109 protein-coding genes and 1 pseudogene (2 of these 110 only partly in view) are annotated in these 115,343 nt (G+C 38.4%); 32 read left to right on the forward strand and 78 right to left on the reverse strand.

Features of this window, described 5'->3' with window-relative positions:
- Window positions 1–207, reverse strand: partial view of a glucose-1-phosphate adenylyltransferase gene (locus QNH17_RS18155; protein ID WP_283874098.1) — the 5' portion only. Its footprint begins 963 nt before the window's first position; only the first 207 of its 1,170 coding nucleotides appear in the window; it begins with the start codon at window positions 205–207; the stop codon falls past the left edge of the window.
- 71 nt (window positions 208–278) lie between these two features.
- Complete coding sequence (locus QNH17_RS18160) at window positions 279–1,196, reverse strand: diacylglycerol/lipid kinase family protein (protein WP_283874100.1); 918 nt, start codon at window positions 1,194–1,196, stop codon at window positions 279–281.
- Window positions 1,197–2,778: 1,582 nt separating this feature from the next.
- Here QNH17_RS18160 and QNH17_RS18165 point away from each other — a divergent pair.
- Window positions 2,779–3,549: a cysteine hydrolase family protein gene (locus QNH17_RS18165; RefSeq protein WP_283874102.1), complete on the forward strand. Its 771-nt coding sequence runs from the start codon at window positions 2,779–2,781 to the stop codon at window positions 3,547–3,549.
- Window positions 3,550–4,418: 869 nt separating this feature from the next.
- Here the strand turns inward: QNH17_RS18165 and QNH17_RS18170 are convergent.
- Window positions 4,419–5,018 carry a hypothetical protein gene (locus QNH17_RS18170; RefSeq protein WP_283874103.1) on the reverse strand — a complete coding sequence of 200 codons (600 nt, stop codon included), beginning with the start codon at window positions 5,016–5,018 and terminating at the stop codon, window positions 4,419–4,421.
- Between the two features lie 420 nt (window positions 5,019–5,438).
- Here QNH17_RS18170 and QNH17_RS18175 point away from each other — a divergent pair, with 420 nt between their 5' ends.
- The 4 genes from QNH17_RS18175 (at window position 5,439) to guaC (ending at window position 8,946) form a co-directional block, all read left to right on the forward strand.
- Window positions 5,439–5,678, forward strand: a complete 240-nt coding sequence (locus QNH17_RS18175) for a spore germination protein (RefSeq protein WP_283874104.1) — start codon at window positions 5,439–5,441, stop codon at window positions 5,676–5,678.
- A 595-nt stretch (window positions 5,679–6,273) separates the two neighbouring features.
- Window positions 6,274–6,666, forward strand: a complete 393-nt coding sequence (locus QNH17_RS18180) for a GntR family transcriptional regulator (RefSeq protein WP_283874105.1) — start codon at window positions 6,274–6,276, stop codon at window positions 6,664–6,666.
- Window positions 6,667–6,683: 17 nt separating this feature from the next.
- Window positions 6,684–7,775, forward strand: a complete 1,092-nt coding sequence (locus tag QNH17_RS18185; protein ID WP_283874107.1) for a DUF1648 domain-containing protein — start codon at window positions 6,684–6,686, stop codon at window positions 7,773–7,775.
- Window positions 7,776–7,962: 187 nt separating this feature from the next.
- Window positions 7,963–8,946, forward strand: a complete 984-nt coding sequence (gene guaC, locus QNH17_RS18190) for a GMP reductase (protein ID WP_283874108.1) — start codon at window positions 7,963–7,965, stop codon at window positions 8,944–8,946.
- 57 nt (window positions 8,947–9,003) lie between these two features.
- On the opposite strand, the gene menC is transcribed toward guaC, so the two are convergent.
- From menC to QNH17_RS18240, 10 genes are all read right to left on the reverse strand, one after another.
- The gene (gene menC, locus QNH17_RS18195; RefSeq protein WP_283874110.1) at window positions 9,004–10,125 is read right to left on the reverse strand and encodes an o-succinylbenzoate synthase; all 1,122 of its coding nucleotides are present in this window, start codon (window positions 10,123–10,125) and stop codon (window positions 9,004–9,006) included.
- A gap of 22 nt (window positions 10,126–10,147) precedes the next feature.
- Window positions 10,148–10,969: a GNAT family N-acetyltransferase gene (locus tag QNH17_RS18200; protein WP_283874112.1), complete on the reverse strand. Its 822-nt coding sequence runs from the start codon at window positions 10,967–10,969 to the stop codon at window positions 10,148–10,150.
- A 27-nt stretch (window positions 10,970–10,996) separates the two neighbouring features.
- Window positions 10,997–11,719, reverse strand: a complete 723-nt coding sequence (locus QNH17_RS18205; protein ID WP_283879535.1) for an amino acid ABC transporter ATP-binding protein — start codon at window positions 11,717–11,719, stop codon at window positions 10,997–10,999.
- Between the two features lie 50 nt (window positions 11,720–11,769).
- Window positions 11,770–12,426 carry an amino acid ABC transporter permease gene (locus QNH17_RS18210; protein WP_283874114.1) on the reverse strand — a complete coding sequence of 219 codons (657 nt, stop codon included), beginning with the start codon at window positions 12,424–12,426 and terminating at the stop codon, window positions 11,770–11,772.
- A gap of 12 nt (window positions 12,427–12,438) precedes the next feature.
- Entirely contained in the window at window positions 12,439–13,227 is a 789-nt protein-coding gene (locus QNH17_RS18215; protein ID WP_283874116.1) for a transporter substrate-binding domain-containing protein, read from the reverse strand.
- Window positions 13,228–13,239: 12 nt separating this feature from the next.
- Entirely contained in the window at window positions 13,240–14,391 is a 1,152-nt protein-coding gene (locus QNH17_RS18220) for an amidohydrolase (RefSeq protein WP_283874117.1), read from the reverse strand.
- Window positions 14,392–14,417: 26 nt separating this feature from the next.
- Window positions 14,418–15,269 (reverse strand): MurR/RpiR family transcriptional regulator, encoded by an 852-nt coding sequence (locus QNH17_RS18225; RefSeq protein WP_283874119.1) that lies wholly within the window; start codon window positions 15,267–15,269, stop codon window positions 14,418–14,420.
- Between the two features lie 429 nt (window positions 15,270–15,698).
- The gene (locus tag QNH17_RS18230; RefSeq protein WP_283874120.1) at window positions 15,699–16,229 is read right to left on the reverse strand and encodes a coiled-coil domain-containing protein; all 531 of its coding nucleotides are present in this window, start codon (window positions 16,227–16,229) and stop codon (window positions 15,699–15,701) included.
- A 178-nt stretch (window positions 16,230–16,407) separates the two neighbouring features.
- Window positions 16,408–17,397, reverse strand: a complete 990-nt coding sequence (locus tag QNH17_RS18235; protein ID WP_283874122.1) for an ABC transporter substrate-binding protein — start codon at window positions 17,395–17,397, stop codon at window positions 16,408–16,410.
- Window positions 17,398–17,524: 127 nt separating this feature from the next.
- The gene (locus QNH17_RS18240) at window positions 17,525–18,418 is read right to left on the reverse strand and encodes a TauD/TfdA dioxygenase family protein (RefSeq protein ID WP_283874124.1); all 894 of its coding nucleotides are present in this window, start codon (window positions 18,416–18,418) and stop codon (window positions 17,525–17,527) included.
- 462 nt (window positions 18,419–18,880) lie between these two features.
- Between QNH17_RS18240 and QNH17_RS18245 the strand changes: the two genes are divergently transcribed.
- Window positions 18,881–19,648 carry an ABC transporter ATP-binding protein gene (locus QNH17_RS18245; protein ID WP_283874125.1) on the forward strand — a complete coding sequence of 256 codons (768 nt, stop codon included), beginning with the start codon at window positions 18,881–18,883 and terminating at the stop codon, window positions 19,646–19,648.
- 24 nt (window positions 19,649–19,672) lie between these two features.
- Window positions 19,673–20,497 carry an ABC transporter permease gene (locus QNH17_RS18250; protein WP_481858531.1) on the forward strand — a complete coding sequence of 275 codons (825 nt, stop codon included), beginning with the start codon at window positions 19,673–19,675 and terminating at the stop codon, window positions 20,495–20,497.
- Between the two features lie 145 nt (window positions 20,498–20,642).
- Here the strand turns inward: QNH17_RS18250 and QNH17_RS18255 are convergent, their stop codons facing one another.
- From QNH17_RS18255 to QNH17_RS18295, 9 genes are all read right to left on the reverse strand, one after another.
- Window positions 20,643–21,362: a hypothetical protein gene (locus QNH17_RS18255; protein ID WP_283874129.1), complete on the reverse strand. Its 720-nt coding sequence runs from the start codon at window positions 21,360–21,362 to the stop codon at window positions 20,643–20,645.
- 17 nt (window positions 21,363–21,379) lie between these two features.
- On the reverse strand, window positions 21,380–22,534 hold the full coding sequence (locus QNH17_RS18260) for a ParM/StbA family protein (RefSeq protein ID WP_283874131.1): 1,155 nt from the start codon (window positions 22,532–22,534) through the stop codon (window positions 21,380–21,382).
- Between the two features lie 474 nt (window positions 22,535–23,008).
- Window positions 23,009–24,325: an MATE family efflux transporter gene (locus tag QNH17_RS18265; protein WP_283874134.1), complete on the reverse strand. Its 1,317-nt coding sequence runs from the start codon at window positions 24,323–24,325 to the stop codon at window positions 23,009–23,011.
- 95 nt (window positions 24,326–24,420) lie between these two features.
- A complete protein-coding gene (gene nikE / locus QNH17_RS18270; protein WP_283874135.1) occupies window positions 24,421–25,230 on the reverse strand; it encodes a nickel import ATP-binding protein NikE in 810 nt (269 codons plus the stop codon).
- Between the two features lie 12 nt (window positions 25,231–25,242).
- On the reverse strand, window positions 25,243–26,070 hold the full coding sequence (nikD, locus tag QNH17_RS18275; RefSeq protein ID WP_283874136.1) for a nickel import ATP-binding protein NikD: 828 nt from the start codon (window positions 26,068–26,070) through the stop codon (window positions 25,243–25,245).
- A 15-nt stretch (window positions 26,071–26,085) separates the two neighbouring features.
- Window positions 26,086–26,919 (reverse strand): nickel ABC transporter permease subunit NikC, encoded by an 834-nt coding sequence (gene nikC, locus QNH17_RS18280; protein WP_283874137.1) that lies wholly within the window; start codon window positions 26,917–26,919, stop codon window positions 26,086–26,088.
- Window positions 26,916–27,860, reverse strand: a complete 945-nt coding sequence (gene nikB, locus QNH17_RS18285; RefSeq protein ID WP_283874139.1) for a nickel ABC transporter permease subunit NikB — start codon at window positions 27,858–27,860, stop codon at window positions 26,916–26,918. The genes nikC and nikB overlap by 4 nt, the downstream gene beginning before the upstream one ends.
- Before the next feature lie 17 nt (window positions 27,861–27,877).
- The gene (gene nikA / locus QNH17_RS18290) at window positions 27,878–29,461 is read right to left on the reverse strand and encodes a nickel ABC transporter substrate-binding protein (RefSeq protein ID WP_283879536.1); all 1,584 of its coding nucleotides are present in this window, start codon (window positions 29,459–29,461) and stop codon (window positions 27,878–27,880) included.
- Window positions 29,462–29,752: 291 nt separating this feature from the next.
- Complete coding sequence (locus tag QNH17_RS18295) at window positions 29,753–31,057, reverse strand: MFS transporter (protein WP_283874142.1); 1,305 nt, start codon at window positions 31,055–31,057, stop codon at window positions 29,753–29,755.
- Window positions 31,058–31,407: 350 nt separating this feature from the next.
- Here QNH17_RS18295 and QNH17_RS18300 point away from each other — a divergent pair, with 350 nt between their 5' ends.
- A complete protein-coding gene (locus QNH17_RS18300) occupies window positions 31,408–32,013 on the forward strand; it encodes a TetR/AcrR family transcriptional regulator (protein WP_283874144.1) in 606 nt (201 codons plus the stop codon).
- 127 nt (window positions 32,014–32,140) lie between these two features.
- Here the strand turns inward: QNH17_RS18300 and QNH17_RS18305 are convergent, their stop codons facing one another.
- From QNH17_RS18305 to QNH17_RS18335, 7 genes are all read right to left on the reverse strand, one after another.
- Entirely contained in the window at window positions 32,141–32,449 is a 309-nt protein-coding gene (locus QNH17_RS18305; protein ID WP_349632547.1) for a YerC/YecD family TrpR-related protein, read from the reverse strand.
- Window positions 32,450–32,702: 253 nt separating this feature from the next.
- Entirely contained in the window at window positions 32,703–34,034 is a 1,332-nt protein-coding gene (locus QNH17_RS18310) for a CitMHS family transporter (RefSeq protein ID WP_283874146.1), read from the reverse strand.
- Window positions 34,035–34,178: 144 nt separating this feature from the next.
- On the reverse strand, window positions 34,179–35,339 hold the full coding sequence (locus tag QNH17_RS18315) for a CaiB/BaiF CoA transferase family protein (RefSeq protein ID WP_283874149.1): 1,161 nt from the start codon (window positions 35,337–35,339) through the stop codon (window positions 34,179–34,181).
- A gap of 101 nt (window positions 35,340–35,440) precedes the next feature.
- Entirely contained in the window at window positions 35,441–36,331 is an 891-nt protein-coding gene (locus QNH17_RS18320) for a hydroxymethylglutaryl-CoA lyase (protein WP_283874152.1), read from the reverse strand.
- A gap of 35 nt (window positions 36,332–36,366) precedes the next feature.
- Complete coding sequence (locus QNH17_RS18325) at window positions 36,367–37,050, reverse strand: GntR family transcriptional regulator (RefSeq protein WP_283874154.1); 684 nt, start codon at window positions 37,048–37,050, stop codon at window positions 36,367–36,369.
- A gap of 262 nt (window positions 37,051–37,312) precedes the next feature.
- On the reverse strand, window positions 37,313–37,963 hold the full coding sequence (locus QNH17_RS18330) for an Ntn hydrolase family protein (protein ID WP_283874156.1): 651 nt from the start codon (window positions 37,961–37,963) through the stop codon (window positions 37,313–37,315).
- Window positions 37,964–38,071: 108 nt separating this feature from the next.
- Window positions 38,072–38,323, reverse strand: coding sequence for a DUF1450 domain-containing protein (locus QNH17_RS18335; protein WP_283874159.1), 252 nt, complete (start codon window positions 38,321–38,323; stop codon window positions 38,072–38,074).
- A 238-nt stretch (window positions 38,324–38,561) separates the two neighbouring features.
- Here QNH17_RS18335 and hppD point away from each other — a divergent pair, with 238 nt between their 5' ends.
- The 7 genes from hppD (at window position 38,562) to lspA (ending at window position 45,311) form a co-directional block, all read left to right on the forward strand.
- Entirely contained in the window at window positions 38,562–39,683 is a 1,122-nt protein-coding gene (hppD, locus tag QNH17_RS18340; protein ID WP_283874161.1) for a 4-hydroxyphenylpyruvate dioxygenase, read from the forward strand.
- Between the two features lie 66 nt (window positions 39,684–39,749).
- Entirely contained in the window at window positions 39,750–40,691 is a 942-nt protein-coding gene (locus QNH17_RS18345; RefSeq protein WP_283874163.1) for a hypothetical protein, read from the forward strand.
- Window positions 40,688–41,986: a fumarylacetoacetase gene (gene fahA / locus QNH17_RS18350; RefSeq protein ID WP_283874165.1), complete on the forward strand. Its 1,299-nt coding sequence runs from the start codon at window positions 40,688–40,690 to the stop codon at window positions 41,984–41,986. Before QNH17_RS18345 ends, fahA begins: the two co-directional genes overlap by 4 nt.
- 31 nt (window positions 41,987–42,017) lie before the next feature.
- On the forward strand, window positions 42,018–43,175 hold the full coding sequence (locus tag QNH17_RS18355) for a homogentisate 1,2-dioxygenase (RefSeq protein WP_283874167.1): 1,158 nt from the start codon (window positions 42,018–42,020) through the stop codon (window positions 43,173–43,175).
- A gap of 244 nt (window positions 43,176–43,419) precedes the next feature.
- Window positions 43,420–44,388, forward strand: coding sequence for a cupin domain-containing protein (locus QNH17_RS18360; protein ID WP_283874168.1), 969 nt, complete (start codon window positions 43,420–43,422; stop codon window positions 44,386–44,388).
- A 28-nt stretch (window positions 44,389–44,416) separates the two neighbouring features.
- Window positions 44,417–44,650 (forward strand): DUF1450 domain-containing protein, encoded by a 234-nt coding sequence (locus QNH17_RS18365; protein WP_283874169.1) that lies wholly within the window; start codon window positions 44,417–44,419, stop codon window positions 44,648–44,650.
- A 223-nt stretch (window positions 44,651–44,873) separates the two neighbouring features.
- The gene (gene lspA, locus QNH17_RS18370; protein ID WP_283874171.1) at window positions 44,874–45,311 is read left to right on the forward strand and encodes a signal peptidase II; all 438 of its coding nucleotides are present in this window, start codon (window positions 44,874–44,876) and stop codon (window positions 45,309–45,311) included.
- A 94-nt stretch (window positions 45,312–45,405) separates the two neighbouring features.
- On the opposite strand, the gene fdhD is transcribed toward lspA, so the two are convergent.
- The 3 genes from fdhD to QNH17_RS18385 all read right to left on the reverse strand — a co-directional run bounded on the left by fdhD (window position 45,406) and on the right by QNH17_RS18385 (window position 49,148).
- Window positions 45,406–46,227, reverse strand: coding sequence for a formate dehydrogenase accessory sulfurtransferase FdhD (gene fdhD, locus QNH17_RS18375; RefSeq protein WP_283874173.1), 822 nt, complete (start codon window positions 46,225–46,227; stop codon window positions 45,406–45,408).
- Window positions 46,228–46,260: 33 nt separating this feature from the next.
- Entirely contained in the window at window positions 46,261–48,618 is a 2,358-nt protein-coding gene (locus tag QNH17_RS18380; protein WP_283874174.1) for an FdhF/YdeP family oxidoreductase, read from the reverse strand.
- Window positions 48,619–48,782: 164 nt separating this feature from the next.
- The gene (locus tag QNH17_RS18385; RefSeq protein ID WP_283874175.1) at window positions 48,783–49,148 is read right to left on the reverse strand and encodes a Na-translocating system protein MpsC family protein; all 366 of its coding nucleotides are present in this window, start codon (window positions 49,146–49,148) and stop codon (window positions 48,783–48,785) included.
- A 936-nt stretch (window positions 49,149–50,084) separates the two neighbouring features.
- Between QNH17_RS18385 and QNH17_RS18390 the strand changes: the two genes are divergently transcribed.
- A complete protein-coding gene (locus QNH17_RS18390; protein WP_283874176.1) occupies window positions 50,085–51,320 on the forward strand; it encodes a benzoate/H(+) symporter BenE family transporter in 1,236 nt (411 codons plus the stop codon).
- Between the two features lie 76 nt (window positions 51,321–51,396).
- On the opposite strand, the pseudogene QNH17_RS30050 reads toward QNH17_RS18390, so the two are convergent.
- From QNH17_RS30050 to QNH17_RS18430, 8 genes and pseudogenes are all read right to left on the reverse strand, one after another.
- A pseudogene (locus tag QNH17_RS30050) lies at window positions 51,397–51,468 on the reverse strand (hypothetical protein); the annotation flags it as partial.
- A 143-nt stretch (window positions 51,469–51,611) separates the two neighbouring features.
- Window positions 51,612–52,040, reverse strand: coding sequence for an organic hydroperoxide resistance protein (locus tag QNH17_RS18400; RefSeq protein WP_283874178.1), 429 nt, complete (start codon window positions 52,038–52,040; stop codon window positions 51,612–51,614).
- A 382-nt stretch (window positions 52,041–52,422) separates the two neighbouring features.
- Window positions 52,423–52,650 carry a hypothetical protein gene (locus QNH17_RS18405; protein WP_283874180.1) on the reverse strand — a complete coding sequence of 76 codons (228 nt, stop codon included), beginning with the start codon at window positions 52,648–52,650 and terminating at the stop codon, window positions 52,423–52,425.
- Window positions 52,651–52,745: 95 nt separating this feature from the next.
- Window positions 52,746–54,029, reverse strand: coding sequence for a metal-dependent hydrolase family protein (locus QNH17_RS18410; RefSeq protein WP_283874182.1), 1,284 nt, complete (start codon window positions 54,027–54,029; stop codon window positions 52,746–52,748).
- 96 nt (window positions 54,030–54,125) lie between these two features.
- Window positions 54,126–54,380 (reverse strand): hypothetical protein, encoded by a 255-nt coding sequence (locus QNH17_RS18415; protein WP_283874184.1) that lies wholly within the window; start codon window positions 54,378–54,380, stop codon window positions 54,126–54,128.
- Window positions 54,381–54,464: 84 nt separating this feature from the next.
- Window positions 54,465–55,373 (reverse strand): fumarylacetoacetate hydrolase family protein, encoded by a 909-nt coding sequence (locus tag QNH17_RS18420; RefSeq protein ID WP_283874185.1) that lies wholly within the window; start codon window positions 55,371–55,373, stop codon window positions 54,465–54,467.
- 79 nt (window positions 55,374–55,452) lie between these two features.
- Window positions 55,453–56,229, reverse strand: coding sequence for an alpha/beta fold hydrolase (locus QNH17_RS18425; protein ID WP_283874186.1), 777 nt, complete (start codon window positions 56,227–56,229; stop codon window positions 55,453–55,455).
- A 256-nt stretch (window positions 56,230–56,485) separates the two neighbouring features.
- Complete coding sequence (locus QNH17_RS18430; protein WP_283874187.1) at window positions 56,486–57,190, reverse strand: FadR/GntR family transcriptional regulator; 705 nt, start codon at window positions 57,188–57,190, stop codon at window positions 56,486–56,488.
- A gap of 190 nt (window positions 57,191–57,380) precedes the next feature.
- Here QNH17_RS18430 and QNH17_RS18435 point away from each other — a divergent pair, with 190 nt between their 5' ends.
- Window positions 57,381–57,623: a glutaredoxin family protein gene (locus QNH17_RS18435; RefSeq protein ID WP_283874189.1), complete on the forward strand. Its 243-nt coding sequence runs from the start codon at window positions 57,381–57,383 to the stop codon at window positions 57,621–57,623.
- An 86-nt stretch (window positions 57,624–57,709) separates the two neighbouring features.
- Here the strand turns inward: QNH17_RS18435 and QNH17_RS18440 are convergent, their stop codons facing one another.
- The 3 genes from QNH17_RS18440 to QNH17_RS18450 form a co-directional block, all read right to left on the reverse strand.
- Entirely contained in the window at window positions 57,710–58,483 is a 774-nt protein-coding gene (locus QNH17_RS18440) for an arylamine N-acetyltransferase family protein (RefSeq protein WP_283874191.1), read from the reverse strand.
- Between the two features lie 51 nt (window positions 58,484–58,534).
- Window positions 58,535–60,835, reverse strand: coding sequence for an RNA polymerase recycling motor HelD (gene helD / locus QNH17_RS18445; protein ID WP_283874193.1), 2,301 nt, complete (start codon window positions 60,833–60,835; stop codon window positions 58,535–58,537).
- Window positions 60,836–60,978: 143 nt separating this feature from the next.
- Complete coding sequence (locus tag QNH17_RS18450; protein ID WP_283874194.1) at window positions 60,979–61,164, reverse strand: hypothetical protein; 186 nt, start codon at window positions 61,162–61,164, stop codon at window positions 60,979–60,981.
- A gap of 198 nt (window positions 61,165–61,362) precedes the next feature.
- Here QNH17_RS18450 and QNH17_RS18455 point away from each other — a divergent pair, with 198 nt between their 5' ends.
- Window positions 61,363–62,220 (forward strand): SPFH domain-containing protein, encoded by an 858-nt coding sequence (locus tag QNH17_RS18455; protein WP_283874196.1) that lies wholly within the window; start codon window positions 61,363–61,365, stop codon window positions 62,218–62,220.
- 13 nt (window positions 62,221–62,233) lie between these two features.
- A complete protein-coding gene (locus QNH17_RS18460; RefSeq protein WP_098573206.1) occupies window positions 62,234–62,389 on the forward strand; it encodes a type II toxin-antitoxin system antitoxin in 156 nt (51 codons plus the stop codon).
- Window positions 62,390–62,867: 478 nt separating this feature from the next.
- Here the strand turns inward: QNH17_RS18460 and QNH17_RS30055 are convergent, their stop codons facing one another.
- The 3 genes from QNH17_RS30055 to QNH17_RS18470 form a co-directional block, all read right to left on the reverse strand.
- Complete coding sequence (locus QNH17_RS30055; protein ID WP_481858629.1) at window positions 62,868–62,951, reverse strand: putative holin-like toxin; 84 nt, start codon at window positions 62,949–62,951, stop codon at window positions 62,868–62,870.
- Between the two features lie 261 nt (window positions 62,952–63,212).
- Window positions 63,213–63,731: a spermidine/spermine N(1)-acetyltransferase gene (gene paiA / locus QNH17_RS18465; protein WP_283874202.1), complete on the reverse strand. Its 519-nt coding sequence runs from the start codon at window positions 63,729–63,731 to the stop codon at window positions 63,213–63,215.
- A gap of 25 nt (window positions 63,732–63,756) precedes the next feature.
- Entirely contained in the window at window positions 63,757–64,209 is a 453-nt protein-coding gene (locus tag QNH17_RS18470; RefSeq protein WP_283874205.1) for a MarR family winged helix-turn-helix transcriptional regulator, read from the reverse strand.
- 128 nt (window positions 64,210–64,337) lie between these two features.
- Between QNH17_RS18470 and QNH17_RS18475 the strand changes: the two genes are divergently transcribed.
- Both QNH17_RS18475 and QNH17_RS18480 read left to right on the forward strand, forming a co-directional pair.
- A complete protein-coding gene (locus tag QNH17_RS18475) occupies window positions 64,338–64,778 on the forward strand; it encodes a GNAT family N-acetyltransferase (RefSeq protein ID WP_283874207.1) in 441 nt (146 codons plus the stop codon).
- Entirely contained in the window at window positions 64,778–65,437 is a 660-nt protein-coding gene (locus QNH17_RS18480; RefSeq protein WP_283874208.1) for a YczE/YyaS/YitT family protein, read from the forward strand. The genes QNH17_RS18475 and QNH17_RS18480 overlap by 1 nt, the downstream gene beginning before the upstream one ends.
- Window positions 65,438–65,505: 68 nt before the next feature.
- Here QNH17_RS18480 and QNH17_RS18485 read toward each other — a convergent pair whose 3' ends face one another.
- The 5 genes from QNH17_RS18485 to QNH17_RS18505 form a co-directional block, all read right to left on the reverse strand.
- The gene (locus tag QNH17_RS18485; RefSeq protein WP_283874209.1) at window positions 65,506–66,453 is read right to left on the reverse strand and encodes a sugar ABC transporter substrate-binding protein; all 948 of its coding nucleotides are present in this window, start codon (window positions 66,451–66,453) and stop codon (window positions 65,506–65,508) included.
- Between the two features lie 39 nt (window positions 66,454–66,492).
- Window positions 66,493–68,469 (reverse strand): PAS domain S-box protein, encoded by a 1,977-nt coding sequence (locus QNH17_RS18490; RefSeq protein ID WP_481858630.1) that lies wholly within the window; start codon window positions 68,467–68,469, stop codon window positions 66,493–66,495.
- A gap of 28 nt (window positions 68,470–68,497) precedes the next feature.
- Window positions 68,498–69,343, reverse strand: a complete 846-nt coding sequence (locus tag QNH17_RS18495; RefSeq protein ID WP_283874211.1) for a CheR family methyltransferase — start codon at window positions 69,341–69,343, stop codon at window positions 68,498–68,500.
- Between the two features lie 5 nt (window positions 69,344–69,348).
- Entirely contained in the window at window positions 69,349–72,084 is a 2,736-nt protein-coding gene (locus tag QNH17_RS18500; protein ID WP_283874213.1) for a response regulator, read from the reverse strand.
- 232 nt (window positions 72,085–72,316) lie between these two features.
- Entirely contained in the window at window positions 72,317–72,757 is a 441-nt protein-coding gene (locus QNH17_RS18505) for an Rrf2 family transcriptional regulator (protein ID WP_283874215.1), read from the reverse strand.
- A 218-nt stretch (window positions 72,758–72,975) separates the two neighbouring features.
- Between QNH17_RS18505 and QNH17_RS18510 the strand changes: the two genes are divergently transcribed.
- Window positions 72,976–73,839, forward strand: a complete 864-nt coding sequence (locus QNH17_RS18510) for an SDR family oxidoreductase (RefSeq protein ID WP_283874218.1) — start codon at window positions 72,976–72,978, stop codon at window positions 73,837–73,839.
- Between the two features lie 171 nt (window positions 73,840–74,010).
- On the opposite strand, the gene QNH17_RS18515 is transcribed toward QNH17_RS18510, so the two are convergent.
- Both QNH17_RS18515 and QNH17_RS18520 read right to left on the reverse strand, forming a co-directional pair.
- Window positions 74,011–74,559 carry an NADPH-dependent FMN reductase gene (locus QNH17_RS18515; protein ID WP_283874220.1) on the reverse strand — a complete coding sequence of 183 codons (549 nt, stop codon included), beginning with the start codon at window positions 74,557–74,559 and terminating at the stop codon, window positions 74,011–74,013.
- Between the two features lie 106 nt (window positions 74,560–74,665).
- Window positions 74,666–74,854, reverse strand: a complete 189-nt coding sequence (locus QNH17_RS18520; RefSeq protein WP_144548515.1) for a Fur-regulated basic protein FbpA — start codon at window positions 74,852–74,854, stop codon at window positions 74,666–74,668.
- A 429-nt stretch (window positions 74,855–75,283) separates the two neighbouring features.
- Between QNH17_RS18520 and QNH17_RS18525 the strand changes: the two genes are divergently transcribed.
- Window positions 75,284–75,469 (forward strand): hypothetical protein, encoded by a 186-nt coding sequence (locus tag QNH17_RS18525; RefSeq protein WP_144548516.1) that lies wholly within the window; start codon window positions 75,284–75,286, stop codon window positions 75,467–75,469.
- A 114-nt stretch (window positions 75,470–75,583) separates the two neighbouring features.
- Here QNH17_RS18525 and QNH17_RS18530 read toward each other — a convergent pair whose 3' ends face one another.
- The 6 genes from QNH17_RS18530 to QNH17_RS18555 form a co-directional block, all read right to left on the reverse strand.
- Entirely contained in the window at window positions 75,584–79,537 is a 3,954-nt protein-coding gene (locus QNH17_RS18530; protein ID WP_283874222.1) for a S8 family serine peptidase, read from the reverse strand.
- Between the two features lie 185 nt (window positions 79,538–79,722).
- Window positions 79,723–80,385: an amino acid ABC transporter permease gene (locus QNH17_RS18535; RefSeq protein ID WP_283874223.1), complete on the reverse strand. Its 663-nt coding sequence runs from the start codon at window positions 80,383–80,385 to the stop codon at window positions 79,723–79,725.
- A gap of 12 nt (window positions 80,386–80,397) precedes the next feature.
- The gene (locus QNH17_RS18540) at window positions 80,398–81,036 is read right to left on the reverse strand and encodes an amino acid ABC transporter permease (protein ID WP_283879538.1); all 639 of its coding nucleotides are present in this window, start codon (window positions 81,034–81,036) and stop codon (window positions 80,398–80,400) included.
- A gap of 88 nt (window positions 81,037–81,124) precedes the next feature.
- Window positions 81,125–81,931 carry a transporter substrate-binding domain-containing protein gene (locus QNH17_RS18545; protein WP_283874224.1) on the reverse strand — a complete coding sequence of 269 codons (807 nt, stop codon included), beginning with the start codon at window positions 81,929–81,931 and terminating at the stop codon, window positions 81,125–81,127.
- Between the two features lie 14 nt (window positions 81,932–81,945).
- Window positions 81,946–82,674, reverse strand: a complete 729-nt coding sequence (locus QNH17_RS18550; protein WP_283874226.1) for an amino acid ABC transporter ATP-binding protein — start codon at window positions 82,672–82,674, stop codon at window positions 81,946–81,948.
- Window positions 82,675–82,855: 181 nt separating this feature from the next.
- Window positions 82,856–84,208, reverse strand: coding sequence for an amino acid permease (locus tag QNH17_RS18555; RefSeq protein ID WP_283874228.1), 1,353 nt, complete (start codon window positions 84,206–84,208; stop codon window positions 82,856–82,858).
- A 312-nt stretch (window positions 84,209–84,520) separates the two neighbouring features.
- On the opposite strand from QNH17_RS18555, the gene QNH17_RS18560 reads away from it, so the two are divergent.
- Complete coding sequence (locus QNH17_RS18560; protein WP_283874230.1) at window positions 84,521–85,198, forward strand: cell wall hydrolase; 678 nt, start codon at window positions 84,521–84,523, stop codon at window positions 85,196–85,198.
- 66 nt (window positions 85,199–85,264) lie between these two features.
- Here the strand turns inward: QNH17_RS18560 and ypfJ are convergent, their stop codons facing one another.
- Together ypfJ and QNH17_RS18570 are read right to left on the reverse strand one after the other, a co-directional pair.
- Window positions 85,265–86,104 carry a KPN_02809 family neutral zinc metallopeptidase gene (gene ypfJ, locus QNH17_RS18565; protein ID WP_283874231.1) on the reverse strand — a complete coding sequence of 280 codons (840 nt, stop codon included), beginning with the start codon at window positions 86,102–86,104 and terminating at the stop codon, window positions 85,265–85,267.
- Window positions 86,105–86,333: 229 nt separating this feature from the next.
- Entirely contained in the window at window positions 86,334–88,127 is a 1,794-nt protein-coding gene (locus QNH17_RS18570; RefSeq protein ID WP_283874233.1) for a S9 family peptidase, read from the reverse strand.
- 285 nt (window positions 88,128–88,412) lie between these two features.
- Between QNH17_RS18570 and QNH17_RS18575 the strand changes: the two genes are divergently transcribed.
- Complete coding sequence (locus QNH17_RS18575; RefSeq protein WP_481858532.1) at window positions 88,413–90,050, forward strand: bifunctional metallophosphatase/5'-nucleotidase; 1,638 nt, start codon at window positions 88,413–88,415, stop codon at window positions 90,048–90,050.
- Between the two features lie 217 nt (window positions 90,051–90,267).
- On the opposite strand, the gene QNH17_RS18580 is transcribed toward QNH17_RS18575, so the two are convergent.
- The 4 genes from QNH17_RS18580 to QNH17_RS30060 form a co-directional block, all read right to left on the reverse strand.
- Entirely contained in the window at window positions 90,268–91,839 is a 1,572-nt protein-coding gene (locus QNH17_RS18580; RefSeq protein ID WP_283874235.1) for a SagB family peptide dehydrogenase, read from the reverse strand.
- 23 nt (window positions 91,840–91,862) lie between these two features.
- Window positions 91,863–93,812: a TOMM precursor leader peptide-binding protein gene (locus QNH17_RS18585; protein WP_283874238.1), complete on the reverse strand. Its 1,950-nt coding sequence runs from the start codon at window positions 93,810–93,812 to the stop codon at window positions 91,863–91,865.
- Complete coding sequence (locus QNH17_RS18590; protein ID WP_283874241.1) at window positions 93,809–95,773, reverse strand: putative thiazole-containing bacteriocin maturation protein; 1,965 nt, start codon at window positions 95,771–95,773, stop codon at window positions 93,809–93,811. The genes QNH17_RS18585 and QNH17_RS18590 overlap by 4 nt, the downstream gene beginning before the upstream one ends.
- 132 nt (window positions 95,774–95,905) lie before the next feature.
- Window positions 95,906–96,112, reverse strand: a complete 207-nt coding sequence (locus QNH17_RS30060; RefSeq protein WP_481858533.1) for a hypothetical protein — start codon at window positions 96,110–96,112, stop codon at window positions 95,906–95,908.
- Window positions 96,113–96,597: 485 nt separating this feature from the next.
- On the opposite strand from QNH17_RS30060, the gene QNH17_RS18600 reads away from it, so the two are divergent.
- Complete coding sequence (locus QNH17_RS18600; protein WP_283874244.1) at window positions 96,598–96,855, forward strand: HPr family phosphocarrier protein; 258 nt, start codon at window positions 96,598–96,600, stop codon at window positions 96,853–96,855.
- Between the two features lie 58 nt (window positions 96,856–96,913).
- Here QNH17_RS18600 and QNH17_RS18605 read toward each other — a convergent pair whose 3' ends face one another.
- From QNH17_RS18605 to pdxR, 10 genes are all read right to left on the reverse strand, one after another.
- Window positions 96,914–97,609: a YoaK family protein gene (locus QNH17_RS18605; protein WP_283874245.1), complete on the reverse strand. Its 696-nt coding sequence runs from the start codon at window positions 97,607–97,609 to the stop codon at window positions 96,914–96,916.
- 360 nt (window positions 97,610–97,969) lie between these two features.
- Complete coding sequence (locus tag QNH17_RS18610; RefSeq protein ID WP_283874246.1) at window positions 97,970–98,179, reverse strand: hypothetical protein; 210 nt, start codon at window positions 98,177–98,179, stop codon at window positions 97,970–97,972.
- Window positions 98,180–98,225: 46 nt separating this feature from the next.
- Window positions 98,226–98,531 (reverse strand): hypothetical protein, encoded by a 306-nt coding sequence (locus QNH17_RS18615; RefSeq protein WP_283874248.1) that lies wholly within the window; start codon window positions 98,529–98,531, stop codon window positions 98,226–98,228.
- 429 nt (window positions 98,532–98,960) lie between these two features.
- Window positions 98,961–99,947, reverse strand: coding sequence for a Gfo/Idh/MocA family protein (locus QNH17_RS18620; RefSeq protein ID WP_283874250.1), 987 nt, complete (start codon window positions 99,945–99,947; stop codon window positions 98,961–98,963).
- Between the two features lie 13 nt (window positions 99,948–99,960).
- The gene (locus tag QNH17_RS18625) at window positions 99,961–101,124 is read right to left on the reverse strand and encodes a YecA/YgfB family protein (protein ID WP_283874252.1); all 1,164 of its coding nucleotides are present in this window, start codon (window positions 101,122–101,124) and stop codon (window positions 99,961–99,963) included.
- A gap of 169 nt (window positions 101,125–101,293) precedes the next feature.
- On the reverse strand, window positions 101,294–103,417 hold the full coding sequence (locus QNH17_RS18630; RefSeq protein ID WP_283874255.1) for a glycoside hydrolase family 3 protein: 2,124 nt from the start codon (window positions 103,415–103,417) through the stop codon (window positions 101,294–101,296).
- 182 nt (window positions 103,418–103,599) lie between these two features.
- Window positions 103,600–104,799, reverse strand: coding sequence for a helix-turn-helix transcriptional regulator (locus tag QNH17_RS18635; RefSeq protein WP_283874257.1), 1,200 nt, complete (start codon window positions 104,797–104,799; stop codon window positions 103,600–103,602).
- Between the two features lie 33 nt (window positions 104,800–104,832).
- Entirely contained in the window at window positions 104,833–105,885 is a 1,053-nt protein-coding gene (locus QNH17_RS18640; protein WP_283874258.1) for an LLM class flavin-dependent oxidoreductase, read from the reverse strand.
- A 183-nt stretch (window positions 105,886–106,068) separates the two neighbouring features.
- Window positions 106,069–107,604 (reverse strand): NCS1 family nucleobase:cation symporter-1, encoded by a 1,536-nt coding sequence (locus tag QNH17_RS18645; protein WP_283874259.1) that lies wholly within the window; start codon window positions 107,602–107,604, stop codon window positions 106,069–106,071.
- Window positions 107,605–108,047: 443 nt separating this feature from the next.
- Window positions 108,048–109,490 carry a MocR-like pyridoxine biosynthesis transcription factor PdxR gene (gene pdxR / locus QNH17_RS18650; RefSeq protein ID WP_283874262.1) on the reverse strand — a complete coding sequence of 481 codons (1,443 nt, stop codon included), beginning with the start codon at window positions 109,488–109,490 and terminating at the stop codon, window positions 108,048–108,050.
- Window positions 109,491–109,649: 159 nt separating this feature from the next.
- Here pdxR and QNH17_RS18655 point away from each other — a divergent pair, with 159 nt between their 5' ends.
- The 4 genes from QNH17_RS18655 (at window position 109,650) to QNH17_RS18670 (ending at window position 112,029) form a co-directional block, all read left to right on the forward strand.
- Window positions 109,650–109,841: a hypothetical protein gene (locus tag QNH17_RS18655; RefSeq protein ID WP_283874264.1), complete on the forward strand. Its 192-nt coding sequence runs from the start codon at window positions 109,650–109,652 to the stop codon at window positions 109,839–109,841.
- A gap of 50 nt (window positions 109,842–109,891) precedes the next feature.
- Window positions 109,892–110,173: a hypothetical protein gene (locus QNH17_RS18660; protein ID WP_283879540.1), complete on the forward strand. Its 282-nt coding sequence runs from the start codon at window positions 109,892–109,894 to the stop codon at window positions 110,171–110,173.
- A 117-nt stretch (window positions 110,174–110,290) separates the two neighbouring features.
- Window positions 110,291–111,217, forward strand: coding sequence for a DMT family transporter (locus QNH17_RS18665; protein WP_283874266.1), 927 nt, complete (start codon window positions 110,291–110,293; stop codon window positions 111,215–111,217).
- A gap of 131 nt (window positions 111,218–111,348) precedes the next feature.
- On the forward strand, window positions 111,349–112,029 hold the full coding sequence (locus tag QNH17_RS18670; protein WP_283874268.1) for a zinc metallopeptidase: 681 nt from the start codon (window positions 111,349–111,351) through the stop codon (window positions 112,027–112,029).
- 50 nt (window positions 112,030–112,079) lie between these two features.
- Here the strand turns inward: QNH17_RS18670 and QNH17_RS18675 are convergent, their stop codons facing one another.
- Window positions 112,080–112,235, reverse strand: a complete 156-nt coding sequence (locus QNH17_RS18675; RefSeq protein WP_283874271.1) for a hypothetical protein — start codon at window positions 112,233–112,235, stop codon at window positions 112,080–112,082.
- Between the two features lie 330 nt (window positions 112,236–112,565).
- On the opposite strand from QNH17_RS18675, the gene QNH17_RS18680 reads away from it, so the two are divergent.
- Together QNH17_RS18680 and QNH17_RS18685 are read left to right on the forward strand one after the other, a co-directional pair.
- Window positions 112,566–113,345, forward strand: a complete 780-nt coding sequence (locus tag QNH17_RS18680; protein ID WP_283874272.1) for a Cof-type HAD-IIB family hydrolase — start codon at window positions 112,566–112,568, stop codon at window positions 113,343–113,345.
- 48 nt (window positions 113,346–113,393) lie between these two features.
- On the forward strand, window positions 113,394–113,921 hold the full coding sequence (locus QNH17_RS18685; protein WP_283874273.1) for a GNAT family N-acetyltransferase: 528 nt from the start codon (window positions 113,394–113,396) through the stop codon (window positions 113,919–113,921).
- 66 nt (window positions 113,922–113,987) lie between these two features.
- Here the strand turns inward: QNH17_RS18685 and QNH17_RS18690 are convergent, their stop codons facing one another.
- Together QNH17_RS18690 and QNH17_RS18695 are read right to left on the reverse strand one after the other, a co-directional pair.
- Window positions 113,988–114,293, reverse strand: a complete 306-nt coding sequence (locus QNH17_RS18690; protein WP_283874274.1) for a BC1872 family protein — start codon at window positions 114,291–114,293, stop codon at window positions 113,988–113,990.
- 191 nt (window positions 114,294–114,484) lie between these two features.
- Window positions 114,485–115,343: the 3' portion of an aldo/keto reductase gene (locus QNH17_RS18695; protein WP_283874275.1), read on the reverse strand. The gene runs 128 nt beyond the window's last position; 859 of the gene's 987 nt are visible here — the last part of the coding sequence; the start codon falls outside the window, past its right edge; it ends in the stop codon at window positions 114,485–114,487.

Here is a 115,343-nt window from a genome sequence, read left to right on the forward strand (position 1 = left end):
ATAATTTTGAAGAGTGTGAGGTTGATACTGTGTCAAAACACCAACTGTATCAATCCCCGAATTGCGGCAATTGCTTAATGGAAAATCAATAATTCGATATTTTCCACCGAACGGTACGGCTGGTTTTGCTGTTTTTGTGGTCAAATCTTTTAATCTAGTTCCTCTGCCGCCTGCCAAAAGCATGGCAATACATTGTCTTGTTGTCATAGTCTCCCTCCTATTAAAAAATTTTTCTATATTATATACGTTCCCCTTTAAAGGTTTTTTAAACTAACAACTCAATAAAACTCACGTTTTTCATTTGGTTTTATCATGTAAAGATGATGTTTAAGAACAGTAATATGACTTGGCGTCTTGGTATACACTTCTCCATCCATATCTGCATCCATTTCCGCTTCTGTATAAATGGAGATTGATTTTCCAGAGTAATGGTTCATTTCCTGGCTTAACTCATTATTTTGAATAGTAATATCAGTCGTGAAAAGTTCTTTCAACAGCGTCAAGTTTGTATGTTTGATGATAAATACATCTGCAACCCCATCATTATAACTGATTGCTTTAAAAGGCATCATATTTGTTCCTAAGTAATTCCCGTTGGCGATAAAAATCAATAGCGCCTCTCCTTGCATTCTTTCCCCATCGATATCTAATGTATATTTAAATGGATCCATATTTTTCATGGTCCTGATTGCACTGAGCAAATAACTAATCTTACCAAAATGTTCCTTTTGTGTTTGTTTAATATTATTGGAGGTTTCTGCGATTAGACCGGTGCCCCAAAAGTTTAAACAGAATTGTTCATCCACTTTGAGAACATCCACAGGTATACTTTCACCATTGATGATTTGCTCCGCTGCTATAGCGATATCCTGGTCAACATTTAAGGTCCTTGAAAAATCATTACAGGTACCAGCAGGCAGTATACCTATCATCGGACGATGATCCAGTTTTGACAATCCATTGACACATTCATGGATCGTACCATCTCCACCAAGGATAATCACCAGATCAACATCCGGTCCATATAGCTGACAAAGCTCCTTTGCATGGTTGATTCTTTGTGTTTGTATAATCATTAAATTTGAAATACCGGAAGACAGAATCGGGACAGAAACCCCGAGAGCCTGTTTAATATCCTTTTGTCCGGCATTTCCGTTATAAATTAATAGTGCTCGTTCGTATCGGATATAAATCACTTCCTAATTAGCTATTTATTGTTATGTACCCAATTATCGTGGATTCTTTACCTTGAGATTCTACTAATTTAGAATTCTAAGCAAAACATTATGGTGTAACATGCCTTTTTGAAATAGTTTTTGTCAGTCAGCGATTCTAAATAATAATCATTTTTCCAATTGACCATTTTTTTCGAGGAATATAAAAACCCCAAAAAAATAGTACGCATTTTAAGTTGGAACATATTGTTCATTAAAGTTTTGAGAATTATATATTAATATAGTATTTATAACCGAATTAGGGATTTAGATAGGCAATAACCAAATTAGGGTATTGTACCAGTTTATTTAAGTGTTTCCTTTCCTAGTTTCTCAAGTTCATACTCCTAGATGCTAGAACCCGGATCCCGGCTGCCCTTACGGTGCTTTTGACCGTTTCTTCCCGTAAGACATCGGTCTTCCCCCGTTAGATAAAGGTCGACGCTAAGCATATATCCCTCGAAACAGCTTCACAGAGGGGCGTAGATTTCGGGACTGCAGTATTCGTTAAATCCTTCTGGCCTCTAGGTTTGCTCGCCACACAGACTGTTCCGACCTTATTCTCTCAGTGTAGAATAGACCGCCGCGACTTTTACTTCCAAGCAGAACGTGGCTTGTTACCTCCCCACGCATTGGATATACTAGTCATCCGAATTCGGCCAATTGATGACAGGAGACTTTCACTCCTTAAGATTCTCAGCCTTGACGGCTGCTCCACCTAACTGTCTACGCTTAAAGACTATAGTTATCTATAGTCCTCCAAGACTCGCTACGAGCGAATGGCTAGTTCTTACTCGACGGGAATCCCACCCGCTATATGACACGACCTATGCTCGGCCGCACACCTGCCCCTTTAATTGAAAAATATCTCTCTTAATTTTAAAAAATATTCACCAAACCATTTTTATGAATATTAAAATCAGTAAAGCGTTTGTCTACCTTTTTAACATTCAAAGTAGCAGAGTGACACAAACTTCTGTCAACCTTTTAAAAGCAGTGCGAATTACCTTGAAACTTTAACCCCAATTTCCTAAATAATCCCTTCAAATCAACAAAAAGAAGCAGTCTAATTCCTATGCAATTTAGACTGCTAATTAGTTTTTTTTATGTTTTGTACTCGATAACAGAACCCGTTACCTTTTTAGGAGCTTGGCTTTAATAATCAGCACTTGTCCCATTCAACTTTATTCTGAGTGCATATGTAATTATTAAGCCCACCAGACATACATAATTACCTCAGAAATGGCGTTTCATTTATTACGGATTTATGCCCAATTAAGCGGAAGCATCAGACAGGAATTTTTAGGAAGTATTTTTAGCATTAAAATAGCAATGCAGGCGAAAATGTGTTGCTGTTTTCACTCTTGTTATCAGTTAGTTTAAGTGTATTTCTTCACAATCTTTAGCAAAGCCATCATTTACTAAATATTTTTTTAAATTATTTAGGCTTTTATTTATCGAACCAAGACTTTAATCAATAAGAAGAACTTCATCACCTAACATGAATTTTACCAGTTTAAAAATCACATAATATGCGTATAAAAATTTATTTAAGGAGATCTCAATGAGAAAAATTCTACAGTGTTTCTTTCTATTTTCTTTTGTTGTCAATCTTGATCTTTATTGTTTTCATCAAAATGTAGTTGCAGCACAAACCAAACCCCTTCCAACACCTGGAATGAAGGTTGATCCAAAGAATACTGCTTTGGTGATCACAGATCCGCAAAATGACTTTTTAAGCCCAAAAGGTGTGGCATGGAATTTAGTCAAAGACAGTGTTGCTGAAAATCATACGATTGAGAACATTGAATTATTATTAAAAACAGCAAAGGGAAATAATTTCAAAGTGTTTGTGTCCCCGCATTACTATTATCCCTATGACCAAAAATGGATGTTTGGGGGAGCAATGGAACATTCTATGCACGCCCTTAAAATGTATCAACGAAAAAGTCCATTATCGCTTGAAGGCTTTAAAGGTTCTGGTGCGGACTTTCTTGATAGATATAAGCCATATATTGAAGATGGGCAAACCGTAATCACAAGTCCGCATAAAATTTACGGACCCGAAGCCAATGACTTGGTTTTGCAACTGCGAAAACAAGGAATTACCCGCGTCATTCTTGCAGGTATGTCTGGGAACCTATGCGTTGAATCCCATATGCGTGAACTAATTGAACAAGGATTTGAAGTGTCTGTGGTTCACGACGCAACAGCTGCTGCAAAAATAAATGATTTAGATGGGGACAAGGCTGCAAAAATAAACTTTCGTATGATTGCTAGTGCCTCATGGTCTACAAATGAGACTATAGATAAAATGAAATCAAGTCATAGATAATAGCCGGACAAATATAAAATTATCCTAGTCCACTCCACGGAAGTTTCTTTTAATGCAGACTAATTTACCAACAGAAGTCCCCCCATGGATGACTAGATCACTTAATTCATCCATGGGGGGGGTTCAATTATGAAATATTGCCTTTATTCTATAAAACTAATTCACAATTATTAAAGTAGGAGAAAATATAAAAATAGATAAATTTTAGTAAATCTATATTTTTAATAAAAAAACCTTTGTTAATATCTTTCGAAAGCCCAAAAAGGTTTTACTGCCTAGCTTTGCCAATTTATTTTTCAGAAACATTGGGTGGTATCCCGGTACTTCTTCTTGTTCGATATGACTTTATCAAATGTTGAGTTAATATTTCATGTAAACAGGAAAAAAACCTACACCTTTAAGATGTTGGCTTTTAATGATTTCCACCGGGTTCGAGCTAGAGTCTTGCCCTGTCAAGGTAAATGTCCTCTGGTGTCATTTCCTCCGAAACCATTGGATCCATCCAAAAATCAATACGCACTTTTCTAAACTTTGCCATCCTCAACCACTGCCTTTCTTCTAATAAAGTTCATTCATATTTCATATAGAAAGAAATAAAGAAAAAGGTCATTCGTTTTTCACTAGAATGGAAATTTTTAATGACACCTTTTCATCACCATGTCCTTGGCGAGGGTTTTAGCTGTAAGCCCTTACTTCGATACTTCTACACTATCGAGATCGGCAAGGTAAAGCGAACTGCCAAATTTGATTTTTGGAGGCATTTTTTGATGTTTTGGTGATTTTTTAGTGTTTTTTTTTGAGGGCATTAATCTTTCTGAGGTCAATAAAAGACAATTAGATGCTTTTTACATAGACATAATTGGGTGTTTCTACAATGGAACATTTTTCCCCATCTCTGATTCGGGAAGTCTGTTTAATTGATTAAACTTTAATCCGGATAGTATAAATCCCGCTCCTGTGACAAGAGCGCCTATGAGTTCAATCATCTTCTGGGCGTCTCCGGAGACACTTGCCGCAGCAAATACGATAGTGCCGATTAATAAAAGATAGCCTGAAATTCGATGAAATACCTTCCCCCTAATCATCGAGATTCCCAAAAATATCATCCCTAAGACAAACAGGAGAGGTCCAAACGTATAAATGGGCTCAGTAAAAGTAGAAGTAAAAACTTGATCGACTGTTTCCCCTGAAGCTTGTGCCATTTCTACAAAAACAATCGCTGTGACAATGATGTTTCCCACATTCCCTATAATCATAGCAAAAAGACCCAACCATCCGTTCCTTTCCCCTTGAATCGAATACAATCCAAAAAAAGCAAAGACAAGCAGGAAATGAGCCATAAAAACAAGAAACGTACCAGAAATGCTATCATGTTTACCTGCGGCAAGGTTTAAAGAATGCGCCAACACTAGGAGGATTCCAGAGAGAATGGAAGTAATACGCCCCATCCGAGCAATCGATTGATTCATAATCTTTTACACTCCTTAATAATTTTTTTAGCTAGGTTGCTTTAGGATTGGAAAAAGGGAAAATGAAAGTGCAGACAGTGTGTAATATCGTGAGGGATTAGTGAAGACTTTACCTTGTGTTAAAATTGTTTTCCTATTTAAAATTTAGAACGATAGTTTGAAAATGTAAAGGATATCTTTTCCAAAATTTATGACTCGTTATGAACCTCTGCGTAATTATCGTAATTTTATATAAAATTTTCATTCGTTTATCCTTACATAATAAATTTAGTTAGCTCCTGTATGAACGTCCCACAGTATTGATTTGAAGAGATAGGATAAACACTAAATATATTTTATTCCATGTTTGTCCATTTCTTATAATGCTTGTTTAACATATTTTAAATTATATTCAAAACCTACGTTTAATTGGAGGCTCTTATGTCTAATCAAATTAATATTTTCAACCTGCACGTAAACGGGATGGCACAAAATGCAAGTATTAATATAGGAAGAACCTTACACAATAGCCATACTGCAAACTTAAAATTATTTGGTGCTAATTTTTCAATGGGAGATTTTTCACCTGCTAAATCCATAATTATTACCGTGATTCAAAATTCCGATATAAGTGATCAAGGACAAAATGAAAACCCATCTTCATCAGACAAAAGTCAATGATGGTTCTAGACCCAGACTTTGTAATAACTCCTTTGCAAATTCCTTATCCTTTGGCGAACAGTGACTGTCATTGTTTGCCTGGTGGACTTTCTACAATATTAACAGGGAACAATGTTAAAGAAGCACAGAGCATAATTGAGCCCTGTGCATTTTTCATTTCTTTTCGCCATTATTCTATTAAAAAGGACTAGCTGATTCCAGGAAATCTCATTTTTAAGCGTTTGTTGATCGGCACACCGAGCTCCTTTTCCAGACGACGTTTCATCATATTGGCAATATGCTTGGCATTTTTAAGGAAATCGTGCTCCACGAAGTTTGAATGTACTCCCAGTAGGTGCCTTTCAGGCATCTCTATGGAAAAAACGAGTGGCAGAAATCCTGCCCAACCCGACATTTTTGCAAAATGAAGCATTACGTCGGTTTTACCCATCGATGATCTGGCGACGAGAATCCTCACTTCCCACTTAATAAAAAGGACCACTGGCCTAGTAACACTAAGTCCATGCATTTGCGTGTTCCTTTCAAATTACATTGTTATAGATATGATAGAACAGATGTGTTATAATATATATAGAACAGATTGGAGGGAAGTAACATGATTATTCAAATTGAACCTGATTCCGATATTCCCATTTACCAACAAATCACCAATCAAATCATCGAAGGAATCGCTAGAGGAATGATTCAGCCAGGTGACTCCCTGCCGTCTGTAAGGGCTTTTGCATCAGACCTTGGCGTAAACATGCATACAGTTAATAAAAGCTATCACCAATTAGAGAAAAAGGGAATCATCCGCATAGCCCCTAAATCAGGAGCAGTGATCTCTTCCCCACAAGATTTCAATGAATCTTCAAGCGATAGATTAAAGGATGAATATAAAACACTTATCGCAGAATCTCTTGTAGTAGGAATGTCCAATGAGCAAATTCATCAACTTGTCACTTCTATTATTGAAGATTTAAGGAAAAGCAATAAAAATCTCATGTAACAAGGAGGCGTATAACTATGACTTTGGCCATTTTTCTTATCATTGCAATTATTCTGGTTGGAATTCAAACCGCTGTTCCTTTTTTAGTCAAACGGACCGTTATATTTGGGGTCACCGTCCCAGAGAAATACCTAATGAACGAAAAGCTTACATCTTACAAAAAGGGATATGCACTACTAGTTTCCCTTCTTTCATTTGTGGTTTTAGCCGGCTATCTTCTTTGGGCACTATTAAATAACCCTTCTGAAGAACAAACTGTGCTGGTAGGGACGATCATTCAATTTGGCATCATTCTTTACAGTCTTTCCCTATATTTTTTCTATCACGGAAAAACGCTTCAATTAAAAACAAAAAATAACTGGGGAGAGGGCCTAAAACAAGTAAAAGTCACCGATTTATCCGTCCGGGCCCTGGATGAAATGCTTCCTTGGTATGTATATTTACTGCCAATCGTAATAACTGTTGGAGTCCTTGGATACACCATTCTCCAATACGACCTGTTGCCGGATCAGATTCCAACTCACTGGGGAATTAACGGTGAAGCTGATGACTTTACAGAAAAAACGCCCATGTCTGCAATCTTAATGCCGCTAACATTTTTAATTATGCAGTTCATGTTTTTAGCCATTCATAGTGGGACCAAGAAATCCGGCATTAAATTAAGTGCTACTAATACCAGTGCTTCGCGCATGCGCCAACTCTCTTTAAGGAAAAATTCAAGCTGGTTTATGTTTATCATTAGTTTCTTGTTGACGGTTATGTTTAGTTTCTTTCAATTAAAAACGATTCATCCTGATTTATTTGCTGGAATTACTATGGCTGCAACACCAATCATTTTCCTTGTCATTACATTAGCAGGAACTATTGCATTTGCTGTAAAAGTAGGACGATCAGATAAACTCGGCATGGATGAAACTGAAGAGGGAATAACCGATTATGATGAAGATGCCCATTGGAAAGGCGGCCTCTTTTATTTCAATCGAAAGGATCCATCGATCTTTGTTGAAAAACGATTTGGTGTTGGCTGGACGCTCAATTTTGGCAACCCGATCGGTTATCTAATTGTCTTCGTACCGTTGGTGATCATCTTAGTGATATCTTTTATTTAGATACGGTCCATTCAGTGCCTGTCCCCCACTACTCAAGAGCTATAAAGTAGTGGGGGCAGGCATTTTTTCATTTCGCCACATAATTTTTTATTTGTTTTGACAAAATAACAAATATACTGTAAATTAACATATGTACGAACAATAGGATTTAATTTTACTAGAATATTCGTGTTTGGGAGTGTAATTAATGGATAATGTATTTGATTATGAAGATATTCAACTGATTCCTGCTAAATCTATCGTTAACAGTCGTTCTGAGTGTGATACGAGTGTCACATTTGGTGGATATACATTTAAATTGCCAGTTGTACCTGCAAATATGCAGACGATTATAGATGAAAAGCTTGCGATTTTCTTCGCGGAAAACGGTTACTTCTATATTATGCACCGTTTCCAGCCTGAAAAGCGGATTTCCTTTATAAAGGATATGCAAGGACGTGGACTTATCGCATCTATTAGTGTCGGTGTAAAAGAGGGAGAATACGATTTCATCAACCAGCTGGCAGATGAAAAGCTAACACCTGAATTTATTACCATTGATATCGCTCATGGCCACTCAAATGCTGTAATTAATATGATTAAGCATATTAAGAAACACTTACCTAATAGCTTTGTCATTGCCGGAAATGTCGGAACTCCAGAAGCAGTAAGAGAATTAGAGCATGCCGGTGCAGATGCAACGAAAGTAGGAATTGGACCTGGGAAAGTATGTATTACGAAAATAAAGACAGGTTTTGGAACAGGCGGTTGGCAGTTAGCTGCTCTAAGATGGTGTGCCAAAGCGGCAAGCAAACCAATTATAGCTGACGGCGGCATTCGTACACATGGTGATATCGCGAAATCCGTACGATTTGGAGCATCCATGGTCATGATTGGTTCTTTATTTGCGGGTCATGAAGAATCTCCTGGGGAAACAATTGAAAAGGACGGAAAGTGTGTGAAGGAATACTTCGGTTCCGCTTCGGAATTCCAAAAAGGCGAACGAAAAAATGTTGAAGGTAAAAAAATGTACGTAGAACACAAGGGCCGTTTAATCGATACATTGATCGAAATGGAACAGGATCTTCAGTCCTCTATTTCCTATGCCGGAGGCAACAAGTTAAAAGACATCCGTACGGTTGACTATGTCATCGTAAAGAATTCCATCTTTAATGGTGATAAAGTTTATTAAAAAGTAAATGCCAGTCCCCCTCACTTGGTTACCAAATGATGGGGACTGGCATTTTTGTTATTTTATATTCTTTGAATGAAAAGTACGGCTATACAGGGTATACTTTTCAATCCTGTCGCGATTTGGTTCATACCCGATACCCGGAAGTTTGGGAATGGTAATCATCCCATCTTCAACGATTACCTCGGGGTCGATAATATCTTCCTTCCAGTAATGGGCTGAGGCCGCTGTATCACCTGGAAGTGTAAAATTAGACAAGCTTGTGATCGCAATATTATGTGCCCTGCCAACTCCAGACTCTAGCATTCCTCCACACCAGACGGGAATTCCATTTGCCTCGCATAGATCATGGATCCGTTTGGACTCGGTTAGTCCTCCGACACGGCCGATTTTTATGTTTATTATTTTACAACTTCCCAGTTGAATCGCCTTTCTTACATCTTCGACACTATGGATACTTTCATCCAGACAAATCGGAGTCTCTATTTGCGCTTGGAGCTGCGCGTGGTCGATGATATCATCAAAGCCTAATGGCTGTTCAATCATGGTTAAGTTGAATTGGTCCATTGCCTTAAGAGTATCGAGATCATCTAGTGTATAAGCGGTATTTGCGTCAGCCATCAATGGAATATCCGGGTACCGTTTACGTATCTCTGCTAAAATATTTAAATCCCATCCTGGTTGAATTTTCACTTTGATGCGCTTATATCCCTCTTGCAGACTACCTTCTATCAAATTCAATAGTTCTTCGACCGTATCCTGAATGCCAATACTGACACCAACTTCGATCTTTTCTAACTTTCCTCCGAGAGCGGCAGAAAGACTTATTCCCTGCTGTTTAGCATATGCATCCCAGATTGCCCCTTCCAGAGCAGCCTTCGCCATGTAATTTCCTCGAATATGATGGAACCGTTCGGAAACCTCATCCGGATGAGAAATCGGCTCTTTCAGAAGAAGGGGAATTAAAAAATCCTCCATCATATGCCAATTGGTTTTGACTGTTTCTTCCTTATAGGTGGCATCGATCGCAGCAACAGATTCGGCCCATCCCGAAATGCCATCCTTCGTTAGGACTTCCACTAAAATAAAATCTTTATCATATTCCGTTCCAACCGCTGTTGTAAAAGGGTGTAAAAGATCCATTTTCATATGTCGTAATACGATTCGTTGTATTTCCATTCTATCTATCCCTCACTTCGTTTTAAGTATGTTTCTTAGTTAATACATAGTGATGGAGGTAAGGAAGATTACTCTTTCGTAATGCCGTAACCGTCCATCCTTTGCTTAAATAATAGGTAAAAACTTCGCGCGTTTTCAGACGCCAATCCAATGCAGTTTCTAAATCATTCGCTTTTATGGTTTGGAATTGATTCGGAACAGGTACATACAGGACATTTACATTCCATTCGTGATCAAGTAACACAGCTTTCGGAACCGGGAAGCCCTGAGCATCTACTTCCACTTGAATCAATAGGGGCACTTCTTCGACTTTAGCAGAATCTTCCGATAGCTTCGGCGTTTCCCCAGCAATGTCCCATTCCACTAAAAAACGATCAGATGGTAAGCCTGCATTCAGAATATCAGGCATTTCACCGTAACAATTTTCAATATACTGCGTACAAACTCCACCTAATTTGCTTAAATTAAGATATCCATTAACCGTTTCTAGTGGATCATATGTCCACACGATTAATCGGTAGCCCTTACTAAGAGCTTCTTCTCGCTGCCTTAATTTTAATTTTTCACCGATGCCCATTTTTTGAAAATCTGGGTGAATGCCCATACTGTGTGAGCAAAGATATATGGTTGTCCCATTAAATCCAGGAAAGCTATATTGAAATCCAATTAATCGTGGGCCAGAAAAAGCGCCAATCACCAGCCCGCCATTTTTTACAACGGCAATGCTATGATTCACTGGGACCGGATCTTCATCCGCCCAAATAAGACTTTCTAAATCTCTCACGGCAGTCAATTCCTCTGCCGAATGTAACATACGAATCGTAATCGGTTCTAATAAATCCATCTTGAGTAACGCACCTCCTGCACTTGATTAGATGACACTTTTAAGAAAACTTTTTAAACGATCACTATTTGGATTGCTGAATAGTTGAAGTGGCGGTCCTTGTTCCTCAATGACACCGTCACACATATAAATAACTCGATCAGCTACTTCTCTAGCAAACTTCATCTCGTGTGTTACGATCAGCATCGTCATTCCTTCTTCGGCTAACCCCTTCATAACATTGAGAACCTCACTAACTAGTTCTGGGTCTAACGCAGAAGTCGGTTCATCAAAGAGCATAATTTTCGGATTCATGGCCATCGCCCGTGCAATCGCGACCCGCTGCTGCTGACCACCGGAAAGCTTCCTTGGGTATACATCCTTTTTATCTTTAAGACCGACTCTTTCGAGGAGGACTAAAGCCTGTTCGACAGCTTCTGCTTTAGACTTCTTTAACGCCTGAATAGGCGCCTCTATAATATTTTGTAAGACGGTAAGGTGCGGGAATAGGTTAAATTGTTGAAATACCATGCCCACTTCCCGTCTAATTTGTTGAATACTACGCGAAGAATAGTTTAATTCCATTCCATCAATCGTAATTCGACCAGAAGACAGGGTCTCAAGCCCGTTCAGACAGCGGAGGAGCGTACTTTTACCCGAGCCGCTTGACCCAATCAGAGCAACAACCTCGCCAGGATACACCTGTAAATTAATCCCTTTTAAAACTTCTAGCTGATGGAAACTTTTATGGACTTTTTCAATTTCAATAATAGGATGAAGATGATCTTTCACATGATTTGACACATTAGGTCCTCCCTTGACTAACGTTCGCTGATCGACAACTTAAATTCTACTTTTCTTAAGAAAAACGAGAAGATCGTGGTCATCACTAAGTAAAGAATGGCAGCTGTAATATAGAATTCAATAAATGCATAATTCGTTGACGCAAATCTTTGTGAAGTCATCATCAATTCTGAAACGGTAACAAGCGACGCAAGCGATGAATCTTTTAATAGTGTGATAGATTCATTTCCAATCGCAGGGATACTTACTCTTAGCGCCTGCGGGAGAATAATTCTTCTCATAATTGTGGGATAACCCAGTCCAAGTGACTGAGCTGCTTCCATCTGCCCTTTTGGGATGGACAAGATCCCTCCTCTTAAAATTTCAGCAATATAGGCTCCGGCGTTTATTCCTAACGCCAGCACTGACGCGGTAAAGGGATCTAGTTCAATCCCGAGTTGCGGAAGGCCGAAGTAAACAAGAAATAGTTGCACCAACAGCGGGGTCCCCCTAAGGACCCAAATATAAAAGTCGGCGAACAATGACAAAATCTTAAACTTTGAAATCTTCAAGATTACAATGATAATTCCCATCACTAACCCAAGGATTAAGGAAAGAATCGAGATTTCAAGGGTCATGATCGATGCCTTGAGTAAAAATGGAATGTATTCAGTTACAAGAGAAAAATCTAACATATCTTTCGCTCCTTATCGGATGTCTTTTCCAAACCATTTTTTACTAATTTCTTCGTATTTACCGTCTTTTTGCATTTCGGCGATCACCTTATTGATTTCTTTACGGAAATCATTATCTTCTTTGCGAATCGTCATGCCCGCTAATTCAGTATTTAATAGTCCGGCAATTGCTACTAAACTATAATTCTGATCGAGGATAATTTTGGCACCGACGCCTTGGTCTGTTGAAACACCATCAAGACGTCCATTTACTAAGTCTTCAAAAGCAAGAAAATCATTCTTATACAGTTTCACGTCGGCCCCAAGCTTGGTTACCTCTTCTGCTGCAGTAGTTGAGATCGTTACTCCAATCTTTTTCCCTTTCATGCCTTTTGGGTCTTTTATCGAAGAATCTTTTGGAACAAACAACTGATTACCAGTGGTAAAATAAGGGTCGCTAAACGATACTTTCTTCTTTCTTTCCTCGGTAATCGCCATATCTGAAATGATAATATCAAACTTTTTCCCCGTTAATGCAGGGATCATACTATCCCAGGGGTTTGAGACTAAAACCGCTTTCACACCAAGTCTTTTTGCCACTTCTTGAGCAATATCCACGTCAAATCCTTCTAACTCATTGCTTTTATTAATGTAGTTATATGGAGGGTACGCTCCCTCAAGGGCAATCTTCATTTCTCCCTTATCCTTAATCGACTTAAGTGTATCTCCTTTTGCTGAACCGCTGGCATCCTTGCTACCACCGCACGCAGCCATGATCAGGACTAGACACGCTATACACAAACCAGCCATAAACTTTTTCATCTTAATCCCCCATTACCGTTTATTTTTATGATTATTTGAAGCAGCCTTATAAACTAGACATGATAATATTTTCGTTCCATAGAGGAGCGCTTCTTGATTAAATTCCATCTCCGGGTGATGAAGACCAGGACGCAAGTCACAGCCAAGTCCAATCATGGTCGCCTTTATTCCCGGATTTTGAAGGGTATAGAAATGAAAATCTTCACCCCCTTGTGAAATACAGTTGTCCACCACATTTTCTTCTCCCATGACAGTGGCCGCAGCCTCCTTTGCCATCTTAATCGCTTCATTATTTAATCTTGCGGCTGGAACAAATTCTTCCACAGAGGCGCTTATTCTTGTCCCAGTAAGAGCACCTACTTTCTCAAGCAAATCTAATGCTCTGGACTGCAGCTCTTCCATGTCTTCATTTGTTGCTGCCCGTAAATCTAATATAAAATTTGCCGTTTCAGGAATGACATTGGAGGAATTTCCCCCAGCATGTAAACCCGTCATTTTTATCGAAAAAGAATCAGGGTTTTTTAAACGAATGTTTTGCAAGGCTTGGATTACGTAAGATGCCGCTTCGATCGAATTGTTACCATCCTGGGGCCGCGATGCATGGGCTTGTTTCCCCTTAATGACTCCGTAAATGGTGGTACAGGAACTATGCACGATGGCAGGAGCGGCTTTCCCCATCGGAACTTCCATCCAGGGTCGTAGATGTACACCAAATAAGTAGTGGACACCTTCCAATGCTCCATCTTGCATCATTTGTAGTGCACCTTCGCCTTTCTCCTCTGCTGGTTGGAAAATGAAACGAACCGGCTTTGATCGTTCTGGTTTACAAGCCGCAAAAGCCAAGGCAGTATGTAGTACCATCGTGCTGTGGGCATCATGGCCACAGGAATGATTGGGTTGGACCTTCCCTTTCACTTCTTGTAATAGGGCATCCAGATCCGCGCGTAAAGCAACGATTTCGTCGCCTTCACCTGGTATATCAGCAATAATTCCATAGTGACCAGCGAAGGTCTTAAATGATATCCCCGCTCTTGTTAACACTTCCTGAATATATTGGGAAGTCTTTTGTTCTTGCCAGCTAGGTTCAGCCAATTGGTGCAGGTCAGCATAAGTCTTTAAAATGGCTGTCTCCTGCTCATTTATAAAATGAATAAGCTGGTTCATTGAATTTCTCCTCTCCTAACAAGTGTTCATTCAATAAAAACATGGTAATTCGTGTAAAGCTCTTCTAATTTCTGCTGCCGAGCTTGAATCCGCTGAGAATCTTTCACCTTCATCCCGGCAATGATAAAATCCAACAATATAATGGCTGGTGTAATGGAATGGGCGGCCGATTCTGAATCTTCCTCCGTGGTTAATGTAAGGTCAGCGATTCGACCAATGGGAGACAATAAACGATCGGTCACGCAAATTAAAGGAATCCCCTGTTTTTTGGCACACTCTGCAATATGCAAGGTTTCCTTCGAATAGCGCGGAAACGAGATAATAAATAAAACAGAACGCTCACTTAAATCCCCCAACCGCTCGTAGATTTCTCCAGTTGATGGGCAGAGTGTGACTTGATCCCGAAGAGAATGGAGCTGGAAAGAAAACCAGTGTGCCGGTGCATAGGATGCACCCATTCCCAAAATGAAGATTCGATCGGCATTGATTAATTCATTAACAACCTTCCATAGTTCTGTTTCATTCAGTTGATGATTGGTTTGCCGCTGGGAAAGAATTTCTTTTTCCAGGATCTCTGTAAAGAGAGACGTGTGCTCTTCCTCTTTCCTTTCTACTTGCGGATCTGAACTAAATGGATGCAAACTTTTGTTTACGATTTGCTGTTGAATGTAATTCTGCATTTCACTGAAACCATTAAATCCTAATGCGTAGGAAAGACGGATGACGGTGGTTTCACTAACTTCTACCTTCCGTCCAATCATCATCGCTGTGCTAAAAGCAGATTCATCCAGTTTTTCTATCAAATGTTTGGCAACTTTTTTTTGCCCAGGTGACAAGGTATCATATTTTTCTTTAATAATCCTTTCAAAACTTTTCATACGGCCCTCCAAAATGTGCAGTTAATACTTCATTTTTTATAAATGTTGCAGTAACTTCTTTATTGTTTTTTATTATACATCATTTCTTGAATATTTAGAAATATTTTTTATTAAAAACTACTTTTTTATAGCATGTTCGGAAAAATGAATTTGTATCGAATGTGTGTGAACAACTGAAAACCATGTTTAGTAGAAATACAGTTTAATTCGCTCCATAGCAATCAAGTTAGCTGTATATCAAAGTAGTCTGCAATGTAATAAAAAAACACCCACAAACGTTGATTAAACGCATTTTGTGAGTGTTTTATATTTTATGGAAAATCCGAGTCAGTCCCCCGGCACGTTAAAGCATTAACATACTGGGGGACTGACCCTAAAGGTTTTAATATATTGAAATAGGTTATTATGAAGGATTCTTAATGGAGAGTTTTAGCTATTTTTCAACTTATGAATTTCCCTGGAGTGTTCGGAAATCATCCGGTCATAATATTCAAGGTCATATTTTGTAGCCATAGAATTTTTGATATCTTTCACATCATCTATAACAATGTCTACTTTCGTTGCCATTGCATCCATTCTTTCGTTTGTTTCGGAAAGCTTTACATTCGTGGCTGCTACTGTATTAATTAATTGTTGTAATAAATCCCCTTGTCTTTTTTGTTCAGTATTTAATCTTAGATCCATGTCAGTTATCTTTTGATCCGTTCCAGTGATTCTTTGGTCCATGTCAGTTATCTTCTGATCCATGACATTGATTCTTTGGTCCATGTCAGTTATCTTTTGATCCATGACAGTGATTCTTTGGTCCATGCCAGTTATCTTTTGACCCATGCTAGTGATTCTTTGATCCATGTCAGTTATCTTTTGATCCATGCCAGTGATTCTTTGGTCAATCGTGTTTACTTTTTGGTCCAAGGAATCAAGTTTGTCCAATATCAATTTGAGTGTTTTTTCCATCATTCTCACACCCTTCTTTTATTGGTTATATTATAGCAGGTTTATGTAGATATTTGTCGAGGGTTTCAAATTACTGTTCAACCTGGAAGGTAAACTGATAACGTCTCAATCAAAAAGGTGCCTGACACCATCCAAGAAAATGGATGGTGTCAGGCACCTTTTTTTATTTTACTTTATGATGCTATTTTTTAAATGCAGCATCAAGGTACTCTTTATGAATCTGTTTTTCATAATTAAATGCTTTCTGGATGTACCCTACATCGGCTAATGTGTCAATGGAATCTTGTTGTGCGTTAATTGACTCTTCTGTAAAAAGAATATTAGGTTTTTCCGCTGTGATGATTTTCTTTATGAGATCAGCTGGAAGTTTGGTTGCGCGTGAATATATTTCAGATGCTTTATCTGGATTTTCAATTTGCCAATCGGCTGCTTTTTTGTACACTCTTAAATAGGCCTGAACAATTTCAGGATGTTCTTTTGCAAAGCCTGACCTGGCAATAATAGCGCCAGGGGCAAATATTTTTTTGTTTACATTTAGAGTTACTGCAATCCCTTTTTCAACATTATTTAGATAATAAGGATTCCACGCGGACCATGCGTCTAATTTTTTGGATTCAAAGGCCGCTTGTGCATCATCGGGTTGAAGATTGATGAGTTTCACATCATCTGTCGTTAAACCATTTGCTTTCAAAGCTTTAATTAGATACACATGTGCCGTTGTCCCAAGAGGAACACCCACTGTCTTGCCTTTTAATTCTTTAATCGTCTTTATATCCCCATTTTTTTGTACTAAAATCCGAACATTCGATTCACCTGTACCGGTTTGGGCAATCACTTCAAAGGGAAGCTTTTTATCTATACCTGCGATTAACGCACCATCTCCTAAAAACGATAAATCAACACGATTGGAAGCAAGTGATTCTAAAAGCGGGGGGCCGCTTGTGAATTCACTCCATTTTACATCGGCATTCAGTGCCTTAAACTCTTCTTCGAACCAGCCCTTTTCTCGAGCAATGACTAGAGGACCCATTTTTCCATTTAATGCAATATTCACTTTAACTGGAGCCCCTTTGGCATCCGTTTTTTCTGTGGATGAATTGCATCCTGCTAATAAAAAGATCATGGAAATGACCAATAATAATCCTAATAAGTGCTTACGATATTTCTCCATATTTAAACCTCCTCGTATCACATGGCTTCACCCGCTGCATGTGTGCTTCCTGGCTATGATAAAAAAAGAGGTTCGCAATGAGCGTGATCTCCTTATCGGAACCTCTTTTTATTGAATGGGTTAGATTTTATTTCTTACCTATTAATCGGCTTACCTCATTTTCTTGATTAACGGGTACGTCTTTTCCGACGGTTACGCGTCGTACCACACGATGACGATCCCCGTAGTCTGCTACCGCATAATGCTGCGTGGCCAAGTTATCCCAAATAGCCACATCCCCTTCCGTCCATTTCCAGCGTACGGTATTTTCTAGACGAGTGACGTAAGAATCAAAGATACTCAACAATCGTTCAGATTCACTTGTTGTATAACCATCTATCCTTCCTGCAAATCCTCCCAATAACAAATGCTTTTTACCGGTTTCGGCGTGAACATGTACAACTGGATGTCTCGTTTTAAAAACCGTTGATTCAAAAACATCACGATATTTTTTGGTAACTTCATTAACATCAATATCACTTCGTTTATACTGCGCATAATCAAATTCATTGGAATGAATTCCCCATAACTTATCAGCTAATTTTTTTAAGCCATCCGGAAGGTCTTCATACGCTGTATTCGTATTTGCCCAAACCGTATCCCCGCCAACCTCTGGAATTGTTACACCTCTTAAAATAGAGTATTTAGGAACCTCAGGAACAAACGTAACATCCGTATGCCAATGATTCGCTTTTGCACCTACCTCCGAGTCCAGCTCAAAAATATAGTTCGTATTATCTTTTACTGGTACGGTCGGATGAGCATATGGTTCGCCTAATAATGTTGCAAAGGCTTCTTGGCTTGCATCCGTTAAATGATTTTGGCCCTTAAAAAACACTACCTTGTACTCGTTTAGTGCTTGTTTAATTTCATGTAAAATACTTGGTTCTAAATCACCGCCTAATTGAACACCTTGAATTTCTGCACCAATTCTTCCTGCTTGCGGCACCACTTTTAATTGTTTTGTTTGAGAAGCTGTCATTTCCAATTCCTCCAATTTATTTGTTTTATTTTTTTCAAATCCAACGCAAATCTCTTTTGATCCGCCTCCTGACTTTTTATTTCCCACTTAACCCAGTGATATAGTCGGTTTAAAATCAAAAAACAAAAAGAGATTCAACAAAGCGAGCCTGGAAGCGTCTCTTTGTTAAATCTCTAGTCGTCTAGTGGATTCTATCACTTTAATTTAATTGGACTAAATTGGAAAAGTGGTTTGCTTATGAATGCATCTTAACAGGGTTCTAAATAGTCTGTCAATTATTTTTTTGATTATTCCTATAAATTTAGTTGGTTTTAATATCTTGATTATTACTATTATCCATGTTAAATTGTTATAAATTAATTCATTCGAATGAATCGACTAGTCTACTGGAGATTCGGTGAAAAGACACATTTGTCTTTTCGCCGAATCTCTTTTTTTATTTAAGAAAGGATGATGAACATTATGGTATCAACAGTGACAATTAATCATGTAAGAAAAACGTTTAACAGTGACAATGAAAGTATTAAAGTTTTAGAGGATTTTAATCTTTCCGTAAACTATGGTGAGTTTCTGACGATTATTGGTCCCAGCGGTTGCGGAAAAAGTACATTATTAAAATTAATTGCCGGACTTGATTTAGATTTTGAAGGCGAAATTATGATAGCTGATAAGGCAGTGAATGGTCCCTCTAAGGATCGCGGCTTTATTTTTCAAGAGCATCGTTTGTTTCCCTGGTTAAACGTAGAAAAAAATATTTCAGGTAACTTGTCATTAAAAGATCCAGAAATACGTGCAAAAGTGGACCAATTAATTTCACTTGTAAAACTGAAAGGATTTGAAAAAGCATATCCGCGCCAATTATCAGGGGGAATGTCACAACGTGTAGCAATTGCTAGGGCCTTGCTGCGGAATCCTGAAGTGTTATTGTTAGATGAACCGTTTGGTGCTTTAGATGCATTCACTCGCAACCATCTACAAGAAGCATTACTTGAAATATGGGAGGAAAATCAGACGACAATGATGCTTGTCACCCACGATATTGATGAGGCGATCTTTTTGTCATCTAAAGTCGTCGTCATGGATGCAAAGCCAGGGCGAATTAAGGGGATTGTCCCTATTGATTTACCTTATCCTAGAACAAGGATCAGTAAAGCATTCCAAGAATACCGAACCGTTATCTTGAAACTCCTTGATCACCAAGTTAACGAAATAGAAGATTGGAGCATTTAACTTAAAAAAGAAAGGATGATAAAAATGTCTACACAAACAATTGCACAGAACAAAGCCATTTCCATTAAGAAAAAAAAATCACCATTAACTAAAAGCTACTCTATGTGGCGCGGATTATCCCTACCTGTTTTCGTATTGATTTTATGGCAATTGTTAAGTTCACTCAGTATCTTGCCAGTTCAATTATTTTCTTCACCATTGTTAATTGTCACTCGCTTCGTTGAGCTAGTCCAGTCAGGGGAGATGGCTAAACATTTGCAAATTAGTTTAATCCGAGCAATACTCGGCTTTGGTATCGGCGGATTTTTGGGATTATTAATCGGTGTCATTGTTGGTATGAACAAAAGGGCCGAGGAATATTTAAACCCAAGTATCCAAATGCTCCGGACTGTCCCACTGCTTGTGATTACACCGCTATTTATCATGTGGTTAGGGTTTGGTGAATTATCTAAAATATTACTCATTGCTTTAGGTGCCTTTTTCCCTTTATATTTACAAACCTTTTTAGGCATTCGTAATGTAGATAAAAAACTATACGATGTTGCTCAAATCTTAGAGTACAGCCGAATAGAGCAAATAACTAAGTTGATGATTCCAGCTTCTTTACCGAATATTTTACTTGGTATACGCTTAGCTCTAAGCGCTGCCTGGATGTGCTTAGTTGTCGCAGAGTTATTGGGCGCAGATAGGGGTGTGGGCTTCATGATCCAAGATGCCCGTTCATTTATGCAGACAGACACTGTCTTTGTTGGCATTATCATCTTTGCCCTTGCTGGTAAAATATCCGACTCGATTGTCCGCTTTTTAGAACATCGTTTACTAAAATGGCAGGATAGCTTTAAAGCTTAACCAAATACCAAACAATCCACTCTATTCCTTTAACTAAGATAAGTCGGCTAGACCTACTACAACATAAAAAGACTACTTCCTGTTCATATGGACGTAGTCTTTTATGTAGGTTTTGCAGCCATAGTAGAACATTAATCCACTATATTTAAAAATCCATATCTATAACTTCATTAATAGTTCCTTTAACTTGATCACTTTCGAGCAATTGTCCTTCTTTAAAATCATTCACTTCTTCCGCAGGTTCCAAAGCAGGATTAAACTTGTTTGGATTGGGAGAAACCTCTGGACGGAAAACACGGTCATTTTTAAGCAAGCTAATCTCATCTAATAAATCACTTCGAAGGGAGTTTAACAAAGTTTGGAATTCTTGCTTGTCTAATTTTTGCTCACCAAGTTTCGTGACAAAATCACGCAACTCGTTTGCTTGGCCAGCCCCCCTCTGATTAGCATCAACAACAAGACGGGAGGCGAATTCTTGCTTAAGTAGGTTGATTTTACCTAAAAACTCTTTACGTAGTGTATCAACTAAGGCTATGTTCTCTTCTTCCTTGTCCAATTTATCTACATCTTGCTCAACTAGCTTCGCAATATAATCCTCCAGCTGATTTGCTTTTGCCTTTTGCTCGAGAATTGAATACACCTTTGGAGAAATTTTCGAAGTTTCTAAAGTTAACATTACAGGTTCTTCATTTCTTCCTGATTCCTTTTTCATTAATCCAACCACATCCGTTTGGAGATTAACAGCGGATATAAAAAAGTTCGAAAGTGCGTAAAAAGGTGCAATCATCTGTGCACCTAGATTTGAATACATATTGTTTAAATTGCCAACCAACTTTTCACCATGAAGATAATCTTTGTTGCTCATATGTTCTCCTCCTCTACTTAGGCGAAAACTACGTTTGTTTCATGCCTGCTTATAATTTCTAGACCATATAAATTTAACTTTCTTGTATCTGGAAGGAATATATGATTTTGCTCTCTAATTTCGGCTCCATACCTTATATCGATCGATTCTTGGATGAATCGTTTAAGGATGCTCGCTATTCCACCAATATAAACATATTTATAGACTTTATCTTTAGGAGAAGGAAATGTGTTTTCAATTTTCGTTATTAAAATTTGAGTGTATTCCCTTAATGACTCATGGATTTGCTCTGTGAGATCAACCTTTTTACCGCTATTTCCATCCATTTGTTCCATTTTTGTTTTATCAATGTTATTGATAATGAATTCTTCTAGTGAACGAACATCATCAAAGTACTCGAGTAACTTTTCACTTCTTAGTTTATCAATGTGTTTTAGGTACGAAATGTCAGCGAAGCAGTTCAATGATTCCCTGCTCTTAGGAGCCTGAAGTCCTGATTGAAGCAATGCAAGATCAACGGTCCCTCCTCCTAAATCCACAATTAGAGTTTCATAGTTTTGAAATGAATTTGCTTCCTCACGATCTTGTAAATCAAAATCTTTTTTAATTGCCCAGCGAGCAACTTCACTTTCAATCCGACATTTGCTTGTTTCGACGTGAATGGATACATCTCTCTCAAATCCTGGAGTTAAAATCGTTACACGATGCTCCCCTTCAAATCGGTTTGCCATTTTATTTTGCATATCACTGAACTTGTTCGTTTTCTTAAGCAGCCAAATTGGAAGCATAGTTGAAAAATAATTAATGTTCACTCGATTATCTTCTTTGCCGTTTCCTTTTATTACATTGTAATAAGCAACTGACGCAAGGAACATTACATAGGGAATCTCAGATTCCGTTTTATCATGAAGTTTGTTGATATGAATGTTTCCTAACACTTGTTTTTCCGCTGAATCGCCCACTAGATAATATTTCTCTACACCGTCTATCGTTGTTGAAATTAGTAAACTTTGTAAAAGGGATTGGGGATCATGGAAAGTAGACGGAAAGTGGCCGTCTGCCTTTTCCTTCGTTATTTCTACTACATTTGTAGGAATCTCAAAATAATAACCGTCCACAAGGGTTTGAAAGACTGAATTACCAAAATCGACATTTTGACGTTTTATATCCATTATTTCTCCTCTTTTCCTGCTATTTCCTCATAATAATTATATATTTTTCTGTTTTATTTGTCTAAAGTTGTTTATAAATTTAGATTAGTGAAAAAATGCTTTACTATTGTCCTAATTCATCCAGAGACACCGCCACTGGGTGGGAAATGAGTTTCCATTCGACTTCCTTTAACAGTGTTACCACAGAAATAGTAATTTAGGTTATATAAATGAGGAATCTAAAGCATAAACGACAAGAAGCCTTAAATTTAAACAAAATATGAGGAAGAACTTAATAGAGGACAACTAATGATAAACCGCACAATGAAAAATCACCGTGCGGTTATTATTTTAATATGTAGATTGGCGGGACTGCCTGGGAATCGAACCCAACAGACCTGGCACGCTATTCTCAAACTGTTTTGAAGACTGTTTTATGTCGAACATTATGTAATGACAATCATACAAAAATCAATTCAGAAGTAGCTGTAATTTTTAGATTCCATTCTTCATAGATAATAATCTTTTATTTAATCTAGGCGTATACATGACCAAGAATCCAGAACGCCCAAACGAGTATAAAATGAAAGCCAGCCAGAGGCCATGATTATGCCAGATAGGCGTTGCCGTAAATTGTATAAGGATATAGAGGATCATTGCGTAAATCATAGAGTTTCGAACCGGAGCAATATCAGTTGCACCTGTGAAGACACCATAAATGACAAGGCCAAAACACGCAGCAAACGGGTAAAGGATCAGCCATTTTCCATAGGTAGTTGAAAGTTCGATTACCCTTGGCAGATTGGTAAATAGAGCAATAATTTGTTCTTGAAATAATCCATAAATACAAGCGATAACAATTGCCGTAATCACCGACCATTGCTTTGATAATGTAAGTGTTTTTTTATATAATTCCCTGTCCTTTGATCCTACTGATTTGCCGACCAGAATACTCGTGGCATTGGCAAACCCATCGAAGAAATAAGCCATGATGTAATGAATTTGGAATAGTACAGCATTAGCAGCTAATAGGTCTGTTCCAAACGAAGCACCTTTTGCTGTAAACATATTAAAAACGACTAATAAACAAATCGTCCGAATAAACAAATCCTTGTTCACGTTAAACATCTTTTTCAAAGACTGTGTATCGATAAGTTCTTGAAAAGATGGTAACCTCCATTCAAACATTGATGCCTTCCTCACAATGACCATCCCTACTATAAAGGCTGTTACTTCAGCAATCAAAGCGGCAGCAGCGACCCCTTTTACAGCAAAAGAAAAGACATGGACAAATAGAATGGCCAAGATCATATTCAATACATTCATTAACACCTGTAGAAATAAAGATTCTTTTATCTTTGCCATCCCCATTAGCCAGCCAAGAATCACATAGTTCATCAAGGTAAAGGGTGCTCCCCAAATTCGAATGCGAAAATATTCAGCAGCAAACTGACTGACATCAGCATCCTTTGAAAACAATATCATAGCTATATATTCAATCGGCCATTGTAAGAGAATAAAACACATCCCAACCACAACAGCTAATAAAAATGGACGCGATAAAGCAAGTATTCCTTGCGCTTGATTGCTTGCCCCATTTGCTTGTGCGGCAAAAGCAGATGTACTAACCCGTAAAAAACCGAATACCCAATACAACGTATTAAAAATAAGAGTCCCGACGGCAACTCCTCCAATATAGGCCGAATCGGGAAGTTGCCCGACTACGGCTGTGTCTACAGCACCTAACAAGGGTGTTGTCATCGTCGAGATCGTTAGGGGAATCGCCAATGTGAGATACGCACGATGATTCATTAGGAATTTCCTCCTTCTATCTATTTAAATATGAACAATAGCCCCGATTTTGTAAATGAAATCGAGGCATTCGAAAAGTGAATATAATGTTTAAATTAAGCACGTCTAACCGTTCGAAAACGTGGGTGCTCGGCCAGCATGGAATCCCTCATCTGATTTACTACAGGATGTTCTGAAGTAAAAAACTGTTTTTTATCATCGTGAAGCTCGACCAATTCTCCTTTTTCTAGTACACCTAATCGTTCACTAATCGTATAGGCAGCTTTAATGTCATGTGTAATAAAGAGATAGGATAACCCGAAGTCTGCTTTTAGTTCCTTTAGTAATTCTAAAATAAGGGTTTGATTCACCATATCTAGACTACTGACAGATTCGTCCAAGACGATCAGCTTTGGCTTGAGAGAGATGGCTCTTGCAATATTAATCCTTTGCAATTGGCCGCCGCTAAATTGATTCGGATATTTTTTTAAGTCCCCTTCACTTAGCCCTACCCTTTCTAATAATTCAATAACGGTTCTTTTTTGCTCAGCCACTGTTAGCTTTTCATAGTTTTCCAGCGGCTCTGCAATAATTCGTTCCGCCGTCATTCGAGGGTTGACGGATGAGTAGGAGTCCTGAAATACTACTTGAAGATCACGACGAATCTTTTGACGACTATGCTTATCTGCGGTATAAATATCTTGCCCTTGAAACAGAACCTGTCCAGATTGCGGCCGTTCCAGACCAAGAATCACTCTTCCTAAGGTACTTTTTCCAGCTCCGCTCGTACCAAGCAAACCTAAACATGTTCCTTCCTCAATAGATAGAGATATGTCGGAAAGTATTTTTTTCGAACGATCTTTCCAGTTGAAATACGTTTGAGATCCATAGCTATGGGTTACTTTATTTACTTGTAATAAACTCATTCTTTCACCCCTCTAAGCCATATGGAAGGCAGATTCACCTGAATGTAATATGGAACGTGCACTTAATAGTTTTTTTGTATACGCATGCTGTGGCTCATCAAATAGTTTGAATACACCAGCTTTTTCTACGATTCGACCATTCTGCATCACTGCCACCTCATCAGCCATTTCAGCAATAACACCGAGATCATGGGATATTAAAAGAATAGATGAACCATATTCTGAGCGAATTTTATCTAAGTGGTACAGCACTTTTTTTTGATTATTTACATCTAGTGCGGTAGTCGGTTCATCAGCAATAATTACCGCAGGATGTAAGCATGCTGCAATGGCAATCATCACCCGTTGAAGCATACCGCCACTCAATTGAAACGGATAGGATTTTAATAGTTTCACAGGATCTGGTAAGTTTACATGATTCATCGCCTCAAGTGCCAGCTCTGTTGCTTGTTTTTTATTCCATTGTGTATGCGAACGAATGGTTTCAATAAATTGGTGGCCAATTGTAAAAACAGGTGTAAAAGCGTTCATCGGATTTTGCATAATAAAAGCGATATCCTTGCCACGGATCTCACGCATTTCTTTCTCACCTAAACCATTTAATTCGCGTCCTTGTAATTCGATATTGCCTTCAATCGCTGTCGTTTTCCGATTGAAAAGCTGAAGAATGGACATACTCGTAACGGTTTTACCACATCCACTTTCCCCTACAAGACCCAGTACCTCCCCACGCTTCAGTTCAAAATTGATATCCTCAACAAGCGTGACAGCACCAGTTTTTGTTTTTACCTGTACATGTAAATCTCTCACTTGTAACACATTCGATTGTTCTATACCCAATATTCTCATTCCTTTTTAAGATCGACGTTTGACACCGTAACGTTCGGATAACGCTTCGCCCAATAAATTGAAGGTCACAATCACGAGCATAATCATCAAACCTGGTAAAATCATTAATTCAGGATTTGTCCGAATATATGACTTTCCTTCGTGAATCATCGCTCCCCATTCCGGTGTAGGCGGTTGTACTCCTAAACCAAGAAACGACATGGCGGATATATCCATGATGGCCCACCCCATTTCTAATGTACCCATGACCACTAGTGGAGGAAGCACATTTGGAACAATATGATTTTTAATGATCTTCCATTGCGATGAGCCGCTTATTTTCGCCGCTGCAATAAAGTTTTGTTCTTTCAGACTAAGAACCATTCCTCGGAACATTCTCGCGTAATATACCCACTGCACAAGCATCAGCGCTAAAATGACCTGCGAAAGTCCAGGACCGAAAATACCAACCAATCCAAGGATCAGGATAAGACTTGGAAAAGCCATCACACCATCACAAAATCTCATCAAGACCTGATCCACCCAGCCGCCTTTATATCCAGAAAAGGTGCCAATCAGTAAACCAATCGTTACAGAAGAAATGAAAATGAGCATGGCAAAGCCTAAAGATATTCGGCCCCCATATAAAAGGCGTGATAAGTTACATCTACCTAAATGATCCGTTCCTAATGGGAACTCCCAGGATGGAGGCTGTAGTTTATAAGTTAAATTGACCGCAATTGGATCATTGGGTGCAATCCAGGGAGCCAATAACGTGATGGTAAAAAGAATCCCTAATACAATGAAACATATCGGAATCACTTTTTGACTTATAAATATCCTGCGTATACTGGTTATCATCGTTGTTGTCCTTCTTTCCTGGATATGCGCGGGTCAATAAACATTTGAATCAGATCCACCATTAGGTTGCTGAATATAAATAAACTAGCGGCTATGAGTACATAGCATTGAATGATAGGTATGTCACGGTTAAAAATCGCTTCAATAAAATAACGGCCAAACCCTGGCCAAGAAAAAACGGTCTCCACGATAATCGTTCCAGTCAGTAGTTTGCCAAGATTCATCCCCAAACCAGTAATCATCGGGGAAATGGCAATTCTTAAGACATGCTTAGCCATAATCGTTTTTTCTTTGATCCCCCTTGTCCTTGCAAATAGCACATAGGGTTCTTGTAGATTTTCAAGAATGCTAGCACGCAACAGTCTTGTGTACATTGCAATTAAGGGAAGTGCCAGTGTGATGGAAGGCAGAACAAGATGCTTCCATGTACCAAACCCCTCGACTGGGAAAAGGTCCAGTTTTACAGCAAAGAAAAAAATCAATAAATAACCTAGCCAAAAAGAAGGAATCGATGCCCCGAAAAAGGAAAGTAAGCGACTAAAATGATCAATCGCGCTGTTTTTCTTTACACCTGCCAAAAAGCCAAGAGGGACACTGACAAGCACCGCGATGAATAAACTCCCTAGCGCTAGCTGGAGGGTTGCAGGAATTCGGTAGATTACCTCGTCCCAAACGGGCTTATTCGAAACATAAGATATGCCAAAATCAAGTTGGCATATCTTCAAAATAGAGTTTACATATTGAATGAAGAATGGTTGATCTAAACCAAATTCATGTCTTTTCTGAGCTAAGATTTCATCGGTCGGTTCGATATGGGCTGCTGTTAAATAAGCCTCGGCCGGATCCACTGGTGAAAAGTGAATCATCCCAGTTGTTAGTAGTGCGGCCAAAAGAAAAACTGGGATTATGGACATAACTCGTTTTATTATAAAAGTGCCCATGAAAAACCTCCTACTGCTTACTTCTTGATGCTTATTCCTGTAAATGGATTTTCGTCACGATTCGCAGAGAAATTGAAGTTCGTGACATCTTTTTGATAAATTGCTATTTTCTTAATGTAAGAAATAGGAACAATCGCACCTTGATCTTGCAGTGATGTTAAAATAGCTTTATAAAGCTGCTGACGTTCTGTTTCGTCTGTTGTTTGAGGAACTCGCTTTATTTGTTGGATTATCTCAGCTTTATTTGGATAAGCTGAAATGGCTTCATTAAATCCAAATCCTTCTTTTCCCACAATGTTTATAAATGTATGCGGATCATACGGAGCACCGTAGTTACTAAAGAAATTAATATCAAACTTATTATCTTTAAATCTTTGAACTTGAACAGCAAGCTCTACCCCAACAATATTTAATTTTACACCAATGGCAGCCCATTCTGATTGCAGCGTTTCTGCCATTACTTTTTGAATGGATTCTGCTGAATCGTACATCATCTCAATTTCAAGCGGTTTTCCACCTTTTTCACGAACTGTTTTCCCCTTAGGGAGTTTCCAGCCTGCTTCGTCTAATAACGCTTCTGCTTTTTTAACATCATATCCAATCTTCGTCACATCAATTTCGGAAGTGTAAGGCAAGTTTGTAGGTAAAATAAAATCTGCTGCTTCTTCAAGTCCAGAAGTGATTCCTTTCACCATTGCCTCTTTATTAAATCCATATTGTAACGCTAGGCGAACACGTTCATCTGAAAGTTGTTCTCTGTTTGTATTCATAACAAGCTGTCTTGTCGCGACTGGCTCAGAAATGCTAGTTTCATATTTATTAGTTGATTCTAATTGTTTGAAAGCGTCTAAACTGATTACACCTTCTCCATAAATTAAGTCTAGCTCACCTTTTTCAAACGCTAGTACTCTCGTTTCTGCATCAGGAATAACTTTCACTTGGATTTTTTCTACCTTTGGAAGCTCGCCCCAATAGTTCTCGTTTCGTTTGAAAATCGCATATTCATCCGCTTTATGCTCTTCCAAAATCCATGGACCTGTACCAACTGGTTTCACAATTCCTTTTGAAGTATCACCATTTTCGGGGAATCCAGCTTCACCTAAGAAACGAACTGGTCGGACAACAGCTAGCTCCTGAATGGTTGGATAATAGGCCTCCGTTAATGTCATTTTAAATGTATTTTGGTCGATTGCCTCTGTACTAGCTATTTTCGAAAGGAATCCCAACCAACTATGTAATTCCATATGGTTCAAAATGGTATCAAAATTCTTTTTTACAATTTCTGCATTAAAGCTTGTTCCATCAGAAAATTTCACCCCTTGACGCAGATGAAATGTATATACCTTTCCGTCTTTAGAAATTTCCCATGACTCAGCAAGACTCGGCTTTAGCTCTCCCCCATCGCCGTAGCTTACTAACGGTTCATATACCATTGATTGTGCAAATAATTGTGAAGGATTATACACATGGGGATTCATTTCTCCCACATCCCTTGGCCAAGCGATCGTAAGCATATTGTCATTTACGTTCTCTGCCGTTGAATCCTTATCACTAGCATTTGTACAACCTAGTAAAAACGTTGATAAAAGTAAAAAAAACATAGATGTTATTAAAATATTGCGACTAATTACTTTACTAAACAACCTTGTTTCCCCCTAAATAATATTGATAATCATTTTCATTTATTGTACGAAGGATACATGCGCTTGTCAATACTATGATATTTGAATAATTTATGACATTTTTACATACACCACATTGGGATTTTTCTCACTAAGTCCCTATCTATTTTTTATCTTGCTTTGGCCAAATTTTTCACATCTGCCGAAGGCTTGGCCAATAAACGGTGAAAAAGGCAGTGGATAAAATCCACTGCCTGATAGTGATTAATATTAGATTGATATCTTCTTATTTTCCATTGGGATTACAGAGTCATCATACTTTGACATCTTCCTAGTATCTGGGACAAAGAATGATAGGATAAGCGATAAAGCACAACCTGCCATCATCAACCCACCAAAGGCCATGGGAGAAGGTCCAAACTTTTCTAACATTGGTGTCCAAATCATTGGACCGAAACCAGCAAGCGCGGCAGAAACCTGGTAACCGAATGATAAACCTGTATAACGGACTTTCGCCGGGAACAGTTCTGAAAAGATGGTTCCCTGCGTCGAGAAGATCGCTCCCCAAGCAATCCCTAGCACAATGACCTGCATAAAATAGAAAGGCACCGTCCCCTTAGGGATGATAGTAAAGTAAGGAATCGCTAGTATGAGAAAGGCTACTAAAGAACTGATATAGATAATTTTCCTCCCGATAAAATCGGAAAGATAGCCAACTACCGGAATGGTAATAATCATCGTCGCACAGCCGATTGTGACAGCGGTTAACGCAGTTTCTCTAGAATAGCCTAAATGGGTAGTGGCGTAAACAAGGATAAAAGACATGGAAAAGACATTGAACATCCCATCACCAAGTTTCATCCCAATTAAGTGAAATACATTTTTCCAATAATGACGAAATGTTTCTACTACTGGAATCTTTGCTAGTTCTCCGCTCTCTTTTTGCTGTTTAAAAGCAGGAGTCTCCTCGATTCCATTTCGGATCCAAAGCGCTAAAGCAATAAGGACCGCACTAAATAGAAAAGGAACTCGCCATCCCCAGGCTAAAAATTGAGCATCTGTCGTTAAGGAACTGATAAAGGTGAAACTAAACGTCCCAAGAACTAATCCGATTGGCACACCTAATTGTGGGATCGAACCATATAGTCCGCGGAGTCCTTTAGGCGCATATTCGGTAGCAAGCAACACGGCCCCTCCCCATTCGCCGCCAAGGGCAATACCTTGTATCAACCTTAGGAGCACCAATAAAATAGGTGCTAACAGTCCGACCTGTTCATAAGTCGGGATTAGTCCAATAAGCAAGGAACTTCCGCCCATACCAAGAAGAGTCAGCATAAGACTTGCTTTCCTTCCTAATCGATCCCCATAATGGCCAAAGATAAGACTGCCGATTGGTCTAGCGGCATAGCCTACTCCAAATGTGGCAAAGGCCAAAAGCAGCGCAATCGCAGGATCAGCACTGGGAAAAAAGAGATGGGAGAATACTAGACCCGTGGCAGTACCATATAGATAGAAATCATACCATTCAATAACAGAACCAGAAACGCTTGCGAATAGAACGCGTCCTTTATTCATAAAACAACCCCTTTCAGCAGTAATCTGCTGGAATAAAATACTTTTAAATCATTATTTGGTGTAACTAATAAAAGGAAAGTAAGAAATTGCGAATAAACATCACCTCATTGCTAAGCGCTTACAACCAATCAAACATAAATAATTTCACAGACTATAGTCTGTTATTTATTTTAATGAACCATTCTATTACCGTCAATCATATTCTTACAAATATTCTAAATTATACTAAAATTTAGTATTTTTTTACTATGCAACTTATCTGATAAAGTGAAAAACTATTGTTTCTTCATTCTTATATAAGTTAAAATAGAAATGAAAACCCTTTCAATATAGGGTAATGGAGGCTGCACATGTCACGTTTTACCTTACGTCAAAAAAAAGCCCTGGAAACGAAGCAGCGAATTATTGAGACAGCTTTGGATCTCTTTAGTAGAAAGGGATTTGATCATGTCACTGTAGATGAAATTGTAAAGGTTAGCAAAACATCAAAAGGGGCATTCTATGTACACTTTAATTCGAAATATGAAATATTCCTCGAAAAATTCAAAGAAATAGACGAGTTTTTTGCCAATGTCACAGAAACACTTCCGAAAGAAATTAGCATGTATGAAAAAATTCTTCTGTTAAATCAATCCCAAATGACTTATTTAAGAGACAGTTTGGGAATGGATTTGATAAGGACCGTTTATATGAGTGCCTTAAGTCCAAATCAACCGAAATTCCTTTCTGATACTGATCGCTCTCTTTTTAGGGTTGTTCATTCACTTGTGGAAGAAGGGCAAGAAACGGGAGAATTTAAGAAAGATTTATCTGCTCAAGAAATTACGATGTTAATTACCCGCTGTATGAGAGGAACACTCTACGATTGGGCATTATTTGGTGAGGAATTTAATCTTGTAGAGGAAGGACAGAAGTTCATTCGAACGATATTAAGCGGGATTATTACAAAAGCATAATGGATAAATTACTGCCAGCCAAACTTTTTGGCTGGCATTTCTATTATAGAGTCAAGTAACCTCAAGCCTCAGACTATTAAGTATGTGTTATCACTGTCTCAAATCGGTTAGATAGCCTAAAGACTTTTTATGACTTAACACAATCTTCAATGCGTTCTAAAACAGTTTGATAACCATTACTTCCATAGTCTAATAGCTTCTTAACTCTTGTAATCGTAGTTGATGAGGCATTGGTTTCTATTTGAATATCCATATATGTATTGCCTTCCTTTAGTAATCTTGCCACTTCAAGCCTTTGCATAAAAGCCTTTACTTCATTCATCGTACATAAATCATCAAAAAATGCGGCACACTCTTCCTTTGATTGTAACGAAAGGATCGCATGTAATAGTTGATCAATCGGTTTCTGGGGTAATTTTTTTATATACATTTTCATGCCTCCACTGAATATCGAAATAATCATAAACAAATATATAATAGAAGAAACTAGGATTCTTATTCTTTTTATTATAGGGAGGGGCATTATCCTAAAGATATTTCCCCTTCCCGGCTTTGGTTAATCAATTACATCGACATACCACTTGTAAAAAAACTGTGGGTTCCTTATTATAGTAAAATTCTTAATTAAAAGACTTATCCATTGCGACTGTTCCTACCCCTCCCTTACCCTTTTGCACGATTTCACTTCACTATAACGGGATGATTCCAGTAATCACACCTACGATAATATAGATAAGCAAAATTCCTAAAGACCACTTGGCTGCATGCTTATGAAGATCCCCTAAATTGATCCCTGTTATGTTAATTAATAAATAAACAGACGCTACGAGTGGGCCCATAATACCAAATGGAGTTCCGAATAATGAAGCGGTTCCAATTTGTAACGAATCAATCCCGTAATTAGATGCTGTTTCAGCTAAGATTGGCAGAATACCAAAGTAAAATCCATCCGGACCGATTAAGAAAAGTGCCGGAGCACTTACAATTGCAGTAAATAATGCCATATAGGGCCCTAGACCATCAGGGATAATGGATACCAACGATTGGGCCATCGATTCAGAAATAGGCGTTCCTTTAAAGATTCCTGAAAAAATTCCTGCTGCCAGAACCACGACTACCACGGCTAATGCATTAGGGGCATGCGCTTCTAGGCGTTCACGCTGATTTTGAAGAGCCGGATAATTAATTAGTAAGGCTAGAGCCGTACCTAGGATAAAAAGGGTAGCTGGTGGCAGCCATTCTAGAACAATGGCAATCATTATTAAGCTGGAAAGAATAAGGTTGAACCAAATTAATTTCGGACGTTTCACATTTAAATTTTCAGGTGTGATGTTTTCTATTACAGCGCTTTCAATTGCTGCATCAATTATTCCAGCATCCGAAATAGAAATGGAATCGCTGCTTGTCCTTTTAAATCTTGCACGCTCTTTCAACCCGATAAAATAAGCGATAGCAATAACGAAAAGTAAACCTACAATCATTCCTGGTAACATTTTAAGATATAATTGATTAGGTTCAAGATGCAGTACACTAGCTACCCGGCCAGCAGGGCCTCCCCAAGGAACAAGTGTTGTAATCCCAATTTGCATGATCGTAATGGAAGCTAAAATAATCGGACTGATTCCAAGTTTCTTATATAATGGAAGAAAGGCGGTTACAACAATCATCATCGTTGTCGATCCATCACCATCAAATCCGATGATTCCCGCTAACACAGCCGTTCCCACGATGATTTTTAACGGATCCCCTTTCGCTAACTGAATGATTTTTGAAGTTAATGGATCAAACAATCCCGTGTCTAACATAATTCCAAAGTACATGATCGCAAATAATAATAGAATAGCAGTAGGTGCTACCTTTAGAATGCCTTCCATCATCAAATTGCCTAGTTCTGATCCATATCCTCCAATTAAACCATAAATGATCGGTACAATGGTTAAACCTAAAAACGGAGATACACGTTTTGTCAAAATCAAAAATAGAAAGGTAAAAATCATCAAAAACCCTAAAATAGACAACATATACTTCTTCCTCCCCAATGTTCGTTATAGTATGCGGTATCATTGGTGCCTGGAATTATTACTGCCATAAATTTTGTTTTAAAACCCATTCAATCCAAGGTTATAAGGCATGTTTTTTAACTATCATTCTCTTAAAAAACCAGACTATTTTTGTTTACAAAGTATATGACCGATGATTTCTTCGTTATGTTGTCCGAGATTAGGACCAATCCATTCAATACTTCCTGGAGTTTCTGATAATTTTGGAACAATACCAGGAACCAATACCTTTTCACCAGTTGGTATAGTAACCGTTTGAAGCATATCCCGCGCCTGGAACTGTTCATCATTCACAATATCTTCAATACTATAAATAGGTCCTACTGGTACACCTGCTTCATCCAGGATTCTTTGTACTTCTCTTTGCGTATGAAGTTTTGTCCACATCTCAATAATCTGATCCAATTGTTCCGCTTGTTGAGCTCTACCCTGATTATTTGAGAGATTGGGATCCTCAGCCAAGTCCGTTCGACCGATCGCCTCCATAAATCGTTTAAAAATGCCGTCGCTATTTGCTGCAATAACAATATACTTACCATCCGCACAAAGGTAAGTATTAGATGGAGCAATTCCTTCCAAGGTAGCACCTGTTCTCTCTCTTACAATACCTTTCAAATCATATTCCGGAAGTACCCCCTCAAGCAATGAGAAGACGGCTTCAGTAAGAGCAACATCAACACATTGGCCTCTTTTCAATGGATCTATATCTCTAGCTCTTAATGCCATTAATGTTCCATTCACGGCATAAAGACCTGCAATCGAATCCCCGATTGCCAATCCAACACGAACGGGCGGACGATCAGGAAAACCGGTTAAATAGCGAAGACCGCCCATTGATTCAGCCACACTGCCAAAACCTACTTTGTCACGATAAGGTCCGGTTTGACCATAACCAGAAATCCGGGTCATAATAATACTTGGATTTATTTTCTTTAAATCTTCATAACCAATTCCCCATTTTTCTAATGTTCCAGGACGAAAATTTTCAATCACTACATCGGCGTCTTTTACTAATTCCCGAACCATTTCCTGCCCTTCTGCTTCACGAAGGTTTAGGGTAATGGATTTTTTATTTCTTGCGTGAACATACCACCATAGTGAGGTACCTTTATGCATCACACGCCAATTCCTTATGGAATCGCCACTTTTTGGGTCCTCTACTTTTATCACTTCCGCACCAAATTCGCCAAAAATCTTTCCAGCAAAGGGTGCTGCCACAAAATTTCCTAATTCTAAAACTTTAATTCCATCTAATGGTTTTCTCATGGGATTTCCTCCATTTCATTTAATGCCTAAGTCGCTTTCGTTTAATTATCTGAATATTCAACCAATGTATGCAGTATCAAAGAAATTATCTCTTCCGCATCCTAAGCTTGGACAGTTTTTGTAAAAGCTTCTGCCTCTCTTACCACTTGAGAAAAAGAGTGGTCTAATTGCTTTAATCGTTCCAAATCCAGACCCGTATTAATATTTTGCAGTTCTAAAAATTCAACGACTCGGCTTGCCTGAACATTTCCTGGTGCACCAGGAGCATATGGACATCCTCCCAATCCGGCTTGGGCTACATCCACTAAATAAACACCTGCTTGTATACCAGCTAATACATTCGCTAAGCCGAATCCATATGTATCATGCAAGTGAAGTCCAATCGGGATATCGGGGAATTTCTCAGCTAAACGGCTGCAGTAGTCATATACCTGTCTTGGTGTTGCTTTACCGATTGTATCTCCAAGTCCTAATTCATCAACTCCATAACTGACAAGATTACTTGCAATCCTTTCTACTTCAGAATAAGGGACATGCCCCGCGAACGGACAGACAAATGCGGTTGAAATCGCCCCAATCACCCTTCTATCTTCCACTTTAGTTTTTTCTACTAAACTCTTAATTTCTTCTAAAGATTCATCGGAGCTTTTATTCAAATTTGCCTGGTTATGCTTCGTGCTAGCGGACAGGAAAAAAACCGCATTATCGATTTTAGATTGTAAAAATCTGTCTAACCCGCGTTGATTCGGAACAAGCGCTTCGTATTCAACTCCAGGTACCATTAGCAAGTTTTGGCCTAAAAGATCCGCATCTTGCATGGCAGGAACCCATTTTGGATGGACAAAGGACGTCACTTCTAGTCTTCTGAAACCTGCATCAATTAAATCTTTAATTTTATTAATCTTTTGATTGGTTTCTACAAACACTGGTTCATTTTGTAAACCGTCTCTTAATGAAACATCTCGTATTAGAATTTTTCCAGGAAAAATCACCTTAGAACCCCCATTCAAAAATTTTCTACAGAATTTTATAATGTATTGATCTCGTCACTCTGCCTATTTGAATACTCAGAAAGATAAAATTGAAAATCACGTTGAATATGTGCCTTCATTAATTCCTCTGCAGCTCTTCCGTTTCTTGTTTGAATTGCCTCCCACACTGCTTGGTGTTCCTTAGCACCATCCTCTAACCTCATCGGTATATTTAATACCGCATTTCGATAGAAAGACATTAGCGAGTTTAACTGATTCATCATTTTCATTAAGTAAGGGTTTTCACTTGCCTCCACAATAAAGAAGTGAAATTGTGTACTAAAATACTTTAATTTTTCAAGATCTTTCTTCTCCACCGCCAAGTTCATTTCTTCCATTACATTTTTTAAATGATTACGCTGCTTTTCATTCATCCGTATAGCGGCGTAATAAGCGGCAGTTGGTTCTAGACCTAACCGGCATTCATAGAGATAGTTGAAATCTGAAAACGTTGGCCGATATACCCTTACTCCCCCTCTTGGACTGACCGATACTAATCCATCACTATTTAACCGACGAATTGCCTCACGAATTGGACTTCTGCTGACCCCTGTTTCCTGAGAAACCTGTTCTTCAACAATTCGATGTCCAGGGGGTATGAATCCGTTTACAATCTTTTCATGTAAGTACTCATAAACGTGATTTTGAAGAGTTTTAGACTGATTGATTTTTGATTTCAACTTTACCACACCCGTAGTCTGAATTTTCAGATAATGTATGCAAAATAAACCTTTCCAACTCTTCGCATGCATTACTCTTAATAGTTTAATTATTTTTTATCCTATCATTCCTCCTAATTCTACTGTGATAATAGTGTTAAAGCAAGAAAAAAAGAAAAACCATTTCTGATTTTTCTAAATATTATAATCACTTTTTAAATTATGCAAACTTACACTTCAAAGCACCTTTGCATTAATGTGGTTTTACACTACTGCATTAAAGTTAATTAACTGAAGAATGTATACTAATTGGAACCATATTAAATTTACCGTGCTCATTGATCTCAATTTCAAGTAATCCATTCTTAGATAAATAAATGGCATAAGCGTTCTTCCCGACTTTTAAATTGTTAATTCGGCGTATTGCCGAGGAAAATTTTCGTATGTAGTATTTTATGTTTTTCTTGTTACTATCCACTTCCTTGATCAGGTAGTTCCTTAAAATCTCCATTTCGGTATTTGGAAATGTCTTATAAAAAAATTCAAGCAAATTTCCTGTTTGGAAATCATCATCAGAAGAGAAATAGGTAACACGAGGAATTCCATTAGCTGCAAAACCAGCCAAAATATAAACTGTTGCATAGTCCTGTTCTGGATGTAATGTTTTGAAAACATTCAAAGAGGCCAAAAATAATTTTTTTGCATGAGCTTCTATTTCTTCCAAAGAATTTGTTTTCCTTGCAAGTGTTTTAAGTTCTTCCAGGGGCAAATCTATGACATTTTTGACACCAGCAAAAGCAAATATTACTTTAGGATTTAACACAATAATTTTCTTTTCATCGTCACTAAATTTTTCCGTTCCCCTATAGGTAATTCTTTTATCAGCCATAATTAACACACTATCTTCAAACTTTTTCCCAATCAACGCAGTCATCCGATACTCCTTAAAAATAAAGAATGCCCTACAATCCATTTTCGTAGGGCTTTCCTTTTATTTTACCATAAATTTACTCGTTCTGAAGGGATAATGCTTTCTCGAATCCTACTTGCTTACTACCATTCCTTCCTTCATTTCAGTAACATATTGATTAATTTTTTCATAAAGTTTTTCCGGTTGATCAGTGACAATATTTTTTCCATCTACAAGCGCGAATGGTTCCATTAAACATTGTCCGCAATACAACAGGCATCTGTCTTCTATAACCTCCAAATCCCCGCATTCCCTTAATTTTTCTTTTGTTTCTTCAAGCTCATCTTCAAAATTACATGGACAAAATTTTACCTTAATGCTCACCTGTACCACTCCCTTTATTTGTTGCTCATATTTTATGGGAATATTTAAAAAATTCGCAAGAACTCACCGCAACGCACGCTAGCTTTAACGCGTTAAAATATTAATACTAAAAAGAAAAACCGCGTTAAATCCTATGTTTGCTCATGTTTTTTTTATGTATTATGATGTGTGACATTACAGGCAGTAAATTTCGAAAATTCTGTTTGTTATTTATAAAACACTTGAAGGAGCGATACAAATGGCTGAAAAAATGATGACAAAAACTAAAGTTAAAAAAGAAGAAGTATTTCCGGTCAAAAATGTTCATTACGTTGAAATTTATACAGGAAATGCAAAACAAGCGGCATATTATTACGCAAAAGCATTTGGCTTCAAACTTGTAGCTTACCGAGGATTGGAAACAGGCTGCCGAGATCGTGTTTCCTATGTTTTGGAGCAAGGGGCCATTCGCTTAATCTTAACAGGAACCTTATCGGATCAAACGGACATTGCCGCATTCATTAAAACCCATGGTGAAGGTGTGAAAGATATAGCCCTTCTGGTAAAAGACTTAGAAAAAACTTATGAGGGTGCGATTGAACGCGGTGGTATTGCCATTCGGGAGCCTTGGATAGAAGAAGACGAAAACGGCAAAGTGAAAAAGGCAATTCTTGGTACATATGGTGATACTATTCATACGCTTGTTGAACCTATCGATTATAAGGGTGTGTTTATGCCAGGGTTTGAAGCACGAGAAGATATATATGGAGCGAATCCTACGGGCTTAATTGGTGTCGACCATCTTGTTGGGAACGTTGAAGTAATGGAAGAATGGGTTAATTATTATGAAAAAGTTTTTGGCTTTAACGTTCTTAAGCATTTTGATGATGAAGATATCTCCACTGAATACTCTGCACTTATGTCAAAAGTAATGATGAATGGAACCGGACGCATTAAATTCCCAATTAATGAGCCGGCAGAAGGAAAACGCAAGTCTCAGATTCAAGAATACCTAGATTACTATAATGGACCAGGTGTTCAGCATCTTGCTCTATTAACCAATGACATCATTGGCACTGTTACAGCCCTTAGAGCAAACGGAGTGGAATTATTGTTTACTCCTGAGACCTATTACGAAGAACTCGCCAACCGTGTTGGGGAAATAGATGAGGATGTTAAAAAGTTACAGGAACTAAATATTCTTGTAGACCGAGATGATGAAGGTTATTTACTCCAAATTTTCACAAAACCACTTGTGGACAGACCAACCATGTTTATCGAAATTATTCAGCGAAAAGGTGCACTGGGTTTTGGGGATGGCAACTTTAAAGCTCTATTTGAATCCATTGAACGAGAACAGGAACTTCGCGGGAATATTTAATCGAATCGGGTCATGGCAGTTAGTTTCATAGCTGTCATGGCCTTATTCAAAGGAGGTGCTAGTGAAATGTTAACAAAAGTAAAGGTAAATTGGAAAGAGGATGCGGTCAGTCATTACATGACCGAACTGATCGATTATGCAGGTTTATTCCCACCTGCAGCACTTCCTCTTAAAGACGCGATCTTAAACTATCATTCTTACTTTCAAGAAGAGGATAGCTGGATGCTTGGAGCGTTTGTTATACCGGCTTCACGATTAGAAGAACTAGAACCCTTTAGAGATTTATTTAATGAACAGATGCCCCTTCGACTCTCTATTATTCTTTCCAAATCTGATGAGTTTAGCACAGATTTGGATGCTATTCAGCTTTTTACGGAAACCTACCAAACGGCAGGAATGATAGAGGCGATTGAAGTCTCGCCATCATTTCAATTGAGTTCTAGAATCTTCGAAAAGCTAGATCAATTAATATCGGGATATCGAATTTATAGTGAAATCGCAGGAACGAATGAACAGTTGCAATCCTCATTAAATAAAATCAAGAGGCTAAATCAAGACTCTTCACGCCCGATAGGGATTAAATTTCGTATGGGAGGAATTTCGGCAAATTTGTTTCCATCTGCGAAAAAAGCAGCGTACGTCATTCATGAATGTAAGAGACTAGGATTTTCACTTAAATTTACAGCTGGTCTCCACCACCCAATTCGTCAATACCGAAAAGAAGTAGAGACCATCATGCATGGATTCGTTAACGTTTTTACTGCATCGATTATGGCTTATTGCCTCTCCATTACAGAAGAAACGATTGAAGCAATATTACTGGAAGATGACCCGAAAAATTTTATTTTTACTACAAATGAACTCAGCTGGCGGAATTTAACGGTCAGTTCTAAAGAGATTAACAAGGCACGTAATGTTTTTGCTCTTTCATACGGAAGCTGCAGTTTTGATGAACCAAGAGAAGAACTAGGAGAGCTTGTTTTATTTCAGAAGGAGGCAGTAAGATGAAAAAATCTTTTATTGAAGCAAAACCGGAATCACATTTCCCTATTCAAAATTTACCGTATGGCATATTCCAAGTAAATAGTGAAAGTCCGCGTGTTGGAACGGCTATTGGGGAGTATGTTCTTGATTTATCCCTAATTGAACAAGCCGGCTTATTAGATGGGACGGGTGTGGAGGGGAAAAATATTTTTTCAGCCCCTTCCCTCAATCCATTTATGGCACTTGGACGTTCAAGCTGGTCTGCCGTGAGGTCTAAACTTCAATATCTTTTAGATGAAAACACTCCAGTTTTACGTGATGATAAAAATCTTCGTGATCAAGCATTTCATCGAATCGAAAATGTAACCATGCTGCTTCCAGCGGAGATTGGCGATTATACTGATTTTTATGCTTCAAAGGAACATGCAACCAACGTGGGAACAATGTTTAGAAGTAAGGATAACGCTTTAATGCCAAATTGGACACACTTGCCCGTTGGCTATCATGGTCGAGCTAGTTCGATTGTTCCAAGCGGTACACCGGTTCGACGCCCTTTAGGTCAAAGAAAACCAAAGGATTCAGAATATCCCGCATTCGGCCCATGTACCCAGCTTGATTTTGAACTGGAAATAGGTTGGTTTATCGGCCCAGGCAACACTCTTGGTGAACCTATTCCTGTTCATCAGGCGGAAGACCATGTTTTTGGGCTCGTACTTGTGAATGATTGGAGTGCACGTGACATTCAAGCTTGGGAGTATCAGCCTCTGGGCCCCTTCCTTGCGAAAAATTTTGCCACTTCCATCTCGCCTTGGGTTGTACCGTTAGAAGCACTCGAACCTTTTCGCACGGCTGGACCCAAGCAAGACCCAGAGCCCTTTCCTTACCTGCAGCAAGGAAAAAATGGATCATTTAATATTAATCTAGAAGTTTATTTAACACCTGAAAATACAAATGAAGAAACTAGAATTACAAAAACCAATTTCAACTATATGTATTGGTCTATTGCCCAACAGGTTGCCCATCATACCATAACAGGATGTAACATCCGCCCTGGAGACATGCAGGCATCTGGAACGATCAGTGGTCCTAATCGAGAAGAACGCGGCAGTCTGCTTGAACTCTCCTGGTGTGGTTCACAACCGGTCCAATTAAACGGCGGCGGTGAGCGCAGCTGGATCGAAGACGGTGATACCTTGACCATTAGCGGCTGGTGCCAAGGAGATGGATATCGCATTGGTTTTGGTAAAGTAACCGGTCAGGTACTACCTGCACATTCTGAATCCAAAGTATTAGGCGATCAAGCTGCCGTAAAAATCTAAATATATAATTTTATAAAAAGGAGTTTAGAATATGGCATACTATGTAAAAATGGGCCGCATCCCCCATAAACGGCATACTCAATTTCGTCAAGAAGACGGAAGTCTCTATTATGAGCAATTAATGGGTACGAAAGGTTTCTCTAGCATCCAATCACTTATCTATCATATTAATCAGCCGACACAAGTTAAAAAAGCGGAAAAAATTTGTGATGTTCGTTATGAATTTGAGGAAAGAGGAGCCCTTAAACATCGTCATTTTCGTACTTGGAATACCGAAGTTGGCGGTGATTTTCTATCCGCTCGCAAAATTTTCATGGCAAACGATGATCTAGCGTTTGGCGTGGCACGCCCTAATCGCCAGATGGACTATTTTTACCGGAACGGCGAAGGCGATGAAATGTTATTTGTTCATGAAGGAACCGGTAAAGTTGAAAGTATTTTTGGGGAGTTAAGTTTTGGGCCCGGCGATTATCTGGTGATTCCTATTGGGACGACCTACCGTGTTGTTTTGGAATCAGAAGAAGCACGCTTTTTAGTTGTCGAATCCAATTCATCCATTGTAACTCCTAAGCGTTATCGAAATGAATTCGGTCAGCTTCTCGAACATTCTCCCTTCTGTGAGCGTGATATCCGGACACCGGAAAGATTAGAGCCTAAAAATGAAAAAGGTGAATTTGAAATTCGAGTCCGTGCACAAGGGATGATCACTTCCTATACATATGAATTCCATCCGCTTGATGCAGTTGGCTGGGATGGATATTTATACCCTTATGCATTCAGTATTCATGATTTTGAACCAATTACAGGCCGTGTTCATCAGCCGCCACCCGTCCACCAAACCTTTGAAGGGCATAATTTTGTCATCTGTTCATTTGTGCCCCGCTTATATGACTACCATCCCGAGGCCATTCCTGCTCCTTATGTACACAGCAATGTGGACAGTGATGAAGTACTCTATTATGTGGATGGGGACTTTATGAGCCGTCGCGGTGTGGAGGAAGGTTCCATTACCCTTCATCCTTGCGGACTGCCACATGGACCACACCCAGGCAAAATCGAAGAAAGTATCGGTAAAAAAGAGACACGCGAACTTGCAGTCATGATTGATACTTTCCGTCCACTCTATATTGTAAAGGATGCTCACCCTCTGGAAGTGGAGGATTATATGAGCAGCTGGCTGCCTAAATAATCTCATCAGATAAATTGGCATGAATGGTTTTCTTTTCTATGAATCTTAATTAGTTCTTATCCTTTCCCTGGCGCAAGCTCCCCCTTGCGCCATTAAAGTGCACACTTAAGTACCATTGATTAATAGATATTGATGTAAGAAGAGTAAAGAAAAGGCGGAAGAAAAATTTACCATTATAGCTAAAAAGGTATTATAATATAAATGATAAGAACAAAATTTTTTTCATATCAAAGGAGGTTTACATATGTCAAATAATGTACAACCAGGGGAATTTTATGTTGGAACTGTAAGCGAAAACTGGACCGAGGATGCCCTTTTTTACGAGTATAGTACGGCTGCTGATCCAATTGGCAGTGGGATTATTAGTCCGATACCTCCTAAAGAATTTGCACCTGAACTATATAATTCGGGGAAAACTCGGATTATATCACTGGACTTATCAAATGAGCTGAAAACCAAATATCCAGCAACGAGCCCATCCCTGCTTGCTCATTTTATCCGAATTAATGCAGGAGATTCAATTCCTACGCAACCAAATGCAACCAGCGAACTATACTATATTATTTCTGGGGTCGGGACAACTGAGGTCAATGGTCAAACAATCAGTTGGAAAAAAGGTGACTTTTTAACACTTCCAGCCGGATCAAGTAGTCGTCATTTTGCGTCTGAGGATTCCACCATTTATTATATTTTGGACACTCCACTCCTTGATTACTTGGGAGCTAAAGCGACAGAAGCACGTTTTAAGCCGACACTTTATACTGCGGAACAGGCGAAGGCAAAATTAGATGAGGTTGCTAATGCACCCGATGCACATTTAAAAAATCGTATCTCCATTCTATTAAATAATCAAAATTTCGAGCAAACTTTAACCATTACACATGTTTTATGGGCTATGTTCGGTATTGTTCCTGTAGGCTCAAACCAAGCGCCTCACAGTCATAAATCAGTTGCCCTTGACTTTGTTGCTTATGCTGCACCTGGGACCTATACATTAGTCGGGGATAAAGTAGACCCTATTACAAAACAAATCATTGATCCCATTCGGGTTGACTGGGTAACAGGAAAAGCCTTCGTTACCCCGCCAGGGCTGTGGCACTCTCATCATAATGAATCAGGGGAACCAGCATTCATCATCCCCATCCAAGATGCCGGTCTGCAAACCTACCTTCGTACATTGGATATTCAATTTACCCATTACGATGAGGAATAGAATTATTCAATAAAAGAGGAAAAACAGAATGAGAGTGGCTAAGTTTTGTGAGCGTAACATTAAAGTAACCGATGCGGACAAGGTCATTGACCTTCTTCGACTGCATTATCAAAATGATGTAGATGTTAGTATTGTAGACTGTTTTAGAAGGTGTTTAGAATGCAGGGTAAGACCGTTCTGCCGTATTCAATTAACAACCATCGAGGCTGATGATGCTGAAAGCTTGATAAATAAGATTCTTCAAACGGTTAAACCTACTTAATAAAGCCTAAAATCACACCCAAGTGAGGATTAAATCACTTGGGTCTTTTCACGTTGGAAAGTTCAGTAGTTTTGAATAAAAATGAAGATTGTAATAGTGAGGAAAAATGATGGATTTTATTTTATTGTAGTAACATGGAATATACGAATAAGAGCTTCATAATAGAATAGAATTAGGCTTTCAATTATACTCATGATAAGGATGTGAGAAAGAAGGACTATATATGCTATTTTATATGTTTGCAATTCTTGTGATTGTGATGGACCAGCTTTCTAAATATCTAATTCGGGCCTACATTGACATTAACCAGACATTTACATTAAGGGGAATTCCACTTACACATATCGAAAATAGCGGGATGGCAAGAGGTTTATTTCAAGGCTATGCACGGCTCTTTGGTGTTGCGGCTGTGCTGTTCGTGATAGGTGTTTATTATTTTCGCAGAACCGGAGATATGAAGGGTGCTCTCATTGATAGTAGTTTAGGATTCCTAGTCGGAGGAGCAATTGGAAATGGTATTGATCGACTTTTATTTGGGCAGGTGACGGATTTTATCATTCGTTCTGGTGGAATCCTTAACTTGGCCGATCATGCTATTGAGATTGGGGTGATCCTGCTTCTTATATATGGAGTCGTTAGCTGGTTGAAAAATAAACACTAGAGAGGACCAAAAGATAACTTGGTCCCCTCTCTATAATCAATAAAAGCTAATCCTTAAAAGCATTTTCTATTTTTTTTTGAATTATTCAGATTCCCTATAAAACGGATGATGAGGAGTGATTATATTCTATTCCTTGAATCCGCTCATGATGGGTATAAACATTAAATCCGTTAGCTCGGATAAAGCCAACTGCCGTAATTCCAAGTTCCTCTGCTAAATTTATTGCAAGATTGGTAGGGGCAGATTTTGAAAGAATAATCCCTACTCCAATTTTGGCTGCTTTTAGTAACACCTCGGATGAAATTCGGCCACTGAAAGCTATGATTTTATCTTTTAGAGGTATACGGTTTATCAAGCAATAGCCAAATAGTTTATCCAGGGCATTGTGTCGACCAATATCCGTTCGTGCTGCCACAATTCCTTCCTTCGTACATAGGGCTGCATTATGAACCCCGCCGGTTTGTTGAAAATGTGAAGAGTTTTCTTGCATTTGCTTCATTAACTCACGGCATTGTTCTGGTGTAACCGTTAATTTTGTCATAACGGTTTTAGCTGTCTTAACATCATTATGAAAGTAAAATTGCCGCCCTTTTCCACAACAAGAACCAATAAATCTTTTAGAATGGAAATCTTTTTGGATTGAATGTTTATTAACTAAATCGACATAAGCAAAACCCTTTTCTTCATCGATGTGGATCGATTGAATATCTTGGTAGACTCGAATCACACCTTCTGAAGCTAGGAAGCCAACCACCAATTCTTTCAGTTCAGAAGGGCTACATACCATGGTCGCAAACTCCGTTCCATCTAATATAATCGTTAGGGCAGATTCGACGGCAATGTCATCCTCTTCCTCTATGAAGTTTTGTCCATTGTACTTGACAATATTTTGAGAAGTAGTGATTTCCTTAAACAAATTCGGTGCCCCTTTCCATCGATATTTTTGTCCTTAACCCACTTCTGTTTCAAGATCAGCAATCGGCTTTTCTAGGTATTGGGTATCTTTCCGTGCGTTATATCGTTCGGCTTTTTCCACATTTACGGTGATGTTATAATCGGGAATACCGGCAAATTTCTCATAACGACCGCGTGGCAGCAAGTAGTTTCCTTCTGGGAAGTGAACTTCTAAATTTCCTTGTGCAATATCAACAAACTTAGCCGTACCTTGGAAGACGCCAAAGCCATTATAAACAACAATTCCTTCGCCTTCAGCAATGCTTAATTTTTGTCCATCCACAGGACTCATTAAGACATCATAACGACCGGCACCATTTAACGGATCCACTTCTTTATATACCATCGAGTTAAACTGCTTGCCACGGCGAGAGGTAATAATAAATTGTTCAGGCTTTTTATTTAAATCCGGAATATCAACCGGAATTAAGGTACCTCTGCCATCCGGAGTTGGACAAATTCCATCTTCACATAACCAAGCGCCACCCCACTGGAACACGTCTCCTTGCTTTTTCAAATGCTGAATTCCGTGGTAATCAGGGTTTGCTTTGGCAATTTCCTCACGAATGGCCTGACCGTCTGCAAAATCAACCAATTGGGCTGTTTCTGGTTTCACACGTTTAGCAAGTTCTATATATATCTTCCATTCTGCACGTGCCTCTTCAATCATGTTTTTGTTCCCAGTGATTTCAGGAGAGAAGTAAACCATCCGTTCTGTTGATGTACTCGTGCCGCCTCCTTCTTGCTCATAACGCGTTTTCGCTGGTAACACGATGACAGCTTCTTTCGCATCAACTAATGTCGATGTGTTTAAAATAATATCTTGATGGACCCGAATCTCCAGTTTGGATAAGGCCTGTTCAATAAAATCAGGGTCTGGCATCGTTTCTAAGAAATTACCACCAGATAGATAATATAATTTCACTTTCCGCTCATGATCTTCTGGAAGTACAATGTTTTCTAGTGTGACACCCACGATATCACCTTGCCAGTTTGGCAGGTCAAATCCCCAAAGCTTTTCCATTCTCTCTACATTTTTTTCATCCCAGCCTCCGCCAGGTAAAACAAACGGGTCTGCCCCCATTTCTCCGCTGCCTTGCACACTTGAGTGTCCTCGGAACGGCATAAGACCCGCGTGCTTTCGCCCTAAGTGTCCACGCAGGAGTGCAAGGTTTGCGACTTGAGAGATATTGTCTGTTGCAAAAGAGTGCATCGTCAGCCCTAGTGCCCACGCATATACCGCATTTTTGCTGTTGGCTAGAAGTTCAGCTAATTCTATGATTCTTACTTTTGAAACGCCTGAAGATTCGATGATATCTTCCCAAGATTGGTCTTGGACTTTTTCCTTCAATTCTTCGTAACCGTTTACATGTCCCTCTACGAACTCATGGTTAATCGCTGAACCATATGCTTTTTCCTCCATATCAAACCAATGCTTCATGATTCCATGCATAAAAGCAATATCCCCACCGATATTGACTTGATAGAAGTCATCGGCAATTTTTGTTCCGAATAAAGCAGACTCAGGGTTTGAAGGAATCCAATACTGATCCATGGCTGGTTCGCGGTATGGGTTAACCACAATGATTTTGGTTCCTTTTTTCTTGGCTTCAAGCATATATTTTGAAGATACAGGTGATGAGTTCGAAGCGACACTTCCCCAAAACAATAAGACATCTGTTCCAATCCAATCTAGATAATTGGATGTAGAAGCTCCCACACCAATGGAACGTTTTAAAGCTGTTTTACTGGGAGCGTGACAAATACGGGAAGCGTTATCAATATGATTCGTCCCAAGAAAACGCGCGACTTTCGCTGCAACATAATAGCTTTCGTTTGTAATTCCTCGAGCGGTTAAATAAAATGCATATTGTTTTGGATCCAACTTCTTCATTTTTTCTGCAATGAGATCCATTGCGTCATCCCAAGTAATCCGTGAAAATTTACGTTCCCCTTTGCGTCGAATCATTGGATAAGGGATCCGACCCAGCTTACGAAGTTCAGTGCTATCATATTTCCTTAGCTCATCAATGTCTGCATGCAGAATTTCAGGTTGAATCGCAGGCATTGTATTAAGCCGAAGCACATTCAAACGTGTGGTGCAAACGTGTGGTCCATCCAATGTTTGGTCATATAACCCTGACACACCAAGGGCACAACCGTCACAAACTCCTTTCGTAATAATCCGTGTAGCATAGCCGATATTATCTTTATTATCCCAAGCGATTTTCATCGTATCGCGGATATGCTGCGGTTTAATCTTCCCTAGTCCAAAAGGAATTGGACTTACCCAGTATTTAGGAGCAGGTAACTTTGCCTTTTTTTGTGGTCCTGGATGTTGCGTTTTCCCCATTTTCATTTCCTCCTTAATCATGTCAATTGCTATTTTTCCAATAAAAAACCACCTAAGATAATATTCATCCGTGAAAACGGATAAATAGCTCTAGGTGGTTAGTCTTTAACAGGGTCGCTGTCAAGTGCCAACAATATGTAGTTGAAATAATGTTTTCATTGGGTTTAACTTTTTAAGCTAAACTTTTCCTCAATATCTTGATCAAACACGAAGATTGACATCCCCATGTCGTCTTCAATATCAATATCCACAAAGACACGAATGAATTTTACACCAAGTAGTTCTTCCATTTCCTGAGGATAGTTTTTTTTATAAATCTCCTTGACCATTTCAGTACGAGCAGATCGTAACATTTGTTTCCCGTCTTCAGCGGAAGCAATAAATTTTTCAATTGGAGATAAATTTCCTTCTAATTCACAAATTGCCCAGTTTTTGCAAAACTTTGTTCGAACTTGACTAGGGCCTTTACCCATATGACGTTTTCTATAGGCGCGAACAATATTACTGAATTCTGCTTCATATTTATTCACATGACTCAACTCACTTGTTTTTACTCAATATTATCACTATGTTAATGATGTTTATTCTATAAGTATACTATATAACGGAATAAAAATAAAAACCATTGTAATAGATTCTTTGAAGATTCCTTAAAAAAGGCGGAATCCCAATTGAATCATTACAACGGTTCGCCTCAAACAGGTTCGCTGTTACGCACCAACTGTTATAATATTTTACCCTAGTTGTATGAGTTACACCTATTAACCGATCAACAGGTTCGCTGTTTCGGATTAAAAGAGACTCATATGTATATTTCACAAATTGTTCACATTTGATAACTTAATCATAGCATGGTGGTGAAATCAATACAATAGATATTATTTGTAATCCCTGTAAAACCTGAATATAAAAAACTTAACAATAAAAGCGAATGATTCCATCCAAATAACGGAGAATAACATTCGCTAGTTTTGTGTGGTTAAATCCTTTATATTGTTGATAAAAATTTGGAAAAGTTATTAGAAGAATAATTTGAATAACTTTACTATGAAAACAAGATAAAATGGGGTCGGACCAATGTCTGACCCCATTTTGTTTGTTTTTAAACTAAAATCTTGGATGCTTTTACTCTATCATGGACCGAGTCCCTTAAAGAAACCGGTTATTAACTATAAGGTAATAATCATCATCTACTTATAAACTTTTTTAACCATCCATTTACTAATAATTTATAGAAAATATTTTTCTTTAAATTGTTACCCAAAAACCACATCCACTGATTTATTGCGAGCCACTTTATAAATTTTTATATATTTCATAAATAAATGGATGGTAATAAAAATATTTGATTGGAGGGTTAAAAAGCATGCTAAATCTTTTATTATGAAAGAATAGCTAAAATTATGTAATTTCATAATTTTTAAGAGAATACAAAGCAAGCACTTCATATAAAAAGGGGGAGAAACATGAATAGTTTTCAAGAGTGTAGAAATAGCAGGATTAGAGTTTCCTATAAGGATTTAAATCATAAAAATATTTCGGCAGGTTTGATTGCAGGAATATTCGTTATTACGGGACCTACTGCTCTTATATTGGAAGCAGCAACAAAGGGAAACTTCAGTTCCACACAGACAATTCTATGGATATTTGCAGTCTATGTATTTGGAGGATTATTTGGCATTATTCTTCCCATGTATAGTCGGATACCGATTGTTGGCGGCCATACGCTTACTGGCGTTGCATTCCTGACAACGATGACATCCCAGTTTAGCTACCATGTATTAATCGGAGCATATCTTATTTCAGGCATTTTAATGGTATTCATTGGATTTCTGGGTTTTTTCTCAAAATTGATTAAGTTGGTGCCTAAAGAAATTATTTCGGCAATGCTGGCAGGAATGATTACAAACTATATGGTGAATTTTATTATTTCTATCAACAAGCTAATATTAATTGGGTTTATTCCTTTGGTGGCCTTTTTTATTTTTAGCTGGTGGAAAATAAAAATTCCGCCTGTAATTGCAGCGATTGTCATTGGAACTATATTATTGATCCTGTTCTATCCATTAAATAACATTAAATGGAATTCTGGAGTGATTATGCCCGAAATTCAATTACCTGATTTTAATATAGTAAGTTTCCTTTCTGTCTCTATCCCGCTTGCTTTTCTCATTTTAAGCAACGATGCAGCAGTTGCGGTCGGTGCATTGGAAAAAAATCATTATCGGACCCCGATCAATCAAATTATTTCCTTTAGCGGATTATTTTCAATCATAACAAGCTTTTTTGGAGGTCAGTCTGCAAATATTGCTGGAATGGCAACAGTAATATGTGCGGATGAAGAGGCAGGTCCAAAAGAAAAAAGATACATGGGGGCTGTAGTGGCGGGTGCTCTTCTTCTCGTTTACGGTTTATTCTCTTGGAAACTGGTTCCACTAATCCAAGCTTTACCGAAAGAGTTCATTTCAATGATTATTGGATTTTCGCTTCTCGGTGTATTTGGAAATAGTTTGCATCAATCTTTCTCAAAGCAAACAATGAAAATAAGTACTGTATTTGCCTTCATTATTGCCTTATCAAAGATTACCTTATTAAGTATAAGTGCGCCCGTTTGGTCCTTACTTGTTGGTTCTCTCATTGCACGATATATTGAAAATGATACTATAGGAAAAATTGAAAAAAAGGAAAAAGAAACAGCTTAACTTATAAAAGTAAAATGAATTTTGGCCCTATCAAAAGGAAGAATTCAATTAACTGTAACGGACAAGGGAATTCTTTTCCATTCTCCACAGCAGTGTCACGGAAAATAGGATAGACAATATCCCATGCTTCCTTGTCTCCTCCAACCATAACTAGCTCCATTTATGTCCAAAACGCCTCAGAAATTTTTTTCTAAGGCGTTTTAATATAATTCATAAAGTCTTAATTAGTCTATACTTGTGTCTTAGCTCTTTCTTGCTTAAAAATAATTTAGTTCCAACCACTACATTGATTTATTCAACAACCTGGAGAGTGACGTCAATATTCCCTCTTGTGGCTTTTGAGTACGGACAGAATTCGTGGGCCTTATGTACAAGTTCTTCTAATTTTTCCTTTTCCACACCAGTCCCTTTTATTTGCAACGTTACCGCAATTTTGAATCCTTGATCGGCCTCATCTTTTAAGAAATCTACATTTGCCGTTACTTGTGATTCGAATTTGACATGTTCCTGCCTTGCGATGTGCTGTAAAGCCCCATCGAAACAAGCAGAGTAACCGCAAGCGAACAACTGTTCAGGGTTTGTCGCGTTTGGTAATTCTTTCGCTCTTGGGGAGCCGGGCATTGCTAAATCCACTTTTATCTTACCATCAGATGATTCAACTCTGCCTTGTCTTCCTCCACTAGCTGTTGCAGATGATGTGAATAATGGTTTTGTAGTCATCGATTTTCTCCTTTTTAAAGAATAATGTCTTGCCTTAATGTTCACAAAGAGAGAGCTTATTATAGTTTGTTCCACTCATGCTGTAATAAACTACGGCTAATTTTACCTTTGTCATAGTTTCGATCTACTTTTCTGATGAATACCCAAATAGTTTAGATTAAAAACCCATTTTAATACACCAGCTATTTTCTCAATCATTTTCACTTAATATTCATAATAAATCAACTGTTTTTGATTCTTATTCAAAAACAGTTGATTTATATTATTTAATTATAGTTTATCAATCTTTAAATATTACTGCTCAACTAACTCATTAACCTATCTCGCAGTTGAGTAAAAGCCATAAACGTCCTTTTTCTAACCTCACATCAGTTTTATTTAGCTACACTAGCTTCTCCAATATTTTTGATATTAATTGATCTTGATTTTTCTCCATAATAATATCTTGATTTACGATTACTACATTTAAGTTTTCGCAGAAAATGCAAAGTTTCATACAATAGGTTGGAGTGATGGAACACTCAATATCTTTTTCTTCAAGTTTATTTCTAATCTGCTCTTCTACTTGGTTTGTTCTATTACGAAAACAATACAAAATTTTTTGAGCCATAATCATCCTCGTTAGTAAGTATTTATTGTAATTTCCCAGCATAATTTCACGAGTATAAAAGGTAAAACCATCGCAAGAAGCGATGGCTTTCAAATTTATACAGCCGCACTCTCAACTTCACGGCTTACTTCAAGTGTGCGAACAACATACTCTCCATCTTTTAGGATAAGATTTAATTTGTCGTGATCTTGTAGGACTGCAATATTATCTAATGGGTTGCCATCTACTACGAGGATGTCTGCAAGTTTTCCAACTTCAATGGTACCAATTTTATCTTCCATCTGCATAATTTGACTTCCATATTTGGTAGCGGTTACAATTGCATCCATTGGTGTCATTCCTACTAACTTAACAAAATGCTCTAAGTCACGTGCATATCCACCATGAGGGCACCATTTGAACCCATAATCACCACCTGGCAGTATACGTACCCCCGCTTTATAAAGTCGGTTCATATTTTTTAGTGCAATTTGTAACCCTTCTTTATATCCTGTTGCATCAAGTGCTTCTTGTCCGAAATAATCAGCACCATGCTCTAATGTTGATATAAGCCAATTTAGGGCTGGCACAACAAATAAACGTTCTTTATCGTGTACGAGCATGTCGAAAGCTTCATCGTCAATAAAATCAGCATGACCGATAATGTCTACCCCTGCTTTTACACATATTTTTACAGCATCTGATGTTCTAGCATGTACATATATTCTTTTCCCACGGGCATGGGCTTCCTCTACAGCAGCTCTGACCTCTTTGTAGGTATAAAGTGTCATTTCACCTGTTGCGTGAGCAGTTAAACTTTCTCCACTCACATTAACCTTGACAAGGTCTGCCCCTTCTTTAAACAAACTTCTAACTACTTTTCTTACCTCATCTTCGCCATCCGCTAAAAAGGATAGTCCATGAACTCGAACATGGTTTGGATGTAAATCAACAAAACTGCCAGTTGCAGATACTTCAGCACCATTTGCGAGCATTCGAGGCCCAGGTACTTGTCCGCGATTAATGGCATCGCGCAAAGCAATGTCCACGCGACCTCGAGCAGCTGCGCTTACACAAGATGTAAAGCCGCTTTTAAGCATTGTTTCTGCATTCAAAATAGCCCCAATCATGGTTTCTTCAATCGGTTTAAAATCGATATCTTGAATATAGAGGGAATCCTGCCATGTGAAATGAGTGTGTGCCTCAACCATACCTGGCATTATGGTTTTTCCGTTTAATTCAATAATATCTACTTCATCGAGGTCGTAAGTTTCCGGAATAGAAAGATTCGTCCCGATAGCAGTGATTTTGTTGCGTTCAATTAGTACATCGATTCCTTGCTTTGCTTCAGCCCCTGTTCCGTCAATCAATAAACCATTTTTTAATAATTTTGCTTTCATTTTTGAAACCCCTTTCATTTCTTCAAATTAAAAAATGTATGTTCAACGCTTGTTCCCGAAAATTACATCAGGGCAAGGTTAGTAACCAATTAACGCCTAAGAATTGAAAAAACCTTCCAGTCCATTATCTTCTCGGATTGCTGGAACCTCTTCATCCCAGTCGCATTCAACTAGATTATCACACTTAACATGATGAAGGCTTATTTTAAGTTTTTCATCATAATAGGTTCCTAGAATACGATAAGGAGAATATTTGGGTAAACAATTTGGGCAAAAGCCTCTAGAAATGGCATCTAATTGTTCATCTGAATAATAAACAGTATTTTTAGCTAAAAGTACCTTATCTAACATCAATCAACCATCCTTCCAATAAGTTTTTTAATAGGGGAGGGAGAACTCCCCTTTTCTTCTAACGGATAAAAAAATACGAAATTCCTAAGAAACAATGTTCCTTAATACTCCGATTTTTTCAATCTCCACTTCCACTACGTCGCCCTCATTTAAGAACTTAGGTGGGTCAAAACCAAGTCCTACACCTTTGGGAGTTCCGGTCGCAATGATATCCCCTGGCTTAAGCGTTACACCACCGGAAACCGTTTCAATAATAGTTGGGATATCAAAAATAAGGAGATTTGTATTAGAATTTTGCCTTACCTCTCCATTCACCCTGCACTGAACATTAAGCTTTACCGGGCGTTCAATTTCATCTTCAGTAACTAGAAATGGCCCCATTGGTCCAAATGTATCCAAACTCTTCCCTAGAAACCACTGGCTATGTTGTTTTTGGAGATCCCGTGCCGAAACATCATTGATAATGGTATAACCGAAAATATAATCATAGGCTTCTTCCTTTGATATATTTGTTCCTTCTTTACCAATTACAATGGCTAATTCTGCTTCATAATCAATTTTACTTGTCACATGACGATGACTTTTAATCTTTTGATCTGGTCCAATGACCGTCGTAGTTGCTTTAGTAAATACGATGGGGTATTGTGGAAGATTTTGTTCCTCTTCCATTGCTGTCGTGTATTCCATTGCATGTTCTCGATAATTAAGACCTAAACAAATGATATCTCGTTTTGGCTGTGGAATCGGAGCTTCTAGTAACACATCAGTTAAAGGAAGAATCGCATCTCCGTTAACTTCTGACTCCCGCTGGTTTATTTCCTTAAGACGTGCCAAAGCCTCTGAATTTTCAATAACCCCTTGTAATGTATTCGGCAAGATAGCTTGGGAATATAGTTGTTTTTCTGCCTTAACAGCATCGATGATGGCACTTTCATCCGCTTTTCTAAATCCGAACTTCAAATTCCCGTCATGAAAAAAAGATGCAAGATACATTTTTTAATTCTCCTTAGATAGTTTAATAGTTTGTAAAGTGATTTTGCTCCCCCTACAATTGCGAAGGACTTTACCTTTCCTAAATCCTATTGATAAATTCCAAAATTGCTGTGTTTACCTCATTCGGCTTTTCAATTGTAGCCCAATGTCCACAATTAGACAGCACGACCAAATCAGCGTTTGGAAAGTTATTGTATAGGGCTTTTGACATTGATAGTGGAGTGGTTTTATCTTCCTCCCCAACAATCAACTGAACTGGTACTTCTACTTCCTGATGCCTAATTGCCTTAGCCTCCGCTAGGGCCCGACATGACGCAGCATATCCTTCCGCATCATTTGTCAAAAGCAAAGACCTAACTAAACCCATGACTGCTAGATTGGTCTTGGAATAATTGGAGAATCCACCTTCTAGAATGGTATCGGCAATTACCTCCATTCCGTTCTCTCTAACTAAAGTAGAGCGATCCGATAACGCTTTTCGTGCTCCTTCGGGTGGTTCGGTAAAACCGCCGACAAGCGTCAGACTTTTCACAGCTTCAGGATAGGATACCGCAAAATGTTCAGCAATCAATGTGCCCATCGAATGAGCAATAATGTGAGCGCTTTCAATCGATTCACTATCTAGTAGTGCTTTTAGATCTTCAACGAATAATTCGATAGAGTAATCGGGGTGTGATACATCGGTCCGTCCTGAACCACGCAGATCATATGTAACCGTTTTAAAATGACGGGAACAGGTATTTACCTGGCTATGCCAAATGTTCAAGTCCCCTCCTAGCCCATGAACAAAGACCACTGCCTCGCCTGACCCTTTCACTTCTACATTAACTTGAATATCTCTAATTTGCTTTCTCATAGCTTCCTCCAAAATATGAATTTAGTAGACAGCACAGCAGTTAAAAATTATTTTATTATCACCCCATCGTCTTCCTATTAAATATTATTATATTATTTATTTTTTTATTGTCAATATTCTGATAAATAATATTATATTATTTTTTTGCTTGAACCAGAATAAAAAAACTCCTAAATTCAAGTGAATTTAAGAGTTGAACGTTACCATTATTCATGAAGTTGACTTTTTTAAGCTGAATAATTAGAAAAACACCTTTTTAATCGTTTATACCAGTGAGAATCACTGCAAGCTCTTCTTGTAGTTCATACATTTTTTCCTCGGCCATTTTCTCATCGTGGTTACAAATAGCAATTAGTAACTCTTTATGAAAATGTAAGTATCTTTCTGTTGCATACTGTTTTTGATTCATACTGGCTATTGTAGCATATCGATAATCTAATTGAACTTTAGACAACATTTGTAACATATTCACGAGAAGTTCATTGTTAGAAGCTTCGTAAATACTTTTATGGAATTCATAATCAGTCTGAGCCCATGTATCTTTATCCCCTAAAGACCTTTCCAGCAGAGAATAGCATTCTGTCATTTTTTCAATATCAGCTTGCGTTGCGTTCTTAGCCGCTAACTTAGCTGCAACAGGTTCAATTGCAAAGCCGAGTTCATTTAATTTTAACAAGAAATTTCGATTATTTCCTGAATCTGATGCCCATGCTAATACATCTGTATCCCACCATTGCCACTCCGAACGTGGAGATACAATTGTTCCTAATTTAGGAATGGATTTCACTAAACGACGAGTAGCCAATCCCTTAAATGCCTCCCTCACGACGGTTCGACTAACTCCATGTGACTCACTTAAGGTTTCTATTTTAGGAAGTGTATCTCCTGGAATTATATCTCCATTAATAATTTGTTTTCCAAGCTCATGAATTAATTGATCAGTTAAGTTATAAATAGCCACTATCGATTCCCCATCCTTTACAGTAAAACGACAAAAATTTAATATAGATTATATTAAATATTTTAACAAATAATATTATATTATAATTTTAAGTTTACCATAACAAGAGCTCTTGATTTTGTTATTAAAGAAAATACCCATGTAAACAAAATTTGTTGTACAATAACTCTAATGAAATGGAGGTCATAAAATGAAAAAAGTGATTATTTATTCACAAGAAACATGCCCGCCTTGCCATGCTGAAAAATTATGGTTTAAAGAAAACGGGATTGAGTTTGAAGAGAGAGACATCCGGAAAAATGATCAATATCTGCATGAACTTATTGGGCTAGGTGCTGCTGCTACACCAGCAACCGTTATCAAAGATGGAGATCGTGAAGACGTGATCCTAGGATTTGATCAAGCGAAATTGGCTGAAATATTAGGGATTTAAGGTATGTCAAACGGCTTGATATTTGAAATCAAGCCTTCATAATGAAACTTAAATGGCGAACAGTGACTGTCACTGTTCGCCATTATTTACAGGCCAAATTGTTGCTTTGCCAGCTCTTTGAATTTCACGTGATCAATGGTCTCTTTAGACAGTATTCCATCCGCCCATTGGGTAAATGTGGTATCTGTTAAGGTAATATTTCCGTTTTGGGTAAGTCGGGTAATTAAAGGATGTTTGTTAAATGAAGATTTCGGGTGTTTAGCAATAATTGTTTGAATATCATTCAAGTTCGCAACTTCAATAGATTTCCGAGAATCAAAAGCATAGCCTATTTTCCACTCGGTATCTTTATGCTTTAGTTTCATTTCTAAACAATAGTCCCCAAATTCTTGTTTTTCTTTTTTTATTCTAAACTCTCCATTATAAGAAGATATGGTCTCACCGGATAAAGGAACAGGTTTTAAAGGTAGATTTCCACCAAAGCCCGTGTCAATTAAATACGTCTGTCCCTCGTGATTTAAAAGTACCGTTACATGCGTCCTTCCAAGTTGAATATACTCTTCAGCAGCATGATTATAAACAACTCCGTCTGTAAGTACTGCGTTAAACCCATTTTCTAAGAGGTAGAAATAGAAAAGTGGATTTAATTCGTAACAAAGGCCGCCTTCATTCCTTTCCACTATTTTGTGAATTAAGTTTTCCTTTGTAATCTTACCTGTTTTATTTTCAATGATTGATAAATTTTCAAACGGAATGGTTTGTGCTGTTTTTTCAAGAACTTCAGCTAACTTTTCAAAGGTAATTTTTTGGTCTTCCGGCAAACCTATTCTTTTATGAAATAAAGTAGTCAGGTTTTGCATTACTTCTCCTCCAAGCACTTTTTTTGGACTCCACAGCACTTTTATTGACCACTAGAAACGTCCCTGTTGTACTCTATCCAATAACAAGTCCGATGGTGAACTTGCATATAGATACAACCTATGCATCGGTCTAGTCATGGCTACATATAGTAATTTGATATCTAGTTCTTCGTCACTGTACAATTCTTCCAGGGTAACAATCAGGACGGCATCAAATTCTAATCCTTTTGAAAGGTGCGAAGGTAAGATCACAATGCTGCCCTTTTTCATATCTTCTTTTTCTTCTAATAACTGTATTGGAAGATTGCTATTTTCCAGCATTTTATGTATACGCAGGCACTCTTTGTCGGTCCTTCCAATAATCGCAATCGAGTTAAGCTCTTCCTTTTTGAGCAACTGAATATCATCTTCAAGGATCTGTTTTACTTGTTCCAAATTGACAGGGTCTATTTTCGTAAAACGGGGTTTGTCCCCATGGCGAATGACTGGTTCCACTTTTGGCAAGTCTTGATCCATAATCGAAAGAATGTCGTTGGCTAACTGCATGATCTCGACCGTGGTTCGATAACTCTTTTGTAATGTTTGATAATTTGCATTCGGGAAAATTTCCTTTACTAATGGTTCCCAGCTTTTTAACCCTCGATAAGAATGAATCCCTTGCGCTAAATCTCCCACAATCGTAAATAATTCTGTTTCAAAGCCCGCTTTAAGTGCAGCAAATTGAAAATAACTATAGTCCTGGGCTTCATCAATGAAAATACTCTTCATTTTATATTGTTCTTCGATGCCTTCTAATTTTGCTTTCATATAGAATAACGGAGCAAAGTCCTCAAGTTCTAGCGCTTTTTTATCAAAATTCCTTTGACAATATTTACTTAACGCTCTACATTCTTTCTCTGAAAGCGTACTGGAATACTTTTGTAAAAGTTCGGGCGAAGTCATCAGTTCCTTGTATAAAGAAAAAATATCTTTTTTAACAAAAGGAGCCATATAATTTTTTACCGCAACCTTCGACTCTTTCTCCACAGAACTGATTCTTTTTTCTTTTGAATCCATGAAATTGACTACTTTTTCCTTCCTTTTTTCTGAATCCGGCCGGCCGCTAAAAAGAAGCTTTTCTAAAGCATCGTCATATTTACTATTAATTTTAGAAAGGATCAGCGATTTTTTTAATCTTAGATCATTTGCTAATATATTTTTAATTTTATCCAGTCTCTTATAGATTGGTAAGTATTGAAATTCTTGTATAAATAGTTTTTTGAGTCTCCCCCCTCTTATCAGGCGAGATTTTTCAATCATAAAATCCTCGGAGGGTGCTAAATTAAACTCAATTTCTTTTAAATAATGGTCAATTACCTCCTTAAATTCCAGCGATCCTTTATAACTAGAAACCCATTGAATCATATTTGATTTCTCGTTTCCGTTAATGAGCGTCATTAATTTTGAATTAGGAGAGATTAATTTCATTTTAATCCCTAAACACTTGCTCATAAACTCAATATAAGTCGTTTGTTTAATCTTGTTTACCCCTAGATCTGGAAGGACCGCGGAAATATAATCAATAAATAATTTATTAGGTGCAAGAATCATTAATTTTTCTGGAGGAAATCGATATCCAGAAGAGTATAGAAAGTAGGAAATTCGATGGAGAGCAATGGTTGTTTTACCACTTCCTGCAGCTCCTTGAACGATAATGGGATGTTTAAGAGAGGCTCTAATAACTTCATTTTGCTCATTTTGGATGGTCGCCACAATCTCGGTTAAGCGATTGTCTGCTTTTCCTGATAAGGATTTTTGTAATAATTCATCATGTGTGGTTAAATCGATATCTCTAATGTCTTTTAAAAATCCATTCTCGATTTCGTACTGCCGCTTTAGTGATAAATAACCACTTTGTGTTTCCCCATAGGCGTCATACGTTACATCCCCAAGACGGCCATCATAGTAAACATTTGCAATTGGAGACCGCCAATCGACAATAATAGGAATCTGATTGACACGGTCGAACAAGGAGGCTTTTCCAATATATAAAATCTCTTCGTTGCTGTCACCACTGCTCGTAAAATTGATTCGAGAGAAGTACGGTTTGCCGATGACGCTTGCTAACCTTTCCAATTCACTTTCAGCCAATTCTAAAAATTGAGCATTCGTTAGGAGGGTCATGTAACTTAAACTACTATCTGATGTATCCAGTTCTGCAAAGGCTTCTTTCAAATTCTCAACGAACTGTTCTTTATTTCCCTTCGACATTTCCAAAACATTTTTAATAAATTCTTTTGTAAATTCTAAGCGTTCCACTTCTTCTTGATAATCTTTATGTTCTCGAACTGATTTTTGTTTGTTTGAACTCATTCTCTCAATCCGTCACCTCTCAATAGAGTTTATAGCGATGGAACACGCACAAAAAGAAACATCTACAATTTTTTTGCAGATGCTTTCTTTCACAATGGAGTTATATTTTACCATTTAGCAAGTGATAATACAATATACTTGTTTTACCCTTTGAAATAAAGTAAAGCAATAAGGAAGATAATTAATCCTATTAAGAAAATAGGACCAAGACCTGTACTGTATACAAAATAAATTCTAATATGAAGAAGCGCATGGATAATAAGTATGACCAGCAAGCAAACCAGCAATACAATGGTCAATTGCACATTTTTATTGCGATTTCGATTCAAAAAATTTGCTCCCTTCTAGAAGCTTTACAGGGACAGTTTAGTTTTTTATATAAATATTTTATATAAGCTTGAAATATTCCTACCTATCCTCCCCTGCAAGGTTTATTATAAATAAAATAATTTCCATTTTTTACAGTTTAATATGATATAATTGTGATATCACTTTTATATCACTTTAAGTATAATGGAGGGGTCAAAATGAAGGAAAAATCAATTTTTAAAATGAATGGATTTGCTGCACTGATAATTGCGCTTTTTTGTATTGGTCTTGGGATCTTTTTAATAACTACTGGAACAATCTCGGAGAAAATTACTGGTGGAATCGTTTTAATTTTAGGATTAATCCTTGCAACAAGTTTGACCATTGTGCAGCCCAACGAAGCAAAAGTATTAACCTTCTTTGGTACTTATCTTGGTGTCATCAGGGACCAAGGATTATGGGCAACCATCCCGTTTACTTTCAAAAGAAGTGTCTCCTTACGAGTAACAAACTTTAACAGTGAGAGGCTAAAAGTAAATGATTTAGAAGGAAATCCCATTGAGATTGCAGCTGTGGTTGTTTATAAAGTGAGGGATGCAGCAAAAGCATTGTATGACGTGGAAAACTATAATAAATTCATCCAAATCCAAAGTGAAACCGGGCTTCGCCATATTGCAAGCAGATATGCTTATGATTCGTTCGATCATGCTGAAAACCCATTAACTCTTCGTCAGAATAGCGATGAAGTCGCAGATGTTCTTATGTATGATTTACAAAAAAGATTGGATGTAGCTGGTGTGGATGTGATCGAAGCAAGAATTATGCATCTTGCCTATTCTTCTGAAATTGCTTCTGCCATGCTGCAAAGACAACAAGCGCAAGCCGTATTATCTGCTCGAAAGGTGATTGTCGACGGTGCCGTTGGACTTGTAAAAGCTGCGATTGACCAACTCGCAGAGCAAGAAATTGTTGAACTGGATGAAGATAAAAAAGCCCAGATGGTCAATAACCTAATGGTCGCCATTGTCTCTGAAAAAGGAACGCAGCCCATTATCAATACAGGAAGCATCTATTAAGGTTGTGTAATAAATGAGCAAACGAAAATCCTTTCCACTTCGGATTGACCCGAAGTTATATGAAGTGCTGGAAAAATGGGCCGAGGATGAAATAAGAAGCGTCAACGCTCAAATCGAGGTCATTTTAAAAGAAGCTGCTAAAAAGGCCGGAAGACTAAAAAAAGAATAAATGGCACCATTTTTTTAGAAAATAACCCCCTAATTTACTTACGCTAAGCAGAAAGAAAATTAGGGGGTTGATGTCTTGATATGGGAAACGTACGCTAGGGAAAGTTCCTTCTTACATAAGCGTATGCTATACTCATTCAACCTGAGATTTTCGGGACAAACTGACCGGTTACTCCATCCCCGGATAACGTCCACCAAATGCCTTTGGACTTACAGCATCAATATGAGCCAAATCTTCAGAAGAAGTTCAATATCTACTGCCCTTACATTTTTATTGGAAAATTCATTAATAACTTAAACTCATACTCTATTTTCTTTTACTGGTATTTTAGTTATAATATATCTATATAATTGCATAAAATAAAATGACCGCGGGTGCTGGTAACACCTAACGGTCATGCAATAGCAGGTTCCGGTGCAAGGGAATCAGCATTCAGTGTAAGTAATCCTCCTAGGGCAGCAGCTAACTCCAGGGTGGATTATTTTTTTTGATTAAATGATAGAACTGCAACAATTAGACTTCCAAATCCAAACATAATCATAAATGTTTCAAATACTGTCAATCAGCATCACCCCCTTTCTGATGGGAATGTGCCAATCACCCTTGAGAAATCCTACTCTATTGCTCTTTCATTTTATCATGTAATCCCACAAATAGGAACATATGTTTTGTTTTTATGTTGAAATAGGTCCATACGAACAAAATCATTCTTTGTTTCAACTTTATTATGGTAATAAACTCCTAGATGAGTTCCACCAGGTTAAATAAATGGGCATATATGGGATTAATTAACTCTATTCCATCAGTTCAGCCACAAAAAAAGTTATATGAGTGTTTTGGTCATTATAAAGTCCATTTGTTCTTCATCACCCATGTAAAAAGAGTGGGCTCCAGTTTGAACAAACCCCATTTTCTTATAAAAAGAAATCGCATTTTCATTTTTTTCCCATACGCCTAGCCAGATTTTCTTTTTATGACGTTCCATTGCAATTTCCATAGCTTTATTAAAAAGATATTTACCCAATCCATGTTTTTGAAATTTGTTCTTTATATAAATCCTCTCAATTTCAAGTGATTCATCACCCATTTCTTCAGACTGAGCATCATTGGTATTGACCTTTAGATATCCAGCGACTTCATTGTTAAAATATACAAAAAAGAATTGTGAAGAAATATTAGATAATTCTTTTTCTAATTGTTCTAAGTTAAATGCTCTTTCCAAATAAGTAGTCATATTTTCGGGTGAATTCTGATCCTTAAATGTCTCATTAAATGTTTCATAACTAATTTCTTTAAGAATACGTGAATCTTCAAGGGTACACTGTTTTATATTTATAGTCATTTAAATATATCGCTCCTTTATATAATCAATAATTTCTCTTGTTTCCCTTTTTTACAAATTCCCAGTCTTTTTCTACATTTTTTCTAACCTTTTGAAGAAGAGTAAAAATGGTTTCTACTTCCCTTTCGGAAAATCCCTCTAATGCAACGGTATTGGAATAATCATTCTCTCTTCTTATAAAAGGATAAACATTTAATCCTTTCTCCGTTGGAAAGAGCTTTTTAATTTTTTTGTTATGTTCATCTTCTTTCTTTTCAATAAATCCATTCATTTCAAGTTTTTTTATAGCACGAGCTGCCGTTGTTCGATCTACTTTTATCATCTCAGCTAACTTTTCTTGAATGATTCCTGGATTCTCACATATTCGCACAAGGTACAAATACTGCCCTTTTGTAAGGTCATATTCTTTGAATTCTATATTACTTATAGAATCTAATGCCCTTGCTATCATTCCAATTTCTCGTAAAATTTCTTTCATAATTTTCTCCTTAAGCCACTTTTTTGTTGCATTTACTATAAAAGTGATATAAATTAAATTTAACTTAATCTTGTTGCATTTGCAACAAAATTATCGAGATCACATTAATTTAAAAGGGGATGAAATAAATGTATGCAAAAAGAATAACGATGGATGAAGATTTAAAGGCAGCATTTGCTACTCGGGAACAAGTATTTGTGAAGGAACAAGGTGTACCACTAGAAGATGAATTTGATCAATTTGATACACTGAATGGTCTTAGCGAGCACATATTAGTCCACTATAATGAACAAGCAGTCGGTACGGGAAGGATCAGGTTTGTTGATGGTGTAGGTAAATTGGAGAGAATCTGCATCCTTGAACCTTACCGTAAATTTGGGCTTGGAAAAATCATAATACAAGCGTTAGAAGAGATTGCGGAAGAGCGGGGAGCCTCGCAAGTTAAATTACATGGACAAACTCAGGCAGAAGGATTTTATAGAAAACTAGGGTTTAGGACATCATCTACAATCTTTATGGAAGATGGAATCCCACATATTCTCATGTTCAAAGAATTATCTACTAAATAATGACGATGAGGTCAAGTAAAGCTAAATATGTTGTTTATGTATTAGGAATATTACTATTAACCCTTGGTATTTCCTTAACTATAAAATCAGACCTTGGTACTTCACCCTTTGATGCAGTTTTGGTAGGACTGTCTAAAAATGTGGGGCTTACTGTGGGGAGTTGGGAAATAATAATAGCTTTAATATTGATAGGTTGTAATTCATTTTTAAAAAGACAAAGACCAGAAGTTTTGGGGTTGTTAACTGCAGTTATAACCGGTATTGGAATTGATATGTGGCTTTTTTTATTGCACAATTTGATAGCACCTGAACTATGGTCCAGCAAAGGGATTTGTTTTGGAATCGGTATTGTTGTTATAGGATTAGGCACTGCAACCTATTTACACACAAATTTTGCACCCATACCAGTTGACCGGTTAACATTAATCATACAAGAATTAACTAGAACAAATATATTCTTTTCGAGAACATTCATTTACCTGGTGTTCTTGATAATGGCTATGATATTGGATGGACCAATTGGCGTTGGAACTTTAATAACCGTTTGTTTAGGGGGGGGAATACTAAATTACTTCATGCCTTTTACTGAAAAAGTATTAGACCGCATATTAACACACTACAGTAAATTACCCAATTATGAAAAAGAAAAAAACATTTAATTTAGGCAACCGTAAAAAAGATGTCAAGCACCATCCATGAATCTGGATGGTGCCTGACACCTATTTACTCATTTTAACGATTTATAGAAGTCTAATCTCTGTTTTGCATTTTCTTTAATGATGATATCTACGCCGGTATCAACGACTTTTTCAACATTTTTACCTTTTGTTACTTTCAATGCTGTTTCAACGCTTAAATAACCCATATCATAAGGGTTTTGTGCTATTGTACTAGAAATCGTTCCATCGTTTATTAACTTCAGCATATCTGGTATTCCGTCTGCTCCAACGACTGGAATTGTAACACCATGTTCCTTCAATTCCTTAATTACAAGTAAAGCGGAGATGTCATGAGTCGCAAAGACTCCCTTAATATCAGGATGATCATGCAATAAATTTGTCATTTCTTTTTTTACTGTCTTTGCATCATCCGAATTCCATACTGTGTCTGCCGCAACTATGATCCCTGCATCTTTTAAAGCCATTTTAGCTCCATTTATCCGTTCTCTAAATACTGAGATTGATAAATGTCCACCGATAATGGCAACTTTATTTCCTGGTTGAAGTTGCGAGGCTAAAAGCGAGCCTGCTTTTTTTCCTAGATCTACGTTATCGGTGCCGATATAAGAAGTTTTATTTTGCCAAGGATTATCTTGATCTACTAACAATACAGGAATTTCCTTTTGTTTCGTAAACTTATCCAATAAAGGTATAACCGTTGAATCAATAGGTGCGACAATTAATACATCTGGGTTTTCTTGATAAGTCTTCTCTAATAATCTCCTTTGTTCTCTAGTAGAACCATCATGTGGTGCGATAACTTTCCCGTCCATACCAAAGTCACTAAACGCTTTTTCAGCACCTGCTTTAACAATTTCCCAATATTGTGTGTCCATATTCTTTAAAACAACAACCACTTTCGGTCTCTCATCTGCAAATGAATTAGGTATAAAAATTATTATGAAGACAAAAATTACAATTCCAACAAGAAATACTAGTTTTCCATATTTGACCACTACATCCTCCCCTCTCTTTTCGTTTAAGAAATGAAACTATCACTGATTAGGACTGGAGTTTAATTGAAAGCGAATCGAGAAAACAGTTCCCTCATCCCCTGTTGTGATATCAATTTCGGCATGATGTCGTTTTGCAACACTGTAACAAATAGCCAAACCTAATCCCGTTCCCGTCTCCTTCGTTGTAAAGAAAGGTGTTCCTAATTTTTGTAGTACTTCTGGGCTAATGCCATGACCCTGATCTTTTATTTCTAAAATGACGGCCTGATTTTCTGTATAGGTTTTTATGGTAAGTTTTCCGTTAGACGACATGGCATCCAGCCCATTTAGAGCAATGTTTAAAATCAGTTGACGGATTTCTTTCTGATCTATGAATATATCCGGACACTGATTTAACTCCAGCTTAACATGTTTGCTTGACCGAAAAGCTTCTGCTTGAATTAATGGAGATAATGCTTCAAGTATCGTATTTAAGTTTTGCTTTTTCTTCACACTAACCTTGTTTTTGGCTAGATTAAGAAATTCTGTGATTATGGAGTTTGCCCTTGTTAATTCGTCTAACATCAAATCAATGATCTCTGCTGATAGATTAGCGCTGTCATTCCTTGATAATTGTAAAAATCCTTGAACAGTAGTCATGGGATTTCTAATTTCATGGGCGATTCCTGCTGCCATCTCACCGATTAAATTCAAACGGTCTAAGCGGGACATCTCTTTCTCTAAGTGAACGGTGTCCGTAATATCTGTTAAAACAATAAGCGTACATGGTTCCGGATGGATATCAATCATCTCAGTCGATAATAATCCATCGCGAATTTCGCCGTTTTTCGTCTTATAGCTAATTTTCTTATTACGAATTTTCAGATCCAGATTAATAGGTTTTCCTGTGGATTCATCAATAAAATTCTTTACATTTATTTTGTGTTTCTCCAACTCTTTTATGCTATAACCCGTAAAGTTTAACCAACTAGTATTTACTTCAATAAAGGTTAAATTCTTCTGAGAAAAAATCGCCATTAAACAGGGACTAGATTCAAAGATTTTACGAAATCTTTCTTGGGAACGGTACAGATGGCTAGCGATTTTTTCTCGTTCCTCGATCTCATTTTGAAGTCTCTCATTAGCCCTTATCAGTTCTTGCGTTCGTTTTTCTACTATTTGTTCCATATTATTGTATTGAAGTTTCTTAATCTCCTCTATCTGCTTTCTTTCTGTAACATCTCGAATGCTACATACAAAGATGTTTTGATTTTCAATGGTGGTTTCACCAATTAGAATGTCAGCATGAAAGTGACTTTCATCTTTCCGAACAGCTACTGATTCTATCACCTTGCCTACGGATTCTTTAATGGAGGATAAGAAAGAAAACGAAGAAGCTTGGACATGAGTTTCCATCCATTCTAGAAAAAGCCCCTCAACATGGCTTCCGATTAATTCCTCAGCTCTGTACCCAAACATGCTTTTTATTGCTGGATTCACCGATAAAATAGATCCCTGATCGTCAAACGTAAGGATCGTGTCAACAATTGTTTCACCAATTACTTTAGATAATGCCTCTGTACGACGTAAATTTAAGGTGGTTCTATCTAACTTTTTATTTATTTCATTCAGTTCCACTTTACGTTCTCGATCGGTTTGAACGATATTTTCTTGATGATTTTGGTGAATTTTCACAAATTGTTCAATTTTATATTTTAATGTTTTTGGATTAAAGGGTTTCGTAATATAATCAATGGCCCCAACTGAATACCCTTCATGCACATGTTCCATAGCTAGACTAATCGCTGTTATAAAGATAATTGGAATATGTCTGGTTTTTTCCCTTGCTTTAATAAGCTTCGCTGTTTCAAAACCATTTAGCCCAGGCATCTGTACATCTAGTAAAATTACTGCAAAATCTTGTTTTAGCATACATTTTAACGCTTCTTTGCCTGAATTTGCGCTAACCAGGTGATAATTGGGAGATGTAAGTACAGCTTTCAATGCTAATAGATTTTCAGGATGATCATCCACCATTAATATATTTACCTTATTAGACTGGGGACTAGTTAACTTTTCGATAGAGTTTTTCTGATGCGTCAAATTCTCCGTAACAGTGTTCATAACTTGTAAATTTTATCCCCTCTCTTATACCCAACCCAAGAAACCCTGCTGGGCTTAGGCTCTTATATAATAACGTATGGACATGATTTTGAAGAACCTTATTAAAATAGATTAAGACATTTCGGCATAATATAATATCAAACTCGTTAAACGATTGATCTGTTACTAAATTGTGCTGGGCAAACACCACATTTTCTTGCAAAAAGGAATGGAAAAATACTTTATTATCCACTGCCTTGTAATATTCCGAAAAAGCCCTTTTCCCGTCTGCCTCGATATAGTTTTTAGTGTAGAGCTGCATCCTGTCTAATGGAAAGGTCCCTTGCTTTGCCATTTCTAAAACACATTTGTTAATATCAGTAGCAAATATTCTCGTTTTTTCGTAAATCCCTTCTTCATGCAAGAGAATAGCCATAGAATAGACCTCTTCTCCTGAAGAACAGCCAACATGCCAAATTCGAATTTCAGGATAATCCTTTACTAATGGGATGATTTTTGTTCGGAAAGTCTTAAAAAATGAAGGATCCCGAAACATCTCTGTTACATTAATCGAGAAATCAGAAAGCAATTCCCCCATGACAACCGGATCACGAAGCACCTTTTCCTGTAAAGCAGATATACTCGGGAGATTTTCCTTACGAACACGATGGTTAATTCTCCTTTGGATAAAAGGAAAGGCATAGTTTCGAAAATCATAACCATAAAATCGAAAAACGGCCTCAAGCAGTAAATCGATTTCAATTCTTTCTATCTCATTTGTCTGTAGAATATTAGGTTTTTTTATCAAATTCTTTACCCCTCCTTACTATACAGCCATACTTGCATTAAGGAAAATAACTGGTCTAAGTCAATTGGCTTACTGATATAATCGGTTGCTCCCGCATCTAAACATTCTTCTCGGCTGCGTTTCATTGCCTTAGCTGTAAGGGCGATAATTGGTATTGTTTGGAATTCAGTTATTTGGCGAATACGCCTTATTGCTTCAAACCCATCCATCTCAGGCATCATAATGTCCATTAAAATGAGGTCTGTTTCTGGGTTTTCCATTAATACCTCAATCCCTTCACGGCCATTTTCAGCTACTATTATATCCATTTCAAACTTTTCAAGCGCGATGGTTAAGGCATACACATTTCGTATATCATCATCTACAATGAGAATTTTCTTGTTTTTCAAAGAAGAAATGCCCTCTTGTTTTATTGGACCTTCTAAATCTTTGAGGGAATCATCCTCATACAGACTTATGGCAGCTTCTGCCAAAGCGGTATTTTCTACTATTTTGCTGTTGGATTGATCGTATGGCAAATATAAAGTAAAGGTGCTTCCATTTCCCTTCGTACTAGAGACCTCTATATATCCACCTAATAACTGAGCCATTTCGCGACTTATGGATAGCCCTAATCCAGTGCCTCCATATTGACGACTTGTCGTTCCATCTGCTTGTTTAAAGGCATCAAATATTGTTTCTTGTTTATCCTTATCAATGCCTATTCCTGTATCGATTACGGAGAAAGCAAGCAGCGATTGCGCTCGAGTCTCTCCCTCAAAAAACTGCCCACTGACGTCTTTTAATTCCTTCCGAATATCTAATAATACACTGCCACGTTCAGTAAACTTAAACGCATTTGAAAGGAGATTTTTTAAAATTTGCTGTAAGCGTTGTTCATCCGTATAGAAAGTCCCTGCTAAACTTGATTCCATCTTAATTGAAAACTGGACATTTTTCTGAATCGCAAGCGGGGAAAATTGTCTTTCGATAAAATCTTCGATATCATGAAGATCTACCTCTTTAGGATTAACATCTAATTTTCCTGACTCCACCTTCGCCAAATCTAAAACATCATTAATTAAATGAAGTAAATCATTACCAGATGAGTAGATCGTCTGAATATACTCTACCTGTTCAACGGTAAGATTACCATCTCCGTTTTCAGCAAGAATTTGCGCTAAAATTAGCAAACTATTAAGTGGGGTTCTTAACTCGTGTGACATATTGGCTAGAAACTCGGATTTATATTGAGAGCTAAGTTCTAATTGTTGCGCTTTTTCTTCAAGCGCCTCCCTCACCTTTTCAATTTCCTTGTTCTTTTGTTCAGAGGCTATATACTGCTCCTCAAGTTTTTCATTCGTCGTCCTTAATTCCTCTTGTTGTAACTGCAGTTCTTCTGATTGAGATTGGAGTTCTTCTGTCAATGCTTGTGATTCTTGCAATAATCTTTCTGCATTCATATGACTAACAAAACTGTTTATCTTGATACCTATATTATTAGTTACTGCTTCCAATAACTTAACCTGAAGGGGACAAAAGGACTCAAATGATGCAATTTCAATGACAGCTAGTACATCATTTTCAAATTGAATCGGTAAAATAATAATATTTTTGGGTGAACCAACTCCCGTTCCTGATCCTATTTTCACGTAATGATCTGGAACATTGGTTAGTAAGATAGAACGTTTTTCAAGTGCGCATTGGCCGATAAGACCCTCTCCAAAACGAAACCGCATATAATCTTTATTATCCAGTGAAGCATAGGCAGATATCTTTCTTAAATACTGCTCTCTCTCTTCCACTTCCTTTACATAGAAAACTCCGCAAGTTGCTCCTACCATTGGGACGAGCTTTGTAATTAACAATTGTGCTAACATAGAAACATTTTCAACTTCAGGATAGATGGTGGCTATTTCAGCAATTTTTGCATTAAGCCAACTTTGATTTTCTGCTTCTTCTATTAATTGCTTCTCTAGCTTACTTTGTTCCTCTAGTGCATGTGCCATTTTATTAAATGCGACAGCGATTTCACCTAATTCACCCTTCGTGGAAATCTTAATTCGGGGTAATGAACTAAAATCACTTGTGATAGCACTTTTCATCACTTCTGTTATGTTGTTAAGGTTATTTGTAATACCTCTAATAATCCAAATCGTAAAAACAATGCCAATACATAAGGCAATGGCAAGGTAAATGTATATGATGCTGACAGCCCAGTTGTATGTATCTTTAGATCTTAATAGTTCATCTTTCATCTTTTGTTCTTGCAATCCATAGAGAAGATCAGCAATTTGATTCATTCTTTGCCTAATCAGTTCGGAATCAGTCCAAAAGACAGCTGGAATTTCCATTGCCGGATTTAGTTTTTTTGTTGATATAGCTTGTTGACCCATAGTTAAATACTGGTCATACAATGTTTTATATTTTGCGATTAGTTCTTTTGATTTTTCTTGCTTGTCCATTTTTTCTAGTGAATCAATTGCAGATTGTAAATTGGTATGGGAATCTTCCCAAGAATTCGTTGTATCTAATTGGATATCATTTCCATGGACTGTTAATATCGAGGTTAGCTCAAGACCGATTCTTGAAGTCTCGTATTTAATCTCGGAAGCCATTTCGATTCTTTCATTTAAATCATTTACAACAACGTTCATATTAACTGTCGTTTGTTTGAGCATGTTCATTAAAATGATAGCGATAATAAAAAATAGCAGCAGCAAGGACCCAATACTTGTATAAAGTTTTGTTTTAAATTTCATAAGAACTCCTTCATAGTTATCGAAAAAAATAGAATATTTAAATCACAAAACCTTCTTATTTAACTTACATATTTTCTTATTTTACTTGAAGTCATTATTATCGTCTACAGATAAAAATGATTCACATCTTTTCACCAAATTAGAGTAAAAACGCCAACCAATTGGATGGATACAATGAGTTGGCGTTTTTAAGAATCTAAAATGATGATTAGTTCATTTTATATTTTATATTTTATATGACATTAAATTTTTCTTTTTCAACAATATCCTTAACAATGTCTTCAATAGTTACATTTCCGAGTACTTTTTCCATCGCTAATTGAGCTGCTGACAATATAGGAGTAATTGAATCTTGAATGTTCCTTCCTACAGGGCAATTAGGGTGTGAATTTTCATGGACACTAAACAATTCTTTTTCATGGACCACGTCTACCGCCTTATAAACGTCAAGCAATGTTATATATGATGGTTCCTTTGCTAGTTTTGCTCCTGCTATTCCCGGTTGTACGACGATTAACCCTGCTTTTTTTAACATCCCCATAATTTTTCTTATCAAAGTTGGGTTCGTATTTACGCTGTCTGCTAAAAATTCCGACGAGCTGGTGCCCTCTTTATTTAATTCAATAAGAGCCAATATATGAATACCCACGGAAAATCGGCTGCTGATTGACATTTCATTCACCTTCTTACTATTTGATCACATTTAATACACATTACATGTATTTAAATTGATTACAACTTATTATACAAAATTCTTAGGCAATAAAAAAGATATATAAAATCGTTGACAAAAACATTAGATGTATCTATTATGAATACAGGTATTCAAATTAGATACAAGTAAAAATTGATTCTAGGCAAGCTATTAAAAATAATTGGAGGTAACAAATAATGAAAATATTAGTAACAGGGGCAACAGGAAAATTTGGGACCAAAGTCGTTGAAACTTTATTGAAAACTGTACCAGCAAATCAACTAGCTGTTAGTGTTCGTAACCCAGAAAAAGCAGAAGGATTACGGGCTCGAGGCGTGGACGTTCGTCAGGGAGATTTTGACCGTCCTGACACATTGGATGCTGCTTTTTCAGGGATTGATCGGCTATTAATTATTTCTGCAGATGGCGACAATGAAACCAGAATTAGACAGCACACGGATGCTGTAGCAGCAGCAGAGCGTGCTGGAGTTAAATTTATTGCTTATACAAGTCTTGCCAATGCAAAGGAAAGTAAAAACTTCCTTGCTCCAACCCATAAGGCAACGGAAGAAGCGATTGTAAAAACAGGCATTCCTTATTCTTTCTTACGCAACAATTGGTACTTGGAGAATGAAAGTTCAAGCATTCAGGGCGTACTTGCAGGAGCCCCTTGGGTGACTTCAGCAGGTGATGGAAAAGTTGGCTGGGCATTGCAACAAGATTATGCGGAGGCAGCGGCAGTGGTCTTATCAGGTAACGGGCACGAAAACACTATTTACGAACTTTCTGGTAAGTTATTGACACAGGAAGAAATTGCAGCTGCAGTTGGAACTGTATTGGGTAAAGAAGTCCCTGTACATCAAGTAGATGATTCCACTTACACTGACATTATGAAAGGCGCTGGCGTACCAGATTTCCTACTTCCTTTTCTTGTCGATATCCAGAAAGGCATTCGGGAAGGTACATTAGCAGTGGAGAGCAACGATTTGGAGAAACTCCTTGGACGTCCAGTTACACCAATTAGTGTGGGATTAACTCAAATCGTTAAAAGTTTATCTTAATAAACCTAATTGAAGCTAACTTAAAAACCGACCCTCTTCTATATAGAGTGGTCGGTTTTATTATGAAAAGAAACAAGCAAGGCCGATTGTTCAATGATTTAGTTTTGGTTTAGATACGTACCATGTCTAAATCTATCTTGGTCATGTAAGGTTCCTTCATCAATAGGTAGATTAAACAGATTGTACAAAATCAATAAATGCATCTACTTTGCTATCTAAGAAACTTAGTGTATTTTGATCAACCAACTGACCAGTTTGTTCATCAAACTTTTGATTCGCTAGACCAATCAGTACCTCATTTCCTCCTGGAGGAAGGATCTTAGCCTGAATACCAGGTGCTGCTAGAATTTCACGTAAATGCATTTGAGCACGTACAGTTCCGAGCAGGCCGAGGGTTACGCCTAATGCCATTACAGGTTTACCAATGAAAACCTTGTCTACCCTTGATGCCCAATCTAATGCGTTCTTTAACACACCAGGAATGGACCAATTGTATTCTGGAGTAATGATGAGAACGCCATCAGCACTTGCGATTGCCTCCTTAAATTCCTTTACTGCTTCTGTTGGGTTATTCTCCTCATCTTGGTCAAAATATGGGAGAGAACGGATGTCTGCGATTTCAATATCCATTTTATCCTTGTAACGATCTTGAATTGTTTTTGCAAGTTGCATGTTATACGATTCTTTTCTTAAACTACCTACAATTGTAACGATTTTCATGATAAACCTCCGAAGTATTATTAATTACCATATATTTCACTATAGTTAATGAAACTTCTTTCTACAACATTCCTGCTTGCATAAATTCCAAATAATGTATTTTTAATTACTTCAGTTGAAGATTGCTACTAATCTCCAATCCATTTGGTTCGAAATTTTGATACTCAGCTTCTAATTCACACAAAGTCCATTCATAGAGATGTTTATTATTTTTTTTATAAATTCCGAAACTAATGAGTTTATTTATTAAATATTGCCTTTTTTGATGAGCAGAAATTCGTTGGATATTGTTCATAAGAAGGCTAACAACTCCTTTCCATAGGCAATTATAAATGAGATTTTTTAAGAATTTGTCGATTGAGCGTGTATTTATTGATTTTTAAAGGAATTGTAAATTAGCATTAATAAAAGTAAAAAAGTTGCATTTTTGGTAAAAAACTCTTTATCAAATTTTAATGTGATCGTTAACCTTTAAAACTTTTATGTATGATGCGTTGAATTTTACTTTTAAAACTAAAATTTTTCTACAAATAGCATTGTTACCTTATGATTTTCCGTCTTAATTTGTCCGATTTAGAAATAATTCTCCTATTCTTATTGAAATTTGAGGATTATTGTAGATAAGTTTTATACCGTGTTAGCAGGAAAAATACCTCTCGTTACAAAAATAATAAAGAAGACGAAACGGATGTCTAACGAATAAGTTGAAAGGTGGTCATTTTGCTTGAATATGGAATTAACCCTACAACAAATCGTCGAAGGTCTACCCAAGTCTTTATTAAATGCAACTGATCGGGATTTGGAAGGCTTCCAAAAAATTATCGAAGAAACAATAAAATTAAGAGAAGGCCATCGAAACCTACAAAAGATGGTAAAAAGCTTCTCAACATCTACGATACAGCGAAGCTAAATCTAAATATACCCATGAATGAAGAAGGTGAAACTTACCTTCTTTTCTTTTTGAATATTTCTTATCAACAAAAATCCTGATGCCTTCAATATGGCCATCAGGATTTTTGTTTAATTATTTAACTAATGTAAACTCCGTTACTTTTAGCGCATCGATATTTATAAATGCACCTTTTGCAGCATTGGTCTTCTTGCCAGTAGCGACAATCTTAATTTTGTGTGACTTATTGGCGAGACTTTGCGTTTCAAAAACATTCGCTTTGTACTTGTGGCTAGCGGAGTACAGGTCGATTTGCTTTACTTTCACTCCGTCAATGTAAATATCAGCTTTTCCCATATTCTTATATTTTAATGCATACAGTGTGATTCCAGTTCCGGTAAATGAGTATTCAAGGGATCCAGAACTCCCTTTGGTTTGATTTAGACTGTGTCCAGAAGCGCTGGAATAGTTCAGCTTCGACCAAGAGCCAGAATATTTAATCGTTGAATCTGTATTTTCAACTAATTTTGTCGTTTGGACCGAAACAGTTAAACTATATTGCCCTAACCCTTTAACAGCAGCGGGAACGATATAATACAGTCCCGATTTCCCTGGTTTAAAAACGATCTTTTCAACTGATGCTGTACCATTTGATTTTTTCAAGGCAGACGTACCATAAATGGTAGATGTGCCCATATTAAATAAAGAAAGATCAAAATTGGTACCTGAAGGCCCCGTTAAAGTAATTTCATAGGTTTTGCCTTGATCCAAGCGTTTAGACCAAACGTCATATACGTCTTTGGTGTTAGGATTTAGACTTCCCTTCACGGTCCCTGCCAATGGTAAACTTCCTTTTATATCATCATCATAAACAAAAGTGGCAGCTCCTGAAAATGGCGTCTCCATTTTCTCTTTTGTATTAATGACGACAGAGTAGGAATATGATTTTCCTGGCACTGCAGTAGTATCTGTATAACTTGCGGTAGTTATCGGGTTTGTATTAATTTGTACATAGTCTGCTTTTGAGGACTCTTTGCGATAAATGCTGTAGGATTCCGCCCATGATACAGCTGCCCATGTAATAACAGGAGATTTCTTGTCCTTATCATAGTAGGCATTTAATGTCACAGGATTACTACTTACGATTAATTTATCAAGATTGATCCCAGAAGCACTTTTTCTCGAAGCAGGATCACTATTTCCGGTCCAGACAATTTTTACCGTGTGTCTGCCATAAGATGTATATTCCTTTTTAAAGATCGTTTGTTTTGCTTTAAATGTACTCGAATACAGTGATGGAGATGCAATTTTAACGCCGTCGATATAAATATCGGCAATTCCTTGTGTAGGATTTTTAAACCCTTGCCACTCAAAGCTGTAACCAACAAAAGAAAAGCTTACTTCTCCTTTTGAATTAAGGGCCATTGCCGATTCCCCAGAATACTCTGGATTAAATGCTGGCATCCATTCTCCTAAGAAAGTCATGGAGTTTGAATCATCCTCATACGATCCTCCAAAATTACCAGTGAATAGCTTGTAGTTGCCTGCACCTTTGTAGGCATAGACATTAACATAATAAATGCCTGTTCTAGGAGCAGTAAACTTAATCGATTCATTAGATGTATTTTCATTCTCAGAAAAAGCAATCATTCCACTCGTATTATTTATACTCGTTGTTGAACCGTCATAAACATACAAATCAAAGTCAGTACCTGAAACGCCATTCAGAGATAGGGATATTGCTTCACCCTCTTTTAAGGAAAAGGCAAAAACATCGTTTTTATCTGTAGTAGCTTCCAAACTGTCATTTAATACACTTTTTTCTAACGGAAGTCCTGGAGTTTCATTATCATCAAAGTTATCTAGATTTAATGTGCTCACAAGTTTTCCACTGTTAACTAGACCTTTTAGTGACTCTTGGCTCTTTCCCTTTGTGCTTGTATACAACTTTAGCATTTCAGGAGACATGTTTGGACGTAATCCTAGTAAAGTAGCAGCTATTCCTGTTGTATGAGGGGTTGCCATAGACGTTCCGCTATAGTAATCATATGCCTGTGAATAATCAGAAACATACTTAGAATTTATGATCGTCTTTGGATCATTGGAAGTTACATAATCAGCAAAATAGAAAGGTGTATCAAATCGATCCACATCATATTTACTATTTTCATAGATTCCACCAGATAGACCTTCTACATCCAAACCAGGTCCCATATCAGTAAAAACATTTAAATGCAAATAATCCTTAACAAGTGGTGATTTCTCTTGGCCAGATAGTGCATTCTGTCCAGATACCAACAATTTCCCCCCACCAGTAAGGTAAGTTTTTAATAGATCGGTATCTTTAGTGGTTAATGTTGTTCCTTCCTCAGAAAAAAAGCCAAGACCATTTCCTGTAAACCAAATGACCCCATCGTAGGATGATAAGTCACTACTATTCAGGTTATCAGATAGAGATGAATCGGAACTAAGCGTAACCGTTTTTACTAAAGAATGATTAGCCAATAGTTTTTGATAAATTGGCAAATAGTTTTTAAATAGGGCACGCAGATCAGGCTCGTCCTTAAATAAGTCTGCAAGATCACTTTCATCATCTTGGACAAGCAGAATGTTACTAGACGGATCAATCAATTCTAAATAACTTAATGCTTTGTCAAAAGCGTCTTGCCTTTGTGTCTCGGAAATTTTTTCATACCCAATGCCATCAAAAATCGCTTTGTAATTGTCCCCAGTGGTTTGTGCTGATGCTCCTGGCTTGTCAATATTCAATGCTTTTGTCAACTCATCCAGTGGGAATTTAGGAACGGTACTTAAAATGTCCACACCAGGTGCAGCCACATCAACAGCATTGTAGCCATAATTGGAGAATGGTGCTAGTTTACCCTTGTTATCAACTGCAGCAACTGCTAATATATTTGCACTTTCAAAACTAGCAGGATAAGCTCCGCCCTCATCATTATCCATTCCATCATTTCCGGCAGCGGCGACAAATAAACTACCACTATTTGCGATGGCTTCTTCTAGTAAGGGGTCATATTCTTCTCCGCCCCAACTGTTATTCGTTATTTTTACTCCCATCGATTTTGCATACGCAATGGCCTCGATGGCATCAGCTGTTGTTCCCCCGTCAGGACCTAAAAATTTTATTGGTAAAATTTTCACATTTGGGGCCACACCGATGACACCTTTATTTTCACTTATATTTGCTCCTTCTGAGGCCGCAGCAATGGTTCCTGAGACATGTGTACCGTGCTCATCCCCTTCTAGTGCATCATAAACGGTGTTATCATCATTATAAAAATCCCATCCATGGATATCGTCAATATAGCCGTTGTGGTCATCGTCGATATTATTGCCAGGTATTTCTTTTGTGTTGGTCCAAATTTTCCCTTTTAAATCAGGGTGATTGATATCAACGCCCGTATCAATGACACCGACAACCACTTCTGGCAGGGTTGAACTAAATTTGTCCCATCCTTCTGGTGCATCTACATCTTTATCTGCTAATCCATTAATCTCTTTGATAGCTTGTCCTTTATTGTCCAAGCCCCATAATTGATCATAATAGTTAGGAGTGTTGTTGATATCGGAAGGATTATATTTGTAGTTAGGTTGAACCGATTCGATTGTTGAATCTTTTTTTAGTGAACTTATGTAATCACTCATACTTTGACCAGAAGGAATTTTTACAACTTCTGCATTTAAAGATTTTATTTTCTTCGTCGATTTTAATGAAAATTTCTTTTGAAGTGTACTAATTTCTCCAGAAGTCACTTTTTTCTTATATTTAATGATTAATTCGCCTGTTTGATATTTATTCTTACTTTGTGATTCTTCATTATTCAATTTTTCCTTAATCTCTGTTACTAAGTTATTTTGTGTCTTCCTGTTAATTGAAACCTTTTTATTCTCTGTTTTTACTTCTTTCATTTGGCTTTTTCTAAGGATTTTACTAGAGTTAACCTGATTTTCACCAGATACGACCTTAGTAGGTCCTGATTGTGCAGATGCCTGCCCTGTTCCTGTGAAAATTGTTGATGCTAACAGAAAGGCGGAAACTGGTAAAGACAAAAGTGTTTTTTTCTTCAATTCATGCACCTCTTTTTACTAGATTTATAGAAAATATTATCTATACTAGAAGAATTATACAATATTTTCCTACCAATATATAGTATATATTTCGTGCGACAAATTTCTCGCTTTTATGTCAAAAAATGTATTATAGTAGTATTTTCAAATAATAAAAATCCGGCCCAATTACTGAGCCGAATCTCTTACGTCTGCTTTTCTTCTAACCTTCGGGCAACCAGTGACAAGGCATAATTCACGATAAAGTACATGAGCGCCATGATGATAAAAATAGGTATCACAAACGATCCTTTTTGTGCATATATAATTTGTCCATTGTGCAATAAATCTGGCAAAGCAATGACGACAGCTAACGATGTATCTTTGAGTAATGAAATAAATTGACTGACGATTGGAGGAACCATTCTTCTCAGCGCCTGTGGAATGATGATATAACGTAATGTCTGGATGTAGGTCAATCCAGACGCCCGTCCTGCCTCAATTTGACCTTTTTCAATCGAATTTAGGCCGCCTCGGATAATCTCTGATAACATTGCGGATTCAAATACCGTCAAAGCGGCAATCGCCGCAGTTGTTACTTCCATTTCAATCCCGATTTCGGGTAAAGCAAAATAAGTAAAGAAAATGATGAGCAGCAAGGGAAGATTCCTAATCGTCTCGACAACCAGGGCCAATAATTTAGAAACAAAGGGAATGCGCGCATATCGGAGCGTGCCAATGAGACCACCAAATAGAAAGCTGAGCACAATCGAAATGGCTGCTACTTTTAAAGTGACCCAAAATCCGTCCAGCAAAAATTTAAAATGGTCCAAGGTATATACTTCAACGAACGGTGCTAGAAAATCCATCTCAGCACCTCCTTAATTACTTCGAGCCATGTGTTTTTCTAAAAATCCTACACCTATACTTAACGGGACTGTCAAAATCAAATAAAATAAGGCAACGAAAACATACGTATCAAAGGTTACATATGTCTTTGCCGAAATTAAATCCCCTTGATACATTAAATCCCCGCCCGCCACGACAGCCAGCAAAGATGAATTTTTCACTAGATTGAGAAATTGATTGCCAAGGGAAGGGATAACAATTTTTATAGCTTGCGGAAGAATCACCATTCTCATCGCCTGACCATAACTTAAACCTGTTGAACGGGCAGCTTCCATTTGCCCTTTTGGAACCGACATAATTCCTGCCCGAATCGCTTCGGCAATGAAAGCCGCAGTATAAATTGAGAGTCCAATCGTTCCAGCAGTCAACCCGCCAAAGTTACCAGCCAAATACGTAAAGAAGATAATCACAAGCACTGGGATATTACGAATAAATTCAACATATGCCGTACCAAGCCAGTTAAGAAATTTGATTGGAGCCATCCGCAGGACTGCAATCAGTGTACCTAAAATGAAACTGGATAATAAAGCGATTAAACTGGAAATAATCGTTATTTTTAATCCTTGCAAAAATGCTTCGATATTATCTGTTAGAATCGCAAAATCCACAATCGATCTCCTCCTCATAAAACAGGATGAGCACGCCCGTCATTTGCCTCCGGACTACTGCTCATCCTGACGAGAAACAAGGTATATGTGATTAATTTTTAATCCATTTATTCTTGATTTCATCGTACTTGCCTGAATCCTTGAGACTTTTCAATGCTTTATTCAATTCATCGACAAGTGCTTTATTGCCTTTTTTCACTGCGATTCCGTAAGGCTCTTCTGTAAATGTTCCACCGACTAGTCCATAAGAAGGATCTTCTTCGGCCATTCCATAAAGAATAGCATCATCCGTTGTCAGGGCATCCCCTTTACCGGCCTTTAACGCGGTAAAAGCTTCCGCATAATTTTCGAATTCAAGGACCGTAGTTTCAGGAGCTTTCTCACGAATATTGATCGTCGAGGTCGACCCTTTCACCGCAAGCACCTTTGTTCCTTTCTTTAAGTCTTTAATGCTCTGGATCTTACTTCCTTTTTTCACCAGCAAGGATTGTCCGGCATCAAAATAGACATCGGTAAAATCCACTTCTTTCTTCCGTTCTTCCGTGATGGTCATGGTAGCGACAACCGCATCGACCTTTCCGTTATTCAGTAGTCCGACCCTAGTTTTCGATGTCACCTCGACGTACTCAGGCTTCACATCCTTGCCAAACATTTCTTCTGCAAGGGCTTTAGATAGATCAATATCAAACCCTTCAACTTCACCTGTTGAAGGATTTTTTAACCCAAACAAACGAGTGTCATGTTTTACACCAAAGACAATTTTTTTCTCCTCTTTAATCTGGGCAAGGACATCCTTGCTGCTACCTTTAGAGTCCTTGTCCCCACCGCAGCCGGCGAGAAACAAAGCAGCCATTGTGGTTACTAACGCCATTTTCATGAAATTTTTTGTTTTGAACATTCCTTTACCTCCAATTAATGATTTAAGATACGGCTGAGAAATAGACGCGCCCGTTCTTCACGCGGATTCGCAAAAAATTCAGCCGGTACTGCTTCTTCTAAAATCCGCCCCTCATCCATAAAGACGATTCGGTCGGCTACCTCCTTGGCAAAGCCCATTTCATGGGTTACAACAACCATCGTCATGCCTTCTTTGGCGAGGGCTTTCATGACGTCCAGAACTTCCCCAATCATTTCAGGATCCAATGCCGAGGTGGGTTCATCGAAAAGCATAATTTCCGGGTTCATGGCAAGTCCGCGGGCGATGGCTACACGCTGCTGCTGACCTCCGGAAAGTTGGGAAGGATAAGCGTTGACCTTATCCAATATCCCTACCTTATTAAGATAATGTCTGGCTGTTTCTGTCGCTTCTTTTTCGGATTGGCCCAGCACTTTCATCGGAGCAAGCGTGATATTTTTAAGCACTGTTTTGTGGGGATATAAATAAAAGTGCTGAAATACCATGCCGATATTTCGCCTTAACTTATTGATATCTGTTTTTTTATCTCCTACGGATATTCCATTCACAGTAAGGGTCCCGGCCGAAATAGTTTCAAGTTGATTAATACAACGGAGCAATGTACTCTTTCCTGAACCGGATGGTCCAATTACGACGACTACTTCCCCTTGATAGATTTTGAGGTTAATATCTTTTAAAACATGAAAATCCCCATAAAACTTATTCACCTGCTTAAATTCAATCATTCTTGACCTCCTCAACTAAAACTAAATAAATATGGCAATTTTCTGGGTTACTTACATGTTATTCAGACCTTGTCCCATTCAAACCGCGACCATTGACTTGTTTTATGGATAGTTATAAAGACGGATATAGTAAAAAAGGTGTCAGGCACCATGTGAAAATTTCACATGATGCCTAACACCTTTACTTTTTAAGACGGTAACCTACATATAGAACTATAAACCACACTGGTGCGACAATTAATGCGACTCGCATTTCTTCTATAAAGAACATTAACACGACAACAACTGCTAAGAAAGCAAGTGCTAGGTAAGATGAAACTGGATATAACGGCATTTTGAATGCTAATTTTTTTACTTCTTCTTGTGTTTTTGATTGTCTGAATTTGATTTGTGTAACCAATATAATGGTCCAACTCGTAATAACCGCCACGGTTGCTACAGAGGAGATATACATAAATACTTTTTCCGGAACAATATAATTTAAAAAAACCGCCACTAGTAAAAATGAGGATGAAAATAAAATTCCACGTCTTGGTGTAGAATGCTTATTTAGCTTTCCGAAATATTTCGGACCATTATTTTGAAGGGATAAATTGTAAAGCATTCTACCTGTACTGAAAAGGCCACTATTAAATGCAGACAATGCTGCAGTTAACACGACAAAATTAATAATATGGGCTGCTCCAGGAATTCCAACTTTATCAAAAATCAATACAAACGGGCTGCCATTCGTACCTACTTCATTCCAAGGATATAAACACATCATGATTCCTAATGAAACAATATAAAAAATTAATATCCTCCAGACCACATTGTTGATGGCTGATGGAATCGATTTTCGAGGGTTTTTAGCTTCCCCTGCTGTTATTCCGACCAGTTCTACTCCTCCAAATGAAAACATTACTAGCACCAATGACATTAATATACCTTTCATACCATTTGGCATAAATCCGCCATGAGCCCAAAGATTGTTAAATCCGATTGGCTGACCATCGTTGCCGATACCTAGGAGGATCATCCCTAATCCAACCACAATCATTCCAATAATAGCCACAACTTTGATCATCGCGAACCAGAATTCAAACTCCCCGAATGCTTTTACACTAGTAAGATTTATCATAGTAACAACTACGAGCGTAGCCAGTGCCGTCACCCATTGCGGAATATCAGGGAACCAGTAGTTTACATAAACACCGACCACTGTAATTTCTGCCATCCCGACGACAACCCACATAAACCAATAGGTCCAACCTGTTAAGTAACCGGCAAATGGCCCTAAATAACGATTCGCATAGGAACTAAATGAACCGGAAACGGGCTCATCTACAGCCATTTCCCCTAATGCCCTCATAATAGTAAAAATAACTAAGCCTCCAATTAAGTAGGAGATTAAAATTGACGGTCCAGCCATCTGAATCGTTGCACTTGAACCATAAAATAAACCAACACCAATGGCCCCACCTAGTGCGATTAACTGGATATGCCTGTTGTCTAGGCCTCGTTGTAATTTTTCACCTTCGTGATTTTTGCCCACACCATGATTCCACCCTTCATAATTATTCTTTTAGAATAACGAAGTTGGATTTCCCTTTCCACATGAAAGAATATTCATATTAATCAAATTTCTTCTTTTGCTTCCATAAAATTACAAAAAATCCACAGTAAAATATTCCTCTAATTCGTAAAATTGGATTGAATATGTCATTTATACAGGAATTATGTCATAATTCTATTTTCCCTGTAATGTTGTTCATCAAACTAAAAAGAAATGTAACAGAGTCGTTCTGTAAATCGTGTACTAGCACATGTTAAAGTAGGAACATACGATTTTACAGGAGGTAGCAACATGAAAAACAATTACATGAAAACTTTAGTTGTAGCTTGTGTAGCTACAATTGCATTTATAGGTATACAAACTAGTACGGCCGAGGCAATTACACAATCTCCAGTGGTAAAAGAGGTAAACCTCATTGAACTTGGGCAACAGAAAGGTTTAAACACTATTAATATAGAACAAGATAATAATCGTCCTGATAATTGGTTGGAGATAGAAAAAAAATTGGAAAATCCTATTCAACCGAAAGCAACAGAAAAAAAAGCATCCAAACCAGATAAAAAAACGCCAAAAAAAGAAAAAGAGAAGCCAGCCGTTACACTTTCTAATAAAGAGAAGGACTTATTTGCCCGACTAGTGAATGCTGAAGCAAAAGGTGAATCCTATGAAGGAAAAGTAGCCGTTGCGACTGTCGTATTAAATCGAGTTGATTCACCTGATTTTCCAGATACAGTTACAGGTGTAATTAATCAAGTCGTCGGGGGTACCTATGCCTTTTCACCAGTTCAAAATGGTGAAATTAATAAGCCCGCATCAGATGAGTCGAAACGAGCAGTAGAAAAAGCACTAACCAGAAAAGACCGTTTAAATAATTCCGTATATTTCTATAACCCAGAAATTGCAGAGGATCAATGGATTCGTACGCGTCCAGTTGTAAAAACGATTGGTGATCATGTTTTTGCAAAATAAAGTTTGAAAGCCGTCGATGACGGCTTTTTTTGCATGTAAAAAATGTATACTTACGGTTGATGCCATTTAAAGGTTTGCTGCTTTAAAGGTATCGCCTCCCTCGATGGTTCCGTTTTTGAATCCTTTATTGAACCAGCGTTTTCTTTGCTCGGAAGTTCCGTGTGTAAAGCTTTCCGGAACCACATATCCCTGTGATTTTTTCTGGATATTATCATCCCCTACCGCACTTGCTGCATTCACTGCCTCTTCAAGGTCGCCATTTTCTAGATAACCCTTCCCCTGCGCGTAGTGGGCCCAAACACCCGCCAAGTAGTCAGCCTGCAATTCAAATCGAACCGAGTACTCATTGGAACGCTTCTGTGCCTGGGAAGCTTGGTCTCCAGTATGCAAAAGAGTCTGGACGTGGTGACCAACTTCATGGGCAATGACGTACGCCATCGCAAAGTCCCCAGGCGCCTGGAATTTTTGTTTCAGTTCCTGATAAAAACTTAAGTCAATGTACAGCTTGTGGTCGCCAGGACAATAAAATGGTCCTACCGCCGAACTAGCTGATCCACAGGCAGACTGGACACTGCCGGTGTACAAAACAAGCTTCGGATTTTCGTATTGCAACCCTTTCTTCTTGAATTCATCTGACCAGACATCCTCTGTATCAGCAAGAACAACAGATACAAAGTCCGCCAATTCCTTCTCCCCGGCAGATTCTTGATAAGGTGGAGGAGCTTGTGAACCCGTATCAGAAGTCTGATTGTTGCCCAAAAGATCTCCTGGGTTCCCTCCAAGCAGTGTAAAGAGAAGAACGATTATAATACTGCCTAACCCGCCTCCTATCACGGTTTTGCCGCCCATGCCCATTCCTCTTCGGTCTTCAACGTTTGAACTTTGCCGTCTTCCTTTCCATTTCATTTTTTTGCCTCCTTTAAAAGCCAATTAACTTTGTTATACCCTCAATTTCGAAGATTAAAATCATATACTTTTTGGAAATTGTTTACTAAAAGCTGTGCGAATACAAAACGGCCCCCGAATTCCGGGAGCCGATTTGTATATCACCTATTGAACATCCAGTTTAACTAGATGGTTGCATATTTTCAGAACTTTCCCACTACATTAGGACTTTTATGTCCTTGAGTTAGGATCAGTTACCAAGATAAAGATTGAGAAACCTTACCATTTCCTTATAGGCAGTTATCTTATTTTTTTGTTTTACGATGGAATGGCCCTCATCTTCGAAGCGAATAAAGTCAACTGTGTGATTTCGTTTCTTTAATTTATCAACTATTTGCTCAGATTCTTTTATGTGGACACGCGGATCGCCCTTCCCGTGAATAACTAATAATGGCGTGGTAATTCGATCAGAATAATTCAATGGATCAATTCTATCAAAAAATTCTCCGTCTCGTTCTATTGTTCCATATTCACTCTCCCTGTGCTTCTTACGCCAAGGACTTGTTGTTTGAAGGAAGGTTCTAAGGCTGGACATTCCCACAATATCAATAGCAGCAGCCCAAAGATGTGGAAAGTGACTGATGGCAGCAAGCACCATAAAACCGCCATAGCTCCCACCCATGATTGCAATCTTTTTAGAATCTATATTCCCATTCACCTTTAGCCACTCCACTAAAAAAATGAGATCCTTAACAGCGTCCATTCTTTTTCGAACATCATCCAAATGTGTATAGCTTTTTCCATATCCTGTACTCCCCCGAATGTTTGGTGTACACACGGCATAACCCTGATTTAGTAAATACTGCTGAATAGGGTTGTATACCGCACGAGCTTGACTCTCGGGCCCGCCATGGATATATATAACAACTGGAGGTTTTTCAATGGAATCTTTCGGCCTGGAAAAAAAGGCTGGAATTTCGAGGTTATCAAAAGAGCGAAAGGAGATAAGTTCCGGCTCCACTAATTTATGTTCCAGTACTGGTGAACGGGATACAAATGTAAGCCTCTCCGCCTGAATAGTCTTTAAGTCAAGTTCCCATATATCCGAGGGATTTGCCGCCCCCTTAAAGACATAGGCTAGTTTTTGGCTATCTGGGGAAAATTTTAAATTTGAAATGACTCCGATTGGAGTTTTCCACGTATAAAGGTAACTTCGATTAATATCTAAAAGTACCCCTTTCGATATTCCTCCCTCATTTATTGAATAAGCTAACAAATTTTTATCATTATTCATTGTTAAATCCTCAAAATCCCAGTTTCCCTGCTCTAGCCATTCGAGATGTTTGGTTTTTATATTTATAAGAGCAAGCCCATAGAATTCTTTGTCTTTATTCGATAATACATATAGATGGTCCCCATCCTTATTAAAATGGGCGTCTCTAAAACTCGCTTCCCCTGTATGTTCTGTTAACCAATTTATAGCCCCTGTTGAAAGTTCGATGATGCCCAAATCATTATCTAAAGGGGAATTTAACCTCTGGATCAAAATGGATGTACCGTCAGGAGACCATTTAACCGCTGAAAATACCCCATCCCCAGCATTCAAAAGACGAATATCCAACGATTCCAGATTTTGAATATGAATATCAAAAAAAGCTGGATTTCGGCGATTACTCGACCAAGCGATCCATTTTCCATCTGGAGAACTTCCGCCAAAACGGTGGATATGGTCTGGTGAGTTTGTTAACTCAATTAGTTTTCCATCTTCCTTAAGTAAGTACAATTGCTGATTTTCATTCCCGCCAACATCCATGCCAATAATCAAATTAGATTTGCCATTTAGATAGCTAATAAAGGTGATTCTTTCTTTTGTAAAGGTGGTTTGGACAGGCCATCCACCATTCCCTTCCCCTAGATTCAATTCCCAAACTTGTGGCAAACCAGTATAGTCAGCGATAAAGCTTATCTTGTGACCAATTGGATCATAGACTGGATTTTGGGCAAAACGAACATGTAAATACGGTTCTATATCAACGGCCGCCATAAACATCCCCCTTTTCAATTAAGCCATTGTATGACGCACTCAGGAAAATATGTAAAAGAATCTTTAAGTAAAATTCATGAATACCTTTATTCATTGCAAGGTTCAATCAACTTTACGTCATTCTATCCAATCAATTATATTTAGAAACAATTCATATTATTCTTAAGCGCTGGACTCAATAACCTTAATAATTAACTGAAAATTCATAAAAATATAAAACAGATTTAACAATCTTTCTTTAATCTAAAGGAGTAATCAACCAGAGGATTTGGAGGCGAGAAAAGAGTGAGAGAAACATTGAATTGGAACGTAATGAAAAAAGCAGTAACTGCTTTAGTTCTTACGACTACCTTAGCTGCGGGCATTGTTATGGCCTCCGGGGAACCGGAGACATCAGGCGTACCCAATAACACCGAGATTACTAAGAACCGTTTCATTCAAGTGCAATTACTCGGCGTAAACGATTTGCACGGACAATTAAACATCACTCGCAAATTTAACCAAAGGGATGTGGGCAGTGTTGAGTATCTAGCTGCCTATTTGAGGCAAAAGAAAGCTGAAAACAAAAATACCCTTTTGGTTCATGCAGGTGACATGGTTGGCGCAAGTGCACCTGTCTCCTCGCTTCTGCAAGACGAACCAACGATTACCGTATTAAACACAATTGGCTTTGACTTAGGAACTCCGGGAAATCATGAATTTGACCAAGGCGTGAAAGAAATGATGCGGTTGATCCATGGCGGGTTCCACTCCAAAACAGGATTTTTTGATGGTGCTCAATTCCCCTATATCTGTGCTAATGTAATTGATATAAAAACACGGAAACCTCTCCTCCCTCCCTATAAAATTATCCGTCTGAATGGCATATCTATCGGATTTATTGGCATTGTATTGAACGAAACACCCACAATGGTTAATTTGAAAGGAATAAAAGGGGTAAAATTCATTGATGAAGTGAAAGCCATTAATAAATCAGTGGCACAACTTAAGAAGCAAGGTGTGAAAGCTATCGTCATATTGGCGCATAATGACGGCAGGCAGTCCACTCCAAATGGTGCTGCTACTGGAGAAATTGTCAAAATGGCCAAAAGGGTAGACGATGAAGTGGACGTGATGTTTGCTGGTCATAGCCATACCTATCTTAATACGGAAGTAGATGGAAAGCTCCTTGTTCAAGCTTATTCCTACGGAACGGCGTTCTCCGCTGTCAACTTGGAGATTGATCCAGTAACGAAAGATATCGTGAACAAAAAGGCGGAAATTGTCATTACCTATCAGGACGCTATCAAACCGGATAAGGAAATCAAGGATATGGTGGAAATGTACGAAGCTGAAGTTGCTTCCTATGTTAAGGAAGTCGTCGGAACGGCTGCAAACGACATTTCCAGCAATCGAAACGAAAACGGTGAATCAGCTTTAGGCAATCTGATTGCCGATTCGCAGAGAAAAGTAATGAATTCTGATTTCTCTTTTATGAACCCAGGTGGAATTCGGGCAGACCTTCATAAAGGAGAAGTAACCATTGAGGATTTGTTAACCATTCAACCGTTTAAACGCAAACTCGTTAAAATGACGTTGACCGGCGGCCAAATCCGCAGCCTTTTAAATCAACAATGGCAGCCGGGCAAAGTGCGGATGCTGCAAGTTTCCGGTTTAAAATACACTTGGGACGGAACAAAACCTGCGGGAAGTAAAGTGTACGGTGTTTTTTCTACAGACGGGACCGCGATTGATCCAAAAGCAAGATACACTGTTACGGTAAACGACTACTTGGCGGACGGCGGGGACAATTTCACTGTCTTACTTAAAGGGACAAAAAGAGTAATAGGTCCAGTTGACATAGATGTATTTAAAACTTACGTGAAACAACTTAAGCAACCGTTTACCTCCTCGAGCGAAGGCCGAATAAAAAAAATTCATTAGCCAAGCAATATGAATTAACATATAGAAATTTTCTATCTTCTGAAGCAAAAATAACGCACAAATTCTAATGCAAAGAAAATTGAACGAGACGGCTGCTGCCGTCTCGTTTACCTTTTTGCTATTCAGAAATCAGCTAGATTTAATTGGTTTTTTCCTTTATTGTTTCATTCCTAATTATTAAAAAAGGTAGATCGGGGTCCCGTTTAATAAACCCTGCCTAACTATGCAAACTACCTTTTAACCATGGACGTTGTCTATAGGGACCAATTGGAACTTGGATTAGACTGGTTTTTCCTTGAGAATCCATCTTGTAAATCTGATCACTCAAGTTTGCATCAAATCCGAGGAGTGGGTGCCCCCCCATTCCGAGAGCTGACGCCGCTAACAGTAATCGTTGCACGAGCATGCCTGCTTCCATTTGTTGGATTCGATATCCTCGGTATCCCAGTGCTTTTCTGAATGTTTCCCTGTCTCCTGCCACATGCAGGCAAAGCGGTACTTGAATCAAATTTACATTATCTAGCGACATTCCAGATTGCAGCTGGAGTCGATAATCTCCAAGATTTACCTTTCGCAGCTCATGAGTAGTGCTGTCATAATAATAGGCTCCATTTGGAATACCTTCAACATTATATAAACATCCATATATTGAAACACGAGGCTCGTTCTTCCGATATGTTCTATCCAAATCATTCCGATACGAGAAGGATGCGGTCGCTTCCTGCATAAGTGTGGCCAGTTGAATTTGACTCACCTTTCCCAAAACAAAATCCATATCCAGTGAAAATCTCTTTCGACAGGCTGACGCCAGATCATAAGATAACCGGTTCACTTGAGGCAGAGGTTCCCCTTGACCGTCAAAATTCAAACTCTCCGTCGCCTCAATGAACCGAAACGATTGCGTTGTATCCAGCAAGGACGCTTCATTCAATTTGGTCAACATCGGATACTCTTTGACCCTTTTTGATCGGACATAATGATGGGGCTGAATCGCTGGTAGCTCTCGGCACAATTCTGAGGCAGTGATGTCTATTTTACTTCCGTTAGTAGACCAAATGGTTGGTTCTACGGAAAGCGGAATAACTGCATACACACTCTCTTCATGTTCAGAAAGCCCCACAAGATGGTTCAAGGCCCGATCAAGAAACTGGAAGTAAACCCCCGTTGCAAAGCCAAAACGTTTCGCTACTTCCAACAACTGTCCAATCACCACGCCCGCATCCAACCCTTGCAGACGGTAAGAAAAGTTATTGTATTTATAGAAATTTTTCCAAAACAGGGTCGACACAAACACAGAACCAAAACAAGCAGACACATCACAACGATTCCCAAGTGCACGGGCTAGATATGAATCAAAATTTCCTTCTCGTAACAATACCAAGCGGTGATGAGCTACATCATAATGGTACACCCCAACAGGCAAATCCTCTATCTTAAGATAAATATATAATTCGTTTGGATATAATGCCCCGCCGGAAGGTGCGAACCGCCGAAACGACTGTACTCGGTTCGCTGTTTTAGCTGTGGGATCCAAGGGAAAGACTGACTGGCTAACTTGCGTAAGACCATATACATACCAGAGAAAATGACCAATTTTGCGAAGATCAGGCTTTGTGGGTGGTTCTTGTTCCTCTAGTGTCAGCGGTACTTCAAGAGAAAATGGTACTTCTGGCAAGCCGTTGTAAAGCTTATAAGGAAGTGGCGCATCTTCCCAATCCACTTCCCAATTGGGTACGCTTGCCTTATCAATATCAAAATGTAGATTGAGCAAAAACTCCTCTAGACTCATCCTCCTTGCCTCCTAGTCCCCGCTTATGGAAACGGATGCGGATGTGGGTTTAGTTGGTCAAGTGTCAACGGTTGTTTTGAATATCCGAGTTCCATCGGTACCCGGAGCACCCGCCCTAGCCCAGTAACGCGGGTAAGATGTTGGCCGAATGTCATTGGCAGCATCCCCGGAATCAACACCTTCACGCAAAAAAGCCCATTCCGCTTCAATTCTGGTGCTGTCTGGTCGACCACAATCACATCAAGATTTATTTGGCGAAAAACTTCAAGAATTTCCTGTAAATCATCAGTAAGGTCTGAATGCCTCGACTTCCAGTTAAATTCCTCTGCAAATGTTCGCAATGGACGATTATCTTCAAGTAAAAAGTTCAAGCGCTCTTCCGCTTGCGGCAACCCGTACAGCATGCCATGATCATCCATCTGTTGGACCAGAGATGAATCTTGCAGCATACGGCTATACTCTTCCTGGTTTGACTCCAATTTCTCATCTAGGGTCAGCATCATGCCAGCTAACTCATGGACCGCACTTTTAACCGCCTTTACCGGGTCAAGATGTGCGCCAGCAGCACAGATAAGATTCACTCCCTTTTCTTTCCTGTTTTTTGCAATCGCACAAATACTCGGAATTCCGTGCTCCATCGTCGAATTATACAAATACAAATCATATCCTGCCACTGCCCGCATACGTTCGATCATCAACTGCAATTCTTGGTCGTCAGCAGAAGATGGGTCAAGTCGCGGAAGTTTCAGCTGGGCGTACCAAGTCATCAGAAATGAATCCCGCTCCACCACTTCCATAATTCCGTAGAAAATAGCCTCCTCCAAACTACCCCCTAACGCGCATCCGTTGGAAGTTTCATAGACAAATCCACGCTGCCCGCCACCCAAGCTGTAATAGGCAAGCAGCTCAGGCACAAGTATCGGACGCTCTTCCAAAAACGAATGCCCCCATACCCAATTCATTGGTTTCTCAGGATTAAACGGTTGAAAAGGAAAGCCATGCTGCTCATACTGTTCCTTTGCATGTACACCTACTTTAATCGGATTGAGTGCCTTATCTTGCAAATTGCTGAAACTATCAAAGACAACTGTACGTTTCCCGCGTGGCTCTAGACCACAGTACCGTTCCAGTCCTTCTAAAATAGCAGTCAACTCACTTACCTCATATGAATTTGTCCTACCTGCTGTTCCCTCATCCCCCTCAAACAAAGGCAGATTTACACTGACATCGGCAAAGGGTTGGACTAAATAAACCATTTTACCATTCAAAAGGCCAGTTCGCTGATCTAAATAGTCTTTTGTTAAAACTTTATTTAGATCTTCCAACGAACGACAGCGATAACTGTCGGGGCTGACCTTAGGACTTGGCTGCAATGAGATTCGAGCAGTTTTTTCCGAATCATCGGGTAATTGACTGCAAACTGGGCACAACGGGTCAGGGAGAAAGGGATGCCAAGAACTCGATAATGTTTTCAAATTGATTAAACATACCTGGCCGTCCGAAAGAGCATGATTACCCTGTAAGATTCGTTTAACCTCCGCCCTGAGTAAATATGCAAGTTGCGAGAGTCCCGTGTTCGATACAAATCCTTCCGGCTGCATGCTTCTGTACTCCCTCAGCCTTTGCTGAATCCCCCACATCTCTTTTCGGTCACGTCCAGCCATGAGACGTCTCATATCCGCGCACTGAGAACACCCCGGGGTCCCTGGTCGAACTAGCGGCCCCACCACACCCTCTCCAAATGATAGGAAGCCTCGCAGCCAAGGCGTCCCTGTTCGTCGAAATATCTCTTCTGCCTTTTGATGAACAGAAGGATTCCAGGCTTCCTGAAGAACCAGAGCCAAATCAGGTTTTCTCGGAATAACCGCCTCGAATTCGGTCTGGCGAACTACATGGTAATCGGCGAAAAGTTCTTCGCACACACTGTCTGCCACCACCCCTTCTCCTATAACCAAAACGACAGCAGCGCTCACCCAAATTCCTCCTCTCGAAGCAACACTCCGAACACCCCAGCCAAACCTTCTTTTAAAAATGGTTCAATTTCTTGTTCAAACACCGAAAGCTGCTTATGATTCTGCTTCAAGACATCCATAGCGGCCTGCAAGTCCTCGGATTGTATCCTCTCTTCACAAGCAGGGATGACAATGCTTTGTGACACCTTTTCTTCCAGACACACGGTCGATTCATCAAATACTTGCGCTGTATTGCTGACTTCCGGGTTTTGTACTTTGCTAAGAGCTTGTTGTAACGCCTTTCGTAACGCCAATGTTATATTCAAATCTACGCTGCGATACCATCCGTCTTTCGTATTGACACATACCACAGGGAAACCGGACACTTCCTCTCCTAACCCGATATGTGGTGCTCCCTGTAACGTAGTCAGCGATTGCAAATAAAACCGGCAACGTTCATCTTCAACAGCTCTTAAATGCACCCCTGAGACTGATATCTTCTGATTACGCTGTTGAATGTTCATTTCTTCCTCCAAACACTTTTGCAACCCACGGCAAACACCTTCAGCAAACGTTTCCCCAGCACCAACTCCTACAAATTCCTCCAATTCTTGTATTCTAACCTCTTCTTTCTGATATGGATGTAGATTTGTAACCCACAAATCTATCATACGTGAAGCATATGCTTCAATCCCAGCCAGACCAGCTTCCCTTCGTGCCTCTTCATGTGTTAGACCTGAACAGACTATGTCACGTAACAGCTCGGCCGGTCCCTCCGACAACGGGTCGACTGCCTGAACACGACACTGTGCTAACGGTAGCTGCTTTAATTCCTCCTCGCCCCAGATATGGAAAATCCCTGACTCCTTTGATGTCAACTGGTAGAAGTAAAGAAGCAATTCACTCTGCTCACGAGTGCTTAATCCCTGTCCAAGCCGGCTTTCGAAATCTTCAACCCATTTAGTCGATATTCGCCCCGTCACAAGAGGATGCGGCATAAACGAATGCCAGTTTCCTTCTAATGTATCTAGACCCAGCAAGAAGAATTGATTCTTCTGTTCTGATTCGGATACTCCTGTCACCTCTTTAAACAATTCAAATACAATCACATTGGCCAACATTGCTCCAGCTGTCGAAGAGTATGCAGATAATTGTTGATCTTTGAATAGCACAGATTGATGCAAGCGGCGCCAGGCAGACTCCCAGCATGCCTCAGAGTCTGGTTTTACTAACGGACCTGCAATACCCACCTGTTGTATGCAAATAGCAGGGAGTAAAATCTTCTTTTCTTCCCTACAAACCGTATGAAGAAGTCGCAGTTCCTCTAGATTACCCTCCTGTGACACATACAAAATCGAATCAAACGGCTGCACACTCTCTCGCCAAAAGCTTACCCTATCTTCCTTTAATTTGACCTCTTCTACCTCCACCTCAGGGTCTGATTTACGGGCATGTTCCACTAGTTCCAGCAACCGCCGTCTATTAGTCGGTACCGTGTCGGTGATTAGCAGTTTGAACTTGGGCAATCCGGATTCAATCAACGAAGAAACCAACGAAACCAAAAAAGGACCAGAGCCAACTGCCAACACTTTGGTCTGACGATAGGTTTGAAAACGGTACGCCCCCGAATTAACAAAACTGTCCACAAATTCTATTTGTGAAGCATGCTTTTTAAGAACATGATCCTCCAATTGGTGCGGATGATCTTGACTTACATCGCGGACAAACCCATTTCGATACAGCACTTCTGCAATTTCATACACCCGATCACGGTATGGGCCTGGTAAACCTTCTGTTAAATTACCCAACGTATACTCCCCGTTGAACATGGGAATCAGCTTTTCAACCCACTGCTCGATCGTACTGCCTTCCATACGAAATGAGCTTATATTGTTCCGAAAATACACACCTCTGTTTGAATCGGGGAGAAAAAACGTATCCCTTTTCACTTTCAGACGCATAGAAGGGTTCAAACTAGTCATTTCGCTCCTCCTTAGCCTTAACTTTTCTCCATACTTTATCATCACTATAATTCTATGTACCTTAATTTGTCCCTTATGTCTAAACTAATAGAGAAGGACCTTTTTAAAGCCCTTCTCATTAACCAACCAGTTTTACTTTAGAAAAAGAGAGCGATTAACCGTGGCAACGACCTCCGCCGCAGCGATGCCCGCCGCCACAATTAGAGCAATGTGAGCAATGTGAACAATTAAAGCAACTAGAGCACCGGAAACAACTAGAGCAGCTAAAGCAGTTAAAACAGCTAGAGCAACTAAAACAACTAAAACAACTAAAACAACTAAAACAGCGGAAAAAACCACCTACACCACCTACACCACCTATACCACCAATTCCGCCCAAACCACCAATTCGAGACTGATCAAGATAATATTGGTTTGGGTCAAAAGGAACGGCTTGGCTCGCTTGAAAGTCTCCAACATTCAACATTTGAAGTTCATTTTGTAAGGGATTCATTTTCATACCTCCATCTATTTAAAATCAATAATTTGTGTCAGTACATGAAACTTCAAGTACTCTCCTTCTCAAAATATGGCCGTTGGGTGGGTATTGCTACTGATTCAAGAGCCTATTTTAATTGGGACATTCAACCTCCTTAGCCTAAAATATCGATTAAACTAAAGGATGATATGGTATTCAAAAGGAATCGACAAATCCGTTGTCAGGAGGACTACCACACAAAAGTCCCATATTGAATCAAACCGAACATTTTTTCTGAGGTAGTTTCATACATAAGAAAAGAGCATGTTTTAGAACTTATACAAAAGCTCATCTAGGGAGGAAAATTATGATTCAACAAACTGTGACAATCAACAGAAACGCAGGTTTATATGCTCAGCCGGTCAATCAATTAGTACAACGTGCTTCTCTATTTAATGCGGATATCTTTCTAACGTACAAGGGACGAAAGGTGAATGTAAAATCAGTCCTCGGCGTGTTATCTTTAGCGATCCCTAAACAAGCAGAAATTATCTTAGAAGTTTCCGGGGAAGATGAAATGGAAGCACTTCGAGAGGTCATTGACACGTTAGAAATGCTAGATTAGTAATAATTTTTTTTAAAGGCCGAGGCTGGAACTTTAGATTCCAGCCTCTTTCAACAGACTATTTAAATGTTAAAGACTTGTTTACATATCCTCGGTCACGATGATATAAAATAAGTGCAATTACTAAGATCCCCGAGGCGATCCAGATTGATGTGTTCCCAATGTAAGTGGTGGAAAATGTCCCAGTCAAGGCGCCCAGAAAAAAAGAAAGAATAATTACAAAAAATTCTTTGAACTGTTTTTTAGCCTCAATATCATTTTCTTTCAAGGCTAAATACGCCGCTTGTGTAGCCGTCCGAAGATTGCCAGTTGTCATTGTTGAATTGTAGGCCCACTTGTCGAGTTTGTTGAAAGTGGAAATTTGTAAAGACGATACAAATGCAATACATACGGTTACCACGATGTTAGGTACACTGCTTGGTAATAGGCCAACTGTTATTAAAACTAGGCATTCCAAGATAAGAATAGATCTTCGGTAGCTGTGTAAGACTTGTCTTACCCGAGGAATTTTGACGACTTCTGATACCAAAACACCTAAGATAAATGCTAGAATGGGTGGGATGTAAAGCAACGCGCCATGCCATTCCTGATTGGCTGCTTTTACAGCGAGGAGGACCAAATTTCCTGTTTGGGCATTGGCAAAAACTCCGTCCCTGCTAATAAACGTGTATGCGTCTAAAAAACCTCCAACCACCGCTAACAACATGCCTAAATAAAATGAGTTGGACGATAACGAAGGGATTTTATCTTTCATTTGTCGAATGTTCTCCTTGTTCTGATTTGTTGCTTGAATAGTATCTCCTAAATCCTGATTTTCTTAAAATATCATGGATCTAGATGAAAAAGTTACCCCAATTTTGACAATAAACGAAATTTAAGGGCTCATTATGGGAATTTGAGGTAAAGTTTTTATAATTTTCCACTTCAATTATATGAGGTTTTGAAATTTTAGATATAAACGGGCGAATTTTTGCATTTTATGAGCGAATTTTTACACTGAATGAGCGAATTACCGCCTTCAATGAGCGAATTGTGAAATCTCTCATAGATTGCTAGTTCTATCAGAGAATTTGTTTGTTCTATCAGCGAATTTCCACATCCAATCGGCGAATTTTCATGTCCAATCAACGAATTTCCACGTCCAATCGGCGAATTTCCATGTCCAATCAGCGAATTTCCATGTCCAATCAGCGAATTCCCACATCCAATCAGCGAATTTCCACATCCAATCAGCGAATTCCCACATCCAATCAGCGAATTTCCACGTCCAATCGGCGAATTTCCATGTCCTATCGGCGAATTCGATATTTAGTGAAATCCCCAAAAAAGGACCAACCTCATTAGTTAGCCCCTGGTTTCACAATCCAATATTATTGATTATTTCTCATCCAATCGATCAGTTCTGCAATTGCGTCTTCAAAATCAACTGCTGCCGTCCCGTCTTCAGGAATCTCCTCCATGCATTGTTCATATTCATTAAGCCTAATTACCAGTTCCTCCATACTCTTATCTGTCATTTGTTTCTTTGATTGATATTTTTTAGCTTTATTTAGAAAGTCAGTGAACTGATCATCCTCACCAATTTCATCAACCAAGCTCCAAACTTCTTGTAAAACTCCCTCTAGTTTTTGTACAGAATCATGCAGCTTTTGTAATTTTTCAATTGTATTTCCCATTTTGGTACTTCCCTTCTTCCTAGAAATGCACTCCATTCTATTATTTTCAAAAAATTCGATTAGAAACCAAAAAAAAAAAACGCCTAAAGGCGCTTAATAATTGCACTTTGGACAAGGTTGAAAGCGGTTTTTCCCATGTCCGCATTGTCTGCACTTGTCTGAGTATTTTTTTCCATTTTTACATTTCCATTGTTCATATGTGATGCCATGTGAACTTTTATCATTTAAGTACTTAATATAATCATTCCCATAAGGATAGATCAACAACATCACCTCCAGTGCTCACTATCAATGTATTCGCTTACATTCTTGAAAAACACTTAATAAAAATAAAAAAAGTGTCAGGCACCATCCATTTCTCAAAGGGCCTAACACTTTTGCTTGTTTAATTGACATATCTAAAAACAACAGATTAACCGGGCTTCAATACTAATAATAATTCTTCACCAATTCTCCCATGACCCAGTTCGTTCTCGCACCTGAAACTCCTATACTTGGGCACTGGGAGCCACCAGTTGTTACGTCTGCAACAATTGTTTCGACAAGCGGTTGATGGACGTGCTTTGGTCGTTCGAAACTCCATTCCTGCGTTCCGCCCTCTGTCGTCAAAACGATGGGCTCGTTTCCGAAGGTTGAAAAGCTTATTTTCCCTTTGCTCCCCACGATTTCATTCATATCGACATCTTCAAAAGCAGTGAAACACCAATTTCCCACGCCATGGATCCCAGATTCAAATTTATAGGTACCCGTTACAATATCCTCCGCCGAATAGTACCCAGCTTGATTGGAAGCAAATCCTTGAACGGATATAATCGGTCCAAGCAGAAAATCTAATAGATCAAGTGTATGGCTGGCTAAATCAAAAAAGAGTCCTCCTCCGGCTAATTCGGGTTGTACTCTCCAAGGGAGATGTTGAGGGTCCAACACGTCTTCAGAAGCTTTTTGGTATTGGGTTGATGATACAAAACGGACTTCTCCAATCGCACCGTCTTCCAATAACTCTTTAATTTTTAAAAATCGCTCTTGTGCCCTGCGATAGTACGCAACATATAAAGGCACGCCTGCTTCCTCACAAGCAGCGATCATTTCTTGGCATTCAGAATAATTGCAGGCCATTGGCTTTTCTACATATACAAGTTTTCCTGCCCTTGCTGCCTTGATGGTATATTCTTTATGTGGTCCTGGCGGCGTGGCAATATAGATTGCATTGACCTCAGGATCGTTAATGAGTTCATCGGCATTATCGTACCATTTGGGGACACCATGCCGTTTTGCATAGTCCTCGGCAAGTTCCCCTGTTCTCCTCATAACCGCTGCCAACTCTGAATGATTGATTTTTTGGAAAGCTGGACCGCTTTTCACTTCTGTTACGTCACCGCATCCAATAATTCCCCAACGTACCTTATCAAACTTCATCCTACTTCTCTCCTTATTTGCCACAGCACTTTTTATATTTTTTACCGCTTCCACACGGGCATGGATCATTTCGGCCAACTTTATTTTCCTTTTGAATCGGACCATTTTGGGGATTGCCACTCTGTTTGCTAGCATCTCTGAAATAAATTTCTCTTTCAAGTGCTGCAAGTTTCCAATCCAATAGTTCCGGGTGTGACTCGCCTAAAATGGAATAATAGCTATAAACCGTCTGTTCGATATCAACCAGGCTAGAAAAGTATTCCTTTTTCATATGATCGCTAATTTCTGGTAATGCCTTTTTAGACAGCTGATGACAAAGAGCTTCGATCAGCATATCTTGTTCGTCTAGTTCATCTGTTCTTCGATAAGCTTCTTTTAAAACCTGTACTGCCAGGTCAGATTTAATATTTTCAACTACGGAACTTGCATAAATAATCGAATCGGAATTTTTCAAATATGGTTCTACCGCTTGCACAACATCATCCGATTGAAAACCAATTAATGCGGATGATACCTCTTCTAACAAGATATCATCATCACGGTCCAACAAACTGGCTAGCAAGGGGATATGCTTTTCTAGTTTCAGTAATCCAATCATATATACAGCCAAGATACCGTGAAATGAAAACCATTTTTCGTTTAATTCTTCATGTAGAATTTCCTCAATACCCTCTTCTGTGATCCAGCCATTTCGAACGATACAGGCGGCAAGTTTTTTTGCTTCAATAAATTGTGAATGCTGATAAGTTGTGGCTTTGTCGAGAGCATTGATTGTATTTGCATATTCTTCCCAAACTTCTTCTTCGTCCCCATTTACGATCAGTTCAACTAAGGACCAATGCTCTTCATTAAAATATTTTTGCAGCGGTTCTTTATATTTTAGGCTAAGTATTGGTTCGATCCGTTCTAATAATTTTATGGCCAAGTGGATTTGGGTCTTGTCCATCTTTGGGATATTCTCTAAGAGAAGCTGGACTGCCTCTTCATTGATCCTCATGTTATCAATGTAAATTAGGATCGACGATTGCTTGTCCTCGTTTGTAAAAGCTTCCTTCAATAATTTTATCGTCCATTCTTCAGGAACGTTTGGATAATCGTGTAAGGCATGAAGCACTATTTCTTGAATTAAGATATCCTTGCTAATTACATGCGGTTCTATTTTTTCTAAAAAAGTCATCGTATCCGTCCTCTAATCATCTTTATTCTCCATAGTATTATAATTGATTTTAGCAGCATCACCAAAAGAAAACTTTAATGGTATGTATGAGCTGGAGCAATTGAAATACAAAAACTCGCCGCAAATCTTTTTTGGGCGAGTTTCTGATTTATGATTGTTTTACTTTATATTAAAATGTTAATCCATGACCAAGCTTATAGATATTACCATCACTATCTTTATAAGCATAAGTAAGACCTTCAGGCATATACTTGTCCTTGTCATAGCCTGGTACATCATTTCTCGATACACAATTACCTTCTCCGTCAACTGCAATAACGGATTCACTTGCAGGCAATGTCAACGGTAAAACACCGATTGGACGGCTATTGCCTGCGATCACCTCATATTGTGCCTTATAGTAGGTATCGTAACCAGCGATTAGGACATCTGCCAAAGGTTCAACGTTTCCAAGGATCCATGGCAAAATGAAATTCACACTCATAATGACTTTTCCGCCGCGGACATGGATACTGTCAGCCACTTCTTTTAGATGGTCCATTCCACTTAAAGTAGTTTCTTGATAGGTAGACCCATCCAGAGCAGTTTCCGTTTTATCTTCGCAGATTTCTAGTTCTAACAACCCTGGGGTTGCATTGAAATATGCCCCAGATTTTGGACTTAAGAATAGAATAGCAATGTCAGCTTCTTCGTGGTTATCAGTCAACGTAAATTGACCAAGCTCTTGACATTCCTGTCTTGCTTTTTCAGTATAAGAAGTTGCTCGCTCTTGTTCTTTGTGGAATACTTCCACATAAACTTTCTTAGTACCAAGTTTATCAGCTGTTAAAGGTAACGTCTGGTTGGTATTTTTAAGAACGGTTACCGATTTTTTATGAGCTTCATATGCTGCTTCCCAGCTAGCAGGATTATTAACTACTGCAGCAGCATTCTCTGGTGAAACATATGTGCGATCATCAAATAGACCTAATGCAAACATTTCAGTCAAGAGGCGTACATTCGCTTCATTAATCCGCTCTTCACTAATCCAGCCATTTTCGATCGCTGTTTTAAGGTTTTCAATATCATTCGTGTCAGAAATAAGGTCTGTTCCGGCATTAATCGCTTTAGCAAAACGTTCCGCTTCGCTTAAGGTTTCAACGCCCCAGCTCATTTTACTTGTAACGCCGCTGTCGCTATTGATATAGCCTTTGAAGCCTAATTTTTCTCGAAGGATCGTATTTAAGAAATACTCATTAAAAGTAAAACCAACCTCTTCGAATGGAATGTTTTCACCTTCGAATTCTTGTTCCGCACTTTTCTTGATACTAGGGATCGAATAATATGGCATCATCGATGAAGTCCCATGTTCTACAGCTGCCCTAAACGGAGGCATATGATACTTTTCTAAGCTACCAGGTGTGGGATATAGGTTCCATTTTCCCTCTTCATAATGTGGATCAAATCCATTTTCCCTTGGTCCACCACCAGGAAAATGCTTTGTCGTCATAGAGATACTATGATTTCCGAGAGTCTTCCCTTGAAAGCCGTCAATAATTCGGCCGATTGCATCCGAGATAAATTCCGGGTCTTCCCCGAATGTACCATATATCCGCTGCCATCTTGGGTCCGTAACAGTATCCGCCATGTACATATATCCTTTTCTTAATCCAACAGCATCCCACTCATCATGGGCTATTTCAGCAAATTGGCTAAAAAGGGAGGCATCGCCGCCATTTTTTATATCCCCTTTAGCTGCAGCAGCTAGTCCTAACGTTCCTGGCCACGTAGAAAAAATCCCAGCTGCATCATTCATACCAAAGATGAATTCTGTATTTTCGTTTCGTGAATTCGATGCGATTAAACAAGGAATCCCAAGACGTGTTCCCTCACAAACTTCATTCATGGTATTGACCCACTCTGCCATTTGAGCAGGGCTCCAGTTATCTCTGAGAATGAAGTGGCGCAAATGCATGTTTTCAATCGTATGTGTTGTACCATATACTTTTGCCAAAGCAAAAATAGTTTCGCCCTTTTCAACAATACCTTCATCTAACACACCATCATGACTTGTTTTACTCTTATCCTTTTGAGTAAGTCCCATTTGGCGGGTATTAATCAGCATCATTCCAACCTTTTCATCGATATTCATTAATGAGACTAGATTCTCCGCACGTTCTTTCGGGCTTAAGCGCCAGTCCTTATATGGTTCTAGCTTCCCACTATTATTTAAATCTTTAAATTTTAATCCATCCACTTCAATGATGTTCTTGACTCTTACTTCTAAATTCGGTTGTTCATGATTTTCTTTCAATTTAATGCCTCCTATTCTTGTCCAATCCCATCTTATAGAATCGTTTGGGACAAGGGCTAGATTCATGTTAGCAATTTGTGTGGGTTTTCACATCCAATATTGTTACCTTTTATATAAAATCGCACATTAATGATAAATATTTTTATTAAAAGAGGCCATGAGTTTATTCATGACCTTCTTTTCTAATGGCTGTTTTTATACTCTGTAGTGGTCATTCCTATTAACTCCTTAAACACTTTACAAAAGTAATTATAGCTACTAAACCCCACATGGATACCAATATCTGTAATTGATAAACGCCCTTGTTCAATAAGGAAAATTGCTTCTTCTATTCGTTTTTTATGTAGATAATCAATCACACCAATATTCAATTCTTCTTTAAATTTCCTCGCAAGATACATTCGATTAAAACCTATTTCATCTGCTATCGCATGTACATTTATAGGTTCTTTAAAATAGAGATTTATATACATTAACGCTTTCTTTACAACCGTACTATACCCTTTAACTGCAAAATTCTTCACCGCATCACAATATTCTTCGATCATCCTGAAATTTATGGACTCTAAATCGGACATAGCTACCGCGGCCTCAATCTCTAGTGCAAATTTTTCCGAAATAGCATGTAAGTATTGAGGTTCGACCCCTCCCTTAGCAGCAGCCATCCGATTCATTGTATTACTTGAAAAGCCAAGATTCTTTTTCGCCCGCAAAGGATTTCCAGGAACTCGATATGAAAAGTCACCTGTAAAATCAATTAAAGCTTTCATGGCATTTTCTTTATCTCCAATTTCGATAAAATGTAATAATTTCTTTTCTGCCTCATATCTTAGCTTAACTTCCATCCCATCATGGGCATAATCTTGCGGCTCTAACTCCGGTTGATATTGCTCATTATGTTTTTTGGTCGTAATGAATTGGGAATCCACGCGCGGATTTACTAATAGATTCACTAATAAATCACCAATTGCGATGTAGGATTGTCCCAAATAGGGTAATGATTTGTAAAACTTCTCAAATGCAGTTACCCAATTATTTTCAAGATTATTTTCCCTGATAACATTCCAAATAAAATGATCAGTCACTTTCTCTATCAAGAAAGGTCCGACGACAACCATACCTTGAAACTGTTCACCTTTGTGCAGCGCTACGGCAATATACGATAGTCGGAAAGAATCTGTATGAAAACAAAAACTCTTTTTATGGGCCTTTTCTAAAGAGTTTTTAAGTTCCAAATAGATTTTCTTTCGGGCTTCAATAATAATTAGTGGATCACTATCATCAGATATGTGTAAAATCGTTTGAATTTGATGATCAACCGCTTGTACATCAATTTGAAAAGCATTTTTGATTAGCCAGCATTTGCTTTTCAGTTCCTCCATAACAAATCACCCTTCAGATTCTTCGGATTCCCATTAGTCGCTTTCAGATTCCCATCTGCTTATTTCTGCCCTAACGATTGGAGCAACCTCTTTTCCTAAGAGTTCAATGGCTCTCATTACATCATCATGAGGCATGGAGCCAACAGGACAGTGGAGCATAAAGCGAGTGATCCCAACATTCTTACGTAAGTAGATGATTTTCTCAGCAACTGTTTTCGAATCCCCTACGTACAATGCTCCTTCCAAACTGCGAGCGGTATCAAAGCTTGAACGGTCATATAGCCCCCATCCGCGTTCACGTCCTAGTTTATTCATGACAAGCTGGGTGGAAGGGAAAAACTTCTCAGCTGCTGCTTCGCTAGTCCCCGCAATGAATCCGTGTGAATGCGAGGCAACCGTAAGCTTAGATACATCATGACCAGCGTGATCAGCTGCTTTCTTATAAAGTCTCACAAGGGGCTCAAATTGCAGTGGGCGCCCGCCAATTATGGCTAGAACGAGTGGCAACCCAAGCAGACCTGCACGGATAACGGAATCACGGCTGCCTCCACTTCCAATCCAAACCGGCAGAGGATCCTGAACCGGTCGAGGATATACACCGAGATTTTGTATAGCTGGTCGATGTCCGCCTTCCCAGGTCACTTTCTCCGACTCACGTATTTTTAATAATAGCTCTAGCTTTTGATCAAATAATTCATCATAGTCTTTTAAATCATAGCCGAACAACGGAAAAGACTCGATAAATGAGCCCCGGCCTGCCATGATCTCGGCTCGACCATTTGAAATCGCATCAAGAGTTGCAAAATCCTGAAAAACCCGAACCGGATCGGCAGATGAGAGAACCGTTACTGCACTGGTTAATCGAATCCGTTCGGTTTGTGATGCGGCAGCAGCCAATACGACTGCTGGAGAAGAGGCCGCAAAATCCTCACGATGGTGCTCACCAACACCAAAAACATCGAGTCCAACCTGATCTGCAAGGACAATTTCCTCCACCACTTCACGGATCCGTTGCGCATGACTAATCACCTCCCCGGTTTTCACATCCGGCGTTGTCTCAACAAACGTGCTCACACCTATTTCCATAAAAAATACCCTCCTATTAAGCTAAGGCCGCTCCTGTGCCTGAGTATATAAATTCTATCTAAGAAATACCATGCGTAATTATCCTACATTTCCCGATATATTTCAAAATAATCGGATTTTTACTTTTAGAATGTAAAGCAAAAATGAGTGTCAGGCACCCAAAGGGTGCCTGACACTCATTTTTTAATAAAAGAATTCTGTTTCATTTTGGGCAACTGAATCTGTTTTATTACCAGGAGTGGACGATTTGAAGGTCGTAATTTTTTCGTATTCTCCTGGTTGGAGAATGCTTTTGTCCCCTCTCATAAGGTAGGTGTATGCGATAATCGAGATAAATAATCCAAAGGTCCAAGCGTTATCCCACAAAAAGCGAAGTCCCGGGATGAGAAGTCCAAGTACAGGAACGGCAACACCAATTATCAGGGCGTATACACCGTTTTTATTAAAACCGGATGTATAACTATAACGGCCGTTTACATCGTATAGTTCGTTAAGTGCCATTTGCCGCTTGCGAACAAGCCAGTAATCTGCAATGGCAATTCCATCAATCGGACCGAGTAAAGCACCATAAGTTCCCAACCAGCCAAAAATATAGTTTCCAAAGTTCTCCATGATGTACCAAGGCTGCATTAAGATCGCAAATATTCCTGTGATTAGTGCACCTATGCCAAACGTAATACGTCTTGGATTTAGATTTTCAATTGCACGGGCCGGTGCAACGATGTTTGCCCCGACATTAATGGTTAAGGAGGCAATAACTATGATTAAAGTTCCCAAAAAAATGACGAATGGCGGGAATTTCGCAAGCAGCTGAACGGGATCCCAGAGTGCTGTCCCGAAAATAACTACTGTCGCAGATGTAACAGCAATTCCGATAAAGGAGAAGATACTCATCGTAAGTGGGAGAGAGAAACTTTGAGCCAGCATTTGTGATTTTTGACTTTTTGCATAGCGGCAAAAATCAGGAATATTCAAGGCAAGGGTTGCCCAGAAGGCAATAACGCCGGTTAATGCAGGGAAAAATACCTTTAAAAACGCTCCTGTTGTCGTGAATTCAGAAGGAGTATCTAAGATCGGACCCCAGCCACCTGCATTTGTATATGCCCAGATAAGTAGAATAATGGAAGCGATGCCGACGATTGGTGTGGCAATTAAGCCAAGAACTTTCATTGCTTGAGGTCCCCTATAGGCAACAACCACATTTAATGCCCAAAACAAGGCAAATACAATTGCCGTATGTCCTGGAACGTTTCTCCAGGCAGCAAAAGAAGCCGATAAAAGTGTATCAATCGCACCTGTACCAATCCAGGTGTTAATTCCAAACCAGCCAGCGGCAACAATCGCTCTAGCTAAAGCTGGGATATGCGCTCCTTTTGAGCCAAACCATAAACGAGCAAACACAGGATAGGGAATTCCAAATTTTGTTCCAGCATGGGAATTTAATAGAATAGGGATAAGGACAATGACATTTCCAAGAAAAATCGTTCCAATGGCCTGCCACCAATTCATTCCTAACGAAATCAAGCCACTAGCCATCGTATAGGCAGGAATACACAAACACATACCAATCCATAATGTAGCGAAGTTCAGCCCTTTCCATGAATGTTCCTTCATTGTCGTAGGGCGCAGGTCATCATTCCACATTTCACTGTTACTTAAACCATTAGCTGCTTCAGGCGTCAGGGTAACAATACCATTTTGTTCAATTTGCGTTTTCAACAAATCTCCCCCTTATTGGTTATTTAACGTGCTTATTTAGTGAAACAATGATGACGTAAATTCAAATGATACGGATTGGTCTAGATGAAATTGAACGAATATTAAAAAAATTCATTTTTTAGCTACTCACCATTGCATCCCCCCTTTTCCTTCAACTCCCGAAATCAGGATCCTTTTTGCCCTTCCCTATGTATCAGGTAAAGCAATAAGACAAGAAAACCTACTTCTCTATACTATATTATAAACCTCTTCTTCTTTCTGTCATTGGACAAAAAGTCGAATAATTTCGATAAATTCTTTTATATTATGTAAAATGCTGCATCAAGTCAATCAGTGTATCCTCCTGAATAGATACCAATTCTTATAGTGGATTATAATCAGGAGGACAGGATCTGTCTTAAATTGCGTAAGAATTCCTTACATAATTTCGTGTTCCCTTACTATTAGTTGTTTACTTCTAACTTATTTAATGCCTGTGAAAATCTATTAATTCCCTCATGAATCAAATTTGTTTCTGCCCTTCCATAGGTAAAACGGAGACACCCTTTTTCAGAGCCTAAAACATTTCCGGGAACAAAGGCAATTCCATTCCTGATTGATTCCTCCAGTAATTTTTGCTCATCAATAGCTCTGTTTACTTTGCACCACAGATGAATCCCCCCATCTGGAATAGTGAAAGAAACTTTTCCATCCATTAATTGGTTAAGACTTTGAACAAGTTGATCTCTCCGTCGTTTAAGCTCTTTTCTCAAAAATTGTATATGTGTATCAAAGTACTGTGAGCCAAGAAATTCATTCGCCACCCATTGAGGAAACACACTATGTCCAAAATCAACTTGTTGTTTGGCGTCGGCAAGCCGCTGAATGACCTTTGTTGGGCCAATAATCCAACCGATTCTCAATCCTGATGCAATAATTTTCGACAATGAACTAATATATAGCACATTTCCATTATCATCCATTGATTTCAACGATGGATTTACCACGCCATTAAAGGCGGTCAAACTATACGGGTCATCTTCAATAATCGGAATTCCAAATTCTGCTGAAATGTTTAAAATTCGTTGACGCCTTTGCAGGGAAAGAACCTTTCCTGTTGGGTTTTGATAATCTGGATTTAGGAATACCATTCTGATTCGGTGTTTCTTATGTAATTGAACAAGGTCCTCAGGATTTACCCCATTTGAATCCACAGGCAATCGGAAGATTTTTAAACCTGCCGTTTGGAAAATGGGCAGGGAATAACAATATGATGGATCCTCTATGGCCACAGCGTCACCAGGTTTAAGCAGGCATTGGACAATCAGATGCAGCGCCTGCTGTGCACCAGAAGTAATAAGAATTGAAGAAGAGGTTGTATTAATATTCTTATACTCATTCACATGAGCGGCAATCGTATTCCTTAATTCTTCATTCCCTTGTGGATCGTCATAGCCAAGATAGCCTGTAAAAGGCTGCTCGGAAAGAATTTGTTGGAATTGCTCATTTGGAAATAGACTAGGTGACAATTCACCGCTTGCCATATTAATAAGGTCATTATCTTGTGTTTCCTTACGAATTCTCTGAACAACTGGAAGGTTGGGAAGAAATGAGCCACGCTCCAAATATCTACCCCAGTTTGGAATCCGTCTATGCTCGAGTCCCCAAATATCTGTACTGACAATCGTTCCACTACCTTTTTTTCTCTCCACAATCCCCATCGATTGCAGTTCTTCATATGCAGCTACCACTGTACTACGATTCACTTGCAACTCTTCAGCTAAGGCCCTTTCTGAAGGTAACATGGTTTCCGGAGAAAACTGGCCTATCGAAATACCTTGTTCAATGTAATCGGCAATTTGTTTATAAATTGGTCTTTTAGTTGTTCGATCGGGTCTCCAATCCACCCAACTCACTCCTTTCCAATCACTTGTGACAGTAAAAGTGGATGGTCCATTTTTTTAGTAATTGGCTGGTCATTTTTTATAACTTTAACCTTAATATAGGAATCATACGATGTCTAATGAAAAATCAATAATTTTATCATATAGTGAGGATGAAAAACTATGACGTTTGGCATGATTCTTATCATTGTTGTTTTAATTGGTGCCTTAATTGGTACACTTACACTTACTGGGAAACCGGATGAGGACTATAAAAGTTCCACAAAACAAAACACGATAAGGTTGACGGCTATATATGCCATTGTCATCTTAGCTGCAATTGGGGGCTTGGCTTGGTATATCAGTTTGAACTAAATAAAAATCAGCAGAATACACATAATAAGCTTAAAAAGGTGTGTTCTGCTGTGGATTTCCCTGCCATTCAAACAAATTTTTGGGATGCAGTTTTTGCGATACCCATCATTATTGTGTTAACTCAATTAATTAAGGTATATTTCAAATTACCGAAGTGGTTTGTGCCAACCATTGCACTTCTATTTGGATTAGGAATTTCAATTTTTATTAGTCATAAACACAATACGCTTGGCGGTATATTTATGGGCTGGTTTTACGGTTATGCAGCGATTGGAACTTATGCATCGTTAAAAACAAATATTATTTCCTTTAGAAATAAACAAAAGAAATAATTTTAAACTCTCCCCTTTTTATCGCATAATTAAAAATCTATTAAAAATAATTATTTCGAAATCCGAAAAAAATGTTACAATACTAATTATTACTTTAAATAGATTGAAGGGACCTGAATGAAAAAAAAGCAATGGCTTATATACGGAATGTTGATTTTCGCTACGGCGACATGGGGAAGTGCATTTATTGCCGGAAAAATTGCTGTTCAAGACTTTGAACCAGCTACAGTTGCTTTTTTACGTTTTTTAGGAGCTTCTGTCCTATTGTTCCCGCTGATGTGGTTAACTGAAAAAAATCGGATCAGGCCAACTCTGAAAGACTATAGCTTGTTTGCGGTTTTAGGTTTAACTGGAATTGCTCTCTATAATATTTGCTTTTTTATTGCCACCAAACATGCACCTGTAATTAAGAGTTCCTTATTTATTGCGTCAAATCCAGTTTTAATTGTTCTTTTGTCAGGCATCTTTTTAAAAGAGACGATCACCAAGAACCATATTATTGGTATGGTGACTGCTCTTATTGGGGTAACTTTTATAATTACAGATGGTCATATACTTTCTCTGGTGGAGATAGGCTTTGAAACGATCGATTTTGTTTTACTTGGTGCGGTGATTTGTTGGGCTTTGTACAGCGTCGTTGGCAAAGTGGTTTTAAAAAAATTTAGTTCAGTCGAATCCACTACTTATGCCGTAGCTTTTGGTACATTATTTTTATTACCATTTGCATTAGTGGAAACCACATGGAAAGATGTACAGCATGCTGACATTTCAACCTGGATAGCCATCGCCCACATGAGTATTTTCGTAACAGTGGTAGCATTTATCATGTATTATTACGGGATCAAGGAAATTGGCGCGGCAAAAGCTTCGATTTTTATTAATGTCATGCCAGTATCGGCCGTCTTGATGGCAACCATCTTTTTAAATGAAACCTTCACTTTGGCTCACGGAATTGGAGCAGCCTTTGTCCTATCTGGTGTTTATATTGGAACAAATACCAAGATATTTAAGAAAAAAATAAGTACGTTTAAGCGTGCTATTTAATTAAAATACTCGCGTAAAAGGACTTACCAATTTGGTTAGTCCTTTTTTTAACAAGCACTTTATTACTAAAAAAGTGTACCTTAAAGTATAATAATGTATATAAAATAGCATCTTGAGAAGGAGCATGCTTTATGGGTTTTATCGTTTATTTTATTCTAATCATGATAATTCCAATATTTGTGCAGATGTATTTAAGGAGTACCTACTCTAAATTTTTGAAAGTAGGAGCATCTTCGGGTTTAACGGGTGCCCAGGCCGCTAGAAGAATCTTGGATCAAAATGGCCTATACGATGTATCGGTCGAAGAAGTGAGAGGCCACTTATCGGACCACTACGATCCAAGAAGTAGAAGTGTTAGGCTTTCCTCAACGAACTACCATGGGACCTCGATTGCTTCGATATCCGTTGCCATTCACGAGGTTGGCCATTGTTTTCAACAAAAGGATGGTTATGTACCTTTACGTGTAAGACATGCATTGGTACCTGTCGCAAATATTGGCTCAAATTTTTCATTTATCTTGATCTTAATCGGTATTCTTTTATCCTCTGCCAACTTTTTATTACTTGGAATTATCGCTATGGGCGCTGCAGTCCTTTTTCAGGTGGTTACGTTACCTGTCGAATTCAATGCAAGTTCCAGAGCTCTGGATGTAATGGTTGGTTCTGGTCTGATTAGAAATGAGGAAGAGTATCGAGCGAAAAAAGTACTAAATGCGGCTGCGCTAACGTATGTTGCAGCAACTGTAGTAGCAGTAGCAGAATTACTCCGTTTTGTACTCATGTTTACTGGAATGCAAAATAGTGATGATTAAGAATAAAAAATAAGACTCCCGCGGTGGAGTCTTATTTTTTGTTTCAGTTATTAGGATTTTTCTGATGTGATGTCGTTATATGGCAAGATCAGTTTTTCCAGCCTACTATAATCCATGGAACTAATTTCCTCCATTAATCTCGGAATTGCTTTTTCAGGATAGCCATAATCAAGAAGTAGTTTTCGCTTTTTTTCTAATTGGTCCACGCTAATATCTCCCCTAATCTGTGTTGTGATTATTCCTTTAAAGAAACATTATCATTTTCACATTTTGCCCGAGACCTACATGTTATATGAATTCTTTTTTTCACAAGTTTACATAATGTTATTATAATTAATTAATATGCAAATCTTGCCTATATTTTCTTGACGGTGTGTCTGTACTCAGATTTGACTAAGAATATCCTGTAACTATATAATAAATCCCCATCAATAATTAATGTTACTGTTTAAGTGTGTTTTGCATTAGGTTTTTCTTGGAACATGTTATACTTTGCTGTAGAAATATCTGTGAAAGAATTTTTGGGAGCGTGTTATATGAATTACAAGGTTGTCATCTTAGATATAGACGGAACCATCCTCCCGCATGGAAAAACACTGAGTCATGCCACAAAGGATGCCATTCAGAGGTTAAAAGAGAATCAGACCAAAGTGATAATTGCTACCGGGAGAGCACCATATTTTACAGAGTCAATTATTCAAGAAACTGGGGTCGACTCGATGGTCTTTTTTAATGGCTCATTTGCCTTCCATGAAGGAAAAGAAATATATAAGAGTTCGATTGATAAACAAGTACTAGAAAGAGTCCATCAAATATCCAATGACTTTCAACATCCGCTGACATATTTAGGCGATTCAAGCTTTAAAGTTACTCATTTAGATCATCCCTTCGTCGTAGAAGCTTACGAGCATGACCCATGGAAACCGGAGCTTGCCCCGCCGCAATATTGGAAAGACCAAGATATTTATCAAATCTTCCTTCATTGCGATCTGGAAGAGGAATTATCCTATCAGTCAAAGGTTCCAGAACTGGATTTCCGCAGATGGAGTTCAGGGGCACGTACGTGTGATGTGAATTTGTCTAATTCAAACAAAGCAGTGGGAATTAGTAAATTATTAGAAAAACTTGGGATTGCACCTGATGAGGCCGTTGCCTTTGGCGATGGTTTAAATGATATGGAAATGCTGTCACTAGTCGGAATGGGAGTCGCCATGGGAAATGCCCGTGATGAATTGAAAGCAGTGGCCAATATGGTCACACTCTCCGCCGAAGAAGACGGTGTCCGCTACGGATTAGAGCGTCTCGGTTTAATTTAAACCGAGCGCTACTATAGTTTTGATATGGGAGAAAAGGAGTGAGAAGTCGTGAATTTAACATATGAAGTAATCCCGGACGAAGAAATAGAATATTGCCGAGAATTATGCAATGAACTAATGGCTTTTCAAAAGGCGAAAGCTTCCATAACACCTGAACTGTTTGATAGCATGAATTTTGACACCCGGATGGTTCCTTCGATAAATAGCGCCATTCACAATTACATCGTAATTGTGAAAGATAATAATCAAATCGTTGGGTATGTCTATTCAAATATCTCACCCAAAGAGTCATATTCTAATGAATTTGCTACCTTTTTTGATCTTTCTTCGGTTCATAGACCAAATGTTGGTTGTTTATCGCAATTTTATATTAAGGACGAGTATCGGAAGTATGGGGTGGGGTCTACACTTTTCAAGATGGCGATGGAGTGGTTAAAACAATTTGATGAGGTTGAAGATTATTTTATCTTTGTCTCTAACGGCAATGATGAAGCACTGGAATTTTATAAACGCAAGGGGTTTTCGGTCAGTCATGAGATCTTGGACGGGTTTATAACAGTGTTACGAAGTAACTAGAAACTATAAAAGCTTGTAGGATTGGGTCCATATGGATGTAATCTACAAGCTTTTTGTATGTACTTATTACAGCCATCCCTCAGCAATCGAGCTGTTATCAGCAATGGTGAAAGCTGCATTAGTGATGGCTTGGGCTAATGTGTCGCCCGTTTCACATATGTTATTAAAGCAAACTTCAGTGACCCCATTGGTTGTATAAGTAAAACCGAAGTCTTTTAATTTTTCTACGATGAGCATCGCATGGTCAAGATTCTGTTCTGGTTGAAAATCAGCAACTGAAATAAATGTCCCCTTTTCAAAATCAAACCATCTGTCCCATCTATTTAACTTCCAACCTAGTATTCTCCGAGCGATAATTTCCACTTGGTTCATTTCTTTCTGGCTCCTTTTCTTTGTATTTTTCTATTGTACCATTTCCACTGTGTCTGGCCACCGTAATAATTTTCAATTTAGTGACACTTCAAAGTGTGTACAGATTATGGATGCCGGATTTTTAAATGAAGGAGACAGTTAGGTCGTCAATCATAGTGACTGACGACCCAATTTTGATGGAGCACAACTTTTTATAAATTGACGCCTTTCATGCCTGCTTCATGGTAGCGTTCTCCAGCAGCTACACCCCGTGGAGCAACTTCATTAATACGCTCTATATCGGTAGCTGTTAAGGATATTTGAAGTGCACCAACATTTTCTTCTAGATACTTGATTCTCTTTGTCCCTGGGATTGGAACAATATCATCCCCTTGTTTAAGTAACCAAGCAAGCGCAAGTTGGGAAGGCTGGCAGTCTTTTTCACGGGCTATTTCATTTATCTTCTGAACCAGTTCCAGATTTTTTTGGAAGTTTTCACCCTGAAAACGAGGTGATAAACGACGATAGTCATCCACTTCTAAGTCCTCAAACTTTTGTATTTGTCCTGTAAGAAATCCTCTTCCTAATGGACTGTAAGGGACAAATCCGATCCCGAGTTCCCTGCAGGCGGGCAGAATCTCATCTTCTACATCCCGACTCCAAAGAGAGTACTCAGTTTGTACAGCTGTAATTGGATGGACAGCATTTGCACGTCGAATTGTTGCCGCAGAGGCTTCCGAGAGCCCTAAATAGCGAACTTTCCCTTCTTGGATTAAATCAGCCATCGCTCCGACGGTTTCTTCTATTGGGGTGTTGGGGTCGACTCGATGCTGGTAGTAGAGGTCAATATGATCCACACCCAAGCGGCGAAGACTCGCTTCACATGCCTTTTTTACATATTCTGGACGGCCATTTATTCCTAAAAATGCCCCGTCCTCTGCTCGTACATTTCCAAATTTAGTGGCAATTACCACTTGATTTCGTTGTTCTTTGATGGCTTTTCCAACCAATTCTTCATTCTTACCGACACCATACATATCAGCTGTATCGAGAAGGGTAATACCCATTTCA

It is taken from the genome of Neobacillus sp. SuZ13 (assembly GCF_030123365.1).
In the GTDB taxonomy this organism is placed as follows: Bacteria; Bacillota; Bacilli; order Bacillales; family Cytobacillaceae; genus Neobacillus.

Bases quoted from the DNA above. Each gene is read 5' to 3' on its own strand.
- QNH17_RS18165 (WP_283874102.1), top strand. From the start codon at position 2,779: ATGAGAAAAATTCTACAGTGTTTCTTTCTATTTTCTTTTGTTGTCAAT.
- QNH17_RS18170 (WP_283874103.1), bottom strand. From the start codon at position 5,018: ATGAATCAATCGATTGCTCGGATGGGGCGTATTACTTCCATTCTCTCT.
- QNH17_RS18175 (WP_283874104.1), top strand. From the start codon at position 5,439: ATGTCTAATCAAATTAATATTTTCAACCTGCACGTAAACGGGATGGCA.
- QNH17_RS18180 (WP_283874105.1), top strand. From the start codon at position 6,274: ATGATTATTCAAATTGAACCTGATTCCGATATTCCCATTTACCAACAA.
- QNH17_RS18185 (WP_283874107.1), top strand. From the start codon at position 6,684: ATGACTTTGGCCATTTTTCTTATCATTGCAATTATTCTGGTTGGAATT.
- guaC (WP_283874108.1), top strand. From the start codon at position 7,963: ATGGATAATGTATTTGATTATGAAGATATTCAACTGATTCCTGCTAAA.
- menC (WP_283874110.1), bottom strand. From the start codon at position 10,125: ATGGAAATACAACGAATCGTATTACGACATATGAAAATGGATCTTTTA.
- QNH17_RS18200 (WP_283874112.1), bottom strand. From the start codon at position 10,969: ATGGATTTATTAGAACCGATTACGATTCGTATGTTACATTCGGCAGAG.
- QNH17_RS18210 (WP_283874114.1), bottom strand. From the start codon at position 12,426: ATGTTAGATTTTTCTCTTGTAACTGAATACATTCCATTTTTACTCAAG.
- QNH17_RS18215 (WP_283874116.1), bottom strand. From the start codon at position 13,227: ATGAAAAAGTTTATGGCTGGTTTGTGTATAGCGTGTCTAGTCCTGATC.
- QNH17_RS18220 (WP_283874117.1), bottom strand. From the start codon at position 14,391: ATGAACCAGCTTATTCATTTTATAAATGAGCAGGAGACAGCCATTTTA.
- QNH17_RS18225 (WP_283874119.1), bottom strand. From the start codon at position 15,269: ATGAAAAGTTTTGAAAGGATTATTAAAGAAAAATATGATACCTTGTCA.
- QNH17_RS18230 (WP_283874120.1), bottom strand. From the start codon at position 16,229: ATGATGGAAAAAACACTCAAATTGATATTGGACAAACTTGATTCCTTG.
- QNH17_RS18235 (WP_283874122.1), bottom strand. From the start codon at position 17,397: ATGGAGAAATATCGTAAGCACTTATTAGGATTATTATTGGTCATTTCC.
- QNH17_RS18240 (WP_283874124.1), bottom strand. From the start codon at position 18,418: ATGACAGCTTCTCAAACAAAACAATTAAAAGTGGTGCCGCAAGCAGGA.
- QNH17_RS18245 (WP_283874125.1), top strand. From the start codon at position 18,881: ATGGTATCAACAGTGACAATTAATCATGTAAGAAAAACGTTTAACAGT.
- QNH17_RS18250 (WP_481858531.1), top strand. From the start codon at position 19,673: ATGTCTACACAAACAATTGCACAGAACAAAGCCATTTCCATTAAGAAA.
- QNH17_RS18255 (WP_283874129.1), bottom strand. From the start codon at position 21,362: ATGAGCAACAAAGATTATCTTCATGGTGAAAAGTTGGTTGGCAATTTA.
- QNH17_RS18260 (WP_283874131.1), bottom strand. From the start codon at position 22,534: ATGGATATAAAACGTCAAAATGTCGATTTTGGTAATTCAGTCTTTCAA.
- QNH17_RS18265 (WP_283874134.1), bottom strand. From the start codon at position 24,325: ATGAATCATCGTGCGTATCTCACATTGGCGATTCCCCTAACGATCTCG.
- nikE (WP_283874135.1), bottom strand. From the start codon at position 25,230: ATGAGTTTATTACAAGTAAATAAAGTAACCCATAGCTATGGATCTCAA.
- nikC (WP_283874137.1), bottom strand. From the start codon at position 26,919: ATGATAACCAGTATACGCAGGATATTTATAAGTCAAAAAGTGATTCCG.
- nikB (WP_283874139.1), bottom strand. From the start codon at position 27,860: ATGGGCACTTTTATAATAAAACGAGTTATGTCCATAATCCCAGTTTTT.
- nikA (WP_283879536.1), bottom strand. From the start codon at position 29,461: ATGTTTTTTTTACTTTTATCAACGTTTTTACTAGGTTGTACAAATGCT.
- QNH17_RS18295 (WP_283874142.1), bottom strand. From the start codon at position 31,057: ATGAATAAAGGACGCGTTCTATTCGCAAGCGTTTCTGGTTCTGTTATT.
- QNH17_RS18300 (WP_283874144.1), top strand. From the start codon at position 31,408: ATGTCACGTTTTACCTTACGTCAAAAAAAAGCCCTGGAAACGAAGCAG.
- QNH17_RS18305 (WP_349632547.1), bottom strand. From the start codon at position 32,449: ATGAAAATGTATATAAAAAAATTACCCCAGAAACCGATTGATCAACTA.
- QNH17_RS18310 (WP_283874146.1), bottom strand. From the start codon at position 34,034: ATGTTGTCTATTTTAGGGTTTTTGATGATTTTTACCTTTCTATTTTTG.
- QNH17_RS18315 (WP_283874149.1), bottom strand. From the start codon at position 35,339: ATGAGAAAACCATTAGATGGAATTAAAGTTTTAGAATTAGGAAATTTT.
- QNH17_RS18330 (WP_283874156.1), bottom strand. From the start codon at position 37,963: ATGACTGCGTTGATTGGGAAAAAGTTTGAAGATAGTGTGTTAATTATG.
- hppD (WP_283874161.1), top strand. From the start codon at position 38,562: ATGGCTGAAAAAATGATGACAAAAACTAAAGTTAAAAAAGAAGAAGTA.
- QNH17_RS18345 (WP_283874163.1), top strand. From the start codon at position 39,750: ATGTTAACAAAAGTAAAGGTAAATTGGAAAGAGGATGCGGTCAGTCAT.
- fahA (WP_283874165.1), top strand. From the start codon at position 40,688: ATGAAAAAATCTTTTATTGAAGCAAAACCGGAATCACATTTCCCTATT.
- QNH17_RS18355 (WP_283874167.1), top strand. From the start codon at position 42,018: ATGGCATACTATGTAAAAATGGGCCGCATCCCCCATAAACGGCATACT.
- QNH17_RS18360 (WP_283874168.1), top strand. From the start codon at position 43,420: ATGTCAAATAATGTACAACCAGGGGAATTTTATGTTGGAACTGTAAGC.
- QNH17_RS18365 (WP_283874169.1), top strand. From the start codon at position 44,417: ATGAGAGTGGCTAAGTTTTGTGAGCGTAACATTAAAGTAACCGATGCG.
- lspA (WP_283874171.1), top strand. From the start codon at position 44,874: ATGCTATTTTATATGTTTGCAATTCTTGTGATTGTGATGGACCAGCTT.
- QNH17_RS18380 (WP_283874174.1), bottom strand. From the start codon at position 48,618: ATGGGGAAAACGCAACATCCAGGACCACAAAAAAAGGCAAAGTTACCT.
- QNH17_RS18390 (WP_283874176.1), top strand. From the start codon at position 50,085: ATGAATAGTTTTCAAGAGTGTAGAAATAGCAGGATTAGAGTTTCCTAT.
- QNH17_RS18400 (WP_283874178.1), bottom strand. From the start codon at position 52,040: ATGACTACAAAACCATTATTCACATCATCTGCAACAGCTAGTGGAGGA.
- QNH17_RS18405 (WP_283874180.1), bottom strand. From the start codon at position 52,650: ATGGCTCAAAAAATTTTGTATTGTTTTCGTAATAGAACAAACCAAGTA.
- QNH17_RS18410 (WP_283874182.1), bottom strand. From the start codon at position 54,029: ATGAAAGCAAAATTATTAAAAAATGGTTTATTGATTGACGGAACAGGG.
- QNH17_RS18415 (WP_283874184.1), bottom strand. From the start codon at position 54,380: ATGTTAGATAAGGTACTTTTAGCTAAAAATACTGTTTATTATTCAGAT.
- QNH17_RS18420 (WP_283874185.1), bottom strand. From the start codon at position 55,373: ATGTATCTTGCATCTTTTTTTCATGACGGGAATTTGAAGTTCGGATTT.
- QNH17_RS18425 (WP_283874186.1), bottom strand. From the start codon at position 56,229: ATGAGAAAGCAAATTAGAGATATTCAAGTTAATGTAGAAGTGAAAGGG.
- QNH17_RS18435 (WP_283874189.1), top strand. From the start codon at position 57,381: ATGAAAAAAGTGATTATTTATTCACAAGAAACATGCCCGCCTTGCCAT.
- QNH17_RS18440 (WP_283874191.1), bottom strand. From the start codon at position 58,483: ATGCAAAACCTGACTACTTTATTTCATAAAAGAATAGGTTTGCCGGAA.
- helD (WP_283874193.1), bottom strand. From the start codon at position 60,835: ATGAGTTCAAACAAACAAAAATCAGTTCGAGAACATAAAGATTATCAA.
- QNH17_RS18455 (WP_283874196.1), top strand. From the start codon at position 61,363: ATGAAGGAAAAATCAATTTTTAAAATGAATGGATTTGCTGCACTGATA.
- QNH17_RS18460 (WP_098573206.1), top strand. From the start codon at position 62,234: ATGAGCAAACGAAAATCCTTTCCACTTCGGATTGACCCGAAGTTATAT.
- paiA (WP_283874202.1), bottom strand. From the start codon at position 63,731: ATGACTATAAATATAAAACAGTGTACCCTTGAAGATTCACGTATTCTT.
- QNH17_RS18470 (WP_283874205.1), bottom strand. From the start codon at position 64,209: ATGAAAGAAATTTTACGAGAAATTGGAATGATAGCAAGGGCATTAGAT.
- QNH17_RS18475 (WP_283874207.1), top strand. From the start codon at position 64,338: ATGTATGCAAAAAGAATAACGATGGATGAAGATTTAAAGGCAGCATTT.
- QNH17_RS18480 (WP_283874208.1), top strand. From the start codon at position 64,778: ATGACGATGAGGTCAAGTAAAGCTAAATATGTTGTTTATGTATTAGGA.
- QNH17_RS18490 (WP_481858630.1), bottom strand. From the start codon at position 68,469: ATGGTGGATGATCATCCTGAAAATCTATTAGCATTGAAAGCTGTACTT.
- QNH17_RS18500 (WP_283874213.1), bottom strand. From the start codon at position 72,084: ATGAAATTTAAAACAAAACTTTATACAAGTATTGGGTCCTTGCTGCTG.
- QNH17_RS18505 (WP_283874215.1), bottom strand. From the start codon at position 72,757: ATGTCAATCAGCAGCCGATTTTCCGTGGGTATTCATATATTGGCTCTT.
- QNH17_RS18510 (WP_283874218.1), top strand. From the start codon at position 72,976: ATGAAAATATTAGTAACAGGGGCAACAGGAAAATTTGGGACCAAAGTC.
- QNH17_RS18515 (WP_283874220.1), bottom strand. From the start codon at position 74,559: ATGAAAATCGTTACAATTGTAGGTAGTTTAAGAAAAGAATCGTATAAC.
- QNH17_RS18520 (WP_144548515.1), bottom strand. From the start codon at position 74,854: ATGAACAATATCCAACGAATTTCTGCTCATCAAAAAAGGCAATATTTA.
- QNH17_RS18535 (WP_283874223.1), bottom strand. From the start codon at position 80,385: ATGGATTTTCTAGCACCGTTCGTTGAAGTATATACCTTGGACCATTTT.
- QNH17_RS18545 (WP_283874224.1), bottom strand. From the start codon at position 81,931: ATGTTCAAAACAAAAAATTTCATGAAAATGGCGTTAGTAACCACAATG.
- QNH17_RS18550 (WP_283874226.1), bottom strand. From the start codon at position 82,674: ATGATTGAATTTAAGCAGGTGAATAAGTTTTATGGGGATTTTCATGTT.
- QNH17_RS18560 (WP_283874230.1), top strand. From the start codon at position 84,521: ATGAAAAACAATTACATGAAAACTTTAGTTGTAGCTTGTGTAGCTACA.
- ypfJ (WP_283874231.1), bottom strand. From the start codon at position 86,104: ATGAAATGGAAAGGAAGACGGCAAAGTTCAAACGTTGAAGACCGAAGA.
- QNH17_RS18570 (WP_283874233.1), bottom strand. From the start codon at position 88,127: ATGGCGGCCGTTGATATAGAACCGTATTTACATGTTCGTTTTGCCCAA.
- QNH17_RS18580 (WP_283874235.1), bottom strand. From the start codon at position 91,839: ATGAGTCTAGAGGAGTTTTTGCTCAATCTACATTTTGATATTGATAAG.
- QNH17_RS18590 (WP_283874241.1), bottom strand. From the start codon at position 95,773: ATGACTAGTTTGAACCCTTCTATGCGTCTGAAAGTGAAAAGGGATACG.
- QNH17_RS18600 (WP_283874244.1), top strand. From the start codon at position 96,598: ATGATTCAACAAACTGTGACAATCAACAGAAACGCAGGTTTATATGCT.
- QNH17_RS18605 (WP_283874245.1), bottom strand. From the start codon at position 97,609: ATGAAAGATAAAATCCCTTCGTTATCGTCCAACTCATTTTATTTAGGC.
- QNH17_RS18615 (WP_283874248.1), bottom strand. From the start codon at position 98,531: ATGGGAAATACAATTGAAAAATTACAAAAGCTGCATGATTCTGTACAA.
- QNH17_RS18620 (WP_283874250.1), bottom strand. From the start codon at position 99,947: ATGAAGTTTGATAAGGTACGTTGGGGAATTATTGGATGCGGTGACGTA.
- QNH17_RS18625 (WP_283874252.1), bottom strand. From the start codon at position 101,124: ATGACTTTTTTAGAAAAAATAGAACCGCATGTAATTAGCAAGGATATC.
- QNH17_RS18635 (WP_283874257.1), bottom strand. From the start codon at position 104,799: ATGGAGGAACTGAAAAGCAAATGCTGGCTAATCAAAAATGCTTTTCAA.
- QNH17_RS18640 (WP_283874258.1), bottom strand. From the start codon at position 105,885: ATGGAAATAGGTGTGAGCACGTTTGTTGAGACAACGCCGGATGTGAAA.
- QNH17_RS18655 (WP_283874264.1), top strand. From the start codon at position 109,650: ATGACGTTTGGCATGATTCTTATCATTGTTGTTTTAATTGGTGCCTTA.
- QNH17_RS18665 (WP_283874266.1), top strand. From the start codon at position 110,291: ATGAAAAAAAAGCAATGGCTTATATACGGAATGTTGATTTTCGCTACG.
- QNH17_RS18670 (WP_283874268.1), top strand. From the start codon at position 111,349: ATGGGTTTTATCGTTTATTTTATTCTAATCATGATAATTCCAATATTT.
- QNH17_RS18680 (WP_283874272.1), top strand. From the start codon at position 112,566: ATGAATTACAAGGTTGTCATCTTAGATATAGACGGAACCATCCTCCCG.
- QNH17_RS18690 (WP_283874274.1), bottom strand. From the start codon at position 114,293: ATGAACCAAGTGGAAATTATCGCTCGGAGAATACTAGGTTGGAAGTTA.